Origin of the sequence: Pandoraea anapnoica (genome assembly GCF_902459765.1) — a bacterium.
Lineage (GTDB): Bacteria > Pseudomonadota > Gammaproteobacteria > Burkholderiales > Burkholderiaceae > Pandoraea > Pandoraea anapnoica.
The window spans coordinates 57,672-173,014 of sequence record NZ_CABPSP010000014.1; the positions used below are offsets into that span (position 1 = coordinate 57,672).

Genomic DNA, 115,343 nt, shown 5'->3' on the forward strand with positions numbered 1-115,343 from the left:
CCTATCTGGAATTCTACGGTGAAGGTGCGGCGAACCTCACGCTGGGCGACCGCGCGACCATATCGAACATGGCGCCGGAGTTCGGTGCGACGGCGGCGATGTTCTACATCGACGCGCAAACCATCAAGTACCTGAAGCTCACCGGCCGCGACGACGCGCTCGTCGCGCTGGTCGAGACCTATGCGAAGCAAACCGGTTTGTGGGCCGACACGCTGACGAAGGCCGAGTATGAGCGCGTGCTGACGTTCGATCTGTCGAGCGTGGTGCGCAACATCGCCGGTCCGTCGAACCCGCACAAGCGTGTGCCGACGAGCGAACTCGCCGCACGCGGTATCAGCGGCACGGTGGAGAACGAACCGGGGCTGATGCCTGACGGCGCGGTCATCATCGCCGCCATCACGAGTTGCACGAACACCAACAACCCGCGCAACATGATCGCGGCGGGTCTGTTCGCGCGTAACGCCAACCGGGCGGGTCTCGTGCGCAAGCCGTGGGTCAAGAGTTCGCTCGCGCCCGGTTCGAAGGCCGTCACGCTGTATCTGGAAGCGGCCGGTCTTCTTCCGGAACTGGAGGCGCTCGGCTTCGGCGTGGTCGCTTACGCGTGCACGTCGTGCAACGGCATGTCGGGTGCGCTCGATCCGGTGATCCAGAAGGAAGTCGTCGAGCGTGACTTGTACGCGACGGCCGTGCTCTCGGGCAACCGCAACTTCGACGGCCGCATCCACCCGTACGCAAAGCAGGCGTTTCTCGCCTCGCCGCCGCTGGTGGTGGCTTACGCCATTGCCGGGACCATCCGCTTCGATATTGAGAAGGACGTGCTTGGTGTCGACGCCGAGGGCAAGCCGATCAGGCTCGCCGACCTGTGGCCGAGCGACGAAGAGATCGACGCCATCATTGCGAGCAGCGTCAAACCGGAGCAGTTCCGCCGTGTGTACGAGCCAATGTTTGCCGCTTCGGTGGATCACGGCGAGCGGGCCGAACCGCTGTACGACTGGCGCGAGATGAGCACGTACATCCGGCGTCCGCCGTACTGGGAGGGGGCGCTTGCCGGTGAGCGTACGCTGCGCGGCATGCGTGCGCTGGCCGTACTGGGCGACAACATCACGACCGACCACCTCTCGCCGTCGAATGCCATCATGGCCGACAGCGCAGCGGGCGAGTACCTCGCGAAAATGGGCCTGCCGGAAGAGGACTTCAACTCGTACGCCACGCACCGAGGCGATCACCTCACGGCGCAGCGCGCCACGTTCGCCAACCCAACGCTCAAGAACGAGATGGTCGTGGTCGACGGAGAGGTCAAGGCAGGGTCGCTCGCGCGCATCGAGCCGGAAGGCCAGGTGACGCGCATGTGGGAGGCCATCGAGACGTACATGGCACGCAAGCAGCCACTCATCGTGATTGCCGGGGCCGACTACGGTCAGGGGTCGTCGCGCGACTGGGCGGCGAAGGGCGTGCGTCTGGCGGGCACCGAAGCCATCGTCGCGGAGGGCTTCGAGCGCATTCACCGCACCAATCTCGTCGGCATGGGCGTGTTGCCGCTGGAATTCAAGTCGGGTACGAACCGCAAGACGCTGGGCATCGACGGCAGCGAGACGTTCGATGTGATTGGCGAGCGCACGCCGCGTGCCGACCTGACGCTGGTCATCCACCGCAAGAACGGTGAGCGTGTCGACGTCCCGGTGACGTGCCGTCTCGACACAGCCGAAGAAGTCTCGATTTACGAGGCGGGCGGGGTGCTCCAGCGCTTCGCGCAGGACTTTCTGGAATCGTCGCAGGCAGCCGCCTGAGGAGAGCTGTGATGGCGCATCAGCCACAAATTCGCATTCCCGCCACGTACATGCGTGGCGGCACGAGCAAGGGCGTGTTCTTCCGCTTGCAGGACCTGCCCGCCGCCGCGCAGACGCCCGGTCAGGCCCGCGACGCGTTGCTCATGCGCGTGATCGGCAGCCCGGACCCGTATGGCAAGCAGATCGACGGCATGGGCGGCGCGACGTCGAGCACCAGCAAGACGGTCATCATCGCCAGGAGCGAGCGGCCGGGGCACGATGTGGACTACCTGTTCGGGCAAGTCTCCATCGACCAGAAGTTCGTCGACTGGAGCGGCAACTGCGGCAATCTGTCGGCGGCCGTCGGCCCGTTCGCGATCAGCGGCGGACTGGTGGACCCGGCGCGCGTGCCGCGCGATGGCGTGGCCGTCGTTCGCATCTGGCAGGCCAACATCGGCAAGACGATCATCGCCCATGTGCCGATGACGGACGGTGCGGTGCAGGAAACGGGCGACTTCGAACTCGACGGCGTGACGTTCCCGGCCGCCGAAGTGCAGCTCGAATTTCTCGACCCGGCCGCCGAAGAAGAGGGTGATGGCGGTGGTGGTGCCATGTTCCCGACCGGCAATCTCGTCGACGATCTCGAGGTGCCCGGCGTGGGCACGTTCAAGGCGACGATGATCAATGCGGGCATCCCGACCATCTTCCTTAACGCCGAAGAGATCGGTTACAAGGGCACCGAGTTGCAGGACGCCATCAACAGCGATCCGAAGGCGCTTGCCATGTTCGAGACGATTCGCGCGCACGGCGCGATTCGCATGGGACTGATCAAGGATGTGTCGGAAGCGGCCACGCGCCAGCACACACCGAAGGTCGCGTTCGTGGCGAAACCGGCGGGCTACACGGCGTCGAGCGGCAAGGCGGTGAATGCCGGAGATGTCGATCTGCTCGTGCGCGCGATGTCGATGGGCAAGCTGCATCACGCGATGATGGGCACGGCGGCCGTGTGTATCGGCGCGGCGGCCGCGATTCCGGGGACGCTCGTGAATCTGGCGGCGGGCGGCGGCGAGCGTAACGCGGTACGCTTCGGTCATCCGTCCGGCACATTGCGTGTCGGGGCAGAGGCTAATCAGGAAGGCGGTGAATGGACGGTCACGAAGGCCATCATGAGCCGCAGCGCGCGTGTGCTGATGGAAGGCTGGGTGCGCATTCCGGGAGATGCCTTCTGACCGGACGCGGGTCCGGTACCGAACCGTCTCACCTCACAGGAGGTCGTCAATGTCCGCAGGTGCTTCGAACGTTGCGAATGTGCGCCCCTCGCCCGACAAAGTCCTCACGGACATTGCCGACTACGTCCTGACCTATGAGATCCGCAGCGATCTCGCCTTCGACACCGCACGCAACTGTCTCATCGACACGCTTGGTTGCGGTTTCGAAGCGCTCTCCTATCCCGCGTGTACCAAACTGCTCGGCCCCATCGTGCCGGGCACCGTCGTGCCCAACGGCGCGAAGGTGCCCGGCACGCCATATCAACTCGATCCGGTACAGGCCGCGTTTAGTCTGGGCGCGATGATTCGCTGGCTCGACTTCAACGACACGTGGCTGGCGGCCGAGTGGGGACATCCGTCGGATAACCTTGGCGGCATTCTGATGACGGCCGACTGGCTCTCGCGCACGGCCGTCGCGCAGGGCCAGCCACCGCTGACGATGCGTCATGTGCTCGCTGCGATGATCAAGGCGCACGAAATTCAGGGATGTCTGGCGCTGGAGAATTCGTTCAATCAGGTCGGGCTCGATCACGTGGTGCTGGTCAAAGTGGCGTCGACGGCGGTCGTCGGTGAAATGCTGGGCCTGTCGCGCGACGAGCTGATCGATGCGCTCTCGCTGGCGTTCGTCGACGGGCAGAGCCTGCGCACGTATCGTCATGCGCCGAACACCGGCAGCCGCAAGTCGTGGGCGGCAGGCGATGCGACGAGCCGTGCGGTGCGTCTCGCGCTTATGGTGCGCACCGGCGAGATGGGCTATCCGTCGGTGCTCACGGCAAAGACGTGGGGCTTTTATGATGTGCTGTTCAAGGGCAAGCCGTTCGCATTCCAGCGGCCTTACGGGGCGTATGTGATGGAGAACGTGCTGTTCAAGATTTCGTTTCCGGCCGAGTTTCACGCGCAGACGGCTGCGGAGGCGGCGATGACGTTGCATCGACAGTTGCTGGCGACGGGGCGTAGCGCGCAGGACATCCGCTCGGTGAAGATTCGCACGCACGCGGCGGCGATTCGCATCATCGACAAGCAGGGGCCGCTCTCCAACCCGGCGGACCGCGATCACTGCATCCAGTACATGGTGGCCGTGCCATTGCTGTTCGGAAGGTTGACGGCTGCCGACTACGAAGACGATGTGGCGGCCGACCCGCGCATCGATGCATTGCGCGCGAACATTGTGTGCGAGGAAGATCCGCAATTCACCCGCGACTATCACGATCCCGACAAGCGCTCGATTGCCAACGGCCTGACCGTCACCCTGAACGACGGTACGGTGCTCGACGAAGTACTTGTGGAGTACCCGATCGGGCATCGACGACGCCGTGACGAAGGCATTCCGTTGCTGGTGGAGAAGTTCAGAACGAATTTGGCGCGCCGCTTCGCCGCGCGGGCGCAGGTGCGCATTCTCGACGTGGCGCTGGACCAGCAACGGCTCGAAGCCATGCCCGTCCATCAGTTTGTGGACTTGATGGTGTAAAGGGGCAACGGGCATGACGTGCGTTCAGACGATAGGAAAGGCGCTGTTCGACGCCGGTTGGACGAGTCGCATCAACGTAGCCCACTTCATGGCTGACCCGATGACGCTAGACGGTGCCTGGCGTCAGTGGCGGCGCCAGATGCCAGTGCTTTACAACGTCGAAGCCGCATCGTCTGGTACTGTGGACCTCCATCGAAATCCACGTAACCAATGAAGTGTCGGACTCCGTTTTCGAACCCTATATCCAACGCTGGCACCTGACGCCGGACGGCGCACCTTTCGCGTCGCTCGGCGGACTTCTGCTGCCCGTGCATCGGGCCGGTACGCCCGCGATCCTCAAGATTTCGCGCTCCCCTGAAGAAGTCGCGGGCGGTCAGCTCATGGCATGGTGGCAAGGCGATGGCGCGGCGCCCGTGCTTGAGATCGAAGGCGAGGCGTTGCTGATGGTCCGGGCGCAGGGTGAGGCCTCGCTCACGCAGATGGTCAGGGACTGCCGAGACGACGATGCGACACGAATTCTGTGCGAAACGGTGGCGCATTTACATCGGCCGCGTCTGGCGCCTGGACCGGCGCTAACACCGCTTCCCGAGTGGTTCCACTCGCTGCTCAATCTTCCGGAAAATTCACCGGACGTTCTGAAACGTAGTGCTCAGACTGCCCGCATGCTGCTCGACACGACGACGCATACCGTCGTGCTGCATGGTGATATCCACCATGCCAATGTGCTCGACTTCGGCACGAGGGGCTGGCTCGCCATCGACCCGAAAGGGCTTCGCGGCGAGCGCGGTTTCGACTACGCGAACCTCTTCTGCAATCCCGATGTAGAGATGGCGCGCAAGCCCGAAGTCTTCGCCCGACGCGTCGACATCGTGACGCGAACGGCCGCCATCGACCCGCGACGTCTACTGCAATGGGTGCTGGCGTGGGCGGGACTATCGGTCGTCTGGATGCTCGAGGACGACCACGGGCAGCTTAATGGGGAGGCCGAAGGCCGTCTGGACGTCGCGCGACTGACGGCTGCCGCGCTGGACGCCTGATCGCTTCATCTCACTGCGCTGAAGCTTCGTTATCCGCCACGCCAGCGTTGCGGCGAACGCCACCCACCCAGTGAAGCGCGAGGGCCAGCACGCCGAGCGCAATGCCCAAGCTTACGACGCCCGTCCATCCGAAGCGCGCCATCAGCCATCCACTCACTGTCGCACCCACTGCGCCGCCAAAGAACGTCGCCGTCATATAGAGACTGTTGATTCGCCCTTGCGCTTTCGGGTCGACCGCGAAAGCGCGCGTCTGATTGGACACAAGACCTGCCTGCACGCCGATGTCTAGCACGATCACCCCGATCACGAGCCACGCCAGCGAGGCGTTCGCACCTCCGAGCAGCACGTAGCTGAGCGTGACGATCCCGATGCTCACCCCGACCACACCGCGCGGCCCCAGCTTGTCGGTCGCGCGTCCACCAAACGACGCAGCGAATGCACCGGCCGCGCCGATGATGCCGAATGCGCCCGCCCACGCGCTGCCGAGATGCCAGGGCCCGTCGGCGAGCAGTGCCGCCAGATTTACCCAGAACGCGTTGAAGCAGGCCCAGAGCAGCGCCTGAATCATCATCGACTCGCGCAGGGGACGATGGTCGCGAGCCAACGGCCACAGGGACGCCAGCAGACGGCCATACGAAAGATCGGTGCTGGGACGCCCCTTCGGTAACAACATCGCGGCGGCGATCCACACCGGGATCATGAAGGCCGCTTCCACGCCGTAGACGGCGCGCCATCCGAACCCTTCACCGACAATGCCCGCAATCGTTCGTCCGAGCAGAATCCCGATCATGATGCCGCTCACGACGGTGCCCACCGCCCGGCCGCGCTGACTGGGCGCCGACATGACGGCGGCGAACGGCACCAGTTGCTGCGGCACACAGCACACGATCCCCAGACCGAACGACGCGCCGATCAACGCCCAGATGCCCGGTGCAAATGTCGCGGCCAGCGCGAAGCAGAAGGCCAGCGCAATTTGCACGAGCACGAGTTTGCGGCGGTCGTACCGGTCGCCCAGCGGCAGCAACAACGCGAGCCCGCCGGAGAAGCCGAGTAGCGCGGCGGCTGCGACGAGATCCACCGTGCCGAGATCGACGCGCATGTCCGAAGCAATCAACGGCAGGATCGGCTGTGTGCAGTAGATGTTGGTGACGACCGCGCCAGCAATCGCGCCCATCATCACAATCTTGCTGCGCGAGGCGATCTCCTGTGCCGCTTGTGGCGGGGCGGTGGTGGCGGACGAGGCGGTGGGGGAATTGGGTGGACGCACGATGCTCTCCTGATATGACGATGACCGGTGCGGGAAGGGGCGGTGTCTTGCGACGATCGTGCCTCACCCGCTCAGGTCTCGACATTACGTGGTTGCATCCATGTAGAGAATCCATCAAGATCAGGAATCATCTTTCCAAAATTTGGTAGGGTCTATGAATCGACTCGAATCCATGTCGATCCTGATCGCGGTGGTCGATGCGGGCAGTTTGTCGGCCGCAGCACGCGGACTCGGCATGCCGCTGGCGACCGTCAGCCGTAAAGTCGGGGAACTGGAAGCGCATCTGAAAACGCGGCTCCTGCATCGCACGACGCGTCAGTTGTCGCTCACAGAAGCCGGGAGTACGTACGTGGCCGCGTGTCGCAGAATTCTCGAAGAGATCGGCGAAGCGGAGCGCACGGCGACGGGCGAATATGCCACGCCGAAAGGCGAACTGGTGCTGACCGCGCCCGTCGTGTTCGGTCGTCTGCACGTGCTGCCGGTCGTGGCGGAATTCCTCGCGCAGTACCCGGAGATCGACGTCAGTCTCCTGCTGACCGACCGCGTCGTACATCTGATGGACGAGCAGGCGGATGTGGCACTGCGCATCGGTCACTTACCGGATAGCTCGATGGTGGCGTCGCGCATCGGAACTGTGCGACGTGTCGTCTGCGCCAGTCCGAACTATCTGGAGACGCATGGCGAACCGAAGAAGCCACACGACCTCGCCGGTCATGCGTGCATTACGTTCGAGGTGCTGGCGTCGCGCCGTGCGTGGGAGTTCGGCGAGGGACGAACCGGGCAGTCGGTGCCGATTCGCTCGCGGCTGGCGGTGAATACCGCCGAAGCGGCGATCTCGGCGGCGGTGCTCGGTGTGGGTTTCGTGCGGGTGTTGTCGTATCAGGTGGCGCAAGCCGTGCGTGACGATGCACTGCGCGTGGTGCTGGACGACTTTGAGGCCACCCCGCTCCCCGTCAATCTGGTGCACAAGGGACAAACGCCGTTGCCCCTGAAGTTGCGTGCATTTCTCGACTTTGCGGTTCCACGCTTGCGGGCGCGGATCGCCTGATCCTTGCGCTCAACCCTTGTGCGTATAACGCAGTCGCGCCATCTGTTCGGCGCTGTCGGTCAGCAGACCGGCTGCGTCGGCAATGGCTTTCTCCAGGGTGGTCGGACCGAACGTCAGCGAGAAGCAGCCTGAGAAAACGCGCGACAGACTCTCCAGCGCCGTGCGGTCGATGGCGCCTGAGAGTAGCGACGCCGTCGCACCGGCCTTGATGGCCACCTGTGCCGCGATCATCGGCGTCTTGCCCGACAACGTCTGACCGTCGCTGCGGCCTTCGCCGGTGATCAGCCAGTCGGCGCCTTCCACCGCTTGCGGCAGTCCCACGCGCTCGGCCACTACTTCCGCGCCCGAGCGGAACTGTGCGCCCAGCAGATGCAGCGCGAAACCCAGCCCGCCCGCTGCCCCGGCGCCCGCGCGGCTCGCGGCTTCGCTGGCGTTGAACGCGCGGTGTGCGTGACCGGCGAAGTGGGCGATGGCGCGGTCGAGCGGTTCGACCTGCGCTTCGCTCACACCCTTTTGCGGGCCGAAAATCGCTGTCGCGCCTTGCTGGCCATTCAGCGGATTGTTGACGTCCGACATGGCGACCAGTTCGCAATCCTTCAGACGTGCATCGAGTCCGTTCAGATCGATCGACGCCACGCGATGCAGTGCCGCCGGGACCGGTTGCACTTCTTCTCCGGCTTCGTCGAGCAAGCGCGCACCGAGGCCGACAAGCAGACCCGCGCCGCCATCGTTAGTGCTACTGCCGCCCAGACCGATCAGCACGCGGCGCGCACCGGTGTCGAGCAGGGCACGCAGCAACTCGCCAAGCCCGACCGTCGAGCGCTCGGCCACCGGCGTCTGCATGCCGACCGGATCGGTAATGCTCACGACGTTGGCGCTTTCCAGCACGCCCGTACCGTCGGGCATGACACCATACTCGGCCATCACCGACGCCTTGCCCGCACCACGCACGGACAACGGTACGCGTCGCCCGCCTGCGGAAAGCAGGGCGTCGAGCGTACCCTCGCCGCCGTCGGCCATCGGGCGCAAGCGCAGATCGGCCTGCGGCAGCACGCGGGCGATGCCTGCGGCGATGGCTTGCGCCACTTCAGGCGCGCTTAGCGAACCTTTAAACGAATCGGGGGCGATGACGATGATCGGGGCTTGCGCATTGCTGGACATGGAAATCGGGACAGTCGCAAAAAGTGAAACGGGTTGGCTGGCGTCACGCGTGCTCGCTGTCCGCTTGTTGTTATCGCTTATGGCGCTCCGGCGAGGCGGTGAGTTATCCGCAAACCGGTGGCAGAGCACACGCTGACTCGCTGCCGGATGGGGCGCGAGGCGGTGCGGCGAGTGTGACAGAAACCAGCAATATACGCGATTCGGGCCTGCGCGCATTGCGCGAATTGCCATGCTATGAATAACGCGAGTAAGATGAGCGCCAACTGGCGGCACGTCGCCCGATAGGCTACAAGGCCCGTGTAATCGAAGCGCGGGACATGTGCGGGTGAGTGCCGTGCCGGTCGTCTTACAGATCGCGATTTGGCGGTATTCGGGACGACGGGGCGACCAACAAGACCAAGACGGCGCGCGCGATGGCTTCGCACGGATGCATCAAGACATCCTCTGGCCACCGTACCATCGCGCGCCGGGATCAGATACCAGCATGTGTGGAGCGGGGCAATGGACCGGGGCATCAACACGAATTCCGACAAGGCGCGCGGGGCGAAGCGTCGTGTGGCCAGCGCGCTCGCTGCGGCGGGCCTCACGTTCGCGGCACTGCTCGCCGGGTGCGCGCAAACCGCTCCCGTCGCCGCGCATGACGATCCGCCTGTGGGCAGCGTCGCCGATGTGGCCCCGGAGAACGTCAAAGTCGAGACCTTGCCCGCGTACCGCGACACCATCGACGACGCGCGGGGCAACGGCGCCGTGTGGCAGGGATCGTCGAAGAAGGCTTTTGCGCGCGTGAGCGCCTGCACGGCCCGGTTGTGGAAGAAGCAACTGCCTTACGCGCGTTTGCAGCGCGTGAAGGCGGGCTCAGGCCAGACCCTCGAACTCTCCTCGAACGACGACGGCATTCTCGCCATCCTCGACCTCGCACCGCGCAAGCCGGGTAGTGAAGGCTCGCTCTATCTCGGTTCGACCGGCCCGCAATCGCTCGCCGACGCCGTGCGCCAGTGCCTTTGAGCGCATGACCGGACACACGCCGGTCACGGTGGTGTCATACAACGGCGGGGTATCATGACGGCGAACGCGCAGCCAGCCGGGCTGCGCGATGGTTTTTCTTTGCGCGTGTGTGCCGATGTCTCATTCCGAATCCGCCGAATCCGTTGATATCTCCGAAGCTCCGATCGCGGCGGGCGCAACTGGCGATGCGGGCCATGCGTCGCTGAACCCGCGTCAGCAGGCGCTTTTCGACGCGGTGCGCCGCGACGGCTTTCTCACGGTCGACGAACTTGCTGCCCGCTTCGACGTCACCCCGCAAACCATCCGGCGCGACATCAACTTCCTCGCCGAACGCAAATGGGTGCGTCGCTATCACGGCGGTGTCGGCTTACCCGGCGGCGCTGAGAACGAAGCTTACGACGCACGTCAGACGCAACTGGCCGACGAAAAGCGCCGCATCGCCGTGCGCCTCGCCGAGCAAATCCCCGATCACGCCTCCCTCTTCATCAATCTGGGCACCACGACGGAAGCTGTGGCGCGAGCGTTGTCGCGTCACCGGGGATTGCGCGTCATTACGAACAACCTGCATGTAGCTGCCATGATGAGCGGCTATGCCGACGCTGAAGTCATCGTCACGGGCGGCGTGGTGCGCGCCCGGGATCAAGGGGTGACGGGCGAGGCCACGCTCGATTTCATCCGCCAGTTCAAGGTCGACTTCGGCATCGTAGGTATCTCCGCCATCGATGCCGACGGGACGCTGCGCGACTTCGATTACCGTGAAGTGCGTGTGGCCGAGGCCATCATCGCGCAGTCGCGCACCGTGTTTCTGGCGGCCGATCACAGCAAGTTCGGACGCCCGGCGCTGGTGAGGCTGGGGCATCTCTCTCAGGTCGACGCGCTGTTCACCGATCGTCCGGTGCCCGCGAGTATGGATGCCGTGATCGCCGAGGCCGGCACGCTGGTTCACGTCGCGGATTGATCGCTGGCGCGAATTCGCACATCGCACCGATGAAATGTGCGAATTCGAAACCAGTGACGCGTGATATGTTAAAATTCGAATATTGATGTTCGGAATCGAACATTCTCGAACTTTCCTGATTTGACCCCCATCGCTGGGAGTAACACGTGCAGACACCCGTTCAAACGCCATCGGACAACGGCTCGGCCCCTTTGGCGTCGGCCCCCACTTCTGCCCCGTACGATCTGCTGGTCGTGGGCGGCGGCATCAACGGCACCGGCATCGCGCGTGACGCTGCCGGTCGCGGTCTGCGTGTGTTGCTCGTCGAGCAGGACGATCTGGCGTCGCACACGTCGTCGGCCAGCACCAAGCTGATCCACGGCGGTCTGCGCTATCTCGAGTACTACGAATTCGGACTGGTGCGCAAAGCGTTGCAAGAGCGCGAAGTGCTGCTGCGCGCGGCGCCTCACATCATGTGGCCGCTGCGTTTTGTCATGCCGCACATGCCGAACCTGCGTCCCGCCTGGATGATCCGCGCGGGGCTGTTTCTTTACGATCATCTGGCGCGTCGTGAAATTCTGCCCGGCTCGCGTGGCATCGACCTGCGTCAGCATCCGGCGGGCGCGCCGTTGCGTGAGGACCTGACGCGCGGTTTCGTCTACTCGGACGGCTGGGTGCAGGACGCGCGACTGGTGGTACTCAACGCGCAGGACGCCGCCGAGCGAGGCGCGACCATTCTTACGCGCACGCGCCTGGTGGGCGCGGAGCGCGGCGAGCACTCGTGGACGGCGCAACTGGAGACGATTACCGGCGAGCGTCAGACCGTGCGGGCGCGCGCCATCGTCAATGCAGCGGGGCCGTGGGTCGGTCATCTGCTGAGTGACGTGCTGCGTCAGCCCGCAACGCATCGCATCCGCAACGTCAAGGGCAGTCACATCGTGACGCGCAAGTTGTTCGATCACGACCACGCCTATATTTTCCAGAACCCCGACAAGCGCATCATCTTCGCCATTCCGTACGAGCGCGATTTCACGCTGATCGGCACGACCGATCTGGAGTATCTCGGCGATCCGGCGAAGGTCGAGATCAATGAAGACGAGATCGCTTACCTCTGCAAGTCCGCCAGCGAGTACTTCACCAAGCCGATCATGCCCGTCGATGTCGTGTGGACGTATGCGGGCGTGCGTCCGCTGATGGAGGAGGACGTGTCGAATCCGTCGGCCGTCACGCGCGATTACAAGCTCGAACTCGACGCCCCCGGCACGCGCGCGCCGCTGCTCTCCGTGTTCGGCGGCAAGATCACTACGTACCGGCGTCTTGCGGAAGAGGCGATGTCGCATCTGCACGGCGCGCTGGGCTTCACGCATGGCGACTGGACGGCGGGCGCACCGCTGCCGGGCGGCGATATGGCCGAGCCCGACGCAGGCGTATTCGAGACCTCGCTACGCGCGCAGATGCCTTGGTTGCCGTCGTCGCTGGCTCAACGTTACGCGCACACCTACGGCACGCGCACGCATGTGCTGGTAGGCGACGCGAACTCGCTCGACGGTCTCGGCACCCGCATCTGCGGCGAGCTCTATGAGGCCGAATTGCGCTATCTGGTGCAGTACGAGTGGGCGCGCACCGCGCAGGACGTCCTGTGGCGCCGTACGAAACTCGGTCTGCACGTCGGCAAGGAAGGGGAGGCCAGCGTCGAGCAATGGTTTGCCCGGCATCTGGAGATGGCCGCCTGAGTCCGTTCGGAAGTCATCGCACTATCGCAACATCGCATTAGCAAGACTAAAAAAGCTGCATCAAGGAGACGAATGCAATGGCAGGAGGCGCCTACATCCTCGCGTTCGATCAGGGCACGACGAGCTCGCGAGCGCTGCTGTTCGACCGCGACGGTCACGTCGTCTCGACCGCGCAGAAGGAGTTCCGTCAGATTTACCCGCATCCGGGCTGGGTCGAGCACGATCCACGTGAAATCTGGGCGACGCAAGCTGGCGTCGCCGCCGAAGCGCTCACGCATGCGGGCGCAGGGGGCAGAGACATCGCCGCCATCGGTATCACGAATCAGCGCGAGACGACCATCGTGTGGGATCGTCGCACGGGCGAGCCGGTGTACAACGCGATCGTCTGGCAGGATCGCCGCACGGCCGATTTCTGCGACGCGTTGCGTGCGCAAGGCAACGAGGCGCTTGTCGCGCAGCGCACGGGTCTGCGCATCGATTCGTACTTCTCCGGCACCAAGATCCGCTGGATTCTCGATAACGTCGACGGCGCACGTGAGGCAGCCGAAGCGGGGCATCTCGCGTTCGGCACCGTCGACAGCTGGTTGGTGTGGCATCTGACCGGCGGCAAGCTGCACGTGACCGACGTGTCGAATGCGTCGCGCACGATGCTCTTCAACATCCACTCGCTCGAATGGGACGACGAGCTGCTGGCGCTGCTCGACGTGCCGCGCAGTATGCTGCCCGAAGTCCGTTCGTCGAGCGAAGTCTATGGACACACGGCTACACCGTTGTTCTCAGCACCCGTGCCGATTGCAGGCATCGCGGGCGATCAGCAGGCGGCGTTGTTCGGACAGATGTGCCTGTCGCCGGGTATGGTGAAGAACACCTACGGCACTGGCTGCTTCATGGTGATGAACACTGGCGACAAGCCGCAGGCGTCGAGCCATAACCTGCTGACGACGGTCGCCTGGAAGATCGGCAATCGTGTGGACTACGCGTTGGAGGGCAGCATCTTCATCGGCGGCGCGGTGGTGCAGTGGCTGCGCGACGGGTTGGGCATCATCCGTCATTCGCGCGATGTCGAAGCGCTCGCCACCAGCGTGCCCGATGCCGACGGCGTCGTGCTCGTGCCCGCGTTCGCCGGACTCGGCGCACCGCACTGGCAACCGCGCGCACGCGGCACGCTGTTCGGTGCGACGCGGGGCACGACCGCTGCGCACGTGGCGCGTGCCGCGCTCGACAGCATTGCGTTCCAGACGCTCGACGTGCTGCGTGCGATGGAAGCCGACGCCGGTCTGCATGTCTCGGAATTGCGTGTGGACGGCGGCGCTGCGGCTAACGATCTGCTGATGCAATGGCAGGCCGATCTGCTCGGCGCGGACGTTGTGCGTCCCAAGGTGATCGAGACGACGGCCGCAGGCGCGGCGTACCTCGCGGGACTAGCGGTGGGGTATTGGCCGGACATCGACACGTTGCAGCGTCAATGGCAATTGCAGCGGCGCTTTTCGCGCAAGTTGTCCGAGGACGACGTCACACGCGCGGTGGCCGGTTGGCAGCGCGCGGTGCGTGCGGCGAAGGTCTGGGCGGAAGATAGCTGAGAAAGGCAGCTGAACAGAAAAGCAGGCGCACCGCGCTCGCGGGCGCCTGTCGGACACGAAGTCACCTGACGAGGGAAGACTTCAGACGCAAAACGCATCGACGCATAACCGCTTTGAGTTTTGACGCTTCAACGCAGCGCTCGCCCGGGCGCGACATGACGACGGTCTCCGGCGGCGTCATGCCGACGGTGCCGCCAGCTCGCACATCGTTCGCGGGGATGACGTCGGGCCGACTTGGCAGGACTCGCAGGCGCGAGCGACCTGACGCAGGGACTTAGGGCGCAAGGCCCGGTGCGGCGCATTTGCATGATCCTCTCCCCGAATGTTCCCAACGCACGATCCGTCTCTTGATACGACGGTCACTGGTGCAATCCGTCCGCACCCGGGGCGCTCCCGGCGAGGGGATAGGCATCGGGCGTGCCGGGGCCATGTGGCGTGCATGGCTTGATTCCCGAGGCGGTCGGCCAGGCGAAGAGACTTCCCCGAGGGCGGACGGCTTGCCTCCTCCTTAATGCGAGAACCGTGCCAAAGCGCGCAACCCTTTGAATCGACAGGAGAGTTCGAGGAATGAAACGGGGGATTTGCCGCTATGCAGCGAAAAACGTTTCAGGAATGAACGAAGACGCCCCGAGGGGCGGTGAAGGAAAATTCGTGACACGTCTGACGGCAATTTAGGCAATGCACTTGACAGCCAATGCCGACGGGCGATTGCGCCGCCGACATGGCACTTATGCATAGGGTTATCAACAGTTGCTGTGGATATCCTTGCCGTCAGAGGTAAGGTTCGTTGCGAACTCAGGCCGCTGGTTTCTGGCCGACGGTAAACGTGATTTCGCCGACACCGGCCACACCGGCGCTCACCTTGTCGCCCGGCTCCAGCGGGCCGACGCCAGCAGGCGTGCCGGTGAAGATCAGGTCGCCAGCGGCAAGCTTCACGCTGCGCGAGATCTCGGCGATCAGGTCGGGCACCGACCAGATCAGCTCGTTGAGATCGCCGGTCTGACGGTTTTCACCGTTCACGTCGAGCCACACACGGCCTTCGTTCGGATGGCCGACGTCGCCCACGGCGTGCAGAGGGCCGCACGGTGCCGAGGCGTCGAACGCTTTGCCCCAGTCCCACGGGCGGCGCGTGTCCTTCGCCTGCTGTTGCAGATCGCGACGCGTCAGATCCACACCAACGCCATAACCCCACACCAGCGACAGCGCGTCGCCCGCATCCACGTTCTCGCCGTCGGCACCGATGGCGACCACCAGTTCGATCTCGTGGTGCAGCTCACTGGTGAGCGGCGGGTAGGGCAGCGTGCCCTCGGCGGCGACCACGGCGTCGGCGGGCTTCATGAAGAAGAACGGCGGCTCGCGGTCCGGATTGCTACCCATTTCGCGGGCATGCGCGGCGTAGTTGCGGCCCACGCAGAACACGCGGCGCACGGGGAAACGGGCATCGCTGCCAGCAACAGCGACCGACGCCTGGGGCGGGGCCGAAATAACGAATTGGCTCATGAGAAGACTCTCGACTGATATGAGACGAATACCGACAACAAACACAAAACCATAACAAAACAATAAACGCCGTCCGGCAATCAAATGCCTGACGACGTGGGAAATTCCGATCCTACGCGCTGTGCGCCGACTACTTGGCGAACACCTGCGACATATCCGCGAACGCCTTGAACTCCAGCGCGTTGCCCGACGGGTCGTAGAAGAACAACGTCGCCTGTTCGCCGACCTGCCCCGCGAAGCGGATATGCGGCTCGATCACGAAGCGGGTACCGGCGGCGCGAAGGCGATCGGCCAGTGCGTGCCACGAAGGCATATCAAGGATAACGCCGAAATGCGGAACGGGAACCTCGTCGCCGTCGACCGGGTTCGTGATGCGCTTGCCTGCCTCGTCGGGCGAGAGGTGCGCGACCAACTGATGGCCGAAGAAGTCGAAGTCGATCCAGTGGTCCGAGCTGCGGCCCTCGGCACAGCCCATCACGTTGCCGTAGAACTGGCGGGCGGCGTCGAGATTGTGGACGGGGAAGGCGAGATGGAACAGCGGCGTTGCCATGAGAGTCTCCGGTGCAATGTGGGGTTGAATTCGGGGGCCGGTTTTTCGGTGCAATGCCCCGTGTCATGGCGCGTCACCTGTGTGCGCCGATTTCCGGTAAATTCTATCTATCGATAAAAATAATTAAAAACGAATAATTCGGCTACTCAGCAACAAAATTTTCGATTCATGATCCGTTACCTCAAAACCTTTGTCACGGCAGCCGAAACCGCGTCGTTCTCCGCAGCGGGCGCGCGTCTCGGACTGACACAGTCGGCGGTGAGCGCGCAGATCCAGCGTCTGGAAGACGACCTCGGCGTGCAGCTCTTCGAGCGCACCGGACGCGCCGTGTCGCTCTCCGACGATGGCCGTCGTCTGCTGTCGCAGGCGCAGGGTGTGATCGCGGGCTACCAGTCCATGCGCGGCGAGGCGGGCGCGTTCGGGGGGCAGGCAGCGCTCGCACCGATCAACGTCGGTGCGATTCTGACCGTGCAGTTGGGACTACTGCCGGGCGCAGTGCAGCGCTGGACGTCGCTTGGGGCCATGCCCCATCTGAACATCGTGCCAGGGATGTCGGTGCAACTGCTGGCTCAACTCGATGCCCGGGAACTGGATCTGGCCGTGATGATTCGTCCGCGCATCGGTGTGCCTGTGGACATGAAGTGGCTCACGCTGATGCACGAGCCGTATGTGGCCATTGCGCCGAAAGGCACGCGCGGAACGGTCGCCGACTGGAGTGCGATGCTGCCGTTCGTGCGCTACAACCGGCGCTCGTACGGCGGCGATCTCGTCGAGCGGTACCTGCGACGGCATCGGCTCTGGGTGCGTGAGGGTGTGGAGCTGGACGAGCCGGAAGTCATTCTGCGCATGGTGCGCGCGGGGTTGGGCTGGTCCATCGTGCCCGCTACGCTCATCGGTTTGCCGGTCGATGCAGATACGAAGCGCCCGACACCGAAGTCCGGCAAGTCCGGGGGCGCTGGCGTTCAGGTGCTGCCGCTGTCTGGCGCGCCGCTCACGCGTGAGCTTGGGGTGCTTGCGCGTCAGTCGGCACTCAAGCGTGCGCCGGTCAATGCGTTGATGAAATGCCTCAGTGAGGAGGCGGCGTCGCGGGGTTAATCGGTGCATGGGACGTGTCGCCCGTACTGGCGTTGCCATCGCTATCGGCAGACGGCACGATAACCGCGCCCCCCAGCGCTTGCCAAAGCGCCGCAGTATCGGCCAGCCGTGCGCCTTGCGTTTCCAGCCGGGCACGGGTGGCGTCAAGCGCCTGACGTTGCGCATCGAGCAGGGCAAGGTGACTGATGCCACCAGCGCGATAGCGGGCCTCGGCGATGCGGTAAGCGTTCTCGGTCCGTTGCGCAGCATCCGCCTGTGCGACCAGCTTGTCGGCATCGGCGTCGAGCGCGCGCATCGCATCGGCGACTTGCGCGAGGCCGAGCAGCACCGTGTCCTGATATGACGCCAGCGCTGCGTCATACGCGGCCACCGCCGAGCGACGTTGCGCGCGCAACTCACCGCCACGCAAGAGCGGTTGCAGCAGGTTCATTCCGATATTCCAGATGTTGACGCCGTTGCCCAGATCGGCGGTGCGCATTCGTTGCGTGCCGAAACTCCCGGACAAGGTGAACTGCGGATACAGATTCGCGGTTGCGACGCCCACGTCGGCGCTGGCCTTATGCAATAGCGCCTGCGCGGCGCGGATGTCGGGGCGTCGGCTGACCAGCGTCGAGGGCAGCGATACCGGCACCGTTTGCGGCAGTTGCAATGCCGTGAGGTCGATCGTCGGCGATGTGAACGCGCCCGGCGGCTGACCGACCCAGCGTGCCAACTGATGGTCGTACTGCGCGATTTGCTGACGAAGGGGCGGCAATTGCGCCGACGTTTGTGCGACCAGCGCCGCCTGATTCTGGACGTCGAGCGTGGCGACGCCGCCAGCCCGTTCCCGCGCGCGCGTGATGTCGAGTTGCTGGCGCTGTGCGCTCAGCATGCCGTCCAGCGCGGCGAGTTGGGCGCGGGCGCTGGCCTGTCGCAACGCGGCCGTCACCACATTGCCCGCGAGCGAGAGGCGGGCGGCGTCGCGTTCGAAGCGTTGATAGTCGATTTGCGCGGCAAGCCCTTCGAGCGCACGACGATTGCCACCGAAGACGTCGAGCGTGTACGACACATCGACGCTCGCGTTGTAGAGCGTAAACGGGCCGGGACTCGGCACGCTGGTGATGCCGAACGACGCGAGATCGACCTGCTCGCGCGTGCCGGAGATCTTCAGATCGGCCGACGGCAGCAGGCGCGCGCCCGTCTGCGCGCGATAGTCCTCCTGCGCCTGACGCAGCTTCGCTTCCGCTTGCCGCAGCGTCGGACTGTCGGCCAGCGCCTGCGCAACGAGCGCGTTCAGCGCGGGCGAGCCGAAGCGCGTCCACCATTCGGCGGGCACGTCGTCGCCGGTGGTCAGCGTCTGGGGTTCGCTCTGATGGGTGACGTCCCCCGAAGCTCCCGCCGTCGTGACCGGTTGTACCCCGCTGGTGTACTGCGCGACGGCAGGGCTATCGGGCGTGCGAAAGTCGGGGCCGACGGCGCAGGCCGACAGCGCACCGGTCAGCCCGATCAACAGACCGAGTTTGAGCGGTGCGAAGCGAGGGAACTGAGGGCGGATGGCGCGCATGGAGCTAGTCGAGCGTTCGTTTATAGAACCTGACGGCGACCGTCATGAGCACGGCGCAGAAGACGAGCAGCGGCCACAGGTCGTGCCAGGCGTCGGCCCAGCCATTGCCTTTGAGCAGAATGCCGCGAATGAGCCGGTTGAAGTACGTAAGCGGCAGCACGTTGCCGATCGCCTGCGCCCACGCGGGCATGCCGCGAAACGGAAACATGAAGCCGGAGAGCAGCATGTTCGGCAGAAAGTAGAAGACCGTGAGCTGCATCGCCTGCAACTGATTCTGTGCGAAAGACGACAGTGCGATGCCGACCGTCAGATTGGCGGCGATGAAGACGAGCGCCGACAGATAGATCGCGATCACGCTGCCTTCGAACGGAACGTGAAACACGAAGCGCGCCGCGATCAGAATGATGCTCGCCTGAATCAGACCGATGGCGATATACGGCACGATCTTGCCCGTCATGACCTCAATGGGCAGCACCGGTGTGGCGAGCAGATTCTCCATCGTGCCGCGCTCGCGTTCGCGCACGATGGCCAGGCCGGTCATCATCGCGAGCGTCATCGTGAGGATCACGCCCATCAGCCCGGGAATGATGTTGTATTGCGTGATGCCCTCGGCGTTGTACAACCGGTGGACCTGAACGTCGAAGGGCGCGTTGCCGGATGACGAGCCAGACCCGCCCAGCGACGCCAGCGGCCCCGTCAGATCCTTCTGCGTGACGGACTGGGCGATGGCGGGCAGCGCACCGAGCGCCGAGGCCATGGCCATCGGGTCGGTGGCGTCGGCCTCGACGAGCAGCGCGGGGCGCTCGCCGCGCAGCAGGCGGCGTGTGAAGTCGGTCGGAATGTTGAGCACGAACTGCACACGGCCCTGCGCCAGGGCCGCGCGTCCGGCCTCTTCGCTCGTGAGTGTTTCGGTAAAGCGGAAGTAGCCCGAGTGCTGCATGGCGGCGGTGAAGCTGCGGGTGAATTCGCTGTCATCGTGCATCAGCACCGCGGTGGGCATGTGCTTCGGGTCGGTGTTGATGGCGAAGCCGAAGAGTGTCAGCTGCACGAGCGGGACGGCGACGATCATGGCGAACGTCACCCGGTCGCGGCGCAACTGGAGGAACTCCTTGCACACGATGCTCCACCAGCGCGCGACGGAGAAGCCCAGCGGTGCGCTCATGGACCGTCTCCGAAGTTGTCTTTCGCGTGACTCATCAGATAGATGAAGACGTCTTCGAGACTCGTCTCGATGGGCGTCGCACGCAGTCCTCGCTCGGTCTCAAGGCGACGCAGGAGTTTCTCCAGTGCGTCGGCGTCGGTCCCGCTCACATGCAAGGCGCTGCCGAACGCGACCGTCTGCGCCACGGCCGGTTGTTCGCGCAACTCCCGAGCGAGATCGACAAGGTCGTCGCCATGCACCGTCCGCGTCGACAGATGCTGGCTTTCGATGACCTCGGTCGCCGAGCCTTGCGCGAGCAGTTCGCCGTACGAGATGTAGGCCAGCTTGTGGCAGCGTTCCGCCTCGTCCATGTAATGCGTGCTGACGAGCACCGAAATGCCTTGGGCCGCCAGTTCGTGCAGTTCCTCCCAGAAGTCGCGCCGTGCGGTCGGGTCGACACCTGCGGTCGGTTCGTCGAGCAGCAGCACTTGCGGCTCGTGCAGCATGCACGCCGCGAGCGCGAGTCGTTGCTTCCATCCCCCTGAAAGCGCGCCGGTCAGTTGCTTCGCGCGCGCTTTGAGTCCAAGGCGCTCGATGGCGTGTTCGACGGCCTCGCGCCGATTGGGCATGCCGTAGACACGGGCGACGAAATCGAGGTTCTCGCGGATCGTGAGGTCTTCCCAGTACGAGAAGCGCTGCGTCATGTAGCCCACGTGCCGTTTGATCTGTGCGGACTCGCGCACGATGTCGAAGCCGAGGCACGTGCCGCTGCCCGAGTCGGGCGTGAGCAGGCCGCACATCATGCGAATGCAGGTCGTCTTGCCGCTGCCGTTCGGTCCGAGAAAGCCGAAGATCTCACCGCGTCGCACCTGCATCGACAGGTCCTTGACGACATGTTTGTCGCCGAAGTGTTTGTTCAGGCCGCGCACGTCGATGGCGAGCGTGTGGTCGTCCTGCTGGGCGTTTTGCCGTCCTCGCTCGGGTGACGACGCGTTTCGCTGCGCGGCGGCATGATCCGCGTTGTGAGAGGTGGTCATCGGCGCGTCACCTGCACGGGCTGGCCCGGGTTCAGCTTCACGGCGTCCGCCGCAGCCGGATGTGCCTCGATCATGTAGACGAGTTTGTCGCGCGTGTCGTTGCTGTAAATGACGGGCGGCGTGTATTCCGCCTGATTGGCGACGTAGGTCACGCGCGCATCCACACCCGCACCGCAACCGTCGCAGGCGATGTGCACGGTCTGCCCGGCGCGCAGTTCACCGAGTGCCGCTTCGGGCACGAAGAACCGCACCTTGATGTTCGCAGGTGGCAGCAGACGCACCACAGGACTGCCCGCCGCCACCCATTCGCCGACGCGGTACATCGTGTCGTAGACGCGACCGGCGGCGTTTGCGACGGCGTGCTTCTGCGAGAGTTGCCAGTCGGCCTGCGCGAGCGATGCGCGTGCTACGTCGACCTGTGCCGCTTGCGACTGGCGCTGTGCCTCGCGGCCGGGCAGACGGGCGACGGCCAGACTGGCCTGCAATTCCTGCACGCGCGCGGTGGTGGTGCGGGCGTCGGCACGGCTGGCTTCGAGTTGTTCGCGGGAGATGCCACCGGCGGCGTATTGCGCCTGATCGCGGTCGAATTGGCTGCGCGCCTTGTCGCGGGCGGCGATGGCCTGCGTTAGTTGGGCCTTTGAGACGTCGATTTCGTCGGGACGTTTGCCTGTGCCGAGATCGCGCAGTTGGGCCTCGGCGCTCGCGAGCGTCTCGCGCGCGTGGGCCTGCGCGGCACGTTCAAAGGTGGATTCGAGATCGAAGAGGGCATCGCCCGCTTTCACCGCCTGGCCGCGCGCGACGGCAAGCGACTGCAAGGTGCCCGCCTGCGAGGAGGCGACGTAGACGAACTCACCTTCGACATAGCCTTGCCAGGGCTCGGGGCCACGGTTGCCGCAACCGGCCAGCAGCGCGAGCGCAGCGAAGGCGGTCGAGCAAGCAAGGGTCATCGCGTTGATGCACATGCGTGGGAGTGCCCACATGGCGCGCCTCGTGCGTTGCGGTTGTCCGTCGCCACCTTATCGCAAAAGCTAGCCCGGCGGCAATCGGGGCGGGCCGTGTCCCGGTGTGCTCAGAACCGGCCTCACAACCGCGCTTACAACCGCGCTTACAACCGGGCTTACAACCGGGCGGCTGCATGCGGGCGATGTGACTCTCTGTTATTGTGCGCACATGTCCGGTGGCGCGGGGATGCGCAAAACATAGCGGCGCAGCGCTCCGGACCCAATGCATGGGAGCTTGATTGATATGTCTCACGACACGTTCGACGAAAACGACTGGAAGCGATTCCTGAAACACATCGGCGAAGATCCGGAACGTTCCGGTTTGCATGAAACACCGGCGCGGGTGCAAAAAGCGTGGCGTCAGTGGACGGCAGGTTACGGCCAGGATCCGGCTGAAGTGCTCAAGGTCTTCGAAGACGGGGCCGAGCAATACAACGAATTGATCGTGGTGCGCGGTATTCCGGTGTACAGCCACTGCGAGCACCATCTCGCACCGTTCTTCGGCAAGGCGACCATCGGCTATCTGCCCAACGGCAAGATCGTCGGTCTGTCGAAGCTCACACGTCTGGTCGATTGCTTTGCGCGTCGCCTGCAAGTGCAGGAGCGTCTGACGACGCAGGTCGCCGAAGCGCTGATGACGCACCTTCAACCGAAGGCCGTTGGTGTCGTGGTGTCGTGCCGCCATATGTGCATGGAGAGCCGTGGCATTCGCACGGCAGGCGAAGAGACGGTGACCTCGGCGATGCTCGGCGAATTGCAGCCCAATCTAGCGCTGCGCACGGAATTCCTAGCGCTCGCCCGTGAGAAGTAATCGTATGTAAGGCGGTGCCGGGTGAGTGCCGTTCCCCCCCACAAACGAAAGACGCCAGCAGCCTATTCGAACTGACCCCCAAGGGGTGGACATCGGTCCAGCCCTTGGGGGTTTTTCATGAGCAAGTGGTGACCTGTCAACGTTGACAGTTGTCGCGCGACGGTCGAGAAGGCGAAATGGAGATCCGATCGTCAATTCGGAGGTCCGTCATGAATGTCCGCGACAAATTCTCCACGCGCGATACCACTCGTCTTCCGGACGACACGTTGCCGCCTTTTGCGACGGCCGAGTTACCCAAGCCGATTGTCGAAGAAGCGGTAGGCGACATGCTCAATCCTGACGATGTCGACGACTTTGCCACTGTGACGGTCATGCCGTATGAAGGTATGACGTCCGGCGATATCGTGTGGATCTTCTTCGGGCAGGGCAGCGGCGGCGGCGAGGAAATCGACTACGTCCTGATTTCGGACAATCTGGTCGGCCGCTCGGTACGAATGGATGTGCCGAAGGAAAAGGTGTCGTTCTTCGATACGGCAACGGTGACGGTCTATTACGCGGTGCACCGGGATGGTGTGCTGTGGGCGCGCTCGGAAGACCTGGTCCTCAATGTCATGACGCCGATGCGCTGGCCTGCCCCGTATGTCGAGGAGGCCGTGGGGGATGACCTGCCCGAGGACGCGTTTGCGCGTGGGGTACGGACGGTCGTGCCACGGCATGAGGACATGCAAGCGGGCGACGTCATCAAGCTCTTCTGGGAGGGCGGGGGAAATCAATACACGGACAGCATTCCCATTTCTTCGCCGATAGACTTCCGGTTCCGCGTGCAGAAAGAAACGGTCGATCTGTGGATCGGCCAGACCGTGCAAATCTTCTACACGATCACGCGCGGCGCCACCGTCATTCACTCCGAAGTGCTGAATTTGCGCGTGGCCATTACCGAAACCTTGTTGCCAGCGCCTGTCATGGATCAGGTCGTCGACGGCAAGCTAAACCTGGCCGACGTGACTGACTTCGTCGACTTCCGCATACTGCCTTATGAGGGGATGCGTGCAGGCGACATCGTCTTCGTCGACCTCGGACCGGGGGAGGGTAATGGCGGCGCGACGGTCACGATTCAGGTGAGCCAAAACGGCGTGGGCCTTCCGCTGGAGGACGCTTTTGCGCGTCACGAGGTCGAGCGGTTCGTCGGCCAGACGGTAGCGGTGAAATATCGCGTCGAAGGCGTGACCGGTCACCGGGAGTCGGAAGCGTTGATGGTGGAGGTGATCGAGGCGGCGGCCACGTTGAATCCGCCCAACATCCCGGCGGTCAGCAACGGCGAGCTCGATCCACGTCAGGTATTGGGCGGCGCGCAGGTCGTCGTGCCGTTTGCCAGCCTCATGCAACAAGGCGACCGGGTTGTCCTGACGTGGGACTGCACCAAGGACGCAGGCGACTACACCGATACCAATTTTGTCGGAGGTGGCAACGGCGACATCCCATTCACGGTCCCATACGACATGATCGCGAAAGGTATCGACGGCACCGTTACAGTGACGTATGAACTGCTACGCGGCACCACCGTAATCGGCACCGGTTCGGCCATGGCATTCGTGATCAGACGGCCTGAACTGCCAGCCGTGGTACTGGTGGAAGCCGACGGCGGCAGTCTGGACCCCGATGATGTGCCTGCGCAAGGGGCGAGCGTCGAAATTGCGTCGACCGCGCTATTCGCGCTCGACGATGTCGTGACGCTCATCTGGAGAGGTACGACCGAGTACTCGACGTCTCATACGATCACGGCCGCCGATGTCGGGAGCAGCCTTGTGATGAAGGTGCCGAAGGCCCAAGTGGTAGAGAACATCGGTACGGTCGTCACTGTGTATTACACCATCCGACGAACGCTGACAGGAGACACCGAAGAATCGCCTCTCTCGGTTTATGAAGTGTATCGCGAGTCGGGCAGCGGCGGCTTGGTCGTCCTGGGTGCCCGTAATGGTGACGCGGACTATCGCGTCTCGGGCGCGGGACGGTATCTGCGCGCTGTGAGCGCCACGACGCGCAACGACATCGTGGCCGAGTGGCGATACGAGGGGGATATGACGTCCGAGTCAGGGGTGTCGTTCCTAGACAAAGAACCGTGGCGATTACTGCACGTGCGCGCCGGAGAAGTATCCATCTCGGTTCTCCCCCTGCATCTGGTCGGCTCCGGGTTGAATTTCTCCACCTCGGACGGAGCCGCCTCCTTTGCCGCGCTGCTGAGTACTGGTAGGCCGTATGCGTGGGCACATTTTGGTTATGGTGGGAACATTCCGATGGACGTCATGGGGATCGATGTCCAGGAAATTCACAGTACGCACTACGCGTTCGCCGCGCGTCGAAGTGATGGAGAAGTGCATATGTGGGGAGATCCATACCATGGCGGCGCGGTGGGGTACCGGCCTACCAACGTCATGCGGCTGGCGGGAAGTCAAGGCGCGTTTGCCTGCGTCAAGCACGATGGAATGCTTCTGGCTTGGGGCCGCGACAATATGGGTGCCACGTTGACGCAAGAAGCGATTGATGTACGCGACGCGCAAAGCATTGTCGCCGCAGGATGGGCATTTTGTGCTGTGCGCAAAACGGGCGATCTGGTGACGTGGGGGCGGGAGGAGTACGGTGGCGCGATTCCCGCAATGCTGAAGGCGGGGCCCTATGTGAGCGTGCGTGGCAACGGTTACGCCTTTTCTGCGTTGCGCGCCAACGGCACCGTTGTGGCCTGGGGCTATGATCTACTCAGCGGGAAGCTCTCGGAGGAGGTGGAGGCTGCGGACAACATTGTCGAGATCGCCGCCTCGACGCAAGCGGCATTTGCGGTGCTCACGTCAGAGCGCAAAGTCATGGCATGGGGGGGGCAAGGATTATGGTGGGGTGGTGCCGGACTTCATCAAGCAACTTGACGACATCGTCGAGATTGTAGGCATCGATCAAGCCTTCTGCGCCCGCCGTGAAGACGGCCGGATCGCGTGCTGGGGACACCGAGGCTATGGTGGCATTCTTCCGCCGGAGTATGAGTTTGAAAAATTCGTCCAGGTGACGGGGACGGCGGTGGCATTCGCAGGGCTCAAGGCCGATGGTACGGTGGTAACGTGGGGAGATGCAGAGCGTGGTGGCGACTCGTCGGCGGTGAAGGAGCGTTTGGTCGACATTCGGGCCGTCTACGCCAATAGTCAGGCATTCGCCGCGATCCCGGCAGGCGGCGGCGTGGTCACATGGGGCATAGCGAAAGGCGGGGGCACGCCGACACCGGATCAAATGGCCGTTCTGAACGACTACCTACGCTATGACACACCCGGATCGGTCGTGTCGCCGTCCTCGCCACAAGGGCGCGCCCTCGCAATCTTCCGAGCGAAAAATCTCGCATCGATCGTTGCATGAGACGGCACTACGACAACAGTGAACAGCCCCCAATAGTTGGCGATTATTCCAACCCTTGGGGGCTTCCTAAGCTCGGACCAAAGCTCCCCTCCGACCGATGAATCAGCGGCCGTATCGCGCAACGATGGTCGACCCGTTCAGCGTGTGACCGGCAAGCGCTACCGTCAGTCCGGCCGCGTCGAGGCCCGGGGGCAGGCTGCCCGGCGCAATGTCGGTCGCCGTCACCGTGATGATGTAGTGATGGGGCGTATCGCCCACCGGCGGGCACGCGCCGCGATAGGCTTCGGCACCGGAAATGTTCTTGCCGACGGTGATGTTGTCACCCGACTTGTTGCCCGCACCGGCCGCCAGCGACGTCACCGAGGCCGGAATGTTGTAGGCGATCCAGTGCACCACGCCGCCGCCCTTGGCGCCGTCGGGGTCCGTCATCCGGATCACGACGCTGTGCGTGGCCTGCGGCAGATTCTTCCATTCGATTGGCGGGCTGGTGTTCTTGCCGCCGCATTCGTTTGCACCCGCGTACTCCGCAGGTAGCAAACCGCCGTCCTTGAATGCGCTGGATGAAACGCTCATGCCTTCGGCATGCGCTGTCCCGGCAAATCCTGCAAATCCGACGAGGCCGCTGAGGAGCGCCGTAGCGACGGCCGTAGCGCCTGCCATGCGTTTGACCCCTTTCGTGCGGATTGCGTCCTGCGATGAAAGCCGATTCATAAGCTGTCTCCTATTTGGCCGTGGCGATGATGAGTTTGAACGGGAGTGCGAGGAGTGCGGTACCTGCCACACCCGCACACCATAACGCAATAAACCATCCCCAGCCGGTCAGCCGTTGTTGCCACGACGTGCGGACGTTCGGCAGCATCGTCTGCGTCGCCGCCGCAGCCTCGCGCTGACGGCGCACGCCGGGCCGAACGAGATCAGTGATAGTGCGCATCGTGAGCCACCTTGCCGCGAAAGACCCAGTACGCCAGCATCGTGTAGGCGAGGATCACAGGAATGATGAAGGCCGCGCCCCACATTGTGAACGACAGGCTGGAGTGGGGAGCTGCGGCGTCCCACAGCGTGATGCCCGGCAGAATCGCGTACGGGTAGGCGCTGATGAGCAGGCCGCTGTAGCCGAGAAACACGAGGCCGATAGCGAGCCAGAACGGGGTAGCGTCGTGCGCGCGCTGCAATACGCGGCGCATCGCGAATGTCGCCCCCGCCACCACGAACGGCACCGGCAGACAGCGCCAGAACCATTCGCCGTCGAACCAGCGCTCGGCCACAAGCGGCAGGCGCAGCGGCGTCCAGAGTGAGACGACCGCCATCGTGGCGACGAGCGCAAGCGTCAGCGGCCACGCGATCACGCGCAAACGACGTTGCAGATCGCCCTCGGTCTTGCCGATCAGCCAGCAAGCGCCGAGCAACGCATACGTCACGAGCAGGCCCAGACCTGTGAAGAGATTGAAGGCCGTTACCCAGGCGAAGGCGTCGCCCGCGAACTGGCCGTTCTCGACAGGAATCCCCGACAGGTAGGCGCCGAGCGCAACGCCCTGAAAGAACGTTGCGCTTGCCGAGCCGCCGATGAACGCCAGATCCCACCATTGACGCGTGCGACGCGACTTGCCGCGAATCTCGAACGCGACGCCACGGAAGATCAGGCACACGAGCATGAGCACGAGCGGCAGATAGAGCGCCGAGAGCAGCACCGAATAGACCATCGGAAACGCAGCGAGCAGCCCGGCGCCGCCGAGCACGAGCCACGTTTCGTTGCCGTCCCACACCGGCGCGACGGAGTTCATCATCGTGTCGCGCTCACGGGCGTCGGGAAAGAACGGAAAGAGAATGCCGATGCCGAGGTCGAAGCCGTCGAGCACGACGTAAAGAAACAGGCCGAGCGCGATGATGGCGGCCCAGGCTAAGGTCAGATCCATGAGAGTTCTCGCTTGGGTTGGGGGGCGTCGTCGTTCGATTGCCCCGGCAGTGCCGGGCCAACGCGCAGAATCTTGAGCAGGTAGTAGACGCCGGTGCCGAACACAAGGAAGTAGGCGAGCACCAGTACCAGCAGTGAGACCTGCACCTGCTGTGCGCTGACCGGCGACATGGCGTGGGCGGTGCGCATCACACCGTAGACCACCCACGGCTGGCGTCCGGCTTCGGTCGTCACCCACCCGGCGAGCAGGGCAACGAAGCCGGTCGGCGAGAGCAGCAACATCACACGGGCGAAGTTGCGCGAGGCGAACAACGTGCCCCGACGGCGTAGCCACAGCGCCGCGAGTGCTGCACCGATCATGGCCAGACCAAGACCGACCATGATGCGAAAGCTCCAGAACACCAACGGCACATTCGGACGCTCGTCTTTCGGAAACTCCTTCAGGCCGCGCACTTCGCCGTCCCAGCTATGCGTGAGGATCAGGCTGCCCAGATGCGGGACTTCGAGCGCATACCGCGTGGTCTCGGCCTCCATGTCGGGCCAGCCGAACAGGTTGAGCGGGGTGCCGCCCGTCTTCGTCTCCCACAGACCTTCCATGGCGGCGAGCTTCGCGGGCTGGTATTCACGCGTGTTCAGACCGTGAAGATCGCCCACGAACGCTTGCAGCGGCGCGAAGATCAGCAGCAGCCACATGGCCATCGAGAACATGGTCTTGACGGCGGGATCGCGGCGTCCGCGCAGCAAGTGCCACGCGCCGGTGCCAGCCACGACGAGCGCGGCGACCACGAACGCGGCAATGCTCATGTGCGCGAGACGGTAGGGGAAGGACGGGTTGAAGATCACGTCCCACCACGACAACACGACCACGCGACCGTCGACGATTTCGTAACCCTGAGGCGTTTGCATCCAACTGTTCGACGCGAGAATCCAGAACGTCGAGATGAGCGTGCCGATGGCGACGCACAGCGTGGCAGCGAAGTGCGCGCGTGGGCTCACGCGGTTCCAGCCGAACAGCATGATGCCGAGGAAGCCCGCTTCGAGGAAGAACGCGGTCATGACCTCGTAGGTCAACAACGGCCCGGTGACGGCACCTGCGAAACTGGAGAAGCCCGACCAGTTCGTGCCGAACTGATAGGCCATCACCACGCCGGAGACGACGCCCATGCCGAAGCACACGGCAAACGCCTTCGACCAGAAACGGCACAGATCGAGGTAGTGTTGCTGACGGGTCTTGAGCCAGAGACCTTCAAGGACGGCGATGAAGCTCGCCAGCCCGATGGAGACGGCGGGGAAAACGATGTGAAACGAGACCGTGAACGCGAATTGCAGGCGTGCTAGGTCAAGGGCATCCGGAACGGCAGTCATGTTGCGCTCTATGTATGCAATTAAACCCTGTCTTGTATGGTGACATTAACGAGATATCACCACTTGTTTGCATGCATATTAGGCGCTGCTGCGGTGCAGCACGCGTGACAAGTCGTCACATGTGGCGCATTGACGCGGGATGTGACCCGTCGACTGTGCGATGTACTTGTATGTTTTTAAAGGTGTTTATGTCCGCGGGAGGTGCGGCGTCATGCCACAGGGCGACGCGCCTGCCGGGAACGGAGGCGCATCCAGACGTTTAGCTGAGCAGCCCGGCGCCGATGTTGATCGACAGGCCGAGGACCGCCAGATTGAAGAAAAACGAGAGGATGGCTTGCGCGAGGGTGGCGCGTCGCATACGTCGGGACTTCAGGCCGACATCGGCGGTTTGCGACGCGACCGCGATGGTGAACGAGAAATACAGGAAGTCCCAGTAATCCGGATCGCAGTCCTTGTCGGGCCAGGCGAGCGCGTAGGGTGTTTCTGTGTCGGTGAAGTATAGACGGGCGTAGTGGAGCGTGTAGATGGTGGGCACGAGAAACCAGCCACCGATGAGCGTTGCGGCTGCGAACAGCACATGCTCCGACGCGTGATGCGAGCCGCCCGCCTTGGCGCTCGCCAGCACATGGATGATGGCGGCCACACTCGCGATGGCCGACAGACTGACCACCGAAAGCACGAGGGCGGCGCTCTGGTCTTCCTGCTCGGCAAAGCGTTCGATGCTGCGCTTCGGGGCGGTGACCATCATGAGCCAGATCATCGCGAGATACGACCACGCACCCGCGTTCCAGCCGATCAGGATTCGAGTGATGGTGCTGAACTCGCCGCTTACGACCACTTGCACGAACAGCCCGGCGAGCACGCCGATGGCGATGGCGACGAGCAGTCGCGGGTGAAAGCGAACGAGATGCGGAAAGAGCTTAGTGTTCATGGGCGATGTCCGTACCGCAGCCAAGCGGCAATGCAAGCGAGTGTGTCGATTATCGCCCACGCCGCATTGACACGGTACGGGGCCGTGCTTCGGCCCTGCCTGCTCAGCGCGACATCACCACCAGCACAAAGATCGCGTTGTTGAGCATGTGCAAGGCAATCGGCACGGCCAGACCGTTGGTCTTTTTGGCGAGCCAGCCCGTTGTGAGGCCGAACATCACAAGGAACGGAAAGTGTTTGGGGTCGAAGTGAACGCTGGCGAAGATCATGGCTTGCCAGAGGTTGGCGGCGATGAAACTCATATGCCTGGTCAGGCCGCCGAGCAGGCATCCCCGGAATACAAACTCCTCTACGAACGGCACGACGACCGCGACCAGCAGGAGTGCCAGACCGGTGCCGCCCAATTGCATCGCGCCTTTCACGACGTACTCGTTCCACGCCTGCAATTCAGCATTGCGCACCGACGTATGATGTGCCAGATACCACGCGGCGAGCGTCGATACCGCGAGCAGCGCGGCGGGCCAGATGAACCAGCGCGCTTTCCACTCGCCGTAGCCGGTCCACTGGCGTCGGCCCAGCCGCCACATCGTGCGCGACAGCAGCAGGACAACGATGCCGAGCGTCGCGAAGTGCGCCAGCGCGAGCTTAGGCAACAGGGTGTCCATGACGGGGGCCGTGCCCGAATGCGTCTGCGTCGACTGGCTCACGACGAACGCGGGGAGGACCCACGTGGCGAAACACAGCACTGCCAGTCCGTACCACGCGTGCCGCAAGCCGATGCGCTCGAAGAGCGGCGGCGTCGGACGTCCCTTGCGAGCGCGCACAGTCCCCACATAATGCACCGGGAACATCAGCAGACCGGGGAACAACACGATGCACAGACCGGCCGCCAGCAGTGTGATCATCAACCCGACGAAGGCGAAGCGCATGCCGGCGCCCGGGTCAATGCTCATCAGCACGGCATACGACTGTGCCAGAGGCCAGCGGTTGCCCTTGTCGTGTTCGAGCGAAGACTGGATCGCAGAGGCAGCGGCCTTGCCGTCGCGCGCGGCGAGCGCGACCGAGAGTCGCAACGCGCGGTTCTGCGCCGACTCCGGCGCGTCGGACTTCGTCTCGGAGAGCGCCCGTTGTGCGCTGGCAGCGTCCCCCGCCTGAAGGAGGGCGCGAGCGCTGGTGTAAGGATCGATCTTCAGTCCAGCCTTTTGCATGCGCAACAGCAGATCGCGCGCCGTGGGGCCCGGCAGCACATCGAGCGCAGTGTTGATTCGACCGGTGGCTTGCCAGACGATCTTGGGAGCGGGGGCGTCCAATAGCAGACGCCGTGCCTCCGTCTTTTCGCCGGTGGTGGCGAGGTGGCGCACGGCGGTGAGTAGCACGGGCGTGTCGGGCGACAGTTCTGCGGCCTCCACTGCCTGAACACCGGCGTTGCGTTTGTCCTGGGTGGCCTGATACGCGTTGGAGAGCGCTGCGTGCAGACGCGCACGATACTCCACTGGCCAGCTTTTGGCTTTCGGCAGCAGCGCTTCGCCTTGCGCCACAGCGTCTTTGCCGTAGATGTTCTCCATGAGCGACACCGACACTTCCGGGTTGTCGGTGAATTTATCTTTCAGATTTTGCAGACAGGCCGTCAGGTCCGACTGCGCCTTCTCGGCCCATTGCAGATCTTCGGCCCACGCGTAATTGCGCATGAACTGGCAGCGTGCGAGCGCGAGTGCTGCGTCGCCCGGCTGCGCACGAACAGCGGCGTCGAACGTGGCGACGATCTCCCGGTACTTGGCGTAAGAGGCGTCGTCGACACGCTGCATCATCCCTTGCTGATTGAGCAACGGGTTGCTTGCCGGGGAGGTTGGGGAGGCGGCCGAAGGCGCAGCGAAGGCGGGGGAGACCGGCAGGAGGCCGAGCACCACCAGCGTCAGACAAAGAAAGAAGCGAGACACGCGAGATTTCCCGGAATGTTGTTGTTCTTGCCGACCGCCGCAGCGCAAGCAGCCCGCCTCATTGGGTTAACGACCGGAAAGTGCCTGAACTGTAGTGCACCGGCTATTCAGAAACGGCCTTGCGCGTGGAGAAAGTCCTCGGCATTGACCATGCCGGGTCGCTTGTCGTGGCGTGTCTTGCTACGGCCGGGCCTACAGTGCCGACAACATCACAGAGGGCGCGAACGAAGACGATACGGCAACTGAGACCACTCACGCACGCTAATGGTGCGCCGCCGCATCGCGATGCGGCATTGTGCCCGTTGCGATGCCATCTGCCGTGCTGGGTTTTTTCCATCGAATCACTCGTTCAACTGCCGTCGGTATCTCCGTCGATGTCCCCGAAAGCCCCGTAGCACGGCCCTTCGCGCCGAATTCCTCCGCACATGACACCGACTTGGCACGCCAATTGCTAAAGATTGCGTAAGGCCAATGGCGGCCGAGTGGAAGACAAGCGAATTTTCTGCACCGCATGCAGGGCCCCGCGAACGCGGGGTTTTCGGGGCAACGGCGTCCCGAAGCCACGCGTCCGTTCATGGGCGCACGGCTTCGGGACGCCTTTTTTTTCGGCACACGAACACGAGGGTATCCATGAGCACGCTCACGCAATCGTTGAAAAGTGGCAACTGGCGCGCGCTGGTTGCGTGTTTTCTCTACTTCGACACCGGATTTACCGTCTGGGTGATGCTCGGACCGCTGGCCCCGTTCATCGGCAAGGACATCGCGATGACGCCTGCGCAGACCGGTTTCCTCGTCGCGGTGCCGGTGCTGGGCGCGGCCATTCTGCGTGTCACGCTGGGCAACCTGTACCAAGCCTACGACGGTCGAAAAATCGCATTGATGGGGCTGACGCTCTCGGCCATTCCGTCGGTCGTGCTGTTGCTGATGCCGGGCACGCCGTCGTACACGCTGCTGCTTGTGCTCGGTGTGTTCTTGGGTGTCGGCGGTGCAAGCTTCGCCGTGGCGTTGCCGATGGCAGGCAGCAACTATCCGCCGAAGGTGCAGGGCCTGGTGCTCGGTCTTGCGGCGGCGGGCAACATCGGTGCGGTGCTCGACGGTTTCATGTTCCCCGGACTGGCAGAGCACTACGGCTGGGCGCACGCGGCCGGTGCGGCGCTCCCTCTGCTGGCGCTCGCGGCGTTGGCGCTGGTGTTCTGGGCGAAGGATCAGGGCGTGAAGTCGGGCAGTGCGCCGCGCGCGTTCTCAAGCTTCTTCATCACGGTATTCGGTCTCGTAGCGCTTGTGCTGTGCGTGCACGCTGGCGCTTTCGGCGAAGGCAAGGCCGGGGTGCTGCTTCTGCCGGTGCTGGGTGCGTTGCTCGCTATCGCTGTGCTGCCGCGTCACTATCGCGGTGTGCTGGGCGAGCGTGACACGTGGGTCATCATGCTCGTCTACAGCATCACCTTCGGTGGCTTCGTGGGCATGTCGTCCTATGTCACGACGCTGCTGATTTCGCTCTACGGCATGCCGCGTCTGGAAGCGGGGCTGTTCATGTCGCTGCTCGCGTTCCTCGGTGCGCTGGTGCGCCCCATCGGCGGTCTGGTGGCCGACCGTATTTCCGGCGTGCGCGCCCTCGTGCTGTTGCTCGCAGCGATCTCCGTCATTGACTTCGTGTTTGCCGCATGGATGCCGCCGCAAGGGGCTGGCATTGCGTTGCTGGTGCTGGTCTACTTGTGCTTCGGTCTCGGTAACGGCGCGACGTTCCAACTCGTGCCGCAACGCTGGCAAGGCAAGACGGGCCTGATGTCCGGCATCATCGGCGCAGCTGGCGGTATCGGCGGTTTCTATCTGCCGGTCATCATGGGCATGGCCAAGGAATCGACGGGCAGCTATCAGATGGGGTTCGCCACCTTCGGTGCGTTGGCCGCGCTCGCGTTCCTGCTGGTGGTTGCGCTGCGTACGCACTGGATGTCGTGGGCGCTGCCCAAGGATGTGCCGCACGGCGCGGTCCTCGCGGGCGGTGTGGCGCACGTGGAGTAAGTGCAATCAACGCCGACGAAACGCTTGCGGCCCGTCGATGCCTCGGCTCGACGGGCCGTTTTGTTTCCGCGCGACGCTTCGCATAGACTGTCGGGCAACATCGTTTTTAAGCAGGAGTCGTCATGCGTCTGGGCGTTCCCAGCCTCTCGGCGTTGCAGGCCTTCGAGGCGAGCGCCCGCCACCAGAATTTCGCCACCGCTGCGCAAGAGCTTGCGCTCACGCACGGCGCCGTCTGCAAGCGGGTTGGTGAGTTGGAGAAGCATCTGGGGGTGGCGCTGTTCGAGCGTGTGAAGCAACGGCTCGTGCTCACCCCTGCCGGGGCCGAATACGCCAAGCGCATTCGCGTGCATCTCGATCAGATTCGTCGCGATACGCTGGACGTTGTGCAGCAGGGGCGCGAGACCGAATTGGAAATCGCCGTCGGCGTGACGTTTGCCGCGCAGTGGCTCATTCCGCGCCTGGACGACTTCTACGCAAACACGCGCGATGTCCGTCTGCATATTCTCGGGCGCGATCAGCCTGTCTTCTTCGACGACTCCGCGTTCGACGCCGCGATCTACTTCAGTACGCGCCTATGGCCGGGCATGCCCGGTACGGCGCTCGTCACCGACGACTCGCTCATGCTGGTAGCCGCGCCGCGTCTGCTTGATGGGAGGGCGTCGTTGTCGCTCGAACAGATTGCCGGGTACTCGTGGATTTGCCCGCGCGATCTGCCGCGCGTGTGGGACGACTGGTTCGCCTCGCAAGGCCTGCAAGGCGGTGCGAACGCGGCCGAGATCAAGCCGCAGCGCAGTGCCCAGCGCTACGACATGTTCGTGATGGCTATTAACGCGGCGGTGGCCGGTCTGGGCGTGGCCCTGCTGCCGCGCGTGCTGATCGAGCGCGAACTGGCGAGCGGTGCGTTGGTGCAAGCGCACGCGCACACACTCGCCAATCCGCAGACCATCTACTTCTCCTATCCCGCGCAGCGTCGCGACTGGGCACCGTTGCGCCAGTTCGATGCGTGGCTGCGCAACGCCGTCGACCGGTATCTCGCGGAGCGCGGGTAGGCAGTCGAACTCAACGTGTCGACATCAGTTCCGGATGCTCGCGCAACACCTGCTCGTAGAGGCCCTGATACCCGAGCCATGCGACGTAGTCCGAACCGAGCAGACGAAAGACCTCGCGGGCTTCGGCGTCGGAGAGGACTTCCAGCGGACCGGCCGCTTCGGCGAGTAACTGAACCTGCGTGCATCGCTCCATCGCGAGAAAGCGATAGGCGGCGGCGTCGACCGACGAGCCGACCGTCAGCAAGCCATGATTGAGCAGCACGGCCGCGCGCTTGTGGCCCATCGACTGCGCGATGCGGCGTCCCTCGTCGGCACCGAGGACCAGCACGTCGCCGCGAAACAGCACGTGGTCATCGTAGAACAGGCACGCTTCCTGATTGATGGGGGCGAGTTCGCGCGTGCGCGCAGAGAACGCACGCCCGTGTGTGGTGTGCGTGTGAGCAGCGGCCGTCACGTGGGGCAGCGTGGCGTGAATACCGGCGTGGATGGCCATGGCGGCGGCGTTCACCGGGCCTTCGCCGTGATGCAGGCCACCGGCCTCGTCGACCAGAATCAAGTCGTCCGGGTGGATCGAGGAAAAGTGCTGTGCGTAGCGATTGACCCAGAACCGGTCGTGGAACTCGGGGTCGCGCACGGTGATGTGCCCGGCAATACCTTCGGCAAGCCCGAAGCGCGCGAAGATACGGAACGCGACCGCCAGCCGCAACTTCCGGTCCACGCGTTCGTCTGCGACATTGTCAAACACGCGGGGTTTGGGCAGCGGCGCGCCGAGGGGCGTAGGGATCGCAAAATCGGCAAAACTGTCGTACGGGGAATTCATGGGCGCTCCGACGAAGGGGGCACCGTGCCCGCTGTGGTCGCGTGGCGGGGCATCGGCTGACAGGGCATTGTCCCCGGACGCGCGCGGCAACGTCTATCGACGAAAAGTCACTGGATATTGACTTGCCGCGCCATCGCAGCCTTCATCTTGCTCACTCGCCCTGACGAAACAGGCTGTTGAGCGTCGCACCGCTGGCCGCACCGTCGAAGCCATCGAAGCGGCCTTCGGCCAGCGCCTGCGCCGCGTGCATGAAGCCGCCCCACGCTGAACGGGCCAGCGCACCGCCCACACTCACGCGCCGTACGCCGAGACTCGCGAGCGCCTGCAACGTGAAAGGCGACGTCGCACCGATCAGCACGTTGACGGGTTTGGGCGCGACAGCGGCCACCACGGCGCGAATCTGCGCTTCGGACTGGATGCCCGGCGCATACAGACAATCGGCCCCGGCTTCGGCATAGGCTTGCAGCCGTCGGATAGCGTCGTCCAGATCGGGCACACCGGCGAAGAAGTTCTCTGCGCGACCGACGAGCAACGTATCGCCACCGGTTTCGTCGATGGCGCGACGCGCGGCCTTCATGCGTGCGACCGCTTCGTCGAGCGGGAAGAGCGGTTTGTTGGCGTCGCCTGTGGTGTCTTCGATGGACAAACCGGCGACGCCTGTCGCCACCGCCAGCTTGACGCTCTGCGCCACGTCGTCCGGCGTCTCGCCGAAGCCGCTTTCGAAGTCGGCATTCACCGGCAGATCCGTCGCCTCGACCAGCGTGCGCAGATGCGCCAGCACGAGCTCGCGCGTCACGCCGTTATCGGGGCGTGCAGTGGACCACGCGAAGCCCGAACTGGTCGACGCAATGGCCTGGAATCCGGCGTGTTCGAGATACCGGGCACTGCCCGCGTCCCATGGGTTCGGGATCACAAAGCACCCGGCAAGGTGAAGTTCGCGAAACGCGGCGCGTTTTTCAGCGGTGCTGCGTGGCATGGGATTGTCTCCTGAGGGCGGTGCGGTCGATCGCTCGCTGCGCACGGAATGCCCGATCATCGCGGTTTTATGACGGCCTCGCAAGACGGGAGAGGGTACACGAAATGCAAATGTCGACTGTCAGACGGTTTTCGCTGAATGCGTGCCATGCAGGCTGTCAAAAGCCGCGGTAATGTCCGGTAACAACTTTTTTGCGGCAATGCGGGAATAAGCGCGCTTCAACTGGCGTTATGCAATCATCTTTCAGCGCATTTTTCAGGACGTCAAACGTGAATTCTCTGCCCCCTTCGCCGCGATCCATGCCATCCACGTCGGCCAGCAAGCCGCGCGTCGCGCTGTACGAGGACCCCAAGTACACGCGCGTCGCCATGCTGCTGCACTGGGCGGTGGCGTTGCTGATGCTGGGGAACGTCGCCATCGGTCAGACGATTGCCTTGCTGCCGGACGCCACGCTGGAGAAAATCGACGTGCGTTTCTGGATCGATCTGCATAAGTCCGTCGGCATCACGGTGCTGGGTCTCGCGATCCTGCGCATTCTGTGGCGCATGACGCACCGACCGCCCGAACTCTCGCATGTCTTTGCCTCGTGGGAGCGCGGCGCGGCGCATCTGGTGCACTGGCTGCTTTATGTGCTGATTTTCGCAATGCCGCTCTCGGGCTGGGCGCACGACTCGGCGTGGGTGGCGGCGTCGACGCATCCCCTGCTGCTGTTCGGTGTCGTGCCGTTTCCGCGCATGGGTTTTCTGATGGCGATGAGCGACGCGAGCAAGGACTACTGGCACGAGGTGCTGGGCAACGTCCACACCTATTGCGCCTACGTGCTTTACGCGTTGCTAGCGTTGCACATCGGTGGTGCGCTCAAGCATCAGTGGATCGACCGTCACCCGGTCATCGGCCGGATGCTGCCGTGAGTGACGGGATGTACACCGACATGAACCCGGACATGAACCCCGATATCCAGACGAGCGTAGTGCAGCTCGAAGCATCGCGAGAACAGCATTCGCCGCGCTTCACCTTGCCGCCGACGCCGCTCGCCAGCTGGCTCGTGCACACCGGCGTGGCCGTGCTGTGGTGCCTGCTCTTCGCGCAGGCGTTTTTCCTCAAGGGTGTTTTCGCGTGGGGCACGGGCGTGGCGTATGTGATCTACGACACCGTGCTGCTGACGTTCGTCTTCTGGCAGGCATGGCGTCTGATGCGTCCAGATCCGGACGAGACGTGGGGCGGCAGTGCCGACGCCGCGTCGAACCGTCTCACGCTCGGCGTGGTGGTCGCGGCACATAACGAAGCGGCGGCGCTGCCGGTGACACTGCGCGCGCTGATGGCCGGTCGTCACGTGCCCGACGCCATCGTCATCGCCGACGACGGTTCGCACGACGGCACCGTTGCCTTGCTGACCGGCGAGTATGGTCTGGTGGACCCGGGTGTCGGCAGCCTGAGCGCACCGAGCACCCGCTATCCGAACCTGCGATGGATGCGCGTGCCGCACGGCGGCAAGGCGAAGGCGCTCAATGCGGCCCTTGTAGGCATAGAGACCGACATCGTGATGACGGTCGACGCGGACACGTTGCTCGATGTCGGTGCGTGCGCCGCCATGCATGACGCCTTCGCCCGTCGTCCGCGCCTGGTTGCCGCCACCGGCGTGCTGACACCCGTGTGTGGCGACACCATGAGCGCACGCGTTCTGCAGTTCTTTCAGACGTACGAGTACATCCGTAACTTCATCTCGCGCTTCGCGTGGATGCGCGCCGACGGTCTATTGCTGATTTCGGGCGCATTCGCATGCTTTCGTCGCGAGGCGGTGCTGGCCGTGGGCGGCTTCGATCCCGCGTGTCTGGTCGAGGACTACGAACTGATTCACCGTCTGCGTCGCTATTCGGTCGCGCATTCGCTCGACTGGGACGTGCGCGTTGTCGGCGGCGCGCAGGCGATCACCGATGCGCCGGGCACACTGACGAGCTTCTTGCGTCAACGCCGTCGCTGGTTCGCGGGTTTCCTCCAGACGCAGTACTGGTACCGCGATATGGTCGGTAACGGCCGATACGGCAACCTCGGTCGCTGGATGTTGCCGGTCAAGGCGTTCGATACGCTCCAGCCGATCTACGGTCTGACGGCCTTTGCGCTGCTGGTGACGTTCGTCTGCGAAGGCCATTACGGCGTCGTGCTGCCGGTCTCCGGGATCATTCTGGGCAAGATCGTCATCGATCTGGGCTTTCATCTATGGTCGGTGCACGCGTATCGCCGCTGGACCGGCCACCGCACCGGCACGAGCCTCGGGCTGGCGTTCGTCGCCGCCGTGCTGGAGCCGTTCTCGTTCCAGTTGATGCGTCACACGGGCGCGGCGATGGGGTGGGGACATTTCCTCACGGGGCGTCAGCGTTGGGGTGTTCAGGTGCGACGAGGTATCCTGTCGGGCGAACGCGGGGCGGAGGTGTCCCGCGACAGATGATTTCCCGGCAGTTTTCTTTCCCTGATGATTCGATCTTTGACGTGGTTGACGATGGTGTGTGCATTGGGCGGCGTGTTGGGCGCGCTGGGGTGCAGCACGCCCGCACCGAAGGCGCCCGGCCCTGATTACGCTGCGCAAGGCGGCGCGGCCGAGGTGCGTGGCGACTGGGACGGCGCGCGCCGAGCCTTCGGGCAGGCAGTACTCGTGGCGGACCAGTCCGGCTGGCCAGCGTCGCAACGCGCGGCCATGCACTTCGACTACGGGCGCGCGCTGGGCGTGACCTGCTACTACGCCGAGGCGGAACGCGAGCTTAGCCAGGCGTACGACCTCGATATCCTCACGGCGCGATACCGCTATCCGGCACTGGTCGAGCTGGCCCGGCTCGCGCTCGCACAACGTCAGTTCGCGGCTTCCGCAAAGTACTTCGGCCGTGCACTCGGCACGCTCGACCGGTTGGAGGCGGCGCGCAAAGTGCCGTTCGCCTACGCTGAATTGCTCGACGATTACGCGCTGGCACTGGGCGGCGCGGGCGATGCGGAAGCGGCCACACGCATCATCGACCGTGCGGCCAAAGTGCGCGCGAGTTTCGACGGTGATACGCAAGTCCAGCCGACGACGCGCACGCCTTACGGCAAGCATTGCGGCCAACTGGCAGCGGGGGCGCGATGAACCATCTCCGTGTGCCGCTCGCGAATGTCGCCGACTTCGATGAAATCATCGACGTCCGCACACCGCTCGAATTCACCGAGGACCATATCCCGGGCGCGATTAATGCCCCCGTACTCAGCAATGAAGAACGCGTCATCGTCGGCACGATGTACAAGCAGGTCTCACCGTTCGACGCCTCACGCGAAGGCGCGGCCATGGTGGCGCGCAACATCGCAAAGCATCTCGACACGCTGTTCGCCGACCGGCCGCGCAACTGGCGTCCGCTCGTGTATTGCTGGCGTGGCGGCATGCGCTCGGGCGCCATGACCTTGATGATGAATATGATCGGCTGGCGGGCGCGTCAGCTTGAGGGCGGTTACAAGACCTACCGCACCGATGTCGTGGCGACGCTGGCGACCTTGCCGCCCACCCTCGACTACATCGTCCTTGCCGGTCATACGGGCAGTGGCAAGACCCGTCTGCTACATGCGCTCGCGGACGTTGGCGCACAGACGCTCGATCTCGAAGGCCTCGCCGTGCATCGCGGATCGCTGCTTGGCGCGATGCCGGACGCCCCGCAGCCGTCGCAGAAGTCGTTCGACACATCGCTCATCGCGGTGCTGCGCAGCTTCGACGCGACGCGTCCCGTGTTCGTCGAAGCGGAAAGCCGCAGGATCGGGCTCATCACTTTGCCCGAGTCGCTGATGACGTCCCTGCGCGGCACGATGCGCTGCGTCGAAGTGAATGTGAGTGTAGACGAGCGCGTTGAACTGCTGACGCAGGAGTATGGCCACCTGCTGGCCCAGCCTGAGCACTTCCGTGCGCAGTTGCTGCGCCTCGTCGAATTGCATGGCAAGGCGGTGGTCGATCAATGGCTGACGCTGCTCGATAACGGTCAGCAGCGCGAGTTGTCCGAAGCGCTCATCACGCGCCACTACGACCCGGCCTACACGCGTAGCTCACGCAAGCTGCTGCAAGGGCTGGCGAAGGCGATACCGTTCGAATTCCATCCGACGGCGCAAGACCTGCGCGTGCAAGCGCAGGCCTTGCTTGCGCTTACTTCACGGGCAGACAAATGCGGGTCTGAAGCTGCGCCGCCGGCGTCGAGCGGGGATCGTTGAGGTACTGCTCGAACATCGGGAAGTTGGCGGGTTCCAGTCCGCTGGCTGGCAGCCACTGCGCGAACAGCCACTGATAGGGCTTGCTCATCTCGTTGTACGGCCCGGTGTACGTCAACACGGCGCACCGTCCGGCAGGAATCTCGAAACGTTCCAGATCACCGCCGATCTCGGCATCGGCGGGCACCGACATGCCCGCGAGCGAGCGCAATTGTGCGACGGGGACCTGTTCCGGGTCGTCGAAGTAGACGCCGAAGCCGGTAGCGTCCGGGGCGGCGAGGCCTTGCGCGGCGGCGAGCATGAAGGCGCGCGTGAAGACAGGGCCGATGCCCTGATAGTCGCCGTGGTGACGGAGCACGGCGAGGGTGGTGGTGGGAAACGACTCGACTGAGATCGGGTACATGGCTAGCTCCTGAGGATCGATGGGTCCGGAGCGGACATCGCGGTAGCGTCCCGGCGGGATGCCGAAGAACGCACCGAAGGCCCGGTTGAACGCAGCGTCCGACGCATAGCCGGCACGCGACGCCACAACGCGCATCGAATCCTCGGACTCCGCCAGGGCAATCGCCGCACGGTGCATGCGAATGCGCTGCACCGAGTTGTTCACCGTCTCACCGAGCAATGCGCGGTAGACACGATGAAAGTGGTACGGCGACAGACACGCCAGCTCGGCCAGGTGGTGCAGGTCCGGATCGCTCTCCGGGTGGGCGGCGAGCCAGCGGAGCACGGGCTCCATGCGTTCGGCGTATCTCAGTCGGGTCTGGGGTTTCATTTGCGCTCCTTGGACGCCAATGTAGCCACAGGCGATTTGCCGATTTTGCGGTTTTCTTCAGTCGTTGAACATCCCTTTTCGAATAATGGCGTGCACGCCCCAGTTGCCGTTGACGACCTGCGTCACGCCGAAATCGACGGACACCGAAAGAATCGCCGTGGCTTCGTCTTCGGTCAGCCGCTTGACCTGCATGAGAAAGCGGCGCGCCTTGAGGAAGGCGTCGCGCAGGGCGCTGTCGAGCGTCGATTTCATGTAGATCTGGCTCTGCGCCTTCTGTCCCAGCTCGGCCAGATGGTTCGGCGAACTGAAGCCGTGGATGATCCACTCTGTCGGCGTCTCGACCAGCGGATAGGTCAGATCGGCATACGGTGCCTGTGCCTCGATGGCGGCCTTCTTGTGCAGCACCAGTTGGATGTTGCCTGTGAGCGAGCATTCGATGGCGGTGCCGCCGAGTTCGGCGTCGCCTTGCGAGGCGTGCGGGTCGCCAATGGAGAGCAGCGCGCCCGGCACGGCGACTTTCAGAAAGACGCTCGCCCCACGCGTGACACGCCAGTTGTCGAGGTTGCCTGCGTAGCTCGACGGCGGAATTGAATCGATAAGACCTTCCTGAGCTGGCGCGACGGCGAGTACGCCGAAGTGCGGGCGTAGCGGAATCTCCACGTTCTTCAGCGTCCGGAAGTTCTTGGTGATGCGGGTGTGGTCGACCGGCACGCCGGGATAGTCGATGGTCGGATGGACCACGCCGAAGGGGTCTTGTTGCGGCGTCCAGCGGAAGCTGTAGATAGCGCGGGCAACGTCGGTGCCTTCCTCTGCATCGTGATGGTGGCCGTGGCAATCGATCTCGAACACCGTCACGACCTCGCGCTCGCGCGGCAACGTGAGCATGTCCTGATAGTGAAAGCCCCACCACGTCGACGCGTGGCTGCCGAACGCCTTGCCCGCGAACTCGGGATTCGCGCTCGGCCGGGGGTGCAGATCGAGAATGCGGACTTCGAGCACGTCGCCCGGCATGGCGTCTTCGACGGCGATGGGGCCCGTGCAGATGTGTACGCCGAAGCCTTCGCCCGCGCCGCGTCCGTAGACGGAGGCGTCCATCGGTCCCGCGCCGCGCCGGTCCACGTTCTTCTGCGTCGCTGTCCAGTGAAACACGCTCTCCGCACCCGGATCGCCCTGAATCATGCGCGCCCAGTCGTCGGTCGCGTGCTGCGTCAGCGTTTCGACGGTCACGGTGTCGCCCGACGCAACGGTGAGCACTGGCGGAAGATCGTGACTGAGATACCCCCAATGCACCGAGTCGCACGTCGCGCGCAGATAGTGGTGCTGTCCGGCGTTATGGGGCAGGGAGGGACGAGCGGCGCTGCCGGGTATTGCGTCGCGCTCTGAGAGGGCCATCGCCGCCGCCGAGCTGACGTTCGTTCGATGCGCCAGCCCGGCAGGCACATCGGGGTGTCCGCGCGAGATTCGCGCGCGCTCCGGCAGCGCACGGGAACGCAGTGCCTGATCGCGGCTCGCCTTGGGCGACACGCCGAACCGCTCGCGAAACGCCTGACTAAAGTAAGACGGATCGTTGAAGCCCCAGCGGTAGCAGATGTCCGACACCGATAACTGGTCATACGCCGGGTTCTGCAAGTCCGCGTGACAACGCTGCAAACGACTATTGCGCAGGTAGGACGAGAAGCTTTGACCTGCGTCTTCGAAGAGCTTGCGCAGATAGCGATCCGATACGTGTTCGTCTTTTGCGATGGCGCACAGCGACAGATCCGGCTCGGCCAGACGCGCCTGAATGCGGTGACAGATGCGCGTGAATACGATGCCGCGCGACGTCGAGAGATTCGTCGACGCCTGCGGCTTGGCTGCGGCGAGTGCCGAGGCGAGACATTCGAGAATCACGTTTTCGACGGGTTCGAGTGCGTGCGGATCGGCGTCCTGCATCGCATCGAGTTGCAGGGCGAGTCCGCCGAGCAGCGCGCCGAACAGCCGCGACACGCTGTCGGGCAGCTTGCACGTCTGCACTGGCGGCGCACTGCCCAGTCGTGGGGCAATCAGCGTGTGTCGCACGTGTACCGAGATCAGTCGGAACGGCGTGCGGGCGATGAGGTCGGCGCTCTGCGCGCCCGGAATGCACGCGATGTCGCCAGCGGTCAGCGTCTCGCCATCGAGTGCGCCTGCGCTTGCCAGCGTCATCTGACCGTCGAGCAGCATGACGAGCAGGAAGCCACGCTCACCGCCCGCACGCGCCGATACGGTTTGCGGCGTGGACGAGATCACCGAAAGTTCGATACCGGCGGGCGTGCGATGCGTGAGCAACGTGCCGTGCAGCGGTTCTCCGGCGGGGGGCGGACGAAAGTGCAGACGGGCGTCGAGCAGGCGCGCCTGCCATGCAGGCCCGCGCTGGTCCTGGGCATAGGACTCCGTTGAGAAGTGCGCGCGATCCAAGTCCGGCCTCCATCAGAAATGACAACGACGACACCCCGGCGCAGCGCTTGTGAGTCGCTGCGCCGGGGCAGACGCCAATAGTGCAAGGGCGTCAGCCGAAGTGCAACTGCCCGCGCATCGCCGCGACGAAGGCGAAGCCGACGAACGTGCCGACGATGGCGAAGATGCCGCCGAGGACGTTAGGGGCCGGAATCGGTGCGCGTACGCCGGTGTAAAGCACACCGGTCACGAGTCCGACGGCGGCGGCCTGCAACTCCGTCGCGCCAAGCGTGATTTCTACCATGACAACCTCCTCAGGACCGGCTGGACGAGTTGGCGGGACGGGCGTTCAGCGACGTATCCAGGCCCTCGGCGGGCGGACGTCCGAACGTGACAGATCGACGCCACACATTCACGATCAGATAGCCGAGGTACGTGAAGATGATGGCGAAGATGCCGCCAAGCACATTCGGGGCGGGAATCGGCAGGTTGAGCCACGAGTACAGCGTGCCCGTGACCAGACCGACGACCAGGGCGACAAGCTCGTTGCGCCCGACATAGACGTATTGCATGGAAGCGTCTCCCGATGAAGAGACAACATGAAATGTCGCGCACCGCACGGAACACCCGTCAATGCCGGGTGCACCGGGCAGGCGGCCGGAGCGCTCAGCCCTTGGACGACTTGGGCGGGAACATGCCGCGCGGCATGGTGCAGTGCACCCCTTGTGTGCCGTCGACGACCTGCGTCACGCCGAAGTCGGCCGCCACGCTCATGAGCGAGTAGGCGTCGTCGCGCGAGAGGCCCTGTTGCTCGGTGAGCAGCTTGATCATGTCGCGCGCGGCGTTCTTGCCCGCTTCGTCCAGATCCTGATGGAAGCCGTGCACGATCCAGCAGTCGGGCGTCTCCAGCAGCGGCGATGGGAATTCGAAGTCCTTGCGCAAAACCACCTGGAACAGCACGTTGAGCGACGCCTCGATGGCCGTGCCGCTGATTTCGCCGTCACCCTGCGAGATATGCGGGTCGCCAATGGAGAAAAGGCCGCCGTCGACCTGCACCTTGTAGTACATGGTCGCCCCGGCACCGATGCGCCAGTTGTCGATGTTGCCGCCGTGCAGCCCCGGCTCGACCGTGCTCACGCGGCCTTGTGCGTCGGGCGCGACGCCCGCCGTGCCGAGGTGCGGACGCACCGGCACGCGCACACCGGCGAGCGCGGGCTGCTTGCAGCATTCGCGATGGTCCACAACCTTGCCCGGCGTGGTCAGCTTGCCCGGGTAGTCGAACGCGAACAGGGCGTGCGCGGTGTTCGAGCTGTTGTCGAGTTCGTAGATGGTCACGCGCTCTTTCTGGAAGTCGTCATAGAGCTGCCCCCAGTGGGCGGCGACGTTCGCGCCGAAGCGAAAGCGCGGAATCATCTGGAGATAGCGCACTTCGAGCATGTCGCCCGGTTTCGCCCCTTCCACGTAGATCGGGCCGGTCATGATGTGTACGCCCGGATTACGGTCTTCGTGCGGAATCGTGTCGTAGATGGCGCGCACGGCGTCGTCCATCATCAGGTCGGGCGCGTCACCCGCATGATGGGTAACGGCTTCGGCGCGAATGAAATCGCCGCTCTTGATGGTCAGGGCCGGGGTTTGCGCGGCGTTGAAATAGCCCCAGTGCACCGTGTCGGGCCGTGCGGGAAGGTCGTGAAGCATGCCATGTCTCCTAGAGTTTTTGTCTGACTGCCCGCAAACACAGTTCACGGTGAAGTCATGGTAGTGCCCGACAAAAACGCACGATTAGGAGCGTTTGCCACCTTCTCTATTGCTGGGAGGAACTAACGTTTACCCGTCCCACGCGCCTCCAGCGCGGCGTAGACATCCTGCGACAGGCCCGTGAGCGTCGCGCGGTCGATGCCGCCCGAGATCGCATAGCCGAATGTCCTGTCGACCCAGTAGAAAACCCTGACCGGGCCGTCCTCGTAGAAGCGGAACGCTGCGGGCTGACCTTCGACACCGGCCGGTGAGATGCACACGGTGATGCGCTCGCCCGCGTCATTGCGATACATGTACTGCACGACGTGTTCGTCGCTGTCCGGCAGCACGCGTCCGCCGCTCAGGTGGAAGCCGCGCGAGGACAGATCCGGCGCTTGCGCGGCGGTTTCCAGACGGCTTGCGATCCACTTCGAGAAGCGGGCTTCGGACTCCCCATCCATGCCGGAAGGCCGTTGAATCTCGGGCATGTAGACGACGTGCGCAATGGCGGCGCGTCGGGCGAAACGGACTGCGCCGTCGGCGGCGGTGGCAAGCGATGGCGCCGCCTCGTGCATGGCGATGGCAGACGCATTCGTTTCCCGCGCCGACCATAGGCGATTGCCCTGAATGCCAATGCCGATGCCGACGACCAGTGAGGCAGCCAGCCCGGCAAGCCGAGGCCAGTTGGCTGCGGCTTTGCTTCGTGGCATCGGCGCCTGCACGGCTGCCGGACGTTGCAACCGGGGCGGTACCGGCTCGTCCAGCACATCGTCGTAGCGGTCGTGCAGCGCACGCCGCAGGGCGACGAGTTCGCTCACGGCCACCGCGAGCGCCGGGTCGGTGGCGAGGGCGTTGTCCAATTCTGCACGACGCTGCGGGGGCAATTCCCCGTCGACGTACGCGTGCAGTTCGTTGTCGTCGATCGGGCGGTTGGGTTCGTTCATCGCACCACCTTGAGTTTGGCTGACGGTCCGGTTTGCGCGGACGGCCTGGACGTCATTTCGCCTGCCATGAGATCACGCAGCCGTTGCCGAGCGCGCGACAACCGCGACATCACGGTGCCGATCGGCACGCGCAACGTGGCGGCGACATCCGCATAACTCATGTCTTCCAGACCCACGAGCAGGACGATGGCCCGCTGCTCGTCGGGAAGATGTCGCAGCGCTTCGTCCAGATCGCGGATTTCGAGACGTCGGGCGGGGTCGGGCGTCGGCGTCTGAACGGACGCGTGACTGACGTCGCGCTCGACGAGGTCGGTTTCGTCCAGGGAGACGTGGATCGCCTGTGCGGGCGCGCGGCGCTGCTGATTGAGAAACAGGTTATGCATGATGGTGAAGAGCCATGCGCGGGCGTCCGTGCCCGCTTCGAACATCGTGTGGCGGGAGAGCGCGCGCTCCAGGGTGTCCTGCACCAGGTCGTCCGCCAGCTCGGTATTGCCCGTGAGCGCGCGGGCATAGCGCCGCAGACGCGGGACGTGGTGATAGAGCTGGTCGCGAATATCCATGCCGTCAGAGATCGAATGCGGTGAGCCGTGCCATAACGGGTCAACACGCGTATCTGCCCGCTTATTCCATGAAAACGAAAATAAAACCGGCGACGACGGAATAAGGGCCGCGCGGATGTGTTTTACCGTGAAGACGCCCGCGCTTTCCGTTTCCTGTACCTCTGACCTTTCCATCCGGCAACCTGCCCCCCGGACGTCATCACAAGGAGCCCCATTCGTGACCGAACCTTCCTCGTCCGATCCTCGCGCCATCTGCGTGCCTTGCCGGGCGGCGGCCATCGTCGCCGTTGTCGGCCTGCTCGCGGGCGGCTTTGCTTACGCTGCCGGGTGGCTCACGCCGCAGCGTTTGAGCGCCCATACCGTCATCGACACGTTCGAGTCGAACGGTGGCATTCACGAAGGCTTGCGTCGCAATCATGCGAAAGGCCTGTGCGTGGACGGATATTTCGAGAGTAATGGAGGCGCGGCTTCGCTGTCGAAGGCGCTTGTCTTCGCCCCCGGACGCACCCCCGTGACTGGCCGTTTCGCGATTCCCGGGCCGAACCCGACCGCCTCGGACAACAGCGTGCCGATTCGCAGCATGGCGCTGATGTTTACGCTGGTCGACGGCCAGCAATGGCGCACCGGCATGAACACGACACCGCTATTCGCCGTGCGCACACCGGAGGAGTTCTACGCGCAGCTCGATGCGTCGCGCCCGGATCCGTCGACCGGCAAGCCCGATCCGGCGAAGTTGCAGGCGTTCTTTGCCGCGCACCCCGACACGCAGCCGTTCCGCGACTGGGTCAAGGGGCACCCGCCGTCGTCGAGCTACGCAAACGCGGCGTACTACGGCATCAACGCGTTCTATTTCGTCGACGCCAACGGGCAACGCACGGCGGTGCGCTGGTCGATGCAGCCGGAGTTGCCCTTCGACACCGTGACCGACAAGGAGAAGGGCGAGGCGAATTACCTCGCAAGCGAGTTGTACGCGCGTCTGAAGCAGGGGCCGGTGCGCTGGCATCTGGTGGTGACCGTGGCAGATCCGGGCGATCCGACTGACGATGCCACACGCCAGTGGCCAGCCTCGCGCAGGCAGATCGATGCGGGCACGCTGGTGCTGTCTCGGGCGGCGTCGCAAGACGATGGTGCATGCCGCGACGTCAACTTCGATCCGACGATTCTGCCCGCCGGTATCGAACCGTCCGGCGATCCGCTGCTCGCCGCACGCTCGGCGGCGTACGCGCTGTCGTACAAGCGTCGCACGCGCGAAGAAGCGTTAAACGGTGCCCTCGATGCACCGCAAGGCAATACGACTCAGGAGGCTCGCTCGCGATGAATCGTCCCCATCTTCACTTCAGTCCGGTTCAGCGCTGGCTGCACTGGGGCATGGCGATTGCCATGCTCGCGATGCTGTTCATCGGCGTCATCATGGTCAGCACGCTGACGCAGGCCCACACCACGCTGATCGCGCTGCACCGGCCGCTTGGCATCGTGATTCTCGCGCTGGTCGTGCTGCGCATCATCGTGCGCATCAAGCGCGGCAGCCCGCCGTTGCCCGACAGCGTGCCGTCGACGCAGCAGACGATTGCCAAAGCGTCGCATCTGCTGCTGTATGCGCTGATGCTCGCGATGCCGCTGATCGGTTGGGCGATGGTTTCGGCCGGCGGCTATCCGGTGACGCTGTTCGGTGCCTATCATCTGCCGCCGCTGGTGTCGGCGGATGCGCGTCTGTTTGCAGTGTTGCGCGCGATGCACACGTGGCTGGCGTTCGCGCTGTTCGCGCTCGTGATCGGGCATCTTGCGGCGGCGCTGATGCACGGCCTCATCAAGCGCGACGGTGTGTTCTCCAGCATGGCGCGCGGGCATCGTCGCTGATTGGCAGACGGTGCCACGGGGCGTGATGGCGCGCCTCGTCGACACAGGATCAACGTCGGTTTTGCTTTGCCTCGCGAGCGTCCTTGAGTGCATTGATTTTGACGGCAATGCGCGAGGCGTAAGCGTCGCGCAGGGCGGGCGTGGCGGAGTGATAAGCACCGATGGCTGCCCACGTGTTACCGTACTTCGCCATCTGACGTTGCAGATGCCACGCCGCGATGTACACGCTTTTGCAGGCCACCATCAGGTCCTCGGTGCCGATGCCGAAGCGCGCCAACGTGTCCAGATGCACCGAGTTGATCTGCATGAGACCGTAATCGACCGAGCCGTTGGTGTTGGTACGACGGGCATCGGCGCGGTTGTTTGACTCTTCCCACGCGATAGCGCGCAGCACGTCGGCGTTCACGTGGTGATGGGTCGCCGCATCGTCGAAGCAGTCGGCGAACGCAGGTGCGCTCGTGACAACCGAATGGCAAGTACTTCGACGCGTACATGGACAGCATGTGGGAGTACTACCGTACGCACTCGTTGACGCTGCTGATGTGGGGTAACGCACGCAAGTTTGTCGGTCAGACGGTGGGTGACCAGCTCATGTTCACGGAAGTGGATCAGGGCAATGGCGCATTCGTCGGCGGCAAGTACTACGTGAATCACCCGAACACGCAGGACATGCTCGAAGCGAAGGGTACGCTGGCCTCCGGTAATGCGACGGAACTGGCGATCGAGGCGCAGGTGGCGGCGGCGCTGAACCGCCACATCATGGAAGACGACACGCAGTGGGGAGCACCGTCGTCGGCCTGGTACGCCAAGGGTCCGTACAACGCTTACGCGGAGTTCTGGCACGACCACAGCATCGACCGCAAGGCTTACGGCTTCTCGTACGACGACGTCGCGGACCAGAGTTCCACGCTGGTTTCGCCGACGCCTGAGCACGTCGTTCTGGGGATCGGCTTCTGACGACTTGAAGTTGTGTAGCGAAATGACGACGGGATGCGCAGTTTCGGCATCCCGTCGTTTTTTTCTGACATGCCCGCAGACCGCATGATCCGGTCATCCAGATGTCGATGAGTTGTATTGAGACCTGTATTGAGACGGATTTGCAGAGATTTTTATGCTTTCGCGATATCGACTTGTGAATAATGCGAATCTTTCGGCCCGTCGCCGTAGTGGTGAGTGAACATGATGCAGTTCGAGCACGATTCGGGGTTTGCGCGGCTGCTGCTCCCCATGTTGCCGAAGCTGTGGACCTTCGCGTTGCGGCTCACCGGCGACCGTCACGACGCCGAAGACCTCGTGCAGCGTGCCTGTGTGCGCGCACTTGAGCGTGCCGACGCCCAGTTGCGCCCCGACAGTGCGCCGTTGAACTGGCTCTATTCCATCGTCCATTCCCTTTGGCTCAACGAACTGCGCGCCCGTAACGTGCGCAATCGCGGCGGGGTCGCATGGGACGACGCATTACTTGAGAACATTGCTGACTCTGTGTCGGGGTTGCCGGACGAGCATGTCGGGCACCGCCAGATCGTCGATGCCGTCGAGCGTCTGCCCACGCCCCAACGCGTGGCGCTGCTGCTGGTGGCGGTCGAAGGCTTCAGCTATCGCGAGGCGGCGCAGATTCTCGATGTGCCGGTTGCCACTGTCATGGGGCGCCTGTCGGCGGCACGTCAGCGTCTGGGCGTGCAGTTCGACGTGACGCCGCGTCGACGCGGCACCTCCGCCGTTGGCGAAACGCCGACGTGAGGGTGACGACCCGATGGTGATCACCGACCAGATTCTTCTCTCCTACGTGGACGGCAGCCTCACCGAGGATGCCGCGTCCAAGGTCGAAGCCGCGATAGCGAGTTCGCCGGACATCGCTGCGCGCGTGGTGGCGTTGTATGCGTCCGATCTGCCGTTTCAGGCCGCGTACGAGACCTGTTTCACTGCGCCGGTTCCGCCTGAACTGGTATCGACGGTGCGCACGCTGGTGCGCGGACGCACGACGCTGGATGTGCCGTCGCATGTCGCCAGCGCCAACGACGCCCGCTTCGTCCGAGCCGGGCGGGAGGGGAGAGAAGGGCGACGCGTACACGTCCGCAGCCCGGGCACTGTGGCGCGTTGCAGTTCGCGGGATCGCGAGTTCGATGAATCCATGTCGTGCGACAGCAAGCCGCCGCGTGTCATCTGGTGGCAAATCGGAGGTTTCGCGGCGGGCGCGACAGCGTTCGCCGTGCTGGTCGCCAGTGCAGGTGCACGCTTTCTGACCGAAGGCCCCGCGCCGACGCCCATGCCCCAGATGCCCATCTCGCATGCCATGTCCGTCGCTGGCAATCTGGACGTCGACAGTGTGGCGGTGTCGCCGCCGGAGGCCGCTAACGCATGGCATGGTTCATACGAGCCGTGGGTGCGCGCGTTTGTCTCATATCAATCGCTCTTCGCCAGAGCGACCCTCGATCCGCTCGACGACGAAGCGGCTGAGGCCATCGCCACGGTGCGCGCCATCCGCCACCGCGACGACATTCCACTGGTCGTGCCCGATCTGCGCCGTGCCGGTATGGAGTTCAAGCGCTTGCAGCGCTTACAGTTCGACGGCCGTGCCGTCGTTCAGATGGCTTATCTACCCCGCGAAGGGCCGCCCGTGGCGATCTACGTCGTGAAGGACACGCGTCTGGCACACGGCCCCTCCGCACAGACGATTCCCCCCATGGATACGGTGACGTGGCGGCGTGACGGGCAAATGTTCGCGCTGGTCGCTCCTTCAGGGTCGAGCGATCTTTTGCCGATTGCCCGCGCGCTCGCCAACGATGTCGTGCCGGTGCTCTACGACGGCGGAACCACGCCGCCGGGCCTGCAAGCCAACGGTGTCTTGCAGCCATTCACCGATGCAATGGCGGACGCCCCCCTTTCAAAGACTTATGAATCTCGCTGATTTTTCGTCCCCCGCATTTTTCGATAACCCTTATCCGATCTACGAACGTTTGCGCCAGGCTGGCGATCTGGTGCCCATCGGCCCGTCGCTGATGATGACGGGCCGCTACGACCTGATCGAAGCGCTGCTGCACGATCGCCGCATGGGCAAGGCGTACATGCCGAGCGTGATTGCGCGCTACGGCCCGCTGGCTGTCGAGCAACCGGTGTTTCGTGCGATCAGCCGCATGTTCCTGATGGCGAATCCGCCGGAACATACGCGTCTGCGCACGCTGCTGATGCACTCGTTCAACGCGCGACGCATCGAAGATCTCTCGGGCGATATGCATCGGCAGGCCGCCAGCCTCATCGAAGCGATGCCCGCGACCGGGCCGGTCGATCTGATGGCGGCGTACTGCACGCCGCTGCCGCTGCGCATCATCTGCCGTTTGCTCGACGTGCCGCTGGCCGACGGACAGGTGCTCGGGGACAGTGCCGCCGCGCTGGTGCGGGCGTTCGATCTCGCGCCGCTCGACGAAGCCGGGCTGGCCGATGCCAATAAGGGCGCTGTGACGCTCGAATCGTATTTCGACCGTCTGCTGCGCACGCGCCGCCGTCAGCCGGGCGACGATCTGCTCTCTGCGCTGATCGTTGCCACAAGCGGGGAGGGTGGTCTGTCGGACGAGGAAATCGTGGCGAACATGCTGCTGCTGTTCGTGGCGGGGCACGAGACGACGTCGAACATGTTGGGCAATGCGCTGATCCATCTGTATCGCGACCCGGCCCAGTGGCAGCAGCTTCGCAGCGATCCGTCGCTCACGCAGGGGGCCGTTGTCGAGGCGATGCGCTTCGACAGTTCGGTGCAGATGGTCGCACGCACGGCGCTCTCGCCCGTGCGCGTGGGCGATGTCGCTGTCGAGACCGGCACGACGGTGTTCATGTTGCTGGGCGCGGCCAACCGCGATCCGGCGAAGTTCGATAACCCTGACCGGTTCGATATCCGGCGCGAGAACCACGGCCGTCTGATCTCGTTCAGTGCGGGCATCCATCACTGTCTCGGCGCACGGCTCGCGACGGCCACGCTGCAAATCGCGCTCGATAAGCTGCTCAGCAGCTTCCCGAACCTGGCGATCACTGGTCTGGACGACTTGCGCTGGCATCGCCGTCACAGCTTGCGCGGCGTGGCGTCGTTGATGGCAGATTACTGAAGACGGATTTGCGACGAGACCGTTCGTTCGACGGTCTCGGTCCGGTCGTCCAAAGCAAAGCGGCCCGTCACTGCATCGGTGATGGGCCGCTTTGTCTTGTGATGCCGTTTCGGACCGTGTTACTGATCGATGTGCGAGGGGGCGTCGGTATCGTACACGGCGTAAAGCTTGGTGTAGCCCTTCGATTCGAACACGCCCGTCCAACCCTTGGGCAGCGTGACCGCTTCGCCCGGACCGGCTTCCACGACCGTGCCGTCGCTCGACGTGAACTTCGCGCCGCCGCTCAGGAACACCAGCAGTTCGGTGTACGGATAGCCGGGGGCCGAGCGAATTTCTTCGCGTACGGGGCCGGATTTGAACACGCCGGTCTGGAACGCCTTGTCGGGCGAGGTGAAGGTGGTGACGTCGACGGTGTCGTTGCCGTCTTCGTTTTCGTGCACGGCGTCGTCGCGGTCGAAGACCGGGCCAGCCAGTTCCTGCTTGTTCACCTTGATAGGGTGGAGCGCTGCGGCGCTCGCGGCACCAGCGCACAGTGCGAACATCATCAGCGCGACGGCGGCCTTGCGTGCCGTTCCATGGGTCCTGCGTTGCAGCATATCGTTGTCTCTGTTGTCTTTATTGACTTTCGTCTGCCCTGAATGGTGCATGCGCTGCCGGGCGCCGGGCGTCCGACAGCGGGCCGGGCGAGAGCTTATCAATCGCGAGAGACTTCAGGCAAGGACTGCGTGTGCGAGGCGACACCTGTGGCGCGCGCACTACGAACCGGGCGTCGCGAGCGTTGAGGGCGTGCGCCGAGGCAGTAGCCGCCGCCGTACACGGCACGCAACACGAGACCGTGTTCGCCGCGCAGGCCGAGCCGGTTACGCAGCAGATAGACATGCTGCTCGATGCTGCGTGCCGCCGACGCTTCGTCGCTGCGCCAGATCAGCGAGGCGATGCGCGCGCGGCTCACCCGCATGTCCGGTGCCGAGAAGAGCATCCACGCCAGCGCGAACTCGCGGGCCGTCAGTTCGACTTCGATGCCCCCGACCGCCACCGTGTCTCGGCCACGGTCGAGCTGATAGGCCCCGACTTCCAGCAGGTCTTCGCTGCGGGTCGCGTTGGCCGAGGCGCGCCGGTGCAGCGTCATTGCCAGACGGGTCTGCAACTCGGCCACATCCACGGGGAAGGGCAGCACGTCGTCGCACCCGGCGCGAAACGACAGGTCGAGCATCCACGACGGGGTGCCGAAACCGATGACCAGCGCGCCGACGCTGCGCGTGCGGCGGCGGCGGGCGAGAACGCCCTGCAAGTCGAGAGGGCCCAGTGCGGCATCGACGAGTGCCGCCGTGTAGGGAATGCGCGAGGCGGCCACAAGATACTGGGCAGCGTCGTCAAAGCGCTGGCAGTCGCCGTCGGCGCTGAGGCGTTGGCGGATGGCCTCGAAGAGCCCGATGTCTGACGTAAGAACTGCAAACTTCACTTCATGCTCCTGTTGCCGAACTCGAATTCGTTGTTTCATGCATCTGGCGCACCCGGGAGAAATATTGTCGGGAATCGCGTTGTCATGCTTAAAACACTTCAGTCCATCAAAAGAAACTTGAGGAATTTGCATCGGCCTGTTGAGGGCTTGCCGCATCGAGACGCAATGCGTAGGGATGCTAGTTGACGTAAGCGGAAAGTCCTGATGTGGCCCCCCGGCAGTGGGGCGACGGCGCGTCGATTTGGGGCAAGGCGGCCGACTTCGCCATGCGGCATTGGCACATCGGGTTCAAGTGGGTTCAGTCGGCCAGCAGCTCGACCATGCGTTGCTTCGTGTAGTCGACGAATGCCTGTGCAAGCCGTGAGGGCGGATGCTGCGTGGACGTGACCAGCGAGAAGCCCGACATGACGACCGGCTCGAACGGTTTGACCAGCACCCGGTCGGCCGCATAGCGCGCCGTCACCTGATCGATGATCGCCACCCCTGCGCCATGCTGCACCAGCACGCATATCGCTGCCGACAACTGGGACTCTGCGCTCATCACCCGATCGATTTGCCGCTCGGCGAAGAGCCGGTCGATGTACATCCGGTTATCGAATTCCTTCGGATAGGAAATGAACGATTCGTCGCGCAGATCCTCCGGGCGGATTACGTCTCGGTCGGCGAGACGATGGCCCAGCGGCAGGATGCAGCGCATGGGCGCGCGGTACAGCGTCTCGACATTGGCGCCCGCGTGCGTGAGCGGGTGCGCGATGAAGCCGACATCGCAACGTCGCCCGACCACCATATCCACCACGATGCTCGACGCGTGAATCAGCAGCGTCGTGCTCACACCGGGGTGCTCGCGCATGAAGCCCGTCAGCGTGGTGGGCAAGAACTCCAGAGCCAGCGCGGGCGCACCTGCGATGTGCAGCGAGCCACGTCGCAACGATTTGATCTGCTCGGCAGTCTGCGCGATGCGGTCGATGCCCGCAAACGAGCGCTCCACTTCCTCGAACAGCACCATCGCCTCGGGCGTCGGATTCAGCCGACCGTTGCTCCGGTCGAATAAGGAAAACCCTACGTCTGCTTCCAGATCGTTGATCAGCCGCGTGACGGCCGGTTGCGAGATGTGGAGCATGTCCGCCGCGCGAGTGACCGTCTGACGCAGGATCAGCGCGCGAAATGCCTCCAACTGCCGGATCTTCATCGAAGCTTGTCTCCACTCCCCCATAACATTTGCGTATGGCGGAGCAAAAAAATGTGATTTGACCGTGCGTGTGTCGAAAATGACCCTACGAAAACCACGCAATAGTTTCATTTTTTTCGTAATGCCGGGCCATAACATCACATAAAACTGCATCACGCAAGGAGCTTCCCGATGAAGACTGTCGTCCCCCAAACGCTTCGCAAGCTTGGCCGTGCCGCCGCGATTTCTGTCGGTGCGGGATTGGTTTTTGGCGCTGGCGCCGCGCATGCCGATACGACGCTGTATGTAGGCGCGTACGGCGGTTCGTTCGAACAAATGCTGAAGAAAGACGTAATCCCTGGCTTCGAACGGGCCAACCCGGGCACCAAGGTTGTGATCGTGCCGGGCGACTCCACGACGACGCTCGCGAAGCTTCAGGCGCAAAAGGGTAAGGCTGGCATGGACGTGGTCTTTCTCGACGACGGTCCGATGTATCAGGCCATCCAGATGGGCTTCTGCGGCAAGCTCGCCGACGCCCCGGTCTATCAGGATCTCTACGACATCGCGAAGTTCAAGAACGGCAATGCCGTGGCGGCCGGTCTGATCGCGACGGGTATCGCCTACAACACGCGTCTGTTCCAGTCGAAGGGATGGCCCGCGCCGACGTCATGGAAGGAACTCTCCGACCCGAAGTACAAGGGCAAGCTCGTGATGCCGAGCATCAAGAACACGTACGGTCTGCACGCGCTGCTCGTCGAGTCGAAGCTCAACGGCGGCAGCGACAGCAACATCGATCCGGGCTTCAAGGAGATGGAGAAGATCGCGCCGAACGTGCTGTCGTTCGATCCGTCGCCGGGCAAGATCGCCGAGCTGTTCCAGGCCGACGAAGTCGCGCTGGCCGTGTGGGGCAATGGCCGCGTGCAGGCGCTGCGTCAGCAGGGCATTCCGGTTGAATTCGTCTATCCGAAGGAAGGCGCGGTGGCGCTTGGCATGGGCATGTGCGCGGTCGATAAGTCGGCCAACGATGCGCTTGCGCAGAAGTTCATCCAGATGATTCTCTCGCCGCAGACGCAAGCCGTGCTGGCCGAAAGCCAGGGCGTGGCACCGTCGAACAAGAAGACCCAGTTGTCGATGGCGATCGCCGCGCGCGTCCCGTCGCCCGCACAGATCGACAAGCTCGTGCGCGTCGACTGGGATGTCGTGAACGCCAAGCGCGCCGAATGGACGCAGCGCTGGAATCGTCAGATCGAGCGCTAAGCGACTAAGTGAATTCGGACGTTGAGCGGCAAGGAGAACACAAGCGACATGAGCACCAGCACCCCTTACTTACGCGTTGAAAATCTCGGCAAGCGCTTTGGCGACACGGTGGCGGTCGAGGGCGTCGATCTCTCGATTGCGCAGGGCGAGTTCATCTCCCTGCTGGGTCCGTCGGGCTGCGGCAAGACGACCACGTTGCAGATGATTGCAGGTTTCGTCGCCCCGACGTCTGGCCGGATTCTGCTTGAAGGCCGCGACCTCACGCCCGTGCCGCCTGAAAAGCGCGGGCTGGGCATCGTCTTCCAGAGCTACGCGCTGTTTCCGCACATGACGGTGGCGCAAAACGTGGCGTTCGGTCTGGACATGCGACGCGTGGACGCTGGCGAGAAGCAACGCCGCGTGAAGGACGCGCTGGAACTGGTGCACCTCGGTGCGCATGCGCAACGCTATCCGCGCGAACTCTCGGGCGGACAGCGTCAGCGTGTGGCGCTGGCGCGGGCGATGGTCATTGCACCGCCCGTGCTGCTGCTCGACGAACCGCTCTCGAATCTGGACGCCAAGCTGCGCGAACAGATGCAGGACGAGTTGCGTGCGATTCAGCGCAAGGTCGGCACGACCACGATCATGGTCACGCACGATCAGGGCGAGGCGCTCGCGATCAGCGATCGCGTGGTGCTGCTCAACGCGGGGCGGGTGGTTCGCATTGACACGCCGCACGAAGTGTACGAAGACCCGCGCGCGACATTTGCCGCGAACTTCATCGGGCAGACCAATCTCATCACCGGTCAGCTCGACGTGCGCGGTGGCGTGGCGCTGCTGGAAGTGCAGGGGCTGAGGTTGGTGGTGTCGCCTGCGCAGGCCGGTCTCGCGGTGTCTGAGGCCGCGAATGCATCGGTCACGTTCTGTCTGCGTCCCGAGCGAATCCGGCTCACTTCGGCCACCACCGGACGCGTGCCGGGACGTGTCGCGCAGCGCAGCTTCCACGGCAACCACTGGGTGCTCACCGTCTCGACCGCGCTGGGTGAGTTGCGCGTGCTCGTGTCGAACGACGGTGCCGTCGCGGCCAACGACGGCGACGCCGTCGGTCTCGACTGGGCCGACGATGCGCTGCGTCTCGTGCAGGAGAGCGCATGAACGCCGCGACGTCTACGCCACCGGGTGTGCCGAGCGTGGAAACAGCGAAGTCGGCGGCAACGGTATCGCCCGAGGTTGCTGCTCAGCGTCGCTCAGCATGGACGCTGGTCGCACCTGCGACGCTCTACTTCCTCGTACTGCTGGCCGTGCCTCTCGCCCTGACGTTCGTCCTCAGTTTGCACGGTTTCGACCCGAATTCGGGCGGCATTCTGCCGACGGTGTCGTTGCAGCATTACGTCGACATTCTCACGGACAGCTACTTCTACGAGATATTCCTGCGCACCTTGTTGCTGTCGGTCGGGGTGACGTTGCTGTGTGTGCTGATCGGCGTGCCCGAGGCGTACTTTCTGTTCCGCATGCGCGATCCGTGGCGTTCGCTGTGTCTGGTGCTTGTGCTCGGTCCGCTGCTGATCTCGGTCGTGGTGCGCACGCTCGGCTGGTCGATCCTGCTCGGCCGGGAAGGGCTGATCAATGCCGTGCTCACGAAGCTCGGCCTCATTGATCATCCGTTTCAAATGCTGTTCACGATGGGCGCGGTCACGGTGGCGCTGGTGCATGTGCTCGTGCCGTTGCTGGTGCTGTCGGTGTGGACGTCGCTCACGCGACTGGACCCTGCCGTAGCGCATGCGGCACGGTCGCTCGGCGCAGGTCGCGCGACCGTGATGTGGCGCGTGGTGCTGCCGCAGATCACGCCGGGCATCCTCTCGGGCAGCCTGATTGTGTTCGCGCTCACGGCGAGTGCCTTCGCGACACCTGCGCTCATCGGCGGACGCCGTCTGAAAGTCGTGGCGACCACGGCGTACGACGAGTTCCTCGGCACGCTGAACTGGCCGCTGGGCGCGGCGATTGCCATCGTGCTGCTGATCGTCAACGTGCTCATCATCAGCGGATACAACCGCGCACTTGAGAAGCGCTTCACGCGCCGTCTCGGCTGACGGGAGGCCATCACATGAATCAGCTCGATTCTCAGTACGATCGCAACAGCGTGGGCGCGCTGGCGTTCCATGTGCTGTTTCTCGTCTTTATCCTCGCGCCGCTGGTCGTCGTGTGTCTGGTGGCGTTTACGCCGGACAACTTCCTCTCGATTCCGACGAAGCACTTCTCGCTGCGCTGGTTCGAATCGCTCATGAGCGACGAGGACTTTCAGTCGGCGTTGCGCACGAGTCTGTGGCTGGGCGTGATGTCGGCCACGGTGTCGACGGCGCTTGCTGTGCCCACCGCCATGGGGCTGGCACGCTACCGCTTCCCGGGGCGCGACGCGATCAACTCGTTCTTGCTCTCGCCGCTGATGATTCCGCCGGTGGTGCTGGGTATCGCGTTCCTGCGTCTGTTCACGCTGCTCGATATGGGCGGCTCGTTTGAGAGTCTGGTCGCGTGCCATGCGTTGCTGATCTTCCCGTATGCGCTGCGCCTGATCATGGCGGCGCTCGTCGGACAGGCAGACGAAGGCGAGCGCGCTGCGCGCTCGCTGGGCGCAGGGCGGTGGACGACGTTCCGCCGCATCACACTGCCCGCGATTTTGCCGGGCGTGGCGGGTGGCTGGGTGCTGGCATTCATCAACAGCTTCGACGAACTGACGGCCACGATTTTCGTCACGTCGCCCGAGACGATCACGTTACCCGTGCGCATCTACATGAATATGAGCGAGACGGTCGATCCGAGCGTCGCCGCGATTTCAACGTTGCTCATCGGAGTGACGTTGGCGGTCATGCTGATCCTCGACCGCATCTACGGATTGAACAAGGTTCTGGTTGGAAATCACTAAAACATGCAAAAGACATACGATATCGCCGTCATCGGCGGTGGCCTCGTCGGCATGGCAATCGCCTACGGGCTTGCCAAGCGCGGACAACGCGTCGTCGTTTGCGATGGCGAAGACAACTCGCTGAGAGCCGCGCGCGGCAACTTCGGGTTGGTCTGGGTACAGGGCAAGGGAGGCACCTGCACCAACTATGCACGCTGGTCGCTGCACTCGGCGAACACCTGGCAGGGGATGGCCGACGAGCTGTTCGCGCGGACCGGCGTGGACGTCGGCTTTCAGCGCCCCGGCGGTTTCAACATCGCGCAGACGGCCGAGGAACTGGCCGTCAAGGTCGAGAGCATGCGTAAGCTCAAGGAGGCCGAGCCCGCGCTGGTCTATGAAGTACTCGATCACGATGCGCTGGCCGAACGTCTGCCCGCCATCGGCCCCGACGTGTACGGGGCGATCTATTCGCCGAACGACGGGCATGTGAGCCCGCTGTACACGCTGCGCGCGCTGTTCGCCGCGTTCGAGCAGGTCGGCGGCGAGTACGCACCGAACCTGCGGGTGACGGACATTCGCCAACTGGGCAGCGGTGCGTTTCGCGTGAGTATGGGCGACACGTCGTTCGAAGCGGGACGCGTCGTGCTTGCCGCAGGGCTGGGCAATCGCGACCTCGCGCCGATGGTGGGGCTGAATGCGCCGGTCAAGCCGTTGCGTGGGCAGATCATCGTGACAGAGCGGGTTAAACCGTTCCTCGACTATCCGACGATTTATGTGCGCCAGACCGTCGAAGGCTCGGTCATGCTCGGCGACTCGGCGGAGGATGTCGGCTTCAACGACGGTGTGACGCCGGACGTGCTCGCCGACATCGCACGACGCGGCATTGCGCCGTTCCCCATTCTCAAGAATGTACGCGTCGTGCGCGCATGGGGCGCGTTGCGTGTGATGACGGGCGATGGCCTGCCGATCTACGAAGCCTCCGAATCTTGTCCGGGCGCGTTCCTTGCGACGTGCCACAGCGGCGTGACGCTTGCCGCCGCGCATTGTGAAACCATCGCGCCGTGGATTCTCGGCGCTGAGCGCCCCGCGCTTCTGGACCATTTCTATGCCAAACGTTTCGCTGCTTAAGTCGCTGGCGCGCAAGGATGGCGCGACGGTGCGGATGTTCATCGACGACATGCCGGTCGATGTGCCGACGGATATGAACGTGGCAGCCGCCTTGCTCCTCTCGGGCGTGACGGCGTGCCGCACCACGCCCGTGACGGGCAGCGAGCGTGCACCGTTCTGCATGATGGGTGTGTGCTTCGATTGTCTCGTGGAGATCGACGGTGTTCCGAACCGGCAGGGCTGCATGACGCCCGTGCGCGAGGGGATGCAAGTGCGTCGCATGGACGGCGCAAGGAGTGTGGCATGAGTTCGATGCGTGTGGATTTGTTGGTCGTCGGCGCAGGTCCTGCGGGACTCGCGGCGGCGCTTGAGGCGAAGCGTCATGGCCTCACGCCGCTCGTCGTCGACGAAAACAGCCTGCCGGGTGGGCAGATTTACCGTAGCGTGAGCCGCTCGCCGCTGGCCGATCCGGGTGTACTCGGGCCGGACTATCTGCGCGGGCGCGCACTCGTCGATGCCTTCACGGAAGCAGGCATCGCCTATTGGCCACAAACGCTCGCGTGGCAGATCAGCACCGACAAGCGTGTCTCCGTCACGCGGCAAAGCGCGGGTGGTGGAACATTGCAGATCGAAGCCGGGGCCATCGTGCTGGCCAGCGGTGCGCAGGAGCGTCCGTTCCCGATTCCGGGGTGGACGTTGCCCGGAGTGATGGGCGTGGGGGCGGCGCAGACGTTGCTCAAGGCGTCGGCGCTCGTGCCGGACACACCGGCCGTTTTGGCCGGATGCGGGCCGTTGCTGTATCTGTTCGCGTGGCAACTGATCAACGCCGGTGTGCCGGTGCGCGCGATTCTCGACACCGCCGAGGCGGGGGCGCACCGCGAGGCGCTGCGGCATGTGGGCGGGGCGTTGCGTAGCCCCTCCTATCTGATGAAGGGCCTCAAGCTGCTGCGTGCGATTCGTGCGGCAGGCGTGCAGCACGTGAAGCATGTGACGTCGCTGCGCGTGCTCGGTGCGACGCAGGCCGAGGCCATCGAATACGTCGTGAACGGCAAGACGCAGCGCATCGATACGGCGCTGGTGCTGCTGCATCAGGGCGTGATTCCGAACACGCAGGTCACGCGCTCGATCGGTTGCGAACATGAATGGGACGAAGCGCAGTTATGCTGGCGGCCGAAGACCGACGCATGGGGAGAGACGAGCGTGCCGGGCATTTTCGTTGCCGGGGACGGTGCGGGCATCGGCGGCGCGCTGGCCGCTGAGCCGTCCGGGCGTCTCGCGGCCACGCAGGCCGCCGTGATGCTCGGCAAGCTCGACACGGCAAAGCGCGATTCGCGTGCGCTGTCGCTGCGCCGCGAGCTTGCTGCGCACACGTCGATTCGTCCGTTTCTCGACGCGCTTTACCGACCAGCGGACGGTTTCCGTGCGCCTGCCGATGACAGCACTATCGTGTGCCGTTGCGAGGAGGTGACGGCGGGCGACGTGCGTCGCATGGCCGGGCTGGGCTGTGTCGGGCCGAATCAGACCAAGAGTTTCTCGCGCTGCGGCATGGGCCCGTGCCAGGGCCGCTTCTGCGGTATGACCGTCGCCGAGTTGCTGGCGCAGGCGCAAGGGTGCGCGGTGCAGGAAGTCGGCTACTACCGCATCCGTCCGCCCATCAAGCCGGTGACGCTGGGCGAACTCGCCTCGGCGGTCGTTGCCCCCGAATTCCTGAGCGAACGAGCAGGTTTCCCCAAGTAGGCGAGATGGCTCGCGCCTCTCGCCTGCTACTTTTTATTCCGCTTCTTATTCCTTTTTGGAGACGTCGTAATGAGCGACATTCAACGCCATCACACGAATGCACGGATGAGCCGTGTCGTGGTGCATAACGGAACGGTCTACATCGGCGGCCAGACGGCCGACGACCGTAGCCAGGACATCACCGGCCAGACGCAGCAGGTGCTGGCCAAGATCGACGGTTATCTGAAGGACGCTGGCATCGACAAGTCGCGCCTGCTGTCGGCACAAGTGTGGCTCAAGGACATCGAGTCGGATTTCGCTGGCATGAACGCCGTGTGGGACGCGTGGACTAGCCCCGGCAACACGCCGACCCGCGCGACGGTGGAGTCGCGTCTGGCTGCGCCGGACCTGCTCGTCGAAATCGCAGTGATTGCAGCAGCAAAGTAAGTTGAAAGTCCGCGGCTGACCGTACCGCGCACAGGAGAAAGGCCCGCCAGTCGTTGCGGGCCTTTTTTCTTGGGCCGAGGATCGAGCGGAAATCAACGCATTGGTGAATTTGTTGCGTCTTTGGATTGATCCCCATTCGCATCTGGAAGCGGCATCGCGCAGGCATAATGCGCGGGTCGGCAGGTTGCGTGCAGCAAGTCAAAGCCCCCTCCGTAATTGTTCATCGCACTTTCACCCCAACCGCCTCAGACGTTGGCGACATGACGGATCCATCGAGCGAGCAGATCACGCGATCGCAGGCCCAGAAGGGGCGGGACTTCTCTCGTCGCGTGCTGGGGCTGCGCAGTCTGGGATGCGTGCTGAGCGCCATCGCCGTGTTTACGGCCATCCGGCATGCGGGCGCTTCGCACATCGGTTACGGGATCTGGGCGCTCAATGCGTTTCTCTGGCCAGCGTTCGCCCACGCCATCGCCATGTCGTCAGCCGATCCGGTGTCGGCCGAGCGCCGAAATCTGCTGTGTGACTCGGCCTTCGGCGGTGGCTGGGTGGTGGCGATGCAGTTCAGCGGCGTGCCGTCGGCCGTACTCGTATCGGTGCTGTTGATGCACAACGCGTCGGCCGGAGGACTCCGGTTGTTGCGTGACGGCATTCTTGCCATGCTGGTGGGCGGCATTCTGACGGGCACAGCGTTGGGCTTTACCATCAGAACGGACATTCCTTTCTCGGAACTGGTCGCGAGCCTGCCGTTGCTGCTGATTTATCCCACGCTTGTCGGACTCACGAGTTTTCGTCTCGCGAAACGGCTCTCGAAAAGCGAGCGGACGCTGCGACGGATCAGCGATCAGGACGACCTGACGTCGCTGCTGAATCGACGTTCATGGATGCGCGCACTCACGAGTTGTTTCGCCGAGAAGCGACTGGGGCGCACAGGGACCGCGAGCATCGCGCTTATCGATATCGACGGGTTCAAGGAAATCAACGACCTGCACGGCCATCTTCAGGGCGACTCGCTGATCCGGATTCTTTCCGACGTGCTGGCGACCGAACTGGGCAGTCACGACATTAGCGGCCGCTACGGCGGCGACGAGTTCTGCGTGTTGTTCGACGGGCAATCCGCCGAGAAGGCACGCCGGAAGCTTGAAAAAGTGTGTGCAGTGTTCTCGGAGGCCACCGAGGGACTGGATTCCACGCGTGCCGTGACGTTGAGCGCCGGCGTGGCGAACTACACCGTGAATCTGGTGTCGCCGACCGCGTGGCTGGCGATGGCTGACCACGCGTTATACACCGCAAAGCGCTCGGGGAAGGATCGGATCGTGATTGCCGATATCGACGTCGGCTTCGACGGGGTCATGCTGCGCTAGCGGTTTCGCGGCGTAGTGTTGGCGTGGCGTCGCCACTCAGGCAGGCTCCTCGGTCGTGCCGCTGATCCACGGTGTGAGGGCCTGACGGGCGTCCTGCATCATGAAATTCACGAGCGTCGTGGAGACCCCCAGCGACTGGGCGATCTCGCGCTGTGTGCAATCCTGGAAGTAATACATCTCGAACACCGTGCGGGTGCGCTCGGGCAGTGTCTTGAGCCGGTCGAGCATGCCGCCGATCATCTGGCGCGCCGTGACCTGCGCCTCCGGCGATGCGGCACGATCGGGCATGTCGATGGCTTCGTCTTCCACCGTAAACACCCGATTTTCGATTTGCTGACGGCGGTATCCGTCCAGCGCCAGATTGCGTACGACTTGCATCACGTAGCTGGCGGGATGCCGGACCGGGCAGGCGCTGCGCGCATCGCATAGCTTGATGTAGGCGTCCTGCACTACGTCTTCGGCACGGCAGGGGCATCCGAGAATGCGCATCGCCAGTCCCACCAGCGCCCGCCGGTGCGTCACGAAAATCTGGCCGACGAGACCGTCCTCCGTATCTGTACCCATTGGCGTCCAGCCGGTGCATCCGGCGTAACTCAACTGCTCGCTCATGCTTTTGCCTCCAGATCGGCATCGAACGCACAGCTGTGTGACAAAGCGACGCACCGTCGCTTTGGAGCCACACTGCGGCCCCCTTGAGGGGCACGAACGCAGTCGGATGACAAAACGACGGACGAACGCCGCCGGGAACAGCGCACGGGACGCGTTCCGACACAACGGTGCAGGGAGAAAAGACAGGACTGCAGAACATCTTTTGCACCGCCCTAATAGACAGTGGGGCTACCACTTTCTACAGGGGATGCGGTAAATTTTATGTAAACGATAGTGAAAATGAGAATGGTTTGCAATTGATATTTTGATTTGCAAGATGTCGACCGATTGGGGAGCGTGTCATTTCGTTATGCCAATGAGCCTAGCTTTGCAATTCATCAGGATTTCCGATGCTTCGAGCGCCCCGGCGCGCTTGGCGTCGCGGCTGTCTGCGGACGAGCATTTCCGGCTCGGTGCGCTGCATAAAGAGGAGGATCGGGCGCGCTTCGCGGTGGTCCGGGCCACATTGCGCGACGTACTGGGCCGCGAGTTGGGGGTGCCGCCGGATCGGGTGGCGTTCGAGGTCGACGCACAGGGCCGTCCGCGGCTGGCCGGGGGCGGGCCGCCGGACTTCAACGTCAGTCATGCCGGACATTGGGGGCTGCTGGCCTATTCGCCCGATGTGCGCGTCGGTGTGGATATCGAGCGACTGAACGCGCTCCCTGAGCCGCGTTCGTCGTGGGACGTCTGCCTTCATGCGGAAGAACAGCGTGCCTTGCTGATGCTGAGTTTCACGCTGTCGGGGCACGGGCCGCGCGCAGACGAGATATTCCATTGGGCCTGGAGCCTCAAGGAGGCGATCTTCAAGGCGCTCGGCACCGGGTTGCAGGACAGCCTCACGGCGCTGAGCGTGGATGTGGACGCCGTCGCGCGCGCGGTGACGGCCGTCGAGGGCAGATTCGATGCCGCAATCCCGTCGGTCACCGCCGGTTACGCGATTCCCTGGCGGGCCGACGACCCGGTGCTGGCCGAGGCGTTGCACGGGCTTGAACTGCGTCTGTTGCCTGCGCCGCCGGGCTATTCGGCGGCGTTGGCCTGGCTGCCGCAGGGGTAAATTGCGCCGGTGCTGGACCGTCTTTCAGCCAGAGGAGGGCGCACACCGTGCCCTTGCAGCCTTAGCCCTCGGCAGGCTGGACGCTTAAGGAGTGATCGATGAGTTTCGACGACGAGAATGGCGTGTTCCGTGTGGTCATCAACGACGAAGAGCAATACGCCATCTGGCCGGACTACCGGCCCGTGCCCGCTGGCTGGCGCGAAGTCGGGGTGACCGGCAACAAGGCAACGTGTCTTGCCCATATCGAGTCGGTCTGGACCGACATGCGCCCGCGCAGCCTGCGCGAGCATCTGGCCACGCAAGGTGATGGACGCAATGGCGTTTGAGGCCTGTCGTCTGCTGTGCCTTCCCTGCGCAGGGGGGAGTGCTACGGTGTATGCGCGCTGGGCGCAGGCCGCGCCGTCATGGCTGGCGGTGTGCCCGCTTGAACTGCCGGGGCGGGGTACGCGTCATCACGAACCGTTGCAACATGACCCGCACCTGCTGGCGGACCAACTGACCGAGGAGTGTCTTGAGCAGCACATAAAGTCTGGCGCGCGCTTCGCCTTGTTCGGTCACAGCCTCGGCGGTCTGCTGGCGTTCGAGATCGCACATCGCCTGCACGCGCGAGGCTGCACGCCGACGGCGCTGTTCGTGGCTGCGAGCCGTCCGCCTGCCACGCGCGACGACAGTCGCTATGCCGCGTTGCGCGACGACGACGAGGTGCTGGCCGAGATGCGCGCGCTCGGCGGCACGCCGGAAGCTCTGCTCGCCGAGCCTGAGCTGATGGCGATGGTGCTTCCGGTCATCAAGGCGGATTTTCAGTTGTGCGGACATTACCGGCGTGCGTCGCCGCAGGCGCGTGCACCGTTATCCTTCCCGATTCATGCGCTGGCCGGACGCCGCGACGCGTTCGCGCCGGACGTCCTCGACGACTGGCGTTGCGAGACGACCGGCAGCTATACGCGCACCGACTTCGACGGTGATCATTTCTTCGTGCGCGACGATCCCGCTCATCTGCTGGCGGTCATTGCCAACGCGCTGACCCCGGCGATGCATGCGCCGCCGTCGGTGCGCGCGCTGGCGGCGGCGCGATGATCGAGCGTGCCCCCACGCTAGCGTCGCAATTCTCGGGCGCTGCGAAGTTCGACCTCGCGGCGAGTCTGCCCGCACCGGTCCGGGCCGAGTTGGGGCCGCTGTGTGCCGGGCTGGCCTTCGGCGCGCGCGTGCCCGATGACCTTCGCTCCGGCGATACGGTCATCGGTCTGGCCGATCTCGATCGCCACATGCCCACCATGTTCGACGGCGTTCGTCGCCTCGTGCCCGGGGTCGAACCGCGTGCGCTCATGTCGCAGTGGAGCAAGTTCTATTTCCGGGCGGTGGCGCCGGCGGCGCTGGCGATCACCGTCGTGCATGGCCGTACGCTGACGCTCGACTCGGATGCCTGTGGCATCGTGCTGCGCGGCGGATTGCCCGTGCAAGTTCGCTTTCCCGAATCCAGTTGGACGCCGCCGCGCGAGGGCGAGGGCGATGTCTTGGCCGACCCGGCGCAAGTGCGCTTTTCGTCGCTGCTTCAGGGGCATCTGCCTGCCGCAATGGCGGCGATGCAACGGGCGGCGGGCGTTTCGCCCCGTGTGCTCTGGAGCAATGCAGGCAATCTGCTGGAGTTTATCGTCGGTGAGATGCGCAAAGTGCCGTCGCTGGCTGCGCGTGCCACCAGCGATTACGCGTGGCTGTTCGATGGCGACGCCGGTTTCGGTGAGACGTCCGACAATCCGCTCTATCGCACGGTGCGTTACGTCACACCGCCGTCAACCGCTATGCCCGCGCCGATGCGAGCGCGCCGCGTGTGCTGTCTGCGTTATCAGTTGGCGGGGAAGGGCACGCGATGCGACGAAGCGTTGCTGTGCGGATCGTGTCCGTTGATCCTGACCATGACGCCCGCGCAGCTTCAGCGGCAACTGGCGATGCAGGCGGGCGGCACACCGCAATAGACGCAAGCATCCCAGGCAACAATGAAAACGGCACCGCAGCCCAATTCGCTGCCGTGCCGTTTTTGCGTCGAGGGTGCTCGTTCAACCGGCCAGTGCGGCGACGCGCGATGCCTGCGTTGTCTGGGCCGGTGCATCGGCCTGCAAGGGCGCACGTGACAGCAACGACGTTGCGATTTCCGACGAGCGCGTCGCCAGAATCGAGAGCAGCGTGTCTGACAGCCCGTGCGTCGGCTCGCAATAGCCTTGCAGATAGATGCCGGGCTGGAAGGTCGCGCGGGTGCGCAGACGATAGTCGCGCTCGCCTTCGAGGCCGTCGAGCCAAGGTGCGAGGTCGGACAGCAGCGCTTCGTGCGTTCGGCGTTCGTAACCGGTCGCCAGCACTACAACGTCGTAATGCTGCGTCACCGGCCGCCCGGCGATCCGCTCGTGCATGTGCAACGTGATCCGCTCCCCGTCGGCGCTCGCCGCCTGGATTTCGTGGCACGACAGCAAGGCGTGATGGCCGTGTCCGCCCACACGCTGTTGATACAGCACGTCGTAAATGCGCGCGATAAGATCGTCGTCGACCACAGCATAGTTCGTATTGCGAAACTCATCGAGAATCCGTTCGCGTTGCTCCACCGGCTGCGCATAGATGAAGTCGGTGAATTGCGGATCGAAGATTTCGTTGACGAACGGGCTGCTGTCGGCGGGTTTGAGGGCGCGGCCGCGCATAATGAGATCGACCTGCGCCTGCGGCCATTGCTCCGCGAGGTCGAGGAAGATCTCCGCAGCGCTTTGTCCGCCGCCGACGACGGCAACCCGACGCGGTACCGTCTCGCTGAGCGACGCCACGCGGGCCAGATATTGCGACGAATGGAACAAGCGCGCATGAGAATTGCGATGCAGCGGGGTGAACACCGGCGGTACATGAGGCGTGCCACCCGCACCGAGAATCACGTTGCGCGTGCGGCGCGACTGCGTTTCGCCTTGCCCGTCGCGCGAATGAACCTGCAACGCCACGACTTCACCGTGTTCGAGCACCGGTTGGATGCCTGTCACCGTTTCGCCATATGCGCATTGCCCGTGGAAGTGCGATGCGGCCCAACGCAGATAGTCGTTGTACTCGCGCCGGGTCGGATAGTGACTTTGCAGGTTGATGAACGCGGACAGCCGCGCCTTCTCGTGCAGATAGTTGATGAAAGTGAAGCGGCTGCGCGGATTGCGCAGTGTCGCGAGATCCTTGAGATAGGCGATCTGCATACGGCTGTTCGAGAGCAGCATGTTGCCGTGCCAGGTGAACTCGGGCTGCTTCTCCAGAAACAGGAAGCGGGCAGGGCCTAGGCGCTGCCCGCAGTGCTCTTCGAGGGCGATGGCGAGGGCGAGATTGGACGGGCCGAAGCCAACGCCGATCAGATCGTGTGTTACGGAATGAGGGGGAGTGTTGGTCGTCGTGGACGGTTCGGTACTTGCGTGCATGAGGGCCTCGGCAAGGTCATCCGGTGAATTCACCCGGACCCGGGATCGGGGGGAATGCAATACAACGCATCCGCCTCCCAGAAGACGATGAGCTTTTCTATAAATTTACCCCGGCGAAGTTTGGGTAAATGCGACGGGAAAATTTTCGATGTCCTGAATCGTCTTTGAGCGAAGGAGCCATCAGCGGTCGCAAAGGCGGGGTAAGAAACCCCGTCCAGGCGGCCGCAGGTTTCTGTCGGCGACCCGTCGAATTCGTTGGTTCTGGTTCGTCTTTGTTGGTCCTTTCATCGCGATTCGTCTCCCGGCACCCATGAGCACACTGCGGCGTGCGACCGTGGCGGCGGATCACCCGCGGAGAGCGTCGTGTTCCTGTTTCTGTTCCTGTTGCGTGCCTCACGCTGGCTGCTTGCGGCCGCTGTAGTTGCCTCGCTCGCCTGCGGCGTGGCGAACGTCATGCTGATCGCATCGATCAATCGCGCGCTCGGTGCGCCAGTGGCAGAACTGGGCGCGCTGGCGTGGCGCTTCGCCGCGCTGGCCGTGCTGTCCATGCTCGCACAGATGTGCGCCGGTGCGCTCTTCACGCGGTTGGGCCAGCGCACGCTGGCCGAACTGCGTCGGCATGTGTCGCGGATCATCGTCAATGCGCCGCTGCGCGTGGTCGAATCGACGGGCGGTGCGCGCGTGCAGTCGGTGCTGGCTGACGACGCCAATCACGTCGCCAACTTCTTCATCGGTCTGCCGACGCTGGTCATGAACGGCGCGATCGTCATGGGATGCTTCCTGTATCTGGCGATCCTGTCCTGGCCGATCTTCCTGATGGCCTGTGTGGCGATCGGTCTGGGCGCACTGGGTTATCACATCAGCCATACCAAGGTGATCCGGTATCTGCGCACGGCAGGGCAGCGTCAGGACGAGTTGTTCGGGCATTTCCAGACGCTGGCGTCCGGTGCCAAGGAACTGAAACTCAACCGCCGTCGTGCCGACGCCTTCCTCGCGCGCGTGCTCGGCTCAGCCATCGAGGCGGTGCGCGAGAATCGCTCGCGCGGTCTGACGCTGTTCATCTTCTCGGTCAGTTGGGTGCGCTTCCTGTTCTTCGCGCTCATCGGGCTGGTGCTGTTCGTGCTGGTCGGCGCGACGTCGAGCAATGCGCATGTGGCGACGGGCTATGCCATCGTCTTCCTGTACATGGTCACGCCGCTCGAAGCCATGCTCAACAACATTCCGTTGCTGACGATGGCGCGTGTTGCGAGCGAGCGCATCCAGAAGGTGACGGAGTCGATGCGTACCGAGGACGTCACGTCGTCGGAGACGTCGACGACCGGCGCGCCGCTGGTACGGCTGCATGGCATCACGCATAGCTATTACCACGAGCAGCAGGACGAAATCTTCCGTATGGGGCCGATCGATCTGACGTTCCGTCCGGGCGAGATCACCTTCCTGATCGGGGGGAACGGCAGCGGCAAAACGTCGCTGGCCAAGCTGCTCACTGGGCTTTATGTGCCGGAGAGCGGCGAAATCGTGTGGAACGGCCAGTCGGTCGACGTCAAGAATCGTGATCGTTACCGGCAGCTGTTCTCGGCGATCTTCTTCGATTTCCATCTGTTCGAAACGCTGCTGGGCGCGGACGACGCGCAAACCGATCCCGCACGCATCGATGCGTTTGCTGCGCGCTGGCTGGCGCGTCTGCACCTGCAACACAAGGTCAGCGTGACGAATGGTGCGTTTTCGACGCGTGATCTTTCGCAAGGGCAGCGCAAGCGTCTCGCCCTCGTGGCGGCGTGCGTGGAGGATCGACCGTTCCTCGTGTTCGACGAATGGGCGGCCGATCAGGATCCGGTGTTCAAGGAAGTGTTTTATCGGGAAATCCTGCCCGAGTTGAAAGCGCAGGGAAAAACCGTACTGGTGATCTCGCACGACGACCGCTACTTCTCGCTGGCCGACCGGCTGGTGAAGATGGAAAACGGTCAGTTGATCTCGGACGGCGAGCCGGCATCTATCGCATCGGCGCCAGCAAATCCGGTGGTGACGACAGTGAATGTAGAAAAACCACAATCGTCCGCGTAAACCCCTTAAATTGCGGGCACGAGGATCGTCAATGAAAGTGCGGCGCGTGTGGCGCCGCGGTTTCGTTGAGGATCCAACCATGCTCGATACGATGCTCGATGTGCGCGCCCTGCGCACCAATGGCGACCTTCCGATGGTGGTCGAACCGCGCGATGCCGGTGTGCCGATCGAGGCCGCCGCCAGTGCCCTTCACGCGCTGGTGGACGAATATCTCCCGACTCACGGCGGCGTTCTGTTCCGGGGGTTCAAGGTCGATGGCGACGCGTCTTTCCGCGAATTCGCTGCGTCTTTCGGTCATTCGCTGCTGACCTATGAGTTCGGCTCGACGCCGCGCAGCAAAGTGGCGCAAGGCGTCTATACGTCTACCGAATATCCGCCGCACCAGCACATTCCTTTGCACAACGAACAGTCGTACACGCGCGACTGGCCGATGAAGATCTGGTTCTATAGCGTGCTCACGGCGCAGGAAGGCGGTGAGACGCCGATTGCCGACAGCCGCCGCATTTATGCCCGCCTGCCGCAAGACCTGCGCGAGCGCTTCGCGAGCAAGGGGCTGATGTACGTGCGCAACTTCGGTAACGGTTTCGACGTGCCCTGGACGCAGGTCTTCAACACCGAAGATCGCGCGGAAGTCGAAGCGTACTGCCGCGCGCACCGCATTGCCTGCGAGTGGAAAGACGATGGCGAGCTGCGCACGCGGCAGTTGTGTCAGGCCGTTGCGCAACATCCCGTGACGGGCGACTGGGTCTGGTTCAATCAGGCGCACCTGTTCCACATTTCCAATCTCGAATCCGACGTACGTGAGACGTTGCTCGACGTCGTCGGCGAGGAGGATCTGCCGCGCAACGTGTACTACGGCGACGGCAGTCCCATCGAGGAAGACGCGCTCGCGACCATTCGTCACGTGCTGGAAGCGGAGAAGATCAGTTTCCCGTGGCAGAACGGCGATGTGCTGATGCTCGACAACATGCTCGCCGCGCACGCGCGCTCGCCGTTCAAGGGGCCGCGCAAGGTCGTTGTGGCGATGGCGCAGGCGCACGGCGCCGACCGCTGACGGTCCAGTCCCCGGTCTTCGAATCGTCTTCTCTCTGTCATTTACAGCATGTCGCCGCCCGGCGACCCCGTCGGCCACCACGCGCCAGTCTTTGATTCCGCCTCTGCTTCGTGAGTCGCTACCGTCATGAACGACGCTCTCCGCTTGCCCGTCCCCTTCGGTCCCGTCCCGTCGACGGCACCCTCTCAGGGAGCGCCCGGCGCTCCTATCGAACACATCGTCGATCTTCTGCGCGCTCGTGCCCGGCTTGAGCCGGATCGCGAGGCGCTGCGCGCCGTTTCCAGCGACGAGGGCGACGGTCATGCCCTGACCTGTGCCGGGCTCGACGCGCGCGCCCGCGCGGTAGCCGCCACGCTGCAACGTCTCGCCGCCAATGGGAAAGAGGGTGCCTATGGCGAACGTGGATTGCTGCTCATGCCGACGGGACTGGATTACGTAGCGGGCTTCTTCGGCTGCCTGTACGCCGGAGCCATCGCGGTGCCCGCGTTTCCGCCGGAGTCGGCGCGTCCGCAGCATCTGGCGCGCGTGCGCTCGATCCTGCGCGACGCACGTGCACGCTTCGTGCTGACCGACCGTCGGCATCGCGACGCCATGCTCGCGTTCGGCGATGCTGTACCGGAGTTGCGCGGTGTCGAGATCGTGGTGATCGATGAGATCGACGATGCGCTCGCGAACGAGTGGCAGGAGACGACCGTCGCGCCGGACGATCTGGCGTTCCTGCAATACACGTCGGGCTCGACGTCCACGCCGAAGGGCGTGATGGTCAGTCACGCGAATCTGATGGCCAACGAAGCCGCCATCGTCGCCGGGCTGGGCATGACGCGAAACGACACCATGGTGAGCTGGTTGCCGTTGTATCACGACATGGGGTTGATCGGTGGGCTGCTTTCGCCGATTTATCGTGGGGCGCGTCTCGTGCTGATGTCGCCGCAGTTCTTTCTGGAGCGGCCGGTGCGCTGGCTGCGCGCCATCGATACATTCGGCGGCACCGTTAGCGGTGGCCCCGATTTCGCCTATCGCCTGTGTGCGCAACGCATCGACACCGCCACCATCGGCTCGCTGAACCTGAGCGGCTGGCGGCTGGCGTTCTCGGGTTCGGAGCCGGTGCGTCACGATACGCTGGTCGATTTCTGCGAAGCGTTCGCGCCCGCAGGTTTCGATCCGAAGGCGGTTTATCCCTGCTACGGGCTGGCCGAGGCGACGCTGTTCGTCACCGGCGGACAGCGCGGCGACGGCATGACGGCGACCGACTTCGACCGCAGCGCACTGGCGCAACAACGGGCGGAAGCTTCGGGTGATCACAGTGACGACAGCGCGATGCTGGTCGGATGCGGCACGACGCCGCTCGATCACGAAGTGCGTCTGATGACGTGGAACGATTCGCCTGAAGTCGCACCGTCGGCGGTTGCGACGGACGGCGTGGGCGAGATCTGGGTGAGCGGGCCGAGCGTGGCGCAAGGCTACTGGCGCAACGAGCAAGCGAGTGCACGGACCTTCGTGCAGGCGGACGGCAAGCGCTGGCTGCGCACAGGCGACCTCGGCTTTGTGCATGACCATCAGTTGTACATCACTGGCCGTTGCAAGGACGTCATCATCGTCCGTGGCCATAACCTGTATCCACAGGATCTGGAAAAGGCCGTCGAGGCGGACGTCGAGCTCGTGCGCAAGGGCCGCGTGACGGCGTTTGCCGTCGATGTCGATGGCGAGCCGGGTATCGGCATTGCGGCGGAAGTCGGTCGCGGCGTGCAGAAGATGGTGCCGCCGCAGACGCTCGCCGAAGCGATCGCCGTGGCGGTCTCCGACGTCTGCCAGCAAGCGGCGTCGGTCGTGGTGCTGCTCAATCCCGGTGCGCTGCCCAAGACATCGAGTGGCAAGTTGCAGCGCAGTGCCTGTGCGAAGGGCTGGCGCGATGGTTCGCTCGATGCGTGGGCGACATGGCAGAACGGTGCGATTGTCGGGGAAGAGGCAGCAAAGGCGTCATCGAACGACAAGCCCGGCGCAGCGCCGAGGCAGGACGCCACGTTCGACGCCATCGCACAGATCTGGCGCGAGGTGCTGGGGCGTGAACAGGTCCGTGCCGACGATCATTTTTTCCTGTGCGGTGGCAGTTCGTTGCTGGCCATGCAGGTGCTGGCGCGCGTGCATGAGCGTCTTGGCGTGAAGGCGACGCCCGCCTCGTTGTACGAACATGCGCGGCTGGGCGAGTGGGTGCGAGAACTCGCGAAGCTCACGCCTGTCTCGGGCGAGCAAGCCATCGACGCCGGACAGCAAATTCCGCCCGCGACACCGCTCGCGCAGACCCCGGACGCCCGTGTTTTCCGTCAGTCCTTTGCGCAGTCCCGGCTTTGGTTTGTGCATCGGCTCGATCCGGCGAACAGCGCGGCGTATCACGTCGGTGGGCAATTGCTCGTCAAGGGACGTTTCGACGCGAACGCGTTCTCTCGTGCGCTCGAAGTGATCACGGCCCGCCACGATGCCTTGCGCACGACGTTCGACGAGCGTGATGGCGTTGCTGTCCAGATTGTGCACGCGAAGGCCGATGTACCCCTTGTCCGACACGATGTGTCGGGCGATGCGAGCCCCGATGCCGCAGCGTCCCGTCTGACCGATGCGCTCCTCGCTCAGCCGTTTGCTCCGGACACCTCCGCACCGTGGCGCGTGGCGTCGATCCGAATGTCGGGCGAGGCGCATCGAATCGTCTTCGTCCTGCACCATCTGTTGACGGACGCCTGGTCGATGACCTTGCTGATCGACGAACTGGCGCAGGCCTACAGCGGATTCGTCAACGGCGAGACACCGGTGCTGGCCCCGGTGCCAGTCCAGCCCGGCGATCATGCCCATTGGCAGCATGCCCGCATCGATGGTGAGGCGCTCGGCCGTCAACTCGACTGGTGGCAGACGCATCTGCCGGAACCGTCGCCGGTGCTCGCGTTGCCTGTCGACCGTGCGCGTGGCGCGTTGCGCAGCGGCGCGGGGCAAACGCTCGCGTTCGAATTCCCGGCGGGTCTTACGCGTGACGTGCTGACTTACGCGGCACAACGCAAGGCGACACCGTTCATCGTGCTGGCCGCGTCGTTCCAATGGCTGTTGCACCGTTACGCGGGCGAGACGGATATCCGCGTGGGCGTGCCGATTGCGCAGCGAGACGTGGCCGGACTGGAGCGCATGCTCGGCTGCCTCGTCAACACGCAAGTGTGGCGAGCAACGATCGATCCGGCAACCGACTTCGACCGGCTGGTGATGCAGGTGCGCGACGGAGCGCTGGACGCGCAAGCGCACCGCGAAGCCCCGTTCGAGCGCGTAGTGGAGCGCATTGCGCCGCAGCGCAGCCTCGGACAATCGCCGCTGTTTCAGGTGATGTTGAACCATCATGTGGCGAACGCTGCCGCGTTGCGCGGCGCGGCGGGCTGGCCCGCAGGCCTGAACGTGGTCGCACAGCCGCTGACCGGCGGGGCACAGTACGACCTTGCGCTCGACATCGACGAGCTTCACGAGGCGACGACTGGCAACGGCGCAGATCCGCTCGACGGCGTGACGCTGCGCGCCCGTCTCACTTTCCCGACCGATCTGTTCGACGCACCGACCATCGAGCGTCTGGGCGCGGACTGGTGCGCCGGGCTGGCGACGCTGCTCGCACTCCCGACGCAGCCGCTGGCGTCGCTCGACGTTGCCTTTGAAAACGCGCTGGATGGCGGGCATCGCGTTGCGATCGCCGAAGCCTCGTTGCCGTTTCAAAGTGTCTCATCGCTGATCGACGTGCAGGCGCAGCAACAACCGTCCGCCGTCGCGTTGAGGGATGAGGCTGGCACCCTCACGTACGCCGAACTCGAGCGCGCGGCGAACCGCATTGCGCATTGGCTGCTTGGACAGGGCGTTGCGCCGGAGGCGCGCATCGGACTGGCGATGTCGCGTCAGGCGGGCATGATCGCGGGGCTGCTCGGCATCATGAAGGCCGGGTGCGCATTCGTGCCGCTCGATCCGTCTTACCCGGCGCAGCGGCTGGCGCATATCATCGACGACGCGGGCATTTCGCTGGCACTCACTGAAGCCTCGCTGGCCGACGCGCCGTGGCTACCCGCGCGTCGCGCCGTGGTTGCCGATCTCATGGCGGATATCTCGCTGCCCGAAGATTCGCCAGGGGTCTCGCTGCATCCCGATCAACTGGCTTATCTGATTTACACCTCCGGTTCGACCGGCATACCGAAAGGCGTGGCGGTGGCGCATGGTCCGCTGGCCATGCACTGCGTAGCGACCGGCGCGCAATACCGCCTCTCGCCCGGGGTCTGCGAGTTGCACGTGCTCTCGATCAACTTCGACGGCGCGCACGAACGGTGGATGGCGCCGTTGATCTGCGGCGCGTCGTTGTTCATTGCGGACGAACGTCATTGGCCCCCGCAGACGATGGTTGACGCAATGCGTCGTCACGGCGTGACGAATGCCGGTTTCCCGACGGCCTATCTGTGCCGTCTCGCGACGAGCGGTGCAACGGGCGCACCAGCGCTGCGTTTGCTTTCGTTCGGCGGCGAAGCGATGGCGTGGCCTGCGTTGCGCGCGGCGCAGGCGATGTTCCGTCCGGCGCAGACGATCAACGGTTATGGTCCGACCGAGACCGTGATGACGCCGGTCGCCTGGTCCATCGACGGTGCGCTGGATGCGCAACCGGCTGCGCAAATCGCGGGTCAGGCGTATGCGCCCATCGGCGAGCCGGTGGGACGCCGCCGCGCCTGGGTGCTCGATCCGTGGCTCGGCGAAGTGCCGCTTGGCGCGGTGGGCGAACTGTACCTCGGTGGCGAGGGCGTGGCGCGCGGGTATCTCGGACGCGCAGCGCTGACGGCCGAGCGCTTCGTACCGGACCCGCGCGGTGAGCCGGGCGCGCGCATGTATCGCACGGGGGACCGGGTGCGTCGACTCGCCGACGGCACGCTCGTCTATCTCGGTCGTTTCGACCAGCAGGTGAAGGTGCGCGGTTTCCGCATCGAGCCCGGCGAAGTCGAGACGCAATTGCTGCGCGAGCCGGGCGTCGACGACGCGCTGGCGGTCGTCGCGGCGGGGCCTGCGGGTGATCAACTCGTCTCCTACGTCGCAGGCAAGGGACTCGACGGCGAAGCGCTGCGCGTGGCGCTGTCGCGTCGTCTACCGGACTATCTGGTGCCGTCGCTCGTAATCGTGCTGGATACACTGCCAAAGCTGCCCAACGGCAAACGCGACCGGGCGGCGTTGCCCGCGCCGGTCTGGGGCAGCGCAGGCGGACAGGCACCGCAGGGCGAGGCTGAGTGCGCGCTGGCGGCCGTCTGGCAGGATCTGCTGCGCGTGCCGTCGGTGAGCCGCGACGACAACTTCTTCGCGCTGGGCGGCGATTCCATCGTCGCGTTGCAGATGGTTGGACGCGCACGTCAGGCGGGCTGGCAAGTCGGCGCGCAAGACGTCTTCCGTCACCAGACGCTCGCGCGTTTCGCGGCACAAGCGCGGGCGGTCGGTGAAGCGGACGGCGTGACGCGAGCGCCCGAACCGCTCGAAGGTGACGTGCCGCTAACACCCGTGCAGGCGTGGTTCTTCCGTCAGCCCATCGCGCGCCGCGATCACTGGAACCAGTGGGTCGAAGCGACGTTGCCCGAAGGCACGGACATGACGACCCTTCGTGAAGCGCTGGCCACCGTCGTGAAGCATCACGATGCGCTCAGGCTGCGGTTCACCGAGCATGACGACCAATGGCAGGCACGCTACGTCGCGCCACATGCTGCCGACGATCTGCTCTGGCACGTGGCGATGTGCGACGACGCGCAACTGGCCGACGCTCTCGCTCAGGCCCAACGGAGTCTGTCGCTGGCCGACGGTCCGCTGTTGCGTGCGCTGCTGGTGCGTACGGAGGCAGGCGAGTTGCGCTGTTTCCTCGTCGCGCACCATCTGGTGATCGACGGCGTGTCGTGGCGCATCCTGCTGGACGATTTGCACACGGCGCTCGGGAATACGCGAGGGGCGCAGGCGGCGCGGGCATTACCCGCCGTCGGCCAATCGATGCGCGCGTGGGCGCAGCGTTGGCATGACTGGGCGCAAAGCGACGCCGCATCGGCCGCGCTGGAGGTCTGGCAGCAGGCGCTGGCCGGTGCCGTGGATTCGGTGGATGTTGCTAAGCCGACGAACGCAACGCCGGGGGCTGGCGAGATCGAACACACGTGGCCCGCCGACATCGCCGTGCCGCTCGCGCAACTGCGACGTGTGCGAATGCATGAGGCACTGAGTGCTGCCGTCGCGCACACGCTGGGCCAGCGTGTAGGGGCACAGCGTTATGTCGTGCACGTCGAAGGTCATGGGCGCGGCGGCGAAGAGCAGGGCGACCTTTCGCGCACGCTCGGCTGGTTCACGGCGGCGTGGCCGCTCACCATCCCGGTAGGTAGCACGCCCGAAGTCACGCTGGCCGCCGCACGCGAGGCCTGGCGACGCGTGCCGCACGACGGTGCCAGCTACGCCGCGCTGCGTTACCTCGGCACGCCGCATGCCCGTCAGGCGCTCGACGCGCTGCCCGCAGGCCACGTCACGGTCAACTTCCTCGGACGCACCGACACGGATGGCATCGTCGACGGGGGCCTGTCGCACGAGCCCGACGTTGCGCCACCGAACTGGCTGACGCTCGACGTCTGGCAGCGCGGTGACACGCTGCGGCTCGTCTGCCGCTATGATCGTGCGCGCTTCACAGGCGACAACGTTCAGACGCTCGTCGACGAGATCGGTGCGACGCTGCGCGCACTGGCTGAGACGTTGCCGGGTCACGAACCGGTCATCGCGGAAGATTTCCCGTACGCGGGCCTCACGCGCGAACAGCTCGCCGCATTGCCCGCGTCGATGCGGCAGATCGAAGCCGTGGTTCCCGCAACGTCGATGCAGCAAGGCCTGTTGTTCTACTCGCAGCAACAGGGCACCGCCGATCCGTACTTCTATCAGAAGGGCTTCGTGATCGACGGCGCGCTCGACACGAATGCCTTTGCACAGGCATGGCGGGATGCGGTCATGCGTCATGCGGCGTTGCGCACGGCCTTTGTGAGCGACGTCGGCGAACTGCCGCTGCTGCTGGTGCACGGACCCGAGACAGTGGCCACGGCGGTCGACTTGCTGTCGCAGGAAGACTGGTGCGCGTTGAGCGAGACGGAACAACACGCGCGGCTGGACGCCCGTTTCGCGGCCGAGCGCGCTGCAGGTTTCTCGTTCGCTCAGGCGCATCGTCCGCGTCTGGCATTGATTCGCGTTGGCGCGTCGCGTTGGTGGCTGCTCTGGAGCAGCCACCACGTTGCGCTCGACGGCTGGAGCACCGGACTGATTCTGAGCGACGTGATGTCGCGGTATGCCGCACTGGCGAAAGGCACTGCGTCGGCGGATGGCGAGGCTTTGGCCGCACCGTCGTTCGCCGAGTTTGCCGTGTGGCAACGTGAACTGGACGCCTCTGCATCGCGCGCACATTGGCGGCAATTGCTTGACGGCGTGGGCGCGCCGACGCCGCTTCCATTAGCGCGTCAGGCGCGTACGGCGGCGGAGGCAACGGGGCATGGCGAAACTGCATGGACGCTCGCCCCTTCGCAATGGCAGATGTGGTGCGACGCCGCCCGTCGCGTTGGCGTGACCCCGGGCACCTTGTGTCAGGGCGCATGGGCGCTGCTGCTGGCGCGTCATGCCGGATTGCGCGACGTGGTGTTCGGCGTGACGGCGTCGGGCCGCTCTGCGGCCGTGCCGGGCATCGAACGCATGGCGGGTCTGTTCATCAACACGCTGCCGGTGCGCGCCACGTTCGACGCGCGTCGTCCGGTCGCCGACTGGCTGCGCGATCTTCAGACGCAAACGGCGCAGTCGCGTGAGCATGAGCATGTGGCGCTGTCCGCCATCACGCGCGAAGCGCATCGGGACAATGAGCGCGACGGCGAAAGCGCGGAAGGTGCACTGTTCGAGAGCATCGTCGTCTTCGAAAACTATCCGCTCGATGCTGCGCTGCTCGGTCAACGCGACGATGGTCTGCGGCTGGCGCTGCTGGAGCGCGGCACGCAGGCGCGCAACAACTATCCACTGTCGCTGATCGTCGAGCAGCACGACGGCTTGCGTCTCGTTCTGGCGTTCGCCCGTAAGCACTTCGACAACGCCGCCGTGCAAGCACTCGGCGAGCAGTTCGTGGCGTTATTGGGCGCGATGGCGGACAGCCTCGGCACGTCGACAACGCCGCCCAAGCGGTTAGGGCAGATTGGGCTGACGAACGCAGTGCCACAGACTGCCGAGCACGTCGTCTGGTCCTCGCAGGACTTGCTTGACGATTGGCAGGCGCATGTCACCCGTGACGGCGCGGCGCTGGCCGCCGAAGGTGAGGACGCGACCTATCGCCGAGACGAACTCGACGCGCTTGCGAACCGGCTGGCGGCCACGTTGCAGGCGCGGGGGATCGGCCCGGAGGATCGTGTCGCCATCTGTCTGCCGCGCAGCGCGGCGCTGGTTGGCGCGATTCTGGGCGTTTGGAAGGCCGGTGCTGCGTACGTGCCGCTCGACCCCGCGCAACCGGTGGCGCGTCTGCAAAAGCTGGTGAGTGCCAGTGGTGCCAACGCGGTGATCGTCGACGATCAGACACCTGCGATGAAGCACGCCTCGCTGATTCGCTGGCGCGACATCGCAGACGCCAGCACCAACACGAAAGGACCGACGCCGGTCCGCGCCCATCCGGCGCAAGCGGCTTACGTCATCTACACCTCGGGGTCGACGGGCGAGCCGAAGGGCGTCGTCGTCAGTCGTGGGGCGCTGCACAACTACGTGCAGGCGGTGGCGACGCGCCTGCGTGAGCGCGGTCTTGAGACGTCGAGTGAAACCGGCAACGTGGGCGGATTCGCGATGGCGTCGACCGTGGCTGCCGATCTCGGTCACACGACGTTGTTCGGCGCGTTGGCGCTCGGCCGTCCGCTGTATCTCGTACCGCAAGCGTGCGCATTCGATGCGCAGCGCTTTGCCGAGTGGTGTGCGGCGCGTCGGATCGACGTCCTCAAGATCGTGCCGGGGCACCTGAGGGGCCTATTCGATGCGGCGGGCGCGGCGGTGTTGCCGCGCGCGGTGCTCGTGACGGGGGGCGAATCGTTGGACCCGTCTTTCGTCGCACATATCCACACGGCGCGTCCGGGGCTGGCGATCCTCAACCATTACGGACCGACGGAGACGACTGTCGGGGCACTGACGCATGTCGTCGGCACCGTTGCGGAGTTGCCTGTGCCTGTCGGTCGTCCGCTGGCGAACCTGCACGCGCATGTCCTTGATGCGGACCTGAACCCGTTGCCGTCGGGTGTGGCCGGTGAGCTTTATCTGGGCGGCGCAGGGTTAGCCCGGGGGTATCTCGGCGCACCCGCGCAGACGGCCGAGCGTTTCGTGCCCGACCCGTGGCGCGCAGGTGCACGGCTGTATCGCACCGGCGACCGTGCGGTGCAGCGCGCCGACGGTGCCGTCGTCTACCTCGGCCGGATGGACGATCAGGTCAAGATCCGCGGCTATCGCGTGGAACCGGCGGAAGTGGCACAGGCGATGCGTCGCGTGCCCGGCGTGATCGATGCCGTGGTCGTTGCCCGTCACGACGGGCCGGGCGGCGCATGGTTGCATGGCGTCTTTACGGGCGACGCGACGGTCGATGCTGTGCGCACCACGCTGACCGAGGCGCTGCCGTTCGCGTGGATCCCGGCACGATTCGACGGAGTCGACAAACTGCCGCTGACTGCAAACGGGAAGGTGGATCGTCGCGCCTTGTTGGCGTTGACCGAGCGCGTCGACGCCACAAAGGAATGCGCGGGCGCGGCGTCGGTGGAATTGCCGCACGACGGCGCAGAAGCCGACATCGCAGCCATCTGGTGCCAGGTGCTCAAGCGTGAGCAGGTCGGCCGTCACGATGCGTTCTTCGACATCGGCGGCGACTCGATTCTCGCGTTGCAGGTGATTGCGCGACTGCGCAAGCGTGGCATCAAGGTAGGGCCGCAGCATCTGGCGTCGCATCCGACGGTGGCGCAATTGGCGACACTGGAAGCGCCTGCCGAAGCGAAGTCCGCGCAAACGCCACCGGCCGTCACCGGGCCGACGCGTGGGGACGACCATCGCAGCACGTTCCCGCTGTCGTCGTCGCAGATGCGTGTGTGGCTGGAGACGCAAATGGCACCGCGCGCGGGGGCATATCACATCGCCGGTGCGTTGCGTCTGGATGGACCGTTGCAAGCCGACGCGCTTGAGCGCGCCTTGCAGACGCTGTCGGACTGGCACGACGTGTTGCGCACGACCGTTGCGGTGAATGCCGCCGAGGGTGGCGCACCGGAGCAACGCGTACATGCCGTGCTGCCGGTCGCGTTCACGCACGACGCCGTTGCGTCCGGGACGTCCGGCGACGTTGCCAGCGCGGCTGTGCAAGCGTGTCTTGATGCGCTGACGCTTGCGCCGTTCGATCTGGCCAACGGGCCGCTCTGGCGCGTCCATCTCATGCAGATCAGCAACCAGTCGCACGTGCTGATGCTGGTCATGCATCACCTGATCTCGGACGGCTGGTCGATGAACCTGCTGGTCGCCGATCTGGCGCGCGCCTATCGTGCGCATGCGGGTGGTACTCAGCCGGTGCGCGACGCGTCGGCTTCATCGCTGCGTTATGGGGATTACGCCGTATGGCAGCGCGAACAACTGGCCGGTCCCGCGCAAGCCGCGCAGCTCGCCTACTGGCGTCAGCAGCTTGGCACGACGCATCCGGAGCTGGCTTTGCCGTTCGACCGGGTACGCCCCGTCGTTCGTGACGGCACGGGGGCCAGCATCGACCTCACGATGCCGCCGGGCTTGCCTGCGCGACTCGACCGTTTCGCGCGTGAGCACGGTGTCACCCGTTTCATGGTCATGGCCGCCGCCTTCCATCTGCTGATGCATCGCGTCACCGGCGAGGGCGACGTGCGTACCGGGATGCCCGTGGCCGGGCGCGCGCACGAAGCCGTCGAAGCGGTGGTGGGCTTCTTCGTCAACACGCAGGTGCTGCGCTCGCAGATCGAATCGCCGACGACGTTTGCCACGCTCGTCACGCAGGTGCGAGACCAACTGCTGGGGGCGCAACAGCATGCCGACGTCCCGTTCGAGCGGTTGGTGGAACACCTCGCGCCGGTGCGCAGCGTGTCACGGCACCCGTTGTTCCAGGTGTCCATCAATCATCAGAAGCGCGCCTTCGCACCGCTGAGCGATCTGGCCGGTGTGACGATGCGGGCCATCGAGCGGCGTGCACATCATGCGCAGGTCGACCTCGCGCTCGATACGGAGGAGGACGAAGCGGGCGCACTGCGCGGCTGGCTGACGTACGCCTGTGACGTGTTCGACGCGCCGACCGTGCGCCGCCTTGGTGAGCAGTGGCTGACGCTGCTTGACGTTGCCATGACGCAGGCAGCGATACCCGTCGCGCGGCTTGCGATGAAGACGAGCGATGCGGCGGGGCAGAGCGACAGTCGCAGGCGGGTGAGCGTTGCCGTGCCGCTGCCCGTGCATGCCGTGATTGACGCGCAGGCCGCGGTACGGAGTGACGCGATTGCCGTGTGCGACGCCAACACCCGCGTCTCGTATGCGGACCTCGTGACCCGCGCGAACCGAATCGCGCATGCGCTCATTCGTGCGGGCGTCGCGCCCGAGGCGCGTGTCGGTCTCGCCATGTCGCGCAGCACGGACCTGATCGTCGCAATGCTGGGAATTCTGAAGGCGGGCGCGGCGTATGTGCCGCTCGATCCGGCGTATCCGGCCGAGCGCCTGAGCTACATGGTGGAAGACGCTGGGGTCACGCACGCGATCACTCAGGCGTCGCTGGCTGGGGCGCCGTGGCTGCCGGGCGAGGCGATGACACTCGAATCGATGCTCGCCGACGCCACGCTACCGGACCATGCCCCGGCGCGCGACGTCCACGTCGATCAGCTGGCTTACGTGATCTACACATCCGGGTCGACCGGGCGTCCGAAGGGCGCGCAACTGACGCATCGCAACCTGATGCGATTGCTCACGGGCACGTCGCAGGACTTCGCGTTCGACGCAAACGACGTCTGGACGATGTTCCATTCGTACGCCTTCGACTTCTCGGTATGGGAAATCTTCGGTGCGCTCGCGCACGGCGCGCGGCTCGTGGTCGTGTCGCAGGACACGGCGCGTGATCCTGCGGCAATGTGGACGCTCGTCGCCAGCGAAGGTGTGACGGTGCTCAACCAGACGCCCTCAGCGTTCTATCAATGGCTCGGCGCGATGCCGTCGGACGCGACGTCGACGACGCTGCGCCACATCGTCTTCGGCGGCGAAGCGCTCACGCCCGCGCGACTCGCTGCGTGGTGGCTGCGTTTTGGTGAGGCTACACGTCTGACCAATATGTACGGCATCACGGAGACGACGGTGCACGTCAGCCAGCATGTGCTGCATCGGGACTGCACGGTGGGTTCGGCGGGTTCACCCATCGGCGAGCCGATTGCCGACCTCGACTGGCGTGTGCTGGACGAGGGTCTCAACGAGGTGCCACCGGGTGTTGCAGGCGATCTGTATGTGTGCGGCGAAGGGCTGGCGCGTGGGTATCTGGGACAGGCGGGCCTCACAGCCGAGCGTTTCGTGCCGGACCCGAAGGGCGCACCGGGCGAGCGCATGTATCGCAGCGGCGACCGCGCGCGTCGGCTGGCGGACGGCACGCTCGATTACCTTGGCCGGGGCGACGCACAGGTCAAGCTGCGAGGCTTCCGCATCGAACTGGGCGAAATCGAGTCGCAACTGCTGCGTCATGAAGACGTGACGGACGCTGCCGTCCTCGTTCGGGACGACGGCGCGGGCGAGCAACTCGTGGCGTACGTGGTGTCGCCTCCGGATCGTGCCACTGACGTCGATACCGCCGCGCTATGGTCGCGTCTGCGCACCCATCTGGGCGGCGAGTTGCCCGCTTACATGGTGCCGGGCCAGTGGCTGCGTCTGGATGCTTTGCCGCTCACCCCGAACGGCAAACTCGACCGGCGCGCGTTGCCGGTGCCCGAAGCCGCAGGTGCGGTGCAGTTCGAAACGCCGCGCGACGGCATAGAAGCGCGCATCGCTTCGATCTGGCAGGACGTGCTGGGCGTGCCGCGTGTGGGGCGCCACGACGACTTCTTCGCCCTTGGCGGTCACTCGTTGCTGGCAACGCAGGTGGCGTCACGGCTGCGCGATGCGTTGTCGCTCGACGTCCCGCTGCGCACCCTCTTCGAAGCGAGCCGACTGACGGCACTGGCGCAAGCGCTCGACGCGCTGGCGGGCACATCCCCCACCCGCCCGGAGGTCGCCGACGACGACCTGCAAGCCGCCCTGCGCGAAATGGAATCCCTTTCCCCCGAGGCGCTGCAAGCGCTGCTCGGGCCGGAGGCTACTCATGGGCAAACTAAGCATGGCTGATACGAAAGACGACATTCAAACGACGCTCGCCCGTCTGGCCCCGACGCAACGGCAGGCGATGATCGCGTTGCTCGAACGCAAGGGCGTCGACGTGCGCGAGCACTTGCCGCTCGACGGCTGGGTGTCCCGCGCGCAAGGACAGGACGGTGAGCGCGCCGCCGCCTCGTTCGCTCAGCAACGCATGTGGACGCTGTTGCAACTCGACGAGCGCCACGACACCTATCACATCACGGGCGCGGTACAGCTCGATGGCGATCTGGATGCGGCGGCGCTGGCGCAAGCCTTCGCCGCTGCGGTGGCACGTCACGCCGCGCTGCGCACGACGTTCGACGTCTCAGATGGCAAGCTCATGCAGCACGTGCATGCCCGCGTCGATGTGCCGCTGGAGATCTTGCCGCTGGGCGCAGGGGCCATCGAGCTCGACGTGCGCGACGCGGTGGCGGACGTCAACCGCCGCGCCTTCGATCTGGCGCTCGGCCCGCTGGTGCGCACGACGTTGCTGCGTGTGACGCCAACGCGTCATGTGCTGGTGCTGACGATGCACCACCTGATCTCCGACGGCGGCTCGCTGGACGTGCTTATCGGCGAGATCGCCCGCGACTACGCCATCGTGCGCAATGGACAGACGCCCGCGACGCAGACGCTCGGCCCGACCTACGGCGATTACGCCATCTGGCAACGATTGCGGCTGGGCGGCGAAGCGCTGACCGGGCAACTGGACTATTGGGCGACGCAGCTTGCCGATGCCGACGACTTGCTGGCGCTGCCGCTCGACCGTCATCGTCCGGCGCAGCGCGATGCCGAAGGCGGGCGCGTTGCGTTCACGCTACCAGCGCCCTTGACGGAGCGTGTTCGCGCCCTGGCGCGTGACGCCCGCACCACGCCGTTCGCTGTTCTGCTGGCGTCGTTTCAGGCGCTGCTGGCGCGCTACGCGGCGGGCCAGAGCGACGAGGAAACGGATGCCTCCACCGTCGATGTGCGTGTCGGTGTGCCGGTGAGTCATCGCAGCCGCACGGCGCTGGAGCGCGTGGTCGGGTGTTTCGTCAACACCGTGGTCGTGCGTGCGCGCGTCGATCTGTCGGCGGGGTTCGACGCCTTGCTCGCGCAGGTGCGCGACACGCTGCTCGATGCACAGCGTCATGCGGATGTGCCGTTCGAACAGGTGGTCGAGCGCCTTGCCCCCGCGCGCAGCCTGAGCCATAGCCCGCTGTTTCAGGTGATGGTGAACCATCAGCGGCGTCATGCCGCGTCGGCGTTGCAGTTGCCGGGCGTCACCGCGACGGTGCTCGACGGCGAGACCACGCAGGCAAAGTTCGACCTCGATCTGGGCATCGTGGAGTCGCCCGACGGTACGCTCGGCGGCGGGTTGGGCTACGCCTGCGACGTTATCTCGTCGCAAACGGCGCAGCGCATCTGCACGCACTGGCAGACGTTGCTCACCGCGCTCGTCTCGCAAACGGGGGCGCCGTTGCAGGACCTGCCGCTCGCCGGTGCAGACGAACTGAGTGCGATTCGACGTTGGGGCAGTCCCGCAAACGACGATGGCGCGGGAACGAATGACACGCGCCTGCTGCCGGACATGATCGCGGATCATGCGGCACGTTGCCCGGACGCTGTCGCCGTCGAATGCGATGGCGATGTGCTGACGTACGGTGAACTGCTGCGACGCGCGGATACGCTGGCGGTGCGCTTGCTTACGCATGGGTTGACGTCGGAGGCGCGTGTCGGGGTGTGGTTGCCGCGCTCGACGGACGTGTTCGTCGCGATGCTCGCGGCGCTGCGCGCAGGCGGCGCTTACGTTCCGCTCGACGTCGACCATCCTGCCGAGCGCGTGGCCGAGTTGTGCGCCGATGCGGGCATTGCGCTGGTGATCACCGACACGCAGGGGCTCGCACGTGTGCCGCCGGATGTGGCGGCGCTGAACATTGCCGGGGCCGACTCGTCTGCTACGACGGCGGTGTTGCCTGCGCTGCATCCCGCACAACTGGCCTATGTGATATTCACTTCCGGCTCGACCGGGCGGCCGAAGGGCGTTGCCGTCTCGCACGGTCCGATTGCGATGCATTGCCTCGCTATCGCCAGGTTATTCGGCATGACGCAGGACTTCCGCGAACTGCACGTGGCATCGCTCTCGTTCGACGGTGCGCACGAGCGCTGGCTGACGCTGCTCTCGCAGGGCGCATGCGTGGTGCTGCGCGGCCCGCGTCAATGGACACCGGAGGAAATCTGCGAGCAGATCGTGCGCCGCCGCGTGACCAATGCCGGGCTGCCGACAGCGCTCTTACGACACGTGGCGCAATGGGTGGAAGCGCATCCGGACGCCGTGCCGCCGGGCCTGATCTATTCGTGCGGCGGCGAAGCGCTCTCCCGAGACACGCTGGCGCTCGTCATGCGCACGCTGCAACCGGTGCGACTGCTTAACGGTTACGGGCCGACGGAGACGGTCGTGACGCCCGTGAACTGGACGGTCCACGCGGGCATGCAGAGCCCGACGCCATACGCGCCCATCGGCTCGCTCGTCGGCGAGCGTCGCGCGTATGTGCTGGACAAGCGTCTGCAACCGGTCCCGGTCGGTGTGTCGGGTGAGCTGTATCTCGGTGGCGCGGGCGTGGCGCGGGGGTATCTCGCGCGTCCCGGGCAGAGCGCCGAGCGGTTCGTGCCCGACCCGTGGGGCAGACCCGGCACGCGGATGTATCGCACCGGCGACCGTGTCCGCTGGCTGGACGACGGTACGCTGGAGTACCTCGGCCGTCGCGATCAGCAACTCAAGGTGCGCGGTTTTCGCATCGAACCGGGCGAAGTCGAGGCGCAATTGCTGGCGGAGACGGGCGTGCGGGAAGCCGTCGTCGGCACGGCGCAGGGACCGGCGGGGGTGCAACTCGTCGCGCACGTGAGCGCGACGCCGCCGGACGGCGTCGACGCGGCGGGCTTCGGCGAGCAGTTGCGACAAGCGCTTGCCGCGCGTCTGCCAGCGTATCTCGTGCCTGCACAGATTCTGGTGCTCGACGCGCTGCCTAAGCTCGTCAACGGCAAGCTCGACCGCAAGCGTCTGCCTGAGCCTGTATGGCAGAGCGCGAGCGCGGAAGCGCCCCGCGCCGGGGCCGAAGCGGATCTCGCAGCGATCTGGACGCAATTGCTCGGGACGGCGCAAGTCGGCCGGGCCGACAACTTCTTCTCACTCGGTGGCGACTCGATCATCGCATTGCAATTGGTGAGCCGGGCGCGCGCGGCGGACTGGCGCATCACGGTGCGCGACGTGTTCCGTCATCAGACGCTCGCAGAACTGGCCGCTGTGGCGACGCCAGCGCAGACGAGTGCGGGTGCTGTAGCGCAGACTGCCACTGGCGAAGCGAGCGAGATCCCCTTGCTGCCGATCCAGTCGTGGTTCTTCGGCGAGCCGGTCGCTCAGCGCGACCATTGGAATCAGTGGGTGCAGGTGGACGTACGCGACGCGGGACGTCCGCTTGATGGCGACACACTGTGCGAGGCGTTGCAGGCCGTGGCCGAGCATCACGAAGCCCTGAAAATGCGCTACGTCCAGAACGACGACGGCTGGCAACAACAGCGCGCTTCGTCCGGCGCATCGCTCGTCGCACTGGACATCGTGGACGCCGCCGACGAAGTGCAGGCACTTGCCGCAGCGGAGCGTGCACAACGTGGTCTGTCGCTGGCAAACGGCCCGTTGCTGCGCGCGGTGCTCGTCAATCTGACGGGGGGACGTCAGCGTCTGCTGCTCGTCTGCCATCACATTGCCGTCGACGGTGTGTCGTGGCGCGTGCTGCTGGGCGATTTGCAGCGAGCGCTTGCACAGAGCGAAGCAGGGCAACCCGTCACGCTGGCGGACAACGGCACGTCGTACGGCGCTTGGGCGACCTACTGGCGCGATTGGGCGTCGTCGTCCGAGGCTGAGCAGGAAGCGACATTCTGGACGGACGCACTACAAGGCGCGCACAACACGCTGCCCATCGACGCTACGCCCGCCGAGGGCGACCGTCAGGCAGATGCAGCGGAAGTCACCGTGGCGCTCGACGCGTCCGCCACCCGCCGGTTGCTCGATGCGGCGAACGACCGCGCACGTCTGCCTGAGCTGCTCGTTGCCGCGCTCGCGCAGGCCGTAGGCGAATGGACTGGGGCAGGACGCGTGGCCTTGTGCGTCGAAGGCCACGGCCGCGACGACGTGCCGGGCACAGAGGCCTTCGATCTGACCCGCACGCTTGGCTGGTTCACGTCGGTCTATCCGCTGGCGGTCGACGTTTCGGCATCGCCGCGCGAAACGCTGTTCGCGCTCAAGCGTATGTGGCGTGCTGTGCCACGTGCCGGGTTGGGATTCGGTGCGTTGCGGTATCAGGGCAGTGACGCGGTACGCGAAGCGATGGCCGCGTTGCCGCGGGGACGCATCACGTTCAACTACCTCGGCCGCGTCGACGCGGGCTTCGGCGAAGGGCGGTTCGCGCCGAGCGACGCGTCCGCAGGGGCCGCACGCGACGCCTGCGCACCGCTGGGCAACTGGCTGTCCGTCGACGGAGCGATTGCCAACGGCTGCCTACGTCTTTACTGGCGCTTCTCGCGCAAGCGTTTCCACGAGGCAACAATTGCCGCTGTGGCAGCGCGCATGCAAACGGCGCTGGGCACGCTCGTCGAGTCCAGCGTCAACGCACAGGTCACAAGTGCGGCCGACTTCCCGCTGGCGGGCCTGACCGAAGCCGCGCTGGCCGATCTGCCGGTGTCCGCCGCTGATCTCGAAGACGCGTATCCGCTCTCTCCCATGCAGCAGGGGATGGTGTTTCATGCGCGTCTTGCGCCGGACAGCGCGTCGTACATCAACCAGCTTCAGATCCGTCTCGAAGGATTGCAGGCCGACGCGTTTGCCGCCGCATGGCAGGCCGCCGTCAAACGTCACCCGATCCTGCGCACGAGCTTCGTGTGGCGAGACGGCGCGCCGCCGCTGCAACTCGTGCATCGAGAGGTGCCGCAAGCGTTGCGCCTGCTCGACTGGCGCGAACGTGTTGCTCAGCAGGGCGCGGGTGTGCTGACGGAACTGGCGCAGCAGGAACGCGCACAGGGCTTCGACCTTGGCGTCGCGCCGTTGCAGCGTGTGGCGCTCGTGCGTGTCGACGACGACGCGTGGCAACTGATCTGGACGCTGCATCACGTGCTGCTCGACGGCTGGAGCAGCGCACAACTGATCGGCGAGATCCTTCAAGCGTATCTGTCCGGCACACCGGCGGTGGAAGGCACAGCGCCGCGTTTTCGCGACTATATCGCGTGGCTCGAGGAACACGCGCCGCAGGACGGCGAATCGTTCTGGCGCGAGCGACTGGCCGCCTTCGAATCGCCCACGCAATTGCACGAGACCGTGCTGCGTACGACAGCCCCGGCACACGGCCACGGTGAACGCACGTTCCGGGTCGACGCAACGAGCGCACAGGCATGGCAGCGCGCTGCGCGCAGCCGCCGTCTGACCGTCAACACGCTGGTGCAAGGCGCGTGGACGCTGCTGCTCCAGCGTTACACGGGCAAGCGCGACGTGTGCTTCGGCGTGACCGTCTCCGGTCGTCCGGCGGAGCTGCCGGCAGCCGAGCGCATGATGGGACTCTTCATCAACACGTTGCCGGTGGTGCAAGGTCCGTCGCCGTCGGAAGGACTCGACGACTGGCTGCACCGTTTGCAGGAAGACAACCTGGCGCTGCGCGAGGCCGAGAGCACGCCGCTCTACGACATTCAGCGCTGGGTCGGCTGGCCGGGTCAGGCACTGTTCGACTCGCTGATCGTCTTCGAGAACTATCCGGTGGATCGCGCACTTCGGGCGCAGGGCGCACAGACGCTGCGCTTCGGCGACATCGTGAACGTGGAGTCTACGCACTACCCGCTCACGATCGGCATCGCGTCCGGCGAGACTATCGACGTGCGCATGAGCTACGACCGCCAGTATTTCGACGACGGTGCAGTGGAACGTCTGTGGACGCAATTGCACGACCTGCTGGCGCAGTTGTGTGCGTCGCAGACATCGGGCGCATTGCGCGTTGCGGATATTGTCTTGCACGACGCCGACACCGCGTGGCCGACGCAGCGCGGACCGCGCCGGACGTTCGATGTCACGACGACCGTCGACCGGACGATTGCCGCCTTCGCGAGCTCGCAACCAGATGCCATCGCCGTCACCGATGGCGAGCACTCGCTGACCTACGCGGAACTCGACGCGCAGGCGAACCGTGTGGCGCACGCGCTGCTGCGCCGGGGTGTGGTGGCTGAGGACCGTGTCGGCATTGCGCTGACGCGTCGCGTCGAACTGATCGTCGCCATTCTCGGGGTGCTCAAGGCGGGCGCGGCCTACGTGCCGCTCGATCCCGCGTATCCGGATGAGCGCCTCGGCTATGTCGTGCAGGACGCCGACATCAAGGTCGTGGTGACGGACGCCGCGCTCGGCGCACCCGTGTGGTTGCCGAAGGACAGCGTGAGCATCGATGCGCTGTCGCGCGATGTGACGCTGCCGACCACGTCCCCCGAAGTGCGTATTCACGTCGACCAATTGGCGTATGTGATCTACACGTCCGGTTCGACGGGCAGGCCGAAGGGTGTTCAGGTCGCGCATCGTCAGTTGATGCGTCTGCTGCATTCGACGGAGGACTGGTTCGGTTTCGGTCCGGACGACGTCTGGACGATGTTCCACTCGTATGCGTTCGACGTATCGGTGTGGGAAATCTTCGGCGCGTTGTCGCATGGCGGGCGGCTGGTCGTTGTGCCGTATTACACGAGCCGCGAACCGCAGGCGCTGTGGGCGATGATCGAGCAGCAACGGGTGACGGTGCTGTGTCAGACACCGTCCGCGTTCTACCAGATTCTTGCGGCCTTACCGACAGACGCTTCACAGACCACGCTGCGCCACATCGTGCTCGCGGGCGAAGCGCTCACACCGCGCCGGCTTGCGCCGTGGTGGTCGCACTTTGGCACGCAAACCCGCGTCATCAACATGTACGGGCCGACAGAGACGACCGTCTATGTGAGCTACGGCGTTGTGACACCGGAGGCGGCCGAGGCCGGTATCGGTCAGTCGCCGATTGGCGAGGCACTGCCGGATATCGGATGGCGCGTGCTCGACGCGTCGCTTGCAGAAGTGCCGATGGGCGTGCCGGGCGATCTGTATGTCGGTGGCGATGGGTTGGCGCGCGGCTATCTGGGACGTCCGGCGCTGAGCGCCGAGCGCTTCGTCCCCGATCCGTGGGGGCCTGCCGGTGCGCGCATGTATCAGACGGGCGACCGTGTGCGACGTCTGCCGGACGGCACGCTCGATTACCTCGGGCGTGGCGATCAGCAGGTCAAGTTGCGGGGCTTTCGCATCGAGCCGGGCGAGATCGAGGCGCAGTTGCTGGCGCACGCGGAGGTCAGCGATGCCACCGTGCTGGTGCGAGGTGAGGGTGCCGACGAACAACTGGTGGCGTACGTCGTCTCCAGTGCCGATGACGACGCGCTGTGGGAGCGTCTGCGCGAGCATCTCGCCACGCGCGTGCCGGTGTTCATGATGCCGGGCCATTGGCTGCGCCTGGACGCGTTGCCGCTCACACCGAACGGCAAGCTTGACCGTCGTGCGCTGCCTGCACCGCAGGCGGCTGCCGCGCGGTTTGTCCCGCCGGAAGTTGGTGTGGAGACGGATGTCGCTCAGGTCTGGCAGGCAGTGCTCGGTGTCGAGCGCGTGGGGCGTCACGACAACTTTTTCGCACTGGGCGGCCACTCGCTGCTGGCGACGCAGATGGTGGCGCGCCTGCAAGCGGCGTCGGGGCGCCCGGTCGCGTTGCGTCAGTTGTTCGAGACGCCGGTGCTGTCGGACTTCTGCGCCGCATGGGCGGCTGCCGCGCCTGCCGCGCTCGATGTGCAGACGCGCAACGCGCTGGACGATCTGCTCGGCGATCTGGAGGCCGACGCAGCTTGAAGGGCTAAGGCTTGGCGTCGCGCATGCTCGCTTGCCGAGTCATGTGCAACGCGAGGCCATCTCCAATCGATTTCTGGTGGTTCGATAGAAGGATCTCACGATGTCTCTCGCCAATTCGGCCAACGTGGCCAATGTCCCCAAGGCTGACGACTCGGCATTGATGCGACGCTTCCTTGCCTTGCCGGGCGACAAGCGTCGCGTGTTTCAGTTGCGTGCGCGCGAGCAGGGCGTCGATCTGGCCAGTCTGCCGATTCCCGGCGGGCTGCGTGACGGGGCCGATGCGCCGCTGTCGTACGCTCAGCAACGCCTGTGGGTCGTGGAGCAACTGCATCCGGGCACGGGCGCGTACAACATTCCGTCCGCTGTGCGGCTGAAAGGGACGCTGAACGTTGTAGCGCTGTCGCAGGCGTTCGCGGCCATCGTCGCGCGGCATGAAGCGCTGCGCACCAGCTTTCACGAAGGGCCGAACGGCGCCGTGCAGCGTGTGCATGACGACGTGCCGTTTTCCATCGACTACGAAGACTGGGAAAGCGACGGCACGCGCCTTGCCGATCAGGACGCGCGCGTGCAAGCGTGCGCGCGTGACGAGGCGGTACGTCCCTTCGCACTGGACGTTGCGCCGTTGATGCGCGCGCGACTGATGCGTGTGGCGGCCGACGAACACGTGCTGCTGCTCACGTTGCATCACATCGTGGCGGATGCCTGGTCGATGACACGTCTGATCGAGGAGTGCACGCGTGGCTACGCCCAATTCGCCGGAGCGGTGACTCACGTTGCGCCGCTGCCCGCGTTGCCTGTGCAGTACGCCGACTACGCCATCTGGCAACGTGGCTGGCTCGAAGCCGGTGAACTGGACCGGCAACTGACCTACTGGCGTGCGCAGCTTGGCGACGAACATCCTGTGTTGCCGTTAGCGACGGATCGCCCGCGTCCGGCAGTGCCGAGCGGACGCGGCGCGACGTATGTCATGCAAGCCGACGCAACGCTCACCGCGGGGCTACGTGAGTTGGCGCGCACTCACGACACCACGCTCTACACCGTCTTGCTCGCGGCGTATGGCGTGTGGTTGGGGCGCATTGCCGGTGTACGCAGCGTCTGCGTTGGCGTGCCGGTGGCCGGGCGCGCAAAGCTGGAGACGGAGCCGCTGATCGGCTTCTTCGTCAACACGCAGGTGATGCGTGTGCCGCTTGATCCGAAAACATCCTTCGGCGGGCTTGTCGCGACGATGCGCGCGCGGGCCATTGAAGCGCAAGCGCATGCCGATGTGCCGTTCGACAAGCTTGTGGAAGCGTTGCAACCGGCACGCGACGCGTCCGTCAACGCACTGTTTCAGGCGAAGTTCAATCACGAGATTGCGCGCGACGCCGTGCCGGAGATGGCCGGTCTTCGGATCGAGCCGGTGGTCGTCGCCGGACAAAGCTCGCACTTCGATCTCTCGCTCGATACGCTGGAGCGCGGTGACACGTTGCAGATCGCGCTGACCTACGCCACGGACCTGTTCGATGCAACGACCGTCGAGCCGTTGGCGCGTGCACTGCTCCGTCTGCTAACGCAACTGACGCAAGCCCCGGACAACCGCCTCGCTGATATCGCGCTGAGCGCCGACGTGCCGGTCACGGCCGACGGTGAGCGGCGCGTGTGGGACACGCGCGACTGGATGGAGACATGGGCGTCGCGTGTCGCTCAGCAGGGCGATGCGCTTGCTGTCGAGGGCGGCGACGGCGCGTGGTCGCGTCGCACGCTCGACGCACATGCCAATCGCGTGGCCCACGCGCTCGCGACGCAGGGCGTCGGTGCGGAGGATCGCGTTGCGTTGCTGATGCCGCGCAGCGCCGGTTGGGTCGCCGCGATGCTTGGTGTGTGGAAGCTGGGGGCGGCTTACGTGCCGCTGGACCCGACGCAGCCGTGCGCACGTCTCGCACAGCTGATCGCGGCGAGTGGTGCAAAGACACTGATTGTCGCGCCAGATGTTGCAGCGCTCCCTCAGGTCGACGGCTGCCAGACGCTGGCCATCGCCGATGTGCTGGCGGGAGACGAGGTGCGTTCCGTCAGTCGCGACGTGCATCCTGCGCAGGCGGCTTACGTCATCTACACGTCGGGGTCCACTGGACAGCCGAAGGGGGTCGTGGTGAGCCGGGGAGCGTTGCACAACTATGTGCAGGGCGTGGCGTCCAGACTGCACGATCTCCCGGAAGACGCTGGGATGGCGATGGTCTCGACCGTCGCAGCCGACCTTGGGCACACGGTGCTGTTCGGCGCGCTCGCAATGGGGCGGCCACTCCATCTCATGCCGCAGGAGGATGCCTTCGACGCGGGACGCTTCGCCGAGTGGATGCGTGTACGCCGCATCGGGGCGACGAAGATCGTGCCGAGCCATCTGAAGGGACTGATGCTGGCCGCAGGACCGGACGTTCTGCCGGGCGACTGGCTGATCGTAGGCGGGGAAGCGGCAGATGCCGAGTTGCTGACGTTGCTTCACACCCATCGTCCGTCGCTGCGTGTGCTCAATCACTACGGACCGACCGAAACCACCGTGGGCGTGCTCACTCACCGCGCGGCATCGAGCGATGCGCTGCTGCCTGTGGGCCTGCCGTTGCCGAACGTGAGTGCCTACGTACTCGACGACGATCTCAATGCGGTACCGCCGGGCGTGAACGGCGAGCTTTACATCGGGGGTGTCGCGCTCGCACGCGGCTATCTCGGTGAGCCGGGCAAGACGGCGGAGCGTTTCGTGCCGGATCCGTGGCGTCCCGGCGCGAGGATGTATCGCACGGGCGACCGTGTGAAGCGACGCGCAGACGGTGAAATCGTCTATCTCGGACGCGCCGACGATCAGGTGAAAATTCGCGGCTATCGCGTGGAACCGGGCGAGGTGGCGCATGCGCTGCGTGCGCTGGACGGTGTGCAGGATGCCATCGTCCTCGTGGAGCGCGACGCGCGCGGGCAATCGCAATTGCTCGGCGGCTACACGGGGGAGCTGACTGAGGCTGAAGCGAAGGCAGCGCTCACCTCGGCGTTGCCGTCGGCCTGGGTGCCGTCGCGGATCGTGCGTCTGGCTGCACTACCGCTTACGGCGAACGGCAAAGTGGATCGTCGCGCGTTGCTGGCAGCGATGTCGACCGACGCGTCCGTTGGGGACGCGAAGGCGCAGGCCGAACCTTCAGGCGAGATGGGCGCGCTCGAAGCGCGTATCGCTGACGTCTGGAAGTCGGTCCTCAAGACGGAGCAGGTGGGCCGCGACGCGAACTTCTTCGAGATCGGCGGCGATTCGATTCTTGCGTTGCAGGTGATTGCGCGGCTCAAACGCGGGACGCCACCGCTCAAGGTCAGTCTGCGCGAACTGATGCAGCACGGCACGGTGGCGCGCCTTGCCGCCGCGCTCACGCCTTCGGAGCCTGCGCCATCGGCCGGTGGCGACCTGCTGGTGCGGTTGAACGCCAGCAAGTCGTCGGCGCCCGCGCTGTTTTGCGTTCACCCGGCGGTGGGCACCGTCTTCGACTATCGTCCGCTTGCGCAGGCACTGGCCGACGAACGTCCGGTGATCGGCATTCAGTCGCGCATGCTGATCGATCCGGCATGGTCAGATACGTCGCTCGACGAAATGGCGGGGCGATATGTCGACGCCGTGCGTGCGGTACAACCGAGCGGGCCGTACCACCTGCTCGGCTGGTCGCTCGGTGGACCGATTGCGATGGCGATGGCCGAGCGTCTGCGTGCCAGCGGTCAGACGGTCGCGTTCCTCGGGCTGGCGGACACGTTCGTGCCAGCGCAACAAGGCGATGCGCCACCCGTCGCATCGTCGCGCGACTGGACGGGCGATCTGCTCGACTATCTCGTCACGATCCTGCCACAGGTCGATGCGACGAAGCTGCGCGCGTCGCTCGCACCGTACGCCGGGAAGCCGCTGGATGAGGGCGTACTGGCGGTCGCCGTCGATGCTGCATTGACGATGCAGGGGCAGGGCGGTGCGCGGGCGGCCGCTGCGGGTGATTACGCGTCGCTCGGTCGCGACGAACTCGCGCGCATGTTCAGGGTGACGGCGCACTTGCGCGCATTGGCGGACGCGCATCGTCTGCGTCCGGCCGTAGTGCCCGTGCATGCGTGGTGGGTCGAGCGACGTGGGTCGGACGACCGCGAGCGGCTGGCGCGCGCGATGGGCGCAGCGCCGGTGTACGAGGGCACGGTCGCGTCGAGTCATATGCAACTGCCTCGCACGAAAGCGTGGATCGACGATGTCGCTCGGGCTGTGCGAGACGTGGGCGAAGTGAGTACTACCGGGGTGAGCGTCGCCGCGTGACATTGCGGCGACGGAGATTGCGCTCGAAACAAAAAAGCGAGGCCGATTCATCGGCCTCGTGTTTTTACGACATTTCAGACGTCCAATGACTTACCAGCTGTACTTCGCCGTTCCGAGAATCGTGCGACGTGCTCCGTAGGCGCACTGGGAGGTCGTCACACACACGACGTAGGTCTTGTCGAAGATATTGCTGCCGTCGAGCTGGAAGCGCCAGTGCTTGTCCAACTGATAGTGCAGGCCCAGGTCGACAAGCGTGCGCGACGGCGCTTGTCCGGCGGTGTTGGTCGCATCGATGAAGGTCGGTCCGACGTAACGAATGCCGCCGTTAAAGCCGAAGCCCTTGAGCACACCCGCATGGAACGTGTAGTCGGCCCACAGGGCGGCGGCCGTGCGCGGTTGCTGCGGCGGCACCTTGCCCAGCAGGGTCGGGTCGGTGGTCTTCGAGTTGGTGATGTTCGTGTTCGTGTACGAGCCGATCACCTTCAGGTTGTCGGTGACTTCGCCGACCGCTTCGAGTTCGAAGCCCTTCGAGTGCTGCTCGCCCGTCGTGATCGAGAACGCCGTGTTGGCCGGATCGGGCGTGAGCACGTTCGTCATGCGGATGTCGAACAACGACAGCGTGACGAAGCTGTTGTAGCCCTTCGGCTGATACTTCACACCGACTTCATACTGCTTGCCCTTCGACGGGTTGAACTGATTGCCGAGGCGATCCACACCGACGTTCGGCTGGAACGACTCGGAGTAGCTGAAGTACGGCGCCAGTCCCATGTCGAACAGATACGTCAGGCCAGCACGATAGGTCGCCTGCTGGTCCGCCTGATTCGACGAACGGTTCGTCAGCCGGTTGTAGACGTTCTGTGCCACCCAGTCCTGACGTACGCCCAACGTGAGCAACCACTTTTCGTACTTGATCTGATCCTGGAAGTAGAGGCCGCCTTGCGTGAAGCGCGAATCCGAGTCTGCCGCCTGACGCGTCAGACCGAACACGGCAGCGCCGTAGTTGGGCGAGAAGATGTCGAGCTGGTTCGACGCACTCGCCACACCCTGACGCATGCTGCGATGCTCGTTGTAGTAGTAATAGTCGAAGCCGAACAGTGCCACGTGCGAGAGCGGGCCCGTGGTGAATTTCGTTTGCAACTGGTTATCGATGGTGAGCACATCCGTCTGACGATAGTCGGCGAACGGCAACCGGTTGATGAGTCGCGTGCTGCCCGGCGCGAAGCCCAGACCGTAAGCATCCGTGTCGACCTTGTAGTCGAAGTACGAATAGCGTGCGGCCTGCTTGAACGACACCTGATCGTTGAAGCGGTGTTCGAGCTGATAACCGGCGAAAACCTGCTCACGCTTGATGTTGTCGTAGTTCGGGTCGCCTACGAAGCGGCCGACCGGGATCTGTCCGTTCGGGTTCGGCAGCACCGTGCCGGACGCGGGCAGGAACTGGCCGAAGCCGAGCTTGTCACGCTGGTAGCTGGCTTCAAACGTGATCGTAGTCTTGTCGGTGGCCTTCCACGTGAGCGACGGTGCGATGTAGATGCGATCGTTCGGGGTGTAATCGACCTGCGTGTTGCTGTCGCGGAACAGGCCGACGAGGCGGTAGAGAACCTTGCCGTCGGCGTCCAGTGGGCCACTGAAGTCGAAAGCTGCCTGCTTATTCTTGAACGAACCGGCCGAGAGCTGAATTTCGTGAAGCGGCGTTTCCAGCGGTTTCTTCGTCACCATGTTGATCAGGCCGCCGGGCGTGTTCTGCCCGTACAGCACCGACGACGGTCCGCGCAGGATTTCGATGCGCTCAAGGCCGTACGGATCCAGCTGGAATTCGGTCGCCGATTGCAGGCGCGTGCCGTCCATGAACAGGCCCAGCGTGGACGCCGAGAATCCACGAATGTTGATCCAGTCGAAGCGCGTCTCGAAGCCTGCGTTGTCCGGCAGTACACCGGCGCTGTAACGCATGGCCTGACTGACCGACTGCGCGCCCAGATCCTGAATCATCTCCTTCGGAATGACCGAAACCGACTGCGGATTCTCGATGAGCGGGGTATCCGTCTTCGTGCCCGTGGTACTGCGCTTGGCGACGATACCGTCGACCGGCCCTGCGCCGTTCTCCGGTGCGCGCTCGGCGCTCACCTGCGTGGGCGAGAGCGCGACATCGCCCTGCTGGCCGGTGGTCTGCGCCCACGCACCGTGGGAGAACGCCAGCGGCGCGAAGGCGAGACTTGCTGCCAGCGCAATGTGACGGTGGATTGGGTGGATCGGGCGATGGATCGATTGCAGGCGACGGACCCCCCGGCCACGTACGCTCCCGTAGTGCTTCATCTAAGACTCCTGGGTTTTTATCGAAGACTGAGGCGACGTGCGCACTCGAATCCCCGGGCGACGGCACCTATCGAGTAGTGGACGAACCAACCTGCCGGATATTTAGGGGGGGGCATCATCGGCCTGTCATATGGGCCGTCTCATTGCGACAGATGCAGCACGCTGACGGTGGCCGCAGCAACGTCGGCCTCGGTGAACGGCGCGGCCTGCCAGCGCTTGTCGGCCCACGCCTGAAGGGCTGTCGCGTTGCGCGGATCGTCGCGATCGTCGGCGGGGCCGGAGGCGTCGAGGGTGGTGGCGGCGACGCGTCGCGCCGGATCGTCCGGGAACGAGACGACCTGCAGATACGTGTCGCCGCGCGGTGCCGTGTCCATGCCATAGCGGTCGGTGCCCATGCGGGCGTCGGCGCACATGATCGAGAAGTAGCCCGCGATGTCGCAGCCGCCCGACAGGCCTATGCGACGTCCGCCGCGCGTAGCGAAGAGCGCTTCGTCGCGTCGGCTGTCGAGCGCCAGTCCCATGCGCCGCATCTCCAGCACGGCCGCGCCGAGCACTTGCGCGAGCGACGTGTTCTCTCCTGCGAGTCCGGCGGGCGACGTGACGGGTTGTGTTGCATCGAACGGTTGGGCAAACACCCGACGTCCTGTGGCATCGACGCCTGCGAGCCGGATCCACACGGCATCCCACAAGTTCGCGCCCCGAGCGCTGCGGTCTCCGGTGCCGTCCCATGCGGCCAGCACGCGGCAGGCGGGCGCCAGATCGACGGTCTGCGGTGACTTCAGCGGTTTTCCGTCGATGGGGTCTTGTGTGATTTGCACGTCGAATCGTTTGTCTTTGCTATCGGCCGCTGACGGGCACACTCGCGCAAGGAGCGACCGGCGAGTGAGGTTGGCTGACAAGGGGGCGGCGTGCAGCACGGACTCGCGCACTGCCTGCGTCGTGACCGGACCTGCTGCGCGCAAGGCGTCGATACGTTGCAGGCCCGCGCGGCTGCGCAGCGAAAGCGGCGCGTTGCTTTGTCCGAGCACGCTGCTTAGATGGGCGAGGGGCGCATCCGGCGCGGCCAGCCACGCGCTGTCGTTCATGTTGGCGACGACCGTGTCGCTCATGATGTCCGGCATCTCGCGGCGGCCGAGCGTGCCGGGTAGCGGGCTGTCCGGCGTGGTTTGCCAGGCGCAGGCGCTGCGACTGCCATCGAGGACAGGGAGGCCCGGTGCGGCCTTCGCGAAGGCCAGTCCTGCGGGCTTTGCGGTGCAAGCGGCCGACAACGTGTTCGGCACGCCCGGCACCGGGCCGATGTCGCCGAACCACACGCGCGGGTCGCGTCGACCGATGGCCACCGTGTTGACCCACGGATTGGCCGCGTCGGCACGCATGCCGGACGCAAACGCATCGAGCGAGTCGGCCTGCGCCATGCGCAGATAGTGATCGAGCAGGCCGAAGTTGTTCGCGTTGGCGTCGCGCAGCACCAGCGCCTGACGTGTCGTCCAGCCCAGCGCTGGGGACGTGGCCGAGAGGTTGACGACCGGCCCGTCGGCCGTGCGATACAGCGTTCGTGAGACCGTCGACGTCTTGCCTTGCGCATCGCGCACGGGGACGGTCACGGACACGCGCTGCATGGCTTCGGTTCGGCCGTCGATCCGGTAACGGGTCGGGTCGGCCGGATCGAGCGTGAGGGCGATCAGACCGAAGCGTCGCGCACTCGAGACCGTATGCGTCCATGCGACGTCCTGCGTGAAGCCGATCATGATGAACGGCGCGCCGAGCATGCCGACGCCGGAGACGTCGAGCTGGCCGGGGATCGTGAGATGCGCAGGGTAGAGTCGGTCGGGGCCCTCCCAGTACCAGTGCGGGCTGCCGTACAGGATCGGCTGACCGTCGGCACTCAGCGACGCTCCGAAGGCAAATGCGTTGCTGCCGATGCCCGCATCGTTGATCGATGCCAGCGCTGGCGGGGGCACCACGGCGGGCAACGATGTTGCGATCCTGCGCGCCGGGCGTGATCGCCCATTGATGGCCGCACTGGCCGATGGCGGCCGGGCCGTCGCGATGGCGGTGATCTGCGTGGCGGCGCTCGCGGCGAGTGTGGCGGCGTAGAGGCGGCGGTAGACGTCGTCCTCCGTCACCGCGCCTAGCTGGCGCACCCAGTCGGCGTTGCGGCAGGCGGTGTGCTGAGCGGCGTCTGTGCCCGCGCGCACGTCTTGCAGATAGCGAGTCACACCGGCCGCGAAACCCTGCGCCAGCGCACGTCCGCGCGGCGACTGGGCGTCGCGATACCGGTCGAGGGTGGCCGCGTCGAACGTCAGACGAAAGAAGACGTCCGCATCGAGATTGTTCGGCTGGCCGAAGGTCGCGCGGCGAGCAACCCGACCGTTCGCCCCGAAGGCCAGCGAGCGTTCTCCGCGAAACGTCACGATGCTCTCGGCGAGCGTGCAGAGATTGTCCTGCGCCTGCGCGTAACCGAAGCCGTAGCCCAGCCCGCCCCAAGTCTCGGCACGGACATGGGCGGTGCCGTCGGTCGTGCGACGCACGTCGGCTTTGTAATGCGCGGTAATGGACGGGACGCGCGATTCCGGGGTTTTTGGCGTTTCGGCGACCTGATGCGTCGGAGGCGTGGGTGACGTGCATGCTGCAAGGCACAGGGCGACGACGGCCAGTACGGTCCGCAGAGGGCTGGGCGACATCGGTGGGAACGGCAGTTTGCGTAAGGCGGGACGGGCAGGGTGGGCAAGAAGCAGGCGCGACGGCTGGGGCGATCGGGACATGGGTAAATATGCCGGTTGGTGATACGTCTTTTGAGCGACGAACCACCACTTCCGGAGTTTAGGCGGCGCGCGCTCACGCCGACCGTCGAGACGACTTGTGCCCGATACCCGTATTTCCACCGGCCCAGCAGCCGCCAGGCCGGCATTCAACATGACCGAATCTCTGACGCCTGCCGCAGGCGCGTTGTTGCGCGCGGAAGGCCTTAATGTTGCTGTGGGGGCTCGCAACGTCCTCACTCAGGTCGATGTGACCTTCGCCGCGGGCCGCGTGAGCGCCTTGTGCGGCCCGAACGGCTGTGGCAAGAGCACGCTGCTGCGCACGCTGGGCGGCCTGCTCAAGCCTGTATCCGGCCGCGTATGGCTCGACGACACGCCACTCGACTCGCTGCGTGCACGTGAGCGTGCGCGTCGCATTGCGCTGCTTGCGCAGACGCCCGGCATGCCGTTCGGCATGACCGTCGCCGAACTCGTCGCATGCGGCCGCTACAGCCACACCGGCATGGGCGGACGCCTCGGCGAGCGCGACAACCTCGCCATCGAGCGCGCCCTGCATCTCATGGAACTGGACACGCTGTGTACGCGTGACGTCACGGCGTTGTCCGGCGGCGAGCGTCAGCGCGCGTTCATCGCCATGGCGCTGGCGCAGGAGGGCAACGTGCTGCTGCTCGACGAGCCGACGACGTATCTCGACGTGCGCCATCAGATCGACATTCTTGCGCGCATTCGCGAACTCAATCGCGAGACGGGCATGACCGTCGTGTGGGTGCTGCACGACCTCAATCAAGCCGCCGCCTTCTCCGACGCCATGCTGCTCATGCGCGACGGCAAGCTTGTCTTCTCGGGCACGCCCGACGAGACGATGGACCCGGACCGTCTGATGGAAGTGTTCGCCACGCCGATGCAACGCATCGACTTTCAGGGCTTGCCGATGTGCTTGCCAGTGCTGGCCGGGCAGGGGGGGCGTAGTGACGTCCGCGATCCGGTTGAGGTTGGTGGGTCGAACACCTCGAACACCTCGAGTGGACTGAACGGTGGCCGACATGGCGGCTGAGCGTACGGTGGGGTCCTTGCACCTCGCGCGACGCCTCACGGTGCCCGCGCACGCCGCACCGCGCCAGTACGCGCGCCGTACACGCGCGTTGCTGGGCGGATGGCTGGCCCTCGCGCTCGCCATCGTCGTTCACGCGCTCGCGAACGACGCATGGCCGGGGGCGGGCACGGTCGCACAGGCGATGCACGGCGGGCCGAGCGGCATGAGTAGCGACGCCACGCTCGGTTGGTTGCTGTTCGTGGACGCCTGGATGCCGCAGATCCGTGCGGGCCTTGCCGCCGGTGCGTGTCTTGGACTGGCCGGTGCGTTGCTTCAGACCATCACACAGAATCCGCTGGCGTCCGGCGAATTGCTCGGCGTGTCGGCGGGCGCGCAGATGGGGTTGATCGTCGCGCTGCTCGTGCCGGGCCTCGCCGTTCTGCCGATGATGCTGGCGGGCGGCGTGCTGGCGGCGCTGTTCACGTTCGCGCTCGCGGGCGGCACGCGCACGACACCGCTGCGTCTCACATTGGCCGGGGCGGCGAACGCGCTCGCGCTCTCGGCGTTATGCATGGTCGCGCTGACGTTGTACACCCGTGCGGCCGTGGGCGTCGTGCAGTGGAGCACGGGGTCGCTGCAGCAGTTCGGCAAACGCGGGGCGGACGAAGCGATCTGGTTGTTGCTCCCGGCAGGCGTGGCCTTGCTGGCGTTGCTGCATCCGCTTGGACTGGCGCGCTTCGGCGAAGCGCAGGCGTCGGCGCTGGGGCAGCGTGTCGGCGCGGTGCGTGTAGGGACGATTCTGCTCGCAGCCGCGCTATCCGCGATTGCAATTGCGCTGGCAGGGCCGGTCGGCTTCGTCGGGCTGGCAGCACCGAATCTGGTGCGGCTGATGGGGGTTCACCGGCCTGCATGGCTAATTCCGCTCTCGGCGTTGTGGGGCGGCGCAATGCTTATCGTCACCGATGCCATTGCGCGCGCGCTGGTGACGTTCGGCGCGCTGCCGGTCGGCGTGATGAGTGCCGTCATCGGCGCCCCGGTGTTGCTGCTGTTGCTTCGCTACGGCCTGCCTGCGAGCACTGCGGAGATGACCGCACCGATGGCGGCTGGCCATCGCGCGTCGAACCGGCGTCCGATGGCGGTGATCGCAGTGCTGGTCGTCATCGCGCTGGTCGCCGTCACCGGACTGACGCTGACGATGGGCGTGCTGCCGTGGCCGTCGGTATGGCAATGGCGCGACGTTTTCGATCCGCATACGGCGGCAGGCATGCTGGTGGATCTGCGTCTGCCACGCAGTCTGATCGCGATGGGCGCCGGCGCATTGCTGGCGGGCAGCGGCCTATTGCTTCAGGGCGCTTGCCGGAATCCGCTGGCCGGGCCGGAATTGCTGGGCGTGAATCAGGCGGCAGGGCTGGCGGTGCTTGCGCTGCTGCTGGTGTCGCCGGATGCCGCCGCACGCTGGTCGATGCCTGCCGCGTGGGCAGCGAGCGCCGGGGTACTGGCGATTGTGCTCGGCGTGAACGCGCGCTGGGGCCTGGCGCCGATGCGAGTGATCCTGACGGGCATGGCGCTGGCCGGTCTGCTCGCGGCGTTGGCGAACCTGCTGGTGCTGCAATTCCACGTGCATGCCACGCAGGCGCTGGTATGGCTCGTCGGCAGCAGTTACGGGCAATCGTGGCACGGCGTGCGGGCGTTGCTGCCCTGGCTGGCGATCTGTCTGCCGCTCGCGGCGTATGCCGGGCGTTGGCTCGATCTGCTGAGTCTCGGCGACGAGACGGCCGAGGCGCTGGGTGTGCCCGTCGTGCGTGCGCGTCTCGGATTGCTGGCGCTCGCGAGCGCGATGGCTGCGGCGGCGGTGGCGACTGTGGGTCCGGTGGCTTACGTCGGATTGATCGTCCCGAATGCGCTGAGATCGCTGCCGCTGACCGGCACTCGCGACCGTATCGTCACGGCCGCGCTGGCGGGGGCGTTGTTGCTCGGCGTGGCCGACTTGTTCGGCCGGACGTTGTTCGCACCGCTGGATTTGCCGCTGGGCATCGTGACCGCTGCCGTCGGCACGCCGCTCTTCCTTTGGCTGCTCTCCCGCACTTTCCTGAGGTCGCATGCGCATGCTGGCTAAATCTCATGCAGGCGCGCCGGTTCGCGCGGCACGCCGCCGTTACCTGAAGTACCTCGCAGCTGGCGCGGCCGCGATGACAGGCGCAGTGGCGCCCGACGCATGGGCGCAGAACTATCGCGGCCTGCTCAATCGTGCGTCGCCTGTCTTGCCGACAAACGCCCGCCGGGTCGTCTCGCTGGAGTTTCTGTTTACCGAGTCGCTGCTGGCGCTCGACGTCACGCCGGTCGGGGTCGCCGATCCCCGTGGCTACACGCAGTGGGTCAAATATCGTGCGGACCGGCTGAGTGCGGACAGCTCCGTGGGCACGCGCGAGCAACCGAATCTCGAAGCGATTGCGGCGTTACGTCCCGATCTGATCGTCGCGTACGCCTATCGGCATGAACGGTTGTTCGACGCGCTGGCGCGCATCGCGCCGACCGTCGTCTTCAACGTCCAGCCCGCCAGGGGCGAGGGTGATGCGCTCGACCGCATGCTGGCCATCTTCCGATCCCTTGGCGGCATGACGGGGCACGCCGACGCGGCGGCGCAAATCATCGCCGATAGCCAGGCGCGCATTGCCGAGGCGCGTGCGAATGCGTTGCGCGACGGTTTTCGCGATGCGCCGATTGCGCTGCTCAACGCCAACGCGGGCGGCGGCAATTTCTGGGCTTACGACAACAAGGACATGATCGGCGCGCTGATCGGGCATTTGGGTGCACGCAATGCGCTGGGGTGGCTCGACGAGCGTCAGTCGATGGTCAATCTGTCGCTGGGCGATCTGGCGCGGCATCCCGAATGGTCGCTGATCGTCGTCGACAACGGCGCTGCGCCTGCGTATCAACTGCCGGTCTGGCGGGCGTTGCCTGCCGTGCGCGACGGACGTGTCGCGTTTCTGCCGCCGTCGTGGGGCTTTGGCGGGCCGGTGTCGCTCGACCGGATTACTGGTCTCGTGGGCACGGCGCTTGCATCGATGGCGCCTGCCATGCGTGCGAGGGCCGCGTCCGGCGCATGAGCGGCGTCTGAATTCTGACGGATGCCGTGGCGGCGTCCGGCTTGGCTGAGAGGAGATCGAATCGTGTCAATTGCAATGACTGCCCCTGTTGAATCGTCTGCGGCGCATGACGGGCGTGCAGCGCCCCATGATCCCTACGGCGTCACGCTGGCCGACGGCCATCGGTATCACGCGAGCGGGCCGTACGATGGCGTCGCCCGCGCCGGTCAGGACCTCACGCTCTGGTGCGATGAGCGTGCCGTCGGCGCGTTTCAGGTCAGCGAAGCCAACGATGAGATAACGCTGCGGGCGAGTACGCCGCACGACGCCCATCTGCCCGTTCAGGCGCTGCTGCCCGTGCTGGCGGCAGTGTTCTGTCGTCACAAGGCGTGCAAGCGGGCCAGCGTGGTCTGGCCGGGGACCGACGCCGACCCGGAACTGGCGGCGTGGCTCGTCGCAGCGGTTCGCGATGGCGTCGGTGAGCAGTTCTCGCAAGCCGATGGTGTGAGTGCGTTGCAGGTCTCGCGTCAGACGTTCTGGCAGCACCCGGCGCAGTGGCTTCAGGGGCCGTCGTCGGCCGGAATGGCGCAGCAGTACCGCGTGTCGGACGGCAAGCGCCATCCGTTGCGCGCGCCGAAGCCGGTGGGCGAGGTGTACCGGCGTCACATCGCGCGACTCGGCACGAGCTTCAGCCTGCGCGCCATCGATCAGCCGGGCGATGTCGAACGCTTTCACGAGTGGATGAACCTCGACAGCGTGGCGCACTTCTGGGAACAGACGGGCACGCTGGAGGAGCATGCCGAGTATCTGGCGAAGATGCAGGCCGATCCCCACACTGTCACATTGTTCGCATGTTTCGACGACGAGCCGTTTGCTTACTTCGAGGTGTATTGGGCGAAGGAAGATCGCATCGCGCCGTTTTGCGAAGCGGCCGACTACGACCGTGGCTTCCATTTGCTGGTGGGTTCGACGCGTTTTCGCTCACCCGGGCGCACCGAAGCGTGGCTGCGGTCTATCGTCCATTACATCTTCCTCGACGATCCACGTACGCAGCGCATCGTTGGCGAGCCGCGCATCGATCACGACCGCTGGATCGCCTACATGCAGGGGCAGGGCGCGGCCCGCCTGCGCGAGTTCGATTTCCCGCACAAACGCGCGGTGCTGATCGCCTTCGAGCGTCAGACGGTGTTCGAGCAATACGCACCGTGGTGAGGCTCGGAACGGGTAGATCCGTATGGATGTCGGCCGGTTGACGATGTCGACACTCCGATATCTGCGTGCCAAAACCTGCCTGATTGTCGAATCCGGTCACGACACTGTCGATTGACGCATCATCGCTGGCGGTGAAACGGAAGTTTCCGTAACTCTTGTCGCGTGTTCTTGCCCATCATGTCGAGTCGCCCCGCCCGGGGCAACTTCGTTAAAGGAGGCTCGACATGAACGCGACACGTGTGGACTATCAACGCTGGATTTCGCTCAGACGGCGGGTGCCCGCGAACGAATATCCCGTGCATCCGCTCCCCGACCGGTTGCCGCGACGCGGGTATGTCGTCTGGTTTTATTTCAGAAACGAGTTTTTCGGATCGCAATTCGACACGAAAGCGAAGGCGTATGTGTGCGACCACGTCCGTAATCCGTGGGAAGCGGCGTTCCTTGAAACGAAAGCCGAAGCGCTCGATATCGCCCGGCGCATGGTGTGTCCGTGTCTGGTGCTCTATTGCGCCGGACCGTCCGCTGCGGTCAACGCCGTGGCCTGAGCGTTCGGACCGGACCGCCATGTCCGACAGGTGCCGCGAGACGTCAGCCCGACACGCCCCGCGCAAGACGCTCGGCCAGGGCGGCTTTCACTTCCGGCCATTCGTCGTCAATGATGCTGAACCGGACGGAATTGCGCTTGCGTCCGTCGGGCATGATCCGTTCGTGTCGGACGATGCCCTCTTGCTTGGCCCCGATACGCAGAATCGCGGCGCGCGACTTTTCGTTGAGTTCATCCGTCGTGAATTGCACGCGCACGCACTGCATCGTCTCGAAGGCATAAGTGAGCAACAAGGACTTCGCTTCGGTGTTGATGCTGGAGCGCTGCGCCGAAGCGCTGACCCACGTGTGACCGATTTCCAGCTTTCGATTCGCTCGGTCCACCTTCCAGAAACGGGTGTGGCCGACCACGTTGCCCGTGGCCGTCGAAACGATGACGAAAGGGATGACGGTGCCTTCGTCGCGTCCCTTCAATGCCCGGTCGATGTAGGCGTCGACCGTGTCGGCGTTCGGCACAACGGTCACTTTCAGATTCCACAGCTCGCCGTCGGCCGCCGCAGCGACCAGCGCCTGTGCGTGATGGCGCTCCAGCGGATGGAGTTCGACACTGTTGCCGAGCAGCGTGGGCCGCAGTGCGTCGGCAGTTGTTGCATGGATGGACATGGGACGGGCGCGGTCGTGGCGGAGGAAAACCTGCAAAACGACGATTCTGCGCCCACTCCGGTTCCCCGGCAAGGCTTCGAATATCGGGTCTTACATACCGAACTCGCGCAGCCCTTCCAGATCGAGAATGGTCAGCACGCCGTAATCGACTTTGACCAATCCCGCCTGCTCCAGCACCTTCAGCGCAAGGTTCACACGCTGGCGCGAAACACCCGCAAGGTAACTCAGTTCCTCTTGTGAGATCTGCACGGTGTTGTCGTCGGACGGATACAGGTTCGGATTGAACATCGACGACAACGAACGCGCGACGCGGGCATCGGTATCGAGCAGACGCTCGTGCTCGACGGCCGCAATGAATTGCCCCAACCGTTCGTTGAGTTGCAGCGTCAGAAAGCGATTGAACGGAATGCTCGTATCGAGCAGCCAGTCGAAGGTGGCGATGGGCATATGTGCGAGCACTGAGTCGCGCAGCGCCATGACGTCATATTTCCGGATCTCGTGCTTGAGCACAGACCCTTCGCCGAACCACGCGCCCGCGGGCACACCCGTGAACGTCACTGTCTTGCCGCTGGCCGACGCCGTCGTGATCTTCACCAACCCCTCGATCACGCCGAACCATGCGTGCGTCGGATCGCCTTTGCGGCATACATAGCCCCCGTTTTCGACCGGACGCACCTGAATCTCCGCCACCACACGTGCGCGCTGATCAGGCGTCAGTCCTTGCGCCCAGGCGCTGCGCTGCAACAAGGTTTCGAGCGACATATAGGGACTTTCCCTTGATTGTCATCCTGGTGACAAATCCGCCGTGAGCCATGAGGTATCTTCGCCTTGCCTGGCAACGGCGAGACAAGCATTCCTGGCGGTCTGAACACGACGCCGAAGCACAAGTATAGAAGCTGACGGTTGCCCGGCATATCGGTAGTCGCCGTAGTCGTTTCACCGCAGTCGCTGCAGACGCTGTATGGCATTCCAAAGCAAAAATAGCGCCGCTTAAAGGCGCTGCGAGCAGTAAGGAGCGTGTCACGAGCACGCACGCCGACCGAGCCACGCCACTCCCCCTCGACAAATGTCGAAACGTGGCGAGACACAGGAGACTGGCATGCAGGAGCGGACTACCTTCCCGCGATTGTTGTTGGCCCATGCCGCGACACGGGGCGCCCGCACGGCGTATCGGGAAAAGGATTTGGGGATCTGGCAAAGCTGGAGCTGGCAGGAGGCCGCGCATGAGGTGCGCATGCTCGCCTGCGCGCTCGCCGCTGCCGGGTTCAAACGTGGTGACAATCTGGCCATCGTCGGCAATAACCGGGTGCGACTGTACTGGGCGATGACGGCCGCACAAGCCCTCGGGGGCGTGGCCGTGCCGCTGTATCAGGACGCCGTCGCTGCCGAAATGGCTCACGTGCTCGAAGACGCCGAGATCGATTTCGTCGTCGCCGAAGATCAGGAGCAGGTCGACAAGCTGCTGGAGCTGCGAGAGCGCGTGCCACACCTGTCGCACATCATCTATGAAGACCCGCGAGGCTTGCGTAATTACGATGCCGCCGGGCTGCAATCGTACACGTCGGCGCTGGAGCAGGGGCGCACCTTCAACGCGCAGCATCCGCGCTACTTCGACGATGCCGTCGCTGCCGTCGGTCCGGACGACACCGCCACCATCCTCTACACCTCCGGCACCACGGGCAAACCGAAGGGCGTCTGTCACTCGCACGCCGGGTTGATCGGTGCGGCGTATCACGGCAGCACGTTCGACCGGCTTGGCCCGGGGGACGAAGTGCTGTCCTATCTGCCGATGGCATGGGTGGGCGATCACCTGTTTTCTTATGCACAGGCGCTCGTGGCTGGCTTCACGGTCAATTGCCCCGAGTCGCCCGACACGATCTCCACCGACATGCGCGAGATCGGTCCGACCTACTACTTTGCGCCGCCTCGGGTGTACGAGAACGTGCTCACACAAGTCATGATCCGCATGGAGGACGCGAACCGTCTGAAGCGCAAGATGTTCGCGCACTTCATGGACGTGGCGAACCGCTGTGGTGCGGCCGTGCTGGATCGTCGCCCGGTCTCGTGGCTTGATCGTCTGCAATACGCGCTCGGGAACCTCTGTGTGTATGGCCCGCTGCGCAACACGCTCGGTATGAGCCGTATCCGCACGGCTTACACCGCCGGTGAGGCCATCGGCCCGGATCTGTTCCGCTTCTACCGCGCCATCGGCATCAACCTCAAACAGTTTTACGGTCAGACGGAGACGTGCGCGTATGTCTGCCTGCAACCGGATCGTCAGGTGCGATTCGACAGCGTCGGCCCGGTCGCGCCCGGCATGGAAATCAAGATTGGCGATAACGGCGAAGTGCTCGTGCGCGGCGTGGGCTTGCTCAAGGAATACTACAAGCGGCCTGAAGCCACGCGCGAGGCGCTGGACGAGGGCGGCTATTTCCGCACCGGCGACGCAGGGATCATCGATGCCGACGGCCATCTGCGCATCATCGACCGCGCCAAGGATGTCGGCAAACTCGCCTGCGGCTCGCTGTTCGCGCCGAAGTACATCGAGAACAAGCTCAAGTTCTTCTCGTATATCAAGGAGGCGGTGGCCTTCGGTGACGGCCGCGACGGCGTCTGCGCGTTCATCAACATCGATATGGATGCCGTGGGCAACTGGGCCGAGCGCAAGAACCTCGCCTACGCTGGTTACATCGATCTCGCCAGCAATCCGCTGGTTGCCGAGCTGATCCTCGGTTGCATCGAGCAAGTCAATGCCGATCTGGCGAAGGAGTCGGCGTTTGCCGCCGCACAGATTCAGCGCTTCGTGATTCTGCACAAGGAGCTGGACCCGGACGACGACGAACTGACGCGCACGCGCAAGGTGCGGCGCGCGTTCATCGCCCAGAAATACGACGTGCTGATCGATGCGTTCTACACCGGCAAGGCGACGCAATTCATCGAAACGCGCGTGAAGTTCGAAGACGGACGTGAGGGCAGTGTCAGCGCCACGCTCACGATTCATCCGGCGCGCGTAGTCGGCGTGCGTGCGCCCGTCGACGACCCTGCGCCTGCGAAGTTGCGCTGCGCGGCCTGACGCCCCCGACGAACCCAACGCTACCCCCGGCCCGGCATTGCCGCAGGAGAAGGTATGAGTGAGCACCGCAAGACTGGCGAAGTATTGCTCGATTTGCAGCACATCAGCTTGTCGTTCGGCGGCGTCAAGGCGTTGACGGATATCTCGTTCAACGTGATGGCGCACGAGATCCGCGCCATCATCGGCCCGAACGGCGCGGGCAAGAGTTCGATGCTCAACGTCATCAACGGCGTCTATCACCCGCAGCAGGGAACGATCGTCTTTCGCGGCGAAGTGCGTGAGCGCATGCATCCGACGTCCGCCGCACGGCAGGGCGTGGCGCGCACGTTCCAGAACATCGCCTTGTTCAAGGGCATGTCCGTGCTCGACAACATCATGACGGGACGCAATACCCGCATGCGCGCCGGCCTGCTGGCCAGCGCTCTCTGGTGGGGGAAAGCGCGTCAGGAAGAGATGGCCAATCGCGCCAAGGTTGAAGAGATCATCGACTTTCTCGAAATTCAGCACATCCGCAAGACGCCGGTCGGACGGTTGCCGTACGGCCTGCAAAAGCGTGTCGAGCTGGCGCGCGCACTGGCTGCCGAACCCGAACTGCTATTGCTCGACGAGCCGATGGCGGGCATGAACCTCGAAGAGAAGCGCGACATGTGCCGCTTCATTCTCGAAGTGAACGAAGAGTTCGGCACGACCATCGTGCTGATCGAGCACGACATGGGCGTAGTGATGGACATCTCCGATCGTGTGGTGGTGCTGGACTACGGCAAGAAGATCGGTGACGGCACCCCCGCCGAAGTCCGTACCGACCCCGAGGTGATCCGCGCCTATCTCGGCGCAGCACAGGGCATGCCTGCGGCGGCGTGATCGTCAGGGCGGTAATCGGAAGCCTCGAACACCGAACATCGAATGGCAGTTGACTGAGCGTTGGCACACTGGAGACATCGATGCAGTTCTTCTTCGAAATCCTGATCGGCGGGCTGCTCTCGGGCGTGATGTATTCGCTCGTGGCGCTCGGTTTTGTCCTGATCTTCAAAGCGTCCGGCGTGTTCAATTTCGCGCAGGGCGCGATGGTGTACTTCGCGGCCCTGTCGGTCGTTGGTCTCATGGAGCGCGGCTTGCCCCTGTGGGCGGCGGCCATTGGCGCGTTCGTCGTGATGGTGCTGATGAGCATGGCGACGGAGCGTTTCGTGCTGCGCAAGCTCGTGAACCAGTCGCCGATCACGCTCTTCATGGCGACCATCGGCCTGTCGTTCTTCCTCGAAGGCCTGGCGCCGCTGTTGTGGGGCAACGAAGTGCGTCCGTTGTCGCTGGGCATCGTGGACGAACCCATCGCCTCGATCATGGATTCGACTGGGGTACTGGTGAGCAGTTTCGATCTCGCGGCCGCCGGGATTGCGGCGGTGCTGGTCGCGCTGCTGGCGCTGTTCTTCAAGGCGACTAGCATCGGCCGTG

83 protein-coding genes and 2 pseudogenes (2 of these 85 cut by a window edge) are annotated in these 115,343 nt (G+C 64.8%); 51 read left to right on the forward strand and 34 right to left on the reverse strand.

Annotated features, from left to right (window positions below):
* The 4 genes from acnD to PAN31117_RS21015 form a co-directional block, all read left to right on the forward strand.
* On the forward strand, positions 1–1,787 hold the 3' portion of the coding sequence (gene acnD / locus PAN31117_RS21000) for a Fe/S-dependent 2-methylisocitrate dehydratase AcnD (RefSeq protein ID WP_150739909.1). Its footprint begins 814 nt before the window's first position; 1,787 of the gene's 2,601 nt are visible here — the last part of the coding sequence; its start codon lies beyond the left edge, outside the window; it ends in the stop codon at positions 1,785–1,787.
* An 11-nt stretch (positions 1,788–1,798) separates the two neighbouring features.
* On the forward strand, positions 1,799–2,995 hold the full coding sequence (prpF, locus tag PAN31117_RS21005) for a 2-methylaconitate cis-trans isomerase PrpF (RefSeq protein WP_150739910.1): 1,197 nt from the start codon (positions 1,799–1,801) through the stop codon (positions 2,993–2,995).
* 49 nt (positions 2,996–3,044) lie between these two features.
* Positions 3,045–4,502: a bifunctional 2-methylcitrate dehydratase/aconitate hydratase gene (locus PAN31117_RS21010; RefSeq protein WP_150739911.1), complete on the forward strand. Its 1,458-nt coding sequence runs from the start codon at positions 3,045–3,047 to the stop codon at positions 4,500–4,502.
* A 215-nt stretch (positions 4,503–4,717) separates the two neighbouring features.
* Complete coding sequence (locus PAN31117_RS21015) at positions 4,718–5,539, forward strand: aminoglycoside phosphotransferase family protein (protein WP_150739912.1); 822 nt, start codon at positions 4,718–4,720, stop codon at positions 5,537–5,539.
* A gap of 10 nt (positions 5,540–5,549) precedes the next feature.
* Here PAN31117_RS21015 and PAN31117_RS21020 read toward each other — a convergent pair whose 3' ends face one another.
* Positions 5,550–6,806 carry an MFS transporter gene (locus PAN31117_RS21020; RefSeq protein ID WP_370855782.1) on the reverse strand — a complete coding sequence of 419 codons (1,257 nt, stop codon included), beginning with the start codon at positions 6,804–6,806 and terminating at the stop codon, positions 5,550–5,552.
* A gap of 154 nt (positions 6,807–6,960) precedes the next feature.
* On the opposite strand from PAN31117_RS21020, the gene PAN31117_RS21025 reads away from it, so the two are divergent.
* Positions 6,961–7,854 (forward strand): LysR family transcriptional regulator, encoded by an 894-nt coding sequence (locus tag PAN31117_RS21025; RefSeq protein WP_150739913.1) that lies wholly within the window; start codon positions 6,961–6,963, stop codon positions 7,852–7,854.
* Between the two features lie 9 nt (positions 7,855–7,863).
* Here the strand turns inward: PAN31117_RS21025 and PAN31117_RS21030 are convergent, their stop codons facing one another.
* Complete coding sequence (locus tag PAN31117_RS21030; protein WP_150739914.1) at positions 7,864–9,015, reverse strand: glycerate kinase; 1,152 nt, start codon at positions 9,013–9,015, stop codon at positions 7,864–7,866.
* 501 nt (positions 9,016–9,516) lie between these two features.
* On the opposite strand from PAN31117_RS21030, the gene PAN31117_RS21035 reads away from it, so the two are divergent.
* The 4 genes from PAN31117_RS21035 (at position 9,517) to glpK (ending at position 14,270) form a co-directional block, all read left to right on the forward strand.
* On the forward strand, positions 9,517–10,020 hold the full coding sequence (locus PAN31117_RS21035) for a hypothetical protein (RefSeq protein WP_150739915.1): 504 nt from the start codon (positions 9,517–9,519) through the stop codon (positions 10,018–10,020).
* Positions 10,021–10,135: 115 nt separating this feature from the next.
* Positions 10,136–10,978, forward strand: a complete 843-nt coding sequence (locus PAN31117_RS21040) for a DeoR/GlpR family DNA-binding transcription regulator (protein WP_246189199.1) — start codon at positions 10,136–10,138, stop codon at positions 10,976–10,978.
* Positions 10,979–11,169: 191 nt separating this feature from the next.
* The gene (gene glpD, locus PAN31117_RS21045) at positions 11,170–12,690 is read left to right on the forward strand and encodes a glycerol-3-phosphate dehydrogenase (RefSeq protein WP_150740018.1); all 1,521 of its coding nucleotides are present in this window, start codon (positions 11,170–11,172) and stop codon (positions 12,688–12,690) included.
* Between the two features lie 77 nt (positions 12,691–12,767).
* Entirely contained in the window at positions 12,768–14,270 is a 1,503-nt protein-coding gene (gene glpK, locus PAN31117_RS21050) for a glycerol kinase GlpK (protein WP_150739916.1), read from the forward strand.
* Positions 14,271–15,065: 795 nt separating this feature from the next.
* Here the strand turns inward: glpK and PAN31117_RS21055 are convergent.
* Both PAN31117_RS21055 and PAN31117_RS21060 read right to left on the reverse strand, forming a co-directional pair.
* The gene (locus PAN31117_RS21055) at positions 15,066–15,770 is read right to left on the reverse strand and encodes a fumarylacetoacetate hydrolase family protein (RefSeq protein ID WP_150739917.1); all 705 of its coding nucleotides are present in this window, start codon (positions 15,768–15,770) and stop codon (positions 15,066–15,068) included.
* A 130-nt stretch (positions 15,771–15,900) separates the two neighbouring features.
* Entirely contained in the window at positions 15,901–16,320 is a 420-nt protein-coding gene (locus PAN31117_RS21060; RefSeq protein WP_150739918.1) for a VOC family protein, read from the reverse strand.
* A 168-nt stretch (positions 16,321–16,488) separates the two neighbouring features.
* Here PAN31117_RS21060 and PAN31117_RS21065 point away from each other — a divergent pair, with 168 nt between their 5' ends.
* Positions 16,489–17,415: a LysR family transcriptional regulator gene (locus tag PAN31117_RS21065; protein WP_150739919.1), complete on the forward strand. Its 927-nt coding sequence runs from the start codon at positions 16,489–16,491 to the stop codon at positions 17,413–17,415.
* Here PAN31117_RS21065 and PAN31117_RS21070 read toward each other — a convergent pair.
* From PAN31117_RS21070 to PAN31117_RS21085, 4 genes are read right to left on the reverse strand one after another with little or no spacing between them, the layout of a single operon-like run.
* Complete coding sequence (locus tag PAN31117_RS21070; protein ID WP_150739920.1) at positions 17,387–18,958, reverse strand: efflux transporter outer membrane subunit; 1,572 nt, start codon at positions 18,956–18,958, stop codon at positions 17,387–17,389. The genes PAN31117_RS21065 and PAN31117_RS21070 overlap by 29 nt on opposite strands.
* 4 nt (positions 18,959–18,962) lie before the next feature.
* Positions 18,963–20,120 (reverse strand): ABC transporter permease, encoded by a 1,158-nt coding sequence (locus PAN31117_RS21075; protein WP_150739921.1) that lies wholly within the window; start codon positions 20,118–20,120, stop codon positions 18,963–18,965.
* Positions 20,117–21,136: an ABC transporter ATP-binding protein gene (locus PAN31117_RS21080; protein ID WP_150739922.1), complete on the reverse strand. Its 1,020-nt coding sequence runs from the start codon at positions 21,134–21,136 to the stop codon at positions 20,117–20,119. The genes PAN31117_RS21075 and PAN31117_RS21080 overlap by 4 nt, the downstream gene beginning before the upstream one ends.
* Positions 21,133–22,116, reverse strand: coding sequence for an HlyD family secretion protein (locus PAN31117_RS21085; protein WP_246189200.1), 984 nt, complete (start codon positions 22,114–22,116; stop codon positions 21,133–21,135). The genes PAN31117_RS21080 and PAN31117_RS21085 overlap by 4 nt, the downstream gene beginning before the upstream one ends.
* Positions 22,117–22,381: 265 nt before the next feature.
* Here PAN31117_RS21085 and folE point away from each other — a divergent pair, with 265 nt between their 5' ends.
* The 3 genes from folE (at position 22,382) to PAN31117_RS21100 (ending at position 26,344) form a co-directional block, all read left to right on the forward strand.
* Positions 22,382–22,948: a GTP cyclohydrolase I FolE gene (gene folE / locus PAN31117_RS21090; RefSeq protein WP_150574792.1), complete on the forward strand. Its 567-nt coding sequence runs from the start codon at positions 22,382–22,384 to the stop codon at positions 22,946–22,948.
* A 176-nt stretch (positions 22,949–23,124) separates the two neighbouring features.
* Positions 23,125–25,866, forward strand: coding sequence for an RCC1 domain-containing protein (locus tag PAN31117_RS21095; RefSeq protein ID WP_150739923.1), 2,742 nt, complete (start codon positions 23,125–23,127; stop codon positions 25,864–25,866).
* Positions 25,841–26,344, forward strand: a complete 504-nt coding sequence (locus PAN31117_RS21100) for an RCC1 domain-containing protein (protein ID WP_150739924.1) — start codon at positions 25,841–25,843, stop codon at positions 26,342–26,344. The genes PAN31117_RS21095 and PAN31117_RS21100 overlap by 26 nt, the downstream gene beginning before the upstream one ends.
* A gap of 102 nt (positions 26,345–26,446) precedes the next feature.
* On the opposite strand, the gene PAN31117_RS21105 is transcribed toward PAN31117_RS21100, so the two are convergent.
* The 6 genes from PAN31117_RS21105 to PAN31117_RS21130 form a co-directional block, all read right to left on the reverse strand.
* Positions 26,447–27,055, reverse strand: coding sequence for a YbhB/YbcL family Raf kinase inhibitor-like protein (locus PAN31117_RS21105; protein ID WP_150739925.1), 609 nt, complete (start codon positions 27,053–27,055; stop codon positions 26,447–26,449).
* Between the two features lie 10 nt (positions 27,056–27,065).
* Positions 27,066–27,275, reverse strand: a complete 210-nt coding sequence (locus PAN31117_RS21110; RefSeq protein WP_150739926.1) for a hypothetical protein — start codon at positions 27,273–27,275, stop codon at positions 27,066–27,068.
* Positions 27,259–28,257 (reverse strand): cytochrome d ubiquinol oxidase subunit II, encoded by a 999-nt coding sequence (gene cydB, locus PAN31117_RS21115; RefSeq protein ID WP_150739927.1) that lies wholly within the window; start codon positions 28,255–28,257, stop codon positions 27,259–27,261. The genes PAN31117_RS21110 and cydB overlap by 17 nt, the downstream gene beginning before the upstream one ends.
* The gene (locus PAN31117_RS21120; RefSeq protein ID WP_150739928.1) at positions 28,248–29,621 is read right to left on the reverse strand and encodes a cytochrome ubiquinol oxidase subunit I; all 1,374 of its coding nucleotides are present in this window, start codon (positions 29,619–29,621) and stop codon (positions 28,248–28,250) included. The genes cydB and PAN31117_RS21120 overlap by 10 nt, the downstream gene beginning before the upstream one ends.
* Positions 29,622–29,880: 259 nt before the next feature.
* Positions 29,881–30,552, reverse strand: coding sequence for a DUF1345 domain-containing protein (locus tag PAN31117_RS21125; protein ID WP_150739929.1), 672 nt, complete (start codon positions 30,550–30,552; stop codon positions 29,881–29,883).
* 103 nt (positions 30,553–30,655) lie between these two features.
* Entirely contained in the window at positions 30,656–32,488 is a 1,833-nt protein-coding gene (locus tag PAN31117_RS21130) for a CPBP family intramembrane glutamic endopeptidase (protein ID WP_150739930.1), read from the reverse strand.
* A 630-nt stretch (positions 32,489–33,118) separates the two neighbouring features.
* Between PAN31117_RS21130 and PAN31117_RS21135 the strand changes: the two genes are divergently transcribed.
* Both PAN31117_RS21135 and PAN31117_RS21140 read left to right on the forward strand, forming a co-directional pair.
* Positions 33,119–34,507 carry an MFS transporter gene (locus PAN31117_RS21135; protein ID WP_150739931.1) on the forward strand — a complete coding sequence of 463 codons (1,389 nt, stop codon included), beginning with the start codon at positions 33,119–33,121 and terminating at the stop codon, positions 34,505–34,507.
* A 122-nt stretch (positions 34,508–34,629) separates the two neighbouring features.
* On the forward strand, positions 34,630–35,556 hold the full coding sequence (locus tag PAN31117_RS21140) for a LysR substrate-binding domain-containing protein (protein WP_150739932.1): 927 nt from the start codon (positions 34,630–34,632) through the stop codon (positions 35,554–35,556).
* Positions 35,557–35,566: 10 nt separating this feature from the next.
* On the opposite strand, the gene PAN31117_RS21145 is transcribed toward PAN31117_RS21140, so the two are convergent.
* The 3 genes from PAN31117_RS21145 to PAN31117_RS27225 form a co-directional block, all read right to left on the reverse strand.
* A complete protein-coding gene (locus tag PAN31117_RS21145) occupies positions 35,567–36,376 on the reverse strand; it encodes a class II aldolase/adducin family protein (protein ID WP_150739933.1) in 810 nt (269 codons plus the stop codon).
* A 151-nt stretch (positions 36,377–36,527) separates the two neighbouring features.
* Complete coding sequence (locus PAN31117_RS21150; protein WP_150739934.1) at positions 36,528–37,352, reverse strand: isocitrate lyase/PEP mutase family protein; 825 nt, start codon at positions 37,350–37,352, stop codon at positions 36,528–36,530.
* Between the two features lie 157 nt (positions 37,353–37,509).
* On the reverse strand, positions 37,510–37,653 hold the full coding sequence (locus PAN31117_RS27225; RefSeq protein ID WP_174991054.1) for a hypothetical protein: 144 nt from the start codon (positions 37,651–37,653) through the stop codon (positions 37,510–37,512).
* Here PAN31117_RS27225 and PAN31117_RS21155 point away from each other — a divergent pair.
* Genes PAN31117_RS21155 through mnmH form a run of 4 tightly spaced genes read left to right on the forward strand, consistent with a single transcriptional unit; the run spans position 37,652 to position 41,567 of the window.
* Entirely contained in the window at positions 37,652–38,263 is a 612-nt protein-coding gene (locus PAN31117_RS21155; RefSeq protein ID WP_150739935.1) for a cytochrome b, read from the forward strand. The two genes, PAN31117_RS27225 and PAN31117_RS21155, sit on opposite strands and share 2 nt — an antisense overlap.
* Before the next feature lie 32 nt (positions 38,264–38,295).
* Positions 38,296–39,798, forward strand: coding sequence for a glycosyltransferase family 2 protein (locus PAN31117_RS21160; RefSeq protein WP_150740020.1), 1,503 nt, complete (start codon positions 38,296–38,298; stop codon positions 39,796–39,798).
* 24 nt (positions 39,799–39,822) lie between these two features.
* On the forward strand, positions 39,823–40,467 hold the full coding sequence (locus tag PAN31117_RS21165; RefSeq protein WP_150739936.1) for a tetratricopeptide repeat protein: 645 nt from the start codon (positions 39,823–39,825) through the stop codon (positions 40,465–40,467).
* A complete protein-coding gene (gene mnmH / locus PAN31117_RS21170; RefSeq protein ID WP_150739937.1) occupies positions 40,464–41,567 on the forward strand; it encodes a tRNA 2-selenouridine(34) synthase MnmH in 1,104 nt (367 codons plus the stop codon). Before PAN31117_RS21165 ends, mnmH begins: the two co-directional genes overlap by 4 nt.
* Here mnmH and PAN31117_RS21175 read toward each other — a convergent pair.
* The 7 genes from PAN31117_RS21175 to PAN31117_RS21205 form a co-directional block, all read right to left on the reverse strand.
* Positions 41,503–42,336 (reverse strand): AraC family transcriptional regulator, encoded by an 834-nt coding sequence (locus PAN31117_RS21175; protein ID WP_150739938.1) that lies wholly within the window; start codon positions 42,334–42,336, stop codon positions 41,503–41,505. The genes mnmH and PAN31117_RS21175 overlap by 65 nt on opposite strands.
* Before the next feature lie 57 nt (positions 42,337–42,393).
* Complete coding sequence (locus PAN31117_RS21180) at positions 42,394–44,772, reverse strand: acetamidase/formamidase family protein (RefSeq protein ID WP_150739939.1); 2,379 nt, start codon at positions 44,770–44,772, stop codon at positions 42,394–42,396.
* Positions 44,773–44,863: 91 nt separating this feature from the next.
* Positions 44,864–45,055: a XapX domain-containing protein gene (locus PAN31117_RS21185; RefSeq protein WP_039397456.1), complete on the reverse strand. Its 192-nt coding sequence runs from the start codon at positions 45,053–45,055 to the stop codon at positions 44,864–44,866.
* A gap of 10 nt (positions 45,056–45,065) precedes the next feature.
* Positions 45,066–45,323, reverse strand: a complete 258-nt coding sequence (locus PAN31117_RS21190) for a XapX domain-containing protein (RefSeq protein ID WP_150739940.1) — start codon at positions 45,321–45,323, stop codon at positions 45,066–45,068.
* Positions 45,324–45,417: 94 nt separating this feature from the next.
* Positions 45,418–46,446 carry an acetamidase/formamidase family protein gene (locus PAN31117_RS21195; RefSeq protein ID WP_150739941.1) on the reverse strand — a complete coding sequence of 343 codons (1,029 nt, stop codon included), beginning with the start codon at positions 46,444–46,446 and terminating at the stop codon, positions 45,418–45,420.
* Between the two features lie 122 nt (positions 46,447–46,568).
* Positions 46,569–47,429, reverse strand: coding sequence for an anti-sigma factor family protein (locus PAN31117_RS21200; protein ID WP_150739942.1), 861 nt, complete (start codon positions 47,427–47,429; stop codon positions 46,569–46,571).
* Entirely contained in the window at positions 47,426–47,989 is a 564-nt protein-coding gene (locus PAN31117_RS21205; RefSeq protein ID WP_150739943.1) for an RNA polymerase sigma factor, read from the reverse strand. The genes PAN31117_RS21200 and PAN31117_RS21205 overlap by 4 nt, the downstream gene beginning before the upstream one ends.
* 217 nt (positions 47,990–48,206) lie before the next feature.
* On the opposite strand from PAN31117_RS21205, the gene PAN31117_RS21210 reads away from it, so the two are divergent.
* Positions 48,207–49,307, forward strand: a complete 1,101-nt coding sequence (locus PAN31117_RS21210; RefSeq protein WP_246189201.1) for a catalase family peroxidase — start codon at positions 48,207–48,209, stop codon at positions 49,305–49,307.
* Positions 49,304–49,846, forward strand: coding sequence for a cytochrome b (locus PAN31117_RS21215; protein WP_150659781.1), 543 nt, complete (start codon positions 49,304–49,306; stop codon positions 49,844–49,846). Before PAN31117_RS21210 ends, PAN31117_RS21215 begins: the two co-directional genes overlap by 4 nt.
* Positions 49,847–49,895: 49 nt before the next feature.
* On the opposite strand, the pseudogene PAN31117_RS21220 reads toward PAN31117_RS21215, so the two are convergent.
* Positions 49,896–50,303 (reverse strand): annotated as a pseudogene (locus tag PAN31117_RS21220) (lytic transglycosylase domain-containing protein); the annotation flags it as partial.
* A gap of 26 nt (positions 50,304–50,329) precedes the next feature.
* On the opposite strand from PAN31117_RS21220, the pseudogene PAN31117_RS21225 reads away from it, so the two are divergent.
* The 4 genes and pseudogenes from PAN31117_RS21225 to PAN31117_RS21240 all read left to right on the forward strand — a co-directional run.
* Positions 50,330–50,803, forward strand: a pseudogene (locus tag PAN31117_RS21225) (beta-1,3-glucanase family protein); the annotation flags it as partial.
* Positions 50,804–51,025: 222 nt separating this feature from the next.
* A complete protein-coding gene (locus tag PAN31117_RS21230; RefSeq protein ID WP_246189202.1) occupies positions 51,026–51,583 on the forward strand; it encodes an RNA polymerase sigma factor in 558 nt (185 codons plus the stop codon).
* 13 nt (positions 51,584–51,596) lie between these two features.
* A complete protein-coding gene (locus PAN31117_RS21235) occupies positions 51,597–52,751 on the forward strand; it encodes an anti-sigma factor (protein WP_150739947.1) in 1,155 nt (384 codons plus the stop codon).
* On the forward strand, positions 52,738–53,937 hold the full coding sequence (locus tag PAN31117_RS21240; protein ID WP_150739948.1) for a cytochrome P450: 1,200 nt from the start codon (positions 52,738–52,740) through the stop codon (positions 53,935–53,937). The genes PAN31117_RS21235 and PAN31117_RS21240 overlap by 14 nt, the downstream gene beginning before the upstream one ends.
* 119 nt (positions 53,938–54,056) lie before the next feature.
* Here the strand turns inward: PAN31117_RS21240 and PAN31117_RS21245 are convergent, their stop codons facing one another.
* The 3 genes from PAN31117_RS21245 to PAN31117_RS21255 form a co-directional block, all read right to left on the reverse strand.
* The gene (locus PAN31117_RS21245; protein ID WP_246189203.1) at positions 54,057–54,533 is read right to left on the reverse strand and encodes a cupin domain-containing protein; all 477 of its coding nucleotides are present in this window, start codon (positions 54,531–54,533) and stop codon (positions 54,057–54,059) included.
* A gap of 98 nt (positions 54,534–54,631) precedes the next feature.
* Positions 54,632–55,399: a response regulator transcription factor gene (locus PAN31117_RS21250; RefSeq protein ID WP_150739949.1), complete on the reverse strand. Its 768-nt coding sequence runs from the start codon at positions 55,397–55,399 to the stop codon at positions 54,632–54,634.
* 298 nt (positions 55,400–55,697) lie between these two features.
* A complete protein-coding gene (locus tag PAN31117_RS21255) occupies positions 55,698–56,588 on the reverse strand; it encodes a LysR substrate-binding domain-containing protein (RefSeq protein ID WP_246189204.1) in 891 nt (296 codons plus the stop codon).
* A gap of 171 nt (positions 56,589–56,759) precedes the next feature.
* Here PAN31117_RS21255 and PAN31117_RS21260 point away from each other — a divergent pair, with 171 nt between their 5' ends.
* The 9 genes from PAN31117_RS21260 to PAN31117_RS21300 all read left to right on the forward strand — a co-directional run bounded on the left by PAN31117_RS21260 (position 56,760) and on the right by PAN31117_RS21300 (position 65,333).
* The gene (locus PAN31117_RS21260) at positions 56,760–57,824 is read left to right on the forward strand and encodes an ABC transporter substrate-binding protein (RefSeq protein WP_150739951.1); all 1,065 of its coding nucleotides are present in this window, start codon (positions 56,760–56,762) and stop codon (positions 57,822–57,824) included.
* Positions 57,825–57,872: 48 nt separating this feature from the next.
* Complete coding sequence (locus tag PAN31117_RS21265; RefSeq protein WP_150739952.1) at positions 57,873–58,958, forward strand: ABC transporter ATP-binding protein; 1,086 nt, start codon at positions 57,873–57,875, stop codon at positions 58,956–58,958.
* Complete coding sequence (locus PAN31117_RS21270) at positions 58,955–59,893, forward strand: ABC transporter permease (RefSeq protein ID WP_174991056.1); 939 nt, start codon at positions 58,955–58,957, stop codon at positions 59,891–59,893. The genes PAN31117_RS21265 and PAN31117_RS21270 overlap by 4 nt, the downstream gene beginning before the upstream one ends.
* Positions 59,894–59,907: 14 nt before the next feature.
* Complete coding sequence (locus PAN31117_RS21275; RefSeq protein WP_150739953.1) at positions 59,908–60,723, forward strand: ABC transporter permease; 816 nt, start codon at positions 59,908–59,910, stop codon at positions 60,721–60,723.
* Between the two features lie 3 nt (positions 60,724–60,726).
* Positions 60,727–61,830, forward strand: coding sequence for an NAD(P)/FAD-dependent oxidoreductase (locus PAN31117_RS21280; RefSeq protein ID WP_150739954.1), 1,104 nt, complete (start codon positions 60,727–60,729; stop codon positions 61,828–61,830).
* Positions 61,808–62,116, forward strand: a complete 309-nt coding sequence (locus PAN31117_RS21285) for a (2Fe-2S)-binding protein (protein WP_150739955.1) — start codon at positions 61,808–61,810, stop codon at positions 62,114–62,116. Before PAN31117_RS21280 ends, PAN31117_RS21285 begins: the two co-directional genes overlap by 23 nt.
* Positions 62,113–63,546 carry an FAD/NAD(P)-dependent oxidoreductase gene (locus tag PAN31117_RS21290; protein ID WP_150739956.1) on the forward strand — a complete coding sequence of 478 codons (1,434 nt, stop codon included), beginning with the start codon at positions 62,113–62,115 and terminating at the stop codon, positions 63,544–63,546. The genes PAN31117_RS21285 and PAN31117_RS21290 overlap by 4 nt, the downstream gene beginning before the upstream one ends.
* A gap of 69 nt (positions 63,547–63,615) precedes the next feature.
* The gene (locus PAN31117_RS21295; protein ID WP_141571936.1) at positions 63,616–63,972 is read left to right on the forward strand and encodes a RidA family protein; all 357 of its coding nucleotides are present in this window, start codon (positions 63,616–63,618) and stop codon (positions 63,970–63,972) included.
* A 260-nt stretch (positions 63,973–64,232) separates the two neighbouring features.
* Positions 64,233–65,333 carry a diguanylate cyclase gene (locus PAN31117_RS21300; protein WP_174991057.1) on the forward strand — a complete coding sequence of 367 codons (1,101 nt, stop codon included), beginning with the start codon at positions 64,233–64,235 and terminating at the stop codon, positions 65,331–65,333.
* A 36-nt stretch (positions 65,334–65,369) separates the two neighbouring features.
* Here PAN31117_RS21300 and panA read toward each other — a convergent pair whose 3' ends face one another.
* Complete coding sequence (gene panA, locus PAN31117_RS21305) at positions 65,370–65,942, reverse strand: pandorabactin biosynthesis sigma factor PanA (RefSeq protein WP_217429688.1); 573 nt, start codon at positions 65,940–65,942, stop codon at positions 65,370–65,372.
* 355 nt (positions 65,943–66,297) lie between these two features.
* Between panA and PAN31117_RS21310 the strand changes: the two genes are divergently transcribed.
* The 4 genes from PAN31117_RS21310 to fhuF all read left to right on the forward strand — a co-directional run bounded on the left by PAN31117_RS21310 (position 66,298) and on the right by fhuF (position 69,008).
* On the forward strand, positions 66,298–67,035 hold the full coding sequence (locus PAN31117_RS21310) for a 4'-phosphopantetheinyl transferase family protein (protein ID WP_174991058.1): 738 nt from the start codon (positions 66,298–66,300) through the stop codon (positions 67,033–67,035).
* A gap of 98 nt (positions 67,036–67,133) precedes the next feature.
* Positions 67,134–67,361: a pandorabactin biosynthesis protein PanC gene (gene panC, locus PAN31117_RS21315; protein WP_150574749.1), complete on the forward strand. Its 228-nt coding sequence runs from the start codon at positions 67,134–67,136 to the stop codon at positions 67,359–67,361.
* Positions 67,351–68,112 carry a thioesterase II family protein gene (locus tag PAN31117_RS21320; RefSeq protein WP_150739959.1) on the forward strand — a complete coding sequence of 254 codons (762 nt, stop codon included), beginning with the start codon at positions 67,351–67,353 and terminating at the stop codon, positions 68,110–68,112. Before panC ends, PAN31117_RS21320 begins: the two co-directional genes overlap by 11 nt.
* Positions 68,109–69,008 (forward strand): siderophore-iron reductase FhuF, encoded by a 900-nt coding sequence (gene fhuF / locus PAN31117_RS21325; protein WP_150739960.1) that lies wholly within the window; start codon positions 68,109–68,111, stop codon positions 69,006–69,008. Before PAN31117_RS21320 ends, fhuF begins: the two co-directional genes overlap by 4 nt.
* 81 nt (positions 69,009–69,089) lie before the next feature.
* Here fhuF and panF read toward each other — a convergent pair whose 3' ends face one another.
* Positions 69,090–70,466: a pandorabactin biosynthesis N-hydroxylase PanF gene (panF, locus tag PAN31117_RS21330; RefSeq protein WP_150739961.1), complete on the reverse strand. Its 1,377-nt coding sequence runs from the start codon at positions 70,464–70,466 to the stop codon at positions 69,090–69,092.
* A 363-nt stretch (positions 70,467–70,829) separates the two neighbouring features.
* On the opposite strand from panF, the gene panG reads away from it, so the two are divergent.
* The 5 genes from panG (at position 70,830) to PAN31117_RS21355 (ending at position 99,209) form a co-directional block, all read left to right on the forward strand.
* Positions 70,830–72,530, forward strand: coding sequence for a pandorabactin export ABC transporter PanG (gene panG, locus PAN31117_RS21335; RefSeq protein ID WP_150739962.1), 1,701 nt, complete (start codon positions 70,830–70,832; stop codon positions 72,528–72,530).
* Positions 72,531–72,609: 79 nt separating this feature from the next.
* Positions 72,610–73,584: a pandorabactin biosynthesis dioxygenase PanH gene (gene panH / locus PAN31117_RS21340; protein ID WP_150739963.1), complete on the forward strand. Its 975-nt coding sequence runs from the start codon at positions 72,610–72,612 to the stop codon at positions 73,582–73,584.
* Between the two features lie 126 nt (positions 73,585–73,710).
* On the forward strand, positions 73,711–86,985 hold the full coding sequence (locus PAN31117_RS21345) for a non-ribosomal peptide synthetase (protein ID WP_150739964.1): 13,275 nt from the start codon (positions 73,711–73,713) through the stop codon (positions 86,983–86,985).
* Entirely contained in the window at positions 86,963–94,912 is a 7,950-nt protein-coding gene (locus PAN31117_RS21350) for a non-ribosomal peptide synthetase (RefSeq protein WP_150739965.1), read from the forward strand. Before PAN31117_RS21345 ends, PAN31117_RS21350 begins: the two co-directional genes overlap by 23 nt.
* 100 nt (positions 94,913–95,012) lie before the next feature.
* Positions 95,013–99,209, forward strand: coding sequence for a non-ribosomal peptide synthetase (locus PAN31117_RS21355; RefSeq protein ID WP_150739966.1), 4,197 nt, complete (start codon positions 95,013–95,015; stop codon positions 99,207–99,209).
* Positions 99,210–99,299: 90 nt separating this feature from the next.
* Here PAN31117_RS21355 and panL read toward each other — a convergent pair whose 3' ends face one another.
* A complete protein-coding gene (panL, locus tag PAN31117_RS21360; protein WP_150739967.1) occupies positions 99,300–101,522 on the reverse strand; it encodes a TonB-dependent pandorabactin receptor PanL in 2,223 nt (740 codons plus the stop codon).
* A gap of 140 nt (positions 101,523–101,662) precedes the next feature.
* Entirely contained in the window at positions 101,663–104,287 is a 2,625-nt protein-coding gene (locus tag PAN31117_RS21365) for a penicillin acylase family protein (protein WP_442417695.1), read from the reverse strand.
* Between the two features lie 151 nt (positions 104,288–104,438).
* On the opposite strand from PAN31117_RS21365, the gene panN reads away from it, so the two are divergent.
* The 5 genes from panN to PAN31117_RS21390 all read left to right on the forward strand — a co-directional run bounded on the left by panN (position 104,439) and on the right by PAN31117_RS21390 (position 110,160).
* The gene (gene panN, locus PAN31117_RS21370; protein WP_150739969.1) at positions 104,439–105,338 is read left to right on the forward strand and encodes a pandorabactin ABC transporter ATP-binding protein PanN; all 900 of its coding nucleotides are present in this window, start codon (positions 104,439–104,441) and stop codon (positions 105,336–105,338) included.
* Positions 105,328–107,433, forward strand: a complete 2,106-nt coding sequence (gene panO / locus PAN31117_RS21375; RefSeq protein WP_442417696.1) for a pandorabactin ABC transporter permease subunit PanO — start codon at positions 105,328–105,330, stop codon at positions 107,431–107,433. Before panN ends, panO begins: the two co-directional genes overlap by 11 nt.
* Positions 107,423–108,424, forward strand: a complete 1,002-nt coding sequence (locus PAN31117_RS21380) for an ABC transporter substrate-binding protein (protein ID WP_174991062.1) — start codon at positions 107,423–107,425, stop codon at positions 108,422–108,424. The genes panO and PAN31117_RS21380 overlap by 11 nt, the downstream gene beginning before the upstream one ends.
* A 75-nt stretch (positions 108,425–108,499) precedes the next feature.
* Complete coding sequence (panQ, locus tag PAN31117_RS21385; RefSeq protein WP_150739972.1) at positions 108,500–109,615, forward strand: pandorabactin biosynthesis N-acetyltransferase PanQ; 1,116 nt, start codon at positions 108,500–108,502, stop codon at positions 109,613–109,615.
* A gap of 224 nt (positions 109,616–109,839) precedes the next feature.
* On the forward strand, positions 109,840–110,160 hold the full coding sequence (locus tag PAN31117_RS21390) for a hypothetical protein (RefSeq protein ID WP_150739973.1): 321 nt from the start codon (positions 109,840–109,842) through the stop codon (positions 110,158–110,160).
* A gap of 43 nt (positions 110,161–110,203) precedes the next feature.
* Here PAN31117_RS21390 and panU read toward each other — a convergent pair whose 3' ends face one another.
* Complete coding sequence (gene panU / locus PAN31117_RS21395) at positions 110,204–110,821, reverse strand: pandorabactin biosynthesis N-acetyltransferase PanU (RefSeq protein ID WP_150739974.1); 618 nt, start codon at positions 110,819–110,821, stop codon at positions 110,204–110,206.
* Positions 110,822–110,911: 90 nt separating this feature from the next.
* Positions 110,912–111,583 (reverse strand): pandorabactin biosynthesis transcriptional regulator PanV, encoded by a 672-nt coding sequence (gene panV / locus PAN31117_RS21400; protein WP_150663224.1) that lies wholly within the window; start codon positions 111,581–111,583, stop codon positions 110,912–110,914.
* 337 nt (positions 111,584–111,920) lie between these two features.
* Between panV and PAN31117_RS21405 the strand changes: the two genes are divergently transcribed.
* From PAN31117_RS21405 to PAN31117_RS21415, 3 genes are all read left to right on the forward strand, one after another.
* Positions 111,921–113,894 (forward strand): AMP-dependent synthetase/ligase, encoded by a 1,974-nt coding sequence (locus PAN31117_RS21405; RefSeq protein ID WP_150739975.1) that lies wholly within the window; start codon positions 111,921–111,923, stop codon positions 113,892–113,894.
* Between the two features lie 54 nt (positions 113,895–113,948).
* The gene (locus PAN31117_RS21410; RefSeq protein WP_150739976.1) at positions 113,949–114,755 is read left to right on the forward strand and encodes an ABC transporter ATP-binding protein; all 807 of its coding nucleotides are present in this window, start codon (positions 113,949–113,951) and stop codon (positions 114,753–114,755) included.
* 80 nt (positions 114,756–114,835) lie between these two features.
* Positions 114,836–115,343: the 5' portion of a branched-chain amino acid ABC transporter permease gene (locus tag PAN31117_RS21415; RefSeq protein WP_039397508.1), read on the forward strand. It continues 407 nt past the right edge of the window; the window shows 508 of its 915 coding nt (coding positions 1–508); the start codon lies at positions 114,836–114,838; its stop codon lies off the right edge, out of view.

Excerpts from the sequence above, each read along its gene's own strand:
- prpF (WP_150739910.1), top strand. The coding sequence starts at position 1,799 with ATGGCGCATCAGCCACAAATTCGCATTCCCGCCACGTACATGCGTGGC.
- PAN31117_RS21010 (WP_150739911.1), top strand. The coding sequence starts at position 3,045 with ATGTCCGCAGGTGCTTCGAACGTTGCGAATGTGCGCCCCTCGCCCGAC.
- PAN31117_RS21025 (WP_150739913.1), top strand. The coding sequence starts at position 6,961 with ATGAATCGACTCGAATCCATGTCGATCCTGATCGCGGTGGTCGATGCG.
- PAN31117_RS21030 (WP_150739914.1), bottom strand. The coding sequence starts at position 9,015 with ATGTCCAGCAATGCGCAAGCCCCGATCATCGTCATCGCCCCCGATTCG.
- PAN31117_RS21035 (WP_150739915.1), top strand. The coding sequence starts at position 9,517 with ATGGACCGGGGCATCAACACGAATTCCGACAAGGCGCGCGGGGCGAAG.
- PAN31117_RS21040 (WP_246189199.1), top strand. The coding sequence starts at position 10,136 with ATGTCTCATTCCGAATCCGCCGAATCCGTTGATATCTCCGAAGCTCCG.
- glpK (WP_150739916.1), top strand. The coding sequence starts at position 12,768 with ATGGCAGGAGGCGCCTACATCCTCGCGTTCGATCAGGGCACGACGAGC.
- PAN31117_RS21055 (WP_150739917.1), bottom strand. The coding sequence starts at position 15,770 with ATGAGCCAATTCGTTATTTCGGCCCCGCCCCAGGCGTCGGTCGCTGTT.
- PAN31117_RS21060 (WP_150739918.1), bottom strand. The coding sequence starts at position 16,320 with ATGGCAACGCCGCTGTTCCATCTCGCCTTCCCCGTCCACAATCTCGAC.
- PAN31117_RS21065 (WP_150739919.1), top strand. The coding sequence starts at position 16,489 with ATGATCCGTTACCTCAAAACCTTTGTCACGGCAGCCGAAACCGCGTCG.
- PAN31117_RS21070 (WP_150739920.1), bottom strand. The coding sequence starts at position 18,958 with ATGCGCGCCATCCGCCCTCAGTTCCCTCGCTTCGCACCGCTCAAACTC.
- PAN31117_RS21075 (WP_150739921.1), bottom strand. The coding sequence starts at position 20,120 with ATGAGCGCACCGCTGGGCTTCTCCGTCGCGCGCTGGTGGAGCATCGTG.
- PAN31117_RS21080 (WP_150739922.1), bottom strand. The coding sequence starts at position 21,136 with ATGACCACCTCTCACAACGCGGATCATGCCGCCGCGCAGCGAAACGCG.
- PAN31117_RS21085 (WP_246189200.1), bottom strand. The coding sequence starts at position 22,116 with ATGTGGGCACTCCCACGCATGTGCATCAACGCGATGACCCTTGCTTGC.
- folE (WP_150574792.1), top strand. The coding sequence starts at position 22,382 with ATGTCTCACGACACGTTCGACGAAAACGACTGGAAGCGATTCCTGAAA.
- PAN31117_RS21095 (WP_150739923.1), top strand. The coding sequence starts at position 23,125 with ATGGAGATCCGATCGTCAATTCGGAGGTCCGTCATGAATGTCCGCGAC.
- PAN31117_RS21105 (WP_150739925.1), bottom strand. The coding sequence starts at position 27,055 with ATGAATCGGCTTTCATCGCAGGACGCAATCCGCACGAAAGGGGTCAAA.
- PAN31117_RS21110 (WP_150739926.1), bottom strand. The coding sequence starts at position 27,275 with ATGCGCACTATCACTGATCTCGTTCGGCCCGGCGTGCGCCGTCAGCGC.
- cydB (WP_150739927.1), bottom strand. The coding sequence starts at position 28,257 with ATGGATCTGACCTTAGCCTGGGCCGCCATCATCGCGCTCGGCCTGTTT.
- PAN31117_RS21120 (WP_150739928.1), bottom strand. The coding sequence starts at position 29,621 with ATGACTGCCGTTCCGGATGCCCTTGACCTAGCACGCCTGCAATTCGCG.
- PAN31117_RS21125 (WP_150739929.1), bottom strand. The coding sequence starts at position 30,552 with ATGAACACTAAGCTCTTTCCGCATCTCGTTCGCTTTCACCCGCGACTG.
- PAN31117_RS21135 (WP_150739931.1), top strand. The coding sequence starts at position 33,119 with ATGAGCACGCTCACGCAATCGTTGAAAAGTGGCAACTGGCGCGCGCTG.
- PAN31117_RS21140 (WP_150739932.1), top strand. The coding sequence starts at position 34,630 with ATGCGTCTGGGCGTTCCCAGCCTCTCGGCGTTGCAGGCCTTCGAGGCG.
- PAN31117_RS21145 (WP_150739933.1), bottom strand. The coding sequence starts at position 36,376 with ATGAATTCCCCGTACGACAGTTTTGCCGATTTTGCGATCCCTACGCCC.
- PAN31117_RS21150 (WP_150739934.1), bottom strand. The coding sequence starts at position 37,352 with ATGCCACGCAGCACCGCTGAAAAACGCGCCGCGTTTCGCGAACTTCAC.
- PAN31117_RS21155 (WP_150739935.1), top strand. The coding sequence starts at position 37,652 with ATGCCATCCACGTCGGCCAGCAAGCCGCGCGTCGCGCTGTACGAGGAC.
- PAN31117_RS27225 (WP_174991054.1), bottom strand. The coding sequence starts at position 37,653 with ATGGATCGCGGCGAAGGGGGCAGAGAATTCACGTTTGACGTCCTGAAA.
- PAN31117_RS21160 (WP_150740020.1), top strand. The coding sequence starts at position 38,296 with ATGAACCCCGATATCCAGACGAGCGTAGTGCAGCTCGAAGCATCGCGA.
- PAN31117_RS21165 (WP_150739936.1), top strand. The coding sequence starts at position 39,823 with ATGATTCGATCTTTGACGTGGTTGACGATGGTGTGTGCATTGGGCGGC.
- mnmH (WP_150739937.1), top strand. The coding sequence starts at position 40,464 with ATGAACCATCTCCGTGTGCCGCTCGCGAATGTCGCCGACTTCGATGAA.
- PAN31117_RS21175 (WP_150739938.1), bottom strand. The coding sequence starts at position 42,336 with ATGAAACCCCAGACCCGACTGAGATACGCCGAACGCATGGAGCCCGTG.
- PAN31117_RS21185 (WP_039397456.1), bottom strand. The coding sequence starts at position 45,055 with ATGGTAGAAATCACGCTTGGCGCGACGGAGTTGCAGGCCGCCGCCGTC.
- PAN31117_RS21190 (WP_150739940.1), bottom strand. The coding sequence starts at position 45,323 with ATGCAATACGTCTATGTCGGGCGCAACGAGCTTGTCGCCCTGGTCGTC.
- PAN31117_RS21195 (WP_150739941.1), bottom strand. The coding sequence starts at position 46,446 with ATGCTTCACGACCTTCCCGCACGGCCCGACACGGTGCACTGGGGCTAT.
- PAN31117_RS21200 (WP_150739942.1), bottom strand. The coding sequence starts at position 47,429 with ATGAACGAACCCAACCGCCCGATCGACGACAACGAACTGCACGCGTAC.
- PAN31117_RS21205 (WP_150739943.1), bottom strand. The coding sequence starts at position 47,989 with ATGGATATTCGCGACCAGCTCTATCACCACGTCCCGCGTCTGCGGCGC.
- PAN31117_RS21215 (WP_150659781.1), top strand. The coding sequence starts at position 49,304 with ATGAATCGTCCCCATCTTCACTTCAGTCCGGTTCAGCGCTGGCTGCAC.
- PAN31117_RS21230 (WP_246189202.1), top strand. The coding sequence starts at position 51,026 with ATGATGCAGTTCGAGCACGATTCGGGGTTTGCGCGGCTGCTGCTCCCC.
- PAN31117_RS21235 (WP_150739947.1), top strand. The coding sequence starts at position 51,597 with ATGGTGATCACCGACCAGATTCTTCTCTCCTACGTGGACGGCAGCCTC.
- PAN31117_RS21240 (WP_150739948.1), top strand. The coding sequence starts at position 52,738 with ATGAATCTCGCTGATTTTTCGTCCCCCGCATTTTTCGATAACCCTTAT.
- PAN31117_RS21245 (WP_246189203.1), bottom strand. The coding sequence starts at position 54,533 with ATGCTGCAACGCAGGACCCATGGAACGGCACGCAAGGCCGCCGTCGCG.
- PAN31117_RS21255 (WP_246189204.1), bottom strand. The coding sequence starts at position 56,588 with ATGAAGATCCGGCAGTTGGAGGCATTTCGCGCGCTGATCCTGCGTCAG.
- PAN31117_RS21260 (WP_150739951.1), top strand. The coding sequence starts at position 56,760 with ATGAAGACTGTCGTCCCCCAAACGCTTCGCAAGCTTGGCCGTGCCGCC.
- PAN31117_RS21265 (WP_150739952.1), top strand. The coding sequence starts at position 57,873 with ATGAGCACCAGCACCCCTTACTTACGCGTTGAAAATCTCGGCAAGCGC.
- PAN31117_RS21270 (WP_174991056.1), top strand. The coding sequence starts at position 58,955 with ATGAACGCCGCGACGTCTACGCCACCGGGTGTGCCGAGCGTGGAAACA.
- PAN31117_RS21275 (WP_150739953.1), top strand. The coding sequence starts at position 59,908 with ATGAATCAGCTCGATTCTCAGTACGATCGCAACAGCGTGGGCGCGCTG.
- PAN31117_RS21280 (WP_150739954.1), top strand. The coding sequence starts at position 60,727 with ATGCAAAAGACATACGATATCGCCGTCATCGGCGGTGGCCTCGTCGGC.
- PAN31117_RS21285 (WP_150739955.1), top strand. The coding sequence starts at position 61,808 with ATGCCAAACGTTTCGCTGCTTAAGTCGCTGGCGCGCAAGGATGGCGCG.
- PAN31117_RS21290 (WP_150739956.1), top strand. The coding sequence starts at position 62,113 with ATGAGTTCGATGCGTGTGGATTTGTTGGTCGTCGGCGCAGGTCCTGCG.
- PAN31117_RS21295 (WP_141571936.1), top strand. The coding sequence starts at position 63,616 with ATGAGCGACATTCAACGCCATCACACGAATGCACGGATGAGCCGTGTC.
- PAN31117_RS21300 (WP_174991057.1), top strand. The coding sequence starts at position 64,233 with ATGACGGATCCATCGAGCGAGCAGATCACGCGATCGCAGGCCCAGAAG.
- panA (WP_217429688.1), bottom strand. The coding sequence starts at position 65,942 with ATGAGCGAGCAGTTGAGTTACGCCGGATGCACCGGCTGGACGCCAATG.
- PAN31117_RS21310 (WP_174991058.1), top strand. The coding sequence starts at position 66,298 with ATGAGCCTAGCTTTGCAATTCATCAGGATTTCCGATGCTTCGAGCGCC.
- panC (WP_150574749.1), top strand. The coding sequence starts at position 67,134 with ATGAGTTTCGACGACGAGAATGGCGTGTTCCGTGTGGTCATCAACGAC.
- PAN31117_RS21320 (WP_150739959.1), top strand. The coding sequence starts at position 67,351 with ATGGCGTTTGAGGCCTGTCGTCTGCTGTGCCTTCCCTGCGCAGGGGGG.
- fhuF (WP_150739960.1), top strand. The coding sequence starts at position 68,109 with ATGATCGAGCGTGCCCCCACGCTAGCGTCGCAATTCTCGGGCGCTGCG.
- panF (WP_150739961.1), bottom strand. The coding sequence starts at position 70,466 with ATGCACGCAAGTACCGAACCGTCCACGACGACCAACACTCCCCCTCAT.
- panH (WP_150739963.1), top strand. The coding sequence starts at position 72,610 with ATGCTCGATACGATGCTCGATGTGCGCGCCCTGCGCACCAATGGCGAC.
- PAN31117_RS21345 (WP_150739964.1), top strand. The coding sequence starts at position 73,711 with ATGAACGACGCTCTCCGCTTGCCCGTCCCCTTCGGTCCCGTCCCGTCG.
- PAN31117_RS21350 (WP_150739965.1), top strand. The coding sequence starts at position 86,963 with ATGGGCAAACTAAGCATGGCTGATACGAAAGACGACATTCAAACGACG.
- PAN31117_RS21355 (WP_150739966.1), top strand. The coding sequence starts at position 95,013 with ATGTCTCTCGCCAATTCGGCCAACGTGGCCAATGTCCCCAAGGCTGAC.
- panL (WP_150739967.1), bottom strand. The coding sequence starts at position 101,522 with ATGAAGCACTACGGGAGCGTACGTGGCCGGGGGGTCCGTCGCCTGCAA.
- PAN31117_RS21365 (WP_442417695.1), bottom strand. The coding sequence starts at position 104,287 with ATGTCCCGATCGCCCCAGCCGTCGCGCCTGCTTCTTGCCCACCCTGCC.
- panN (WP_150739969.1), top strand. The coding sequence starts at position 104,439 with ATGACCGAATCTCTGACGCCTGCCGCAGGCGCGTTGTTGCGCGCGGAA.
- panO (WP_442417696.1), top strand. The coding sequence starts at position 105,328 with ATGGCGGCTGAGCGTACGGTGGGGTCCTTGCACCTCGCGCGACGCCTC.
- PAN31117_RS21380 (WP_174991062.1), top strand. The coding sequence starts at position 107,423 with ATGCTGGCTAAATCTCATGCAGGCGCGCCGGTTCGCGCGGCACGCCGC.
- panQ (WP_150739972.1), top strand. The coding sequence starts at position 108,500 with ATGACTGCCCCTGTTGAATCGTCTGCGGCGCATGACGGGCGTGCAGCG.
- PAN31117_RS21390 (WP_150739973.1), top strand. The coding sequence starts at position 109,840 with ATGAACGCGACACGTGTGGACTATCAACGCTGGATTTCGCTCAGACGG.
- panU (WP_150739974.1), bottom strand. The coding sequence starts at position 110,821 with ATGTCCATCCATGCAACAACTGCCGACGCACTGCGGCCCACGCTGCTC.
- panV (WP_150663224.1), bottom strand. The coding sequence starts at position 111,583 with ATGTCGCTCGAAACCTTGTTGCAGCGCAGCGCCTGGGCGCAAGGACTG.
- PAN31117_RS21405 (WP_150739975.1), top strand. The coding sequence starts at position 111,921 with ATGCAGGAGCGGACTACCTTCCCGCGATTGTTGTTGGCCCATGCCGCG.
- PAN31117_RS21410 (WP_150739976.1), top strand. The coding sequence starts at position 113,949 with ATGAGTGAGCACCGCAAGACTGGCGAAGTATTGCTCGATTTGCAGCAC.